Source organism: Vibrio splendidus (assembly GCF_024347615.1).
GTDB classification, from domain to species: Bacteria; Pseudomonadota; Gammaproteobacteria; order Enterobacterales; family Vibrionaceae; genus Vibrio; species Vibrio splendidus.
Genome location: NZ_AP025508.1, coordinates 922,743 through 1,038,085 on the forward strand (window position 1 = coordinate 922,743; position 115,343 = coordinate 1,038,085).

At 45.5% G+C, this 115,343-nt stretch carries 96 protein-coding genes and 2 pseudogenes (2 of these 98 cut by a window edge); 81 read left to right on the forward strand and 17 right to left on the reverse strand.

The window, feature by feature from the left end:
- Both OCU90_RS04140 and OCU90_RS04145 read left to right on the forward strand, forming a co-directional pair.
- On the forward strand, positions 1–293 hold the end of the coding sequence (locus tag OCU90_RS04140; protein ID WP_017095992.1) for a methyltransferase. 781 nt of this gene lie to the left of the window's left edge; the window shows 293 of its 1,074 coding nt (coding positions 782–1,074); the start codon falls outside the window, past its left edge; it ends in the stop codon at positions 291–293.
- A gap of 25 nt (positions 294–318) precedes the next feature.
- A complete protein-coding gene (locus OCU90_RS04145) occupies positions 319–1,560 on the forward strand; it encodes an NAD(P)/FAD-dependent oxidoreductase (RefSeq protein ID WP_061025613.1) in 1,242 nt (413 codons plus the stop codon).
- Positions 1,561–1,701: 141 nt separating this feature from the next.
- Here OCU90_RS04145 and OCU90_RS04150 read toward each other — a convergent pair whose 3' ends face one another.
- Together OCU90_RS04150 and OCU90_RS04155 are read right to left on the reverse strand one after the other, a co-directional pair.
- Entirely contained in the window at positions 1,702–2,208 is a 507-nt protein-coding gene (locus OCU90_RS04150) for a hypothetical protein (RefSeq protein WP_004736164.1), read from the reverse strand.
- 139 nt (positions 2,209–2,347) lie between these two features.
- A complete protein-coding gene (locus OCU90_RS04155) occupies positions 2,348–3,481 on the reverse strand; it encodes a flagellar assembly protein FlgT (RefSeq protein ID WP_017076832.1) in 1,134 nt (377 codons plus the stop codon).
- Between the two features lie 192 nt (positions 3,482–3,673).
- On the opposite strand from OCU90_RS04155, the gene OCU90_RS04160 reads away from it, so the two are divergent.
- Positions 3,674–4,309 carry a FlgO family outer membrane protein gene (locus OCU90_RS04160; RefSeq protein WP_004736167.1) on the forward strand — a complete coding sequence of 212 codons (636 nt, stop codon included), beginning with the start codon at positions 3,674–3,676 and terminating at the stop codon, positions 4,307–4,309.
- Positions 4,310–4,318: 9 nt separating this feature from the next.
- Positions 4,319–4,750, forward strand: coding sequence for a flagellar assembly lipoprotein FlgP (flgP, locus tag OCU90_RS04165; RefSeq protein WP_004736169.1), 432 nt, complete (start codon positions 4,319–4,321; stop codon positions 4,748–4,750).
- Between the two features lie 279 nt (positions 4,751–5,029).
- Here the strand turns inward: flgP and OCU90_RS04170 are convergent, their stop codons facing one another.
- From OCU90_RS04170 to flgA, 3 genes are all read right to left on the reverse strand, one after another.
- The gene (locus OCU90_RS04170; RefSeq protein WP_061025611.1) at positions 5,030–5,455 is read right to left on the reverse strand and encodes a flagella synthesis protein FlgN; all 426 of its coding nucleotides are present in this window, start codon (positions 5,453–5,455) and stop codon (positions 5,030–5,032) included.
- 66 nt (positions 5,456–5,521) lie between these two features.
- The gene (gene flgM, locus OCU90_RS04175; RefSeq protein WP_061025609.1) at positions 5,522–5,839 is read right to left on the reverse strand and encodes a flagellar biosynthesis anti-sigma factor FlgM; all 318 of its coding nucleotides are present in this window, start codon (positions 5,837–5,839) and stop codon (positions 5,522–5,524) included.
- Between the two features lie 179 nt (positions 5,840–6,018).
- Positions 6,019–6,765, reverse strand: a complete 747-nt coding sequence (flgA, locus tag OCU90_RS04180) for a flagellar basal body P-ring formation chaperone FlgA (RefSeq protein ID WP_017085300.1) — start codon at positions 6,763–6,765, stop codon at positions 6,019–6,021.
- 77 nt (positions 6,766–6,842) lie between these two features.
- On the opposite strand from flgA, the gene OCU90_RS04185 reads away from it, so the two are divergent.
- The 61 genes and pseudogenes from OCU90_RS04185 to OCU90_RS04480 all read left to right on the forward strand — a co-directional run bounded on the left by OCU90_RS04185 (position 6,843) and on the right by OCU90_RS04480 (position 68,016).
- Entirely contained in the window at positions 6,843–7,769 is a 927-nt protein-coding gene (locus OCU90_RS04185; RefSeq protein ID WP_004736173.1) for a chemotaxis protein CheV, read from the forward strand.
- A gap of 11 nt (positions 7,770–7,780) precedes the next feature.
- Positions 7,781–8,608 carry a protein-glutamate O-methyltransferase gene (locus tag OCU90_RS04190; RefSeq protein ID WP_004736174.1) on the forward strand — a complete coding sequence of 276 codons (828 nt, stop codon included), beginning with the start codon at positions 7,781–7,783 and terminating at the stop codon, positions 8,606–8,608.
- A 255-nt stretch (positions 8,609–8,863) separates the two neighbouring features.
- On the forward strand, positions 8,864–9,259 hold the full coding sequence (gene flgB, locus OCU90_RS04195; protein WP_004736175.1) for a flagellar basal body rod protein FlgB: 396 nt from the start codon (positions 8,864–8,866) through the stop codon (positions 9,257–9,259).
- Between the two features lie 4 nt (positions 9,260–9,263).
- Positions 9,264–9,677: a flagellar basal body rod protein FlgC gene (flgC, locus tag OCU90_RS04200; RefSeq protein ID WP_004736176.1), complete on the forward strand. Its 414-nt coding sequence runs from the start codon at positions 9,264–9,266 to the stop codon at positions 9,675–9,677.
- A 17-nt stretch (positions 9,678–9,694) separates the two neighbouring features.
- Positions 9,695–10,408, forward strand: coding sequence for a flagellar hook assembly protein FlgD (gene flgD / locus OCU90_RS04205; protein ID WP_004736177.1), 714 nt, complete (start codon positions 9,695–9,697; stop codon positions 10,406–10,408).
- Positions 10,409–10,458: 50 nt separating this feature from the next.
- Positions 10,459–11,763, forward strand: a complete 1,305-nt coding sequence (gene flgE / locus OCU90_RS04210) for a flagellar hook protein FlgE (protein WP_017076830.1) — start codon at positions 10,459–10,461, stop codon at positions 11,761–11,763.
- A gap of 259 nt (positions 11,764–12,022) precedes the next feature.
- The gene (locus tag OCU90_RS04215) at positions 12,023–12,772 is read left to right on the forward strand and encodes a flagellar basal body rod protein FlgF (protein ID WP_004736179.1); all 750 of its coding nucleotides are present in this window, start codon (positions 12,023–12,025) and stop codon (positions 12,770–12,772) included.
- Between the two features lie 21 nt (positions 12,773–12,793).
- Entirely contained in the window at positions 12,794–13,582 is a 789-nt protein-coding gene (flgG, locus tag OCU90_RS04220; RefSeq protein ID WP_004736180.1) for a flagellar basal-body rod protein FlgG, read from the forward strand.
- A 107-nt stretch (positions 13,583–13,689) separates the two neighbouring features.
- Positions 13,690–14,466: a flagellar basal body L-ring protein FlgH gene (gene flgH / locus OCU90_RS04225; RefSeq protein ID WP_017076829.1), complete on the forward strand. Its 777-nt coding sequence runs from the start codon at positions 13,690–13,692 to the stop codon at positions 14,464–14,466.
- 94 nt (positions 14,467–14,560) lie between these two features.
- Positions 14,561–15,652, forward strand: coding sequence for a flagellar basal body P-ring protein FlgI (locus OCU90_RS04230; protein WP_017076828.1), 1,092 nt, complete (start codon positions 14,561–14,563; stop codon positions 15,650–15,652).
- 10 nt (positions 15,653–15,662) lie between these two features.
- A complete protein-coding gene (flgJ, locus tag OCU90_RS04235; RefSeq protein WP_061025607.1) occupies positions 15,663–16,580 on the forward strand; it encodes a flagellar assembly peptidoglycan hydrolase FlgJ in 918 nt (305 codons plus the stop codon).
- A gap of 219 nt (positions 16,581–16,799) precedes the next feature.
- Positions 16,800–18,680 (forward strand): flagellar hook-associated protein FlgK, encoded by a 1,881-nt coding sequence (flgK, locus tag OCU90_RS04240; protein WP_061025605.1) that lies wholly within the window; start codon positions 16,800–16,802, stop codon positions 18,678–18,680.
- A gap of 9 nt (positions 18,681–18,689) precedes the next feature.
- Positions 18,690–19,880: a flagellar hook-associated protein FlgL gene (gene flgL / locus OCU90_RS04245; RefSeq protein WP_004736186.1), complete on the forward strand. Its 1,191-nt coding sequence runs from the start codon at positions 18,690–18,692 to the stop codon at positions 19,878–19,880.
- 423 nt (positions 19,881–20,303) lie between these two features.
- Complete coding sequence (locus OCU90_RS04250; RefSeq protein ID WP_004736187.1) at positions 20,304–21,440, forward strand: flagellin; 1,137 nt, start codon at positions 20,304–20,306, stop codon at positions 21,438–21,440.
- Between the two features lie 717 nt (positions 21,441–22,157).
- The gene (locus OCU90_RS04255) at positions 22,158–23,291 is read left to right on the forward strand and encodes a flagellin (protein WP_004736189.1); all 1,134 of its coding nucleotides are present in this window, start codon (positions 22,158–22,160) and stop codon (positions 23,289–23,291) included.
- A 636-nt stretch (positions 23,292–23,927) separates the two neighbouring features.
- On the forward strand, positions 23,928–25,058 hold the full coding sequence (locus OCU90_RS04260; RefSeq protein WP_004736190.1) for a flagellin: 1,131 nt from the start codon (positions 23,928–23,930) through the stop codon (positions 25,056–25,058).
- Between the two features lie 81 nt (positions 25,059–25,139).
- The gene (gene flaG / locus OCU90_RS04265) at positions 25,140–25,565 is read left to right on the forward strand and encodes a flagellar protein FlaG (protein WP_004736191.1); all 426 of its coding nucleotides are present in this window, start codon (positions 25,140–25,142) and stop codon (positions 25,563–25,565) included.
- A gap of 22 nt (positions 25,566–25,587) precedes the next feature.
- Entirely contained in the window at positions 25,588–27,615 is a 2,028-nt protein-coding gene (fliD, locus tag OCU90_RS04270) for a flagellar filament capping protein FliD (protein ID WP_061024941.1), read from the forward strand.
- A gap of 3 nt (positions 27,616–27,618) precedes the next feature.
- Complete coding sequence (locus OCU90_RS04275; protein ID WP_004736193.1) at positions 27,619–27,924, forward strand: flagellar protein FliT; 306 nt, start codon at positions 27,619–27,621, stop codon at positions 27,922–27,924.
- A gap of 12 nt (positions 27,925–27,936) precedes the next feature.
- Complete coding sequence (gene fliS / locus OCU90_RS04280; protein WP_004736194.1) at positions 27,937–28,347, forward strand: flagellar export chaperone FliS; 411 nt, start codon at positions 27,937–27,939, stop codon at positions 28,345–28,347.
- 228 nt (positions 28,348–28,575) lie between these two features.
- A complete protein-coding gene (locus tag OCU90_RS04285) occupies positions 28,576–30,042 on the forward strand; it encodes a sigma-54 dependent transcriptional regulator (protein WP_061024944.1) in 1,467 nt (488 codons plus the stop codon).
- Between the two features lie 185 nt (positions 30,043–30,227).
- Positions 30,228–31,271, forward strand: coding sequence for a sensor histidine kinase (locus tag OCU90_RS04290; RefSeq protein ID WP_004736196.1), 1,044 nt, complete (start codon positions 30,228–30,230; stop codon positions 31,269–31,271).
- 30 nt (positions 31,272–31,301) lie between these two features.
- Positions 31,302–32,711 carry a sigma-54-dependent transcriptional regulator gene (locus tag OCU90_RS04295; RefSeq protein ID WP_017084514.1) on the forward strand — a complete coding sequence of 470 codons (1,410 nt, stop codon included), beginning with the start codon at positions 31,302–31,304 and terminating at the stop codon, positions 32,709–32,711.
- A gap of 132 nt (positions 32,712–32,843) precedes the next feature.
- Entirely contained in the window at positions 32,844–33,155 is a 312-nt protein-coding gene (fliE, locus tag OCU90_RS04300; RefSeq protein ID WP_004736198.1) for a flagellar hook-basal body complex protein FliE, read from the forward strand.
- Positions 33,156–33,171: 16 nt separating this feature from the next.
- Positions 33,172–34,914: a flagellar basal-body MS-ring/collar protein FliF gene (fliF, locus tag OCU90_RS04305; RefSeq protein WP_017076821.1), complete on the forward strand. Its 1,743-nt coding sequence runs from the start codon at positions 33,172–33,174 to the stop codon at positions 34,912–34,914.
- Positions 34,907–35,968, forward strand: coding sequence for a flagellar motor switch protein FliG (gene fliG / locus OCU90_RS04310; protein WP_017076820.1), 1,062 nt, complete (start codon positions 34,907–34,909; stop codon positions 35,966–35,968). Before fliF ends, fliG begins: the two co-directional genes overlap by 8 nt.
- A 125-nt stretch (positions 35,969–36,093) precedes the next feature.
- The gene (fliH, locus tag OCU90_RS04315; RefSeq protein WP_061024945.1) at positions 36,094–36,894 is read left to right on the forward strand and encodes a flagellar assembly protein FliH; all 801 of its coding nucleotides are present in this window, start codon (positions 36,094–36,096) and stop codon (positions 36,892–36,894) included.
- On the forward strand, positions 36,894–38,213 hold the full coding sequence (fliI, locus tag OCU90_RS04320) for a flagellar protein export ATPase FliI (RefSeq protein ID WP_010439337.1): 1,320 nt from the start codon (positions 36,894–36,896) through the stop codon (positions 38,211–38,213). Before fliH ends, fliI begins: the two co-directional genes overlap by 1 nt.
- Before the next feature lie 19 nt (positions 38,214–38,232).
- On the forward strand, positions 38,233–38,670 hold the full coding sequence (fliJ, locus tag OCU90_RS04325; protein WP_017076818.1) for a flagellar export protein FliJ: 438 nt from the start codon (positions 38,233–38,235) through the stop codon (positions 38,668–38,670).
- A 182-nt stretch (positions 38,671–38,852) separates the two neighbouring features.
- Positions 38,853–39,266: pseudogene (locus tag OCU90_RS26155) on the forward strand (flagellar hook-length control protein FliK); the annotation flags it as partial.
- Between the two features lie 45 nt (positions 39,267–39,311).
- Positions 39,312–40,952 (forward strand): annotated as a pseudogene (locus tag OCU90_RS04330) (flagellar hook-length control protein FliK); the annotation flags it as partial.
- 113 nt (positions 40,953–41,065) lie between these two features.
- Positions 41,066–41,554 carry a flagellar basal body-associated protein FliL gene (gene fliL, locus OCU90_RS04335; RefSeq protein WP_004736206.1) on the forward strand — a complete coding sequence of 163 codons (489 nt, stop codon included), beginning with the start codon at positions 41,066–41,068 and terminating at the stop codon, positions 41,552–41,554.
- Between the two features lie 7 nt (positions 41,555–41,561).
- Complete coding sequence (fliM, locus tag OCU90_RS04340; protein ID WP_004736207.1) at positions 41,562–42,605, forward strand: flagellar motor switch protein FliM; 1,044 nt, start codon at positions 41,562–41,564, stop codon at positions 42,603–42,605.
- A 29-nt stretch (positions 42,606–42,634) separates the two neighbouring features.
- On the forward strand, positions 42,635–43,045 hold the full coding sequence (fliN, locus tag OCU90_RS04345) for a flagellar motor switch protein FliN (RefSeq protein ID WP_004736208.1): 411 nt from the start codon (positions 42,635–42,637) through the stop codon (positions 43,043–43,045).
- Positions 43,045–43,461 carry a flagellar biosynthetic protein FliO gene (gene fliO, locus OCU90_RS04350; RefSeq protein WP_017091071.1) on the forward strand — a complete coding sequence of 139 codons (417 nt, stop codon included), beginning with the start codon at positions 43,045–43,047 and terminating at the stop codon, positions 43,459–43,461. Before fliN ends, fliO begins: the two co-directional genes overlap by 1 nt.
- A complete protein-coding gene (fliP, locus tag OCU90_RS04355) occupies positions 43,448–44,377 on the forward strand; it encodes a flagellar type III secretion system pore protein FliP (protein WP_004736210.1) in 930 nt (309 codons plus the stop codon). Before fliO ends, fliP begins: the two co-directional genes overlap by 14 nt.
- Before the next feature lie 11 nt (positions 44,378–44,388).
- Complete coding sequence (fliQ, locus tag OCU90_RS04360; protein WP_004736211.1) at positions 44,389–44,658, forward strand: flagellar biosynthesis protein FliQ; 270 nt, start codon at positions 44,389–44,391, stop codon at positions 44,656–44,658.
- Between the two features lie 6 nt (positions 44,659–44,664).
- Positions 44,665–45,447: a flagellar biosynthetic protein FliR gene (gene fliR, locus OCU90_RS04365; protein WP_004736212.1), complete on the forward strand. Its 783-nt coding sequence runs from the start codon at positions 44,665–44,667 to the stop codon at positions 45,445–45,447.
- Between the two features lie 9 nt (positions 45,448–45,456).
- Positions 45,457–46,587 carry a flagellar biosynthesis protein FlhB gene (gene flhB, locus OCU90_RS04370; protein WP_004736213.1) on the forward strand — a complete coding sequence of 377 codons (1,131 nt, stop codon included), beginning with the start codon at positions 45,457–45,459 and terminating at the stop codon, positions 46,585–46,587.
- Positions 46,588–46,799: 212 nt separating this feature from the next.
- Positions 46,800–48,899 (forward strand): flagellar biosynthesis protein FlhA, encoded by a 2,100-nt coding sequence (flhA, locus tag OCU90_RS04375; protein ID WP_004736214.1) that lies wholly within the window; start codon positions 46,800–46,802, stop codon positions 48,897–48,899.
- A gap of 27 nt (positions 48,900–48,926) precedes the next feature.
- Positions 48,927–50,528, forward strand: coding sequence for a flagellar biosynthesis protein FlhF (flhF, locus tag OCU90_RS04380; RefSeq protein WP_061024950.1), 1,602 nt, complete (start codon positions 48,927–48,929; stop codon positions 50,526–50,528).
- A 13-nt stretch (positions 50,529–50,541) separates the two neighbouring features.
- Entirely contained in the window at positions 50,542–51,429 is an 888-nt protein-coding gene (locus OCU90_RS04385; protein WP_004736216.1) for a MinD/ParA family protein, read from the forward strand.
- Complete coding sequence (locus OCU90_RS04390; protein ID WP_017076812.1) at positions 51,422–52,156, forward strand: RNA polymerase sigma factor FliA; 735 nt, start codon at positions 51,422–51,424, stop codon at positions 52,154–52,156. Before OCU90_RS04385 ends, OCU90_RS04390 begins: the two co-directional genes overlap by 8 nt.
- 42 nt (positions 52,157–52,198) lie before the next feature.
- Entirely contained in the window at positions 52,199–52,567 is a 369-nt protein-coding gene (gene cheY, locus OCU90_RS04395) for a chemotaxis response regulator CheY (RefSeq protein ID WP_016767062.1), read from the forward strand.
- Between the two features lie 106 nt (positions 52,568–52,673).
- Positions 52,674–53,405, forward strand: coding sequence for a protein phosphatase CheZ (locus OCU90_RS04400; protein WP_004736219.1), 732 nt, complete (start codon positions 52,674–52,676; stop codon positions 53,403–53,405).
- A 9-nt stretch (positions 53,406–53,414) separates the two neighbouring features.
- Positions 53,415–55,595, forward strand: a complete 2,181-nt coding sequence (locus OCU90_RS04405; protein ID WP_061024952.1) for a chemotaxis protein CheA — start codon at positions 53,415–53,417, stop codon at positions 55,593–55,595.
- Between the two features lie 13 nt (positions 55,596–55,608).
- Positions 55,609–56,730, forward strand: coding sequence for a protein-glutamate methylesterase/protein-glutamine glutaminase (locus OCU90_RS04410; protein ID WP_061024954.1), 1,122 nt, complete (start codon positions 55,609–55,611; stop codon positions 56,728–56,730).
- A gap of 10 nt (positions 56,731–56,740) precedes the next feature.
- Positions 56,741–57,523, forward strand: coding sequence for a ParA family protein (locus OCU90_RS04415; protein WP_017076808.1), 783 nt, complete (start codon positions 56,741–56,743; stop codon positions 57,521–57,523).
- Positions 57,510–58,610: a chemotaxis protein CheW gene (locus OCU90_RS04420; protein WP_061024956.1), complete on the forward strand. Its 1,101-nt coding sequence runs from the start codon at positions 57,510–57,512 to the stop codon at positions 58,608–58,610. Before OCU90_RS04415 ends, OCU90_RS04420 begins: the two co-directional genes overlap by 14 nt.
- Before the next feature lie 74 nt (positions 58,611–58,684).
- Complete coding sequence (locus OCU90_RS04425; RefSeq protein ID WP_004736225.1) at positions 58,685–59,179, forward strand: chemotaxis protein CheW; 495 nt, start codon at positions 58,685–58,687, stop codon at positions 59,177–59,179.
- Positions 59,179–59,691: a DUF2802 domain-containing protein gene (locus tag OCU90_RS04430; protein WP_061024958.1), complete on the forward strand. Its 513-nt coding sequence runs from the start codon at positions 59,179–59,181 to the stop codon at positions 59,689–59,691. Before OCU90_RS04425 ends, OCU90_RS04430 begins: the two co-directional genes overlap by 1 nt.
- Before the next feature lie 278 nt (positions 59,692–59,969).
- On the forward strand, positions 59,970–60,587 hold the full coding sequence (ccmA, locus tag OCU90_RS04435) for a cytochrome c biogenesis heme-transporting ATPase CcmA (protein WP_061024960.1): 618 nt from the start codon (positions 59,970–59,972) through the stop codon (positions 60,585–60,587).
- 1 nt (position 60,588) lies between these two features.
- Positions 60,589–61,257 (forward strand): heme exporter protein CcmB, encoded by a 669-nt coding sequence (gene ccmB / locus OCU90_RS04440; protein ID WP_004736228.1) that lies wholly within the window; start codon positions 60,589–60,591, stop codon positions 61,255–61,257.
- Positions 61,258–61,435: 178 nt separating this feature from the next.
- The gene (locus OCU90_RS04445; RefSeq protein ID WP_004736229.1) at positions 61,436–62,176 is read left to right on the forward strand and encodes a heme ABC transporter permease; all 741 of its coding nucleotides are present in this window, start codon (positions 61,436–61,438) and stop codon (positions 62,174–62,176) included.
- A gap of 14 nt (positions 62,177–62,190) precedes the next feature.
- On the forward strand, positions 62,191–62,397 hold the full coding sequence (gene ccmD, locus OCU90_RS04450) for a heme exporter protein CcmD (protein WP_004736230.1): 207 nt from the start codon (positions 62,191–62,193) through the stop codon (positions 62,395–62,397).
- Positions 62,394–62,876, forward strand: a complete 483-nt coding sequence (ccmE, locus tag OCU90_RS04455) for a cytochrome c maturation protein CcmE (protein WP_017076805.1) — start codon at positions 62,394–62,396, stop codon at positions 62,874–62,876. The genes ccmD and ccmE overlap by 4 nt, the downstream gene beginning before the upstream one ends.
- Entirely contained in the window at positions 62,873–64,843 is a 1,971-nt protein-coding gene (locus tag OCU90_RS04460) for a heme lyase CcmF/NrfE family subunit (RefSeq protein WP_017084525.1), read from the forward strand. Before ccmE ends, OCU90_RS04460 begins: the two co-directional genes overlap by 4 nt.
- Before the next feature lie 5 nt (positions 64,844–64,848).
- Positions 64,849–65,400 carry a DsbE family thiol:disulfide interchange protein gene (locus tag OCU90_RS04465; RefSeq protein ID WP_017076803.1) on the forward strand — a complete coding sequence of 184 codons (552 nt, stop codon included), beginning with the start codon at positions 64,849–64,851 and terminating at the stop codon, positions 65,398–65,400.
- Positions 65,397–65,885, forward strand: a complete 489-nt coding sequence (locus tag OCU90_RS04470) for a cytochrome c-type biogenesis protein (RefSeq protein WP_054548167.1) — start codon at positions 65,397–65,399, stop codon at positions 65,883–65,885. The genes OCU90_RS04465 and OCU90_RS04470 overlap by 4 nt, the downstream gene beginning before the upstream one ends.
- The gene (gene ccmI, locus OCU90_RS04475) at positions 65,885–67,105 is read left to right on the forward strand and encodes a c-type cytochrome biogenesis protein CcmI (protein ID WP_004736037.1); all 1,221 of its coding nucleotides are present in this window, start codon (positions 65,885–65,887) and stop codon (positions 67,103–67,105) included. Before OCU90_RS04470 ends, ccmI begins: the two co-directional genes overlap by 1 nt.
- Positions 67,106–67,230: 125 nt before the next feature.
- Positions 67,231–68,016, forward strand: coding sequence for an MlaA family lipoprotein (locus tag OCU90_RS04480; RefSeq protein WP_017076800.1), 786 nt, complete (start codon positions 67,231–67,233; stop codon positions 68,014–68,016).
- A gap of 96 nt (positions 68,017–68,112) precedes the next feature.
- On the opposite strand, the gene OCU90_RS04485 is transcribed toward OCU90_RS04480, so the two are convergent.
- From OCU90_RS04485 to OCU90_RS04500, 4 genes are all read right to left on the reverse strand, one after another.
- A complete protein-coding gene (locus tag OCU90_RS04485) occupies positions 68,113–69,435 on the reverse strand; it encodes an outer membrane protein transport protein (protein ID WP_061024962.1) in 1,323 nt (440 codons plus the stop codon).
- Positions 69,436–69,731: 296 nt separating this feature from the next.
- Complete coding sequence (locus OCU90_RS04490) at positions 69,732–70,970, reverse strand: outer membrane protein transport protein (protein WP_061024964.1); 1,239 nt, start codon at positions 70,968–70,970, stop codon at positions 69,732–69,734.
- A 297-nt stretch (positions 70,971–71,267) separates the two neighbouring features.
- Positions 71,268–71,996, reverse strand: a complete 729-nt coding sequence (locus OCU90_RS04495) for a DUF3379 domain-containing protein (RefSeq protein ID WP_061024966.1) — start codon at positions 71,994–71,996, stop codon at positions 71,268–71,270.
- Positions 71,989–72,537: a sigma-70 family RNA polymerase sigma factor gene (locus tag OCU90_RS04500; protein WP_004736042.1), complete on the reverse strand. Its 549-nt coding sequence runs from the start codon at positions 72,535–72,537 to the stop codon at positions 71,989–71,991. Before OCU90_RS04500 ends, OCU90_RS04495 begins: the two co-directional genes overlap by 8 nt.
- Positions 72,538–73,099: 562 nt before the next feature.
- Between OCU90_RS04500 and fadI the strand changes: the two genes are divergently transcribed.
- Both fadI and fadJ read left to right on the forward strand, forming a co-directional pair.
- Complete coding sequence (fadI, locus tag OCU90_RS04505; RefSeq protein WP_017076797.1) at positions 73,100–74,407, forward strand: acetyl-CoA C-acyltransferase FadI; 1,308 nt, start codon at positions 73,100–73,102, stop codon at positions 74,405–74,407.
- Positions 74,407–76,623 (forward strand): fatty acid oxidation complex subunit alpha FadJ, encoded by a 2,217-nt coding sequence (gene fadJ / locus OCU90_RS04510; protein ID WP_004736045.1) that lies wholly within the window; start codon positions 74,407–74,409, stop codon positions 76,621–76,623. The genes fadI and fadJ overlap by 1 nt, the downstream gene beginning before the upstream one ends.
- A gap of 568 nt (positions 76,624–77,191) precedes the next feature.
- Here the strand turns inward: fadJ and OCU90_RS04515 are convergent.
- A complete protein-coding gene (locus tag OCU90_RS04515) occupies positions 77,192–79,969 on the reverse strand; it encodes an insulinase family protein (protein ID WP_061024968.1) in 2,778 nt (925 codons plus the stop codon).
- Between the two features lie 304 nt (positions 79,970–80,273).
- Between OCU90_RS04515 and sixA the strand changes: the two genes are divergently transcribed.
- Entirely contained in the window at positions 80,274–80,738 is a 465-nt protein-coding gene (sixA, locus tag OCU90_RS04520; protein ID WP_017076794.1) for a phosphohistidine phosphatase SixA, read from the forward strand.
- Between the two features lie 110 nt (positions 80,739–80,848).
- On the opposite strand, the gene smrB is transcribed toward sixA, so the two are convergent.
- Positions 80,849–81,379, reverse strand: coding sequence for an endonuclease SmrB (smrB, locus tag OCU90_RS04525; RefSeq protein ID WP_004736048.1), 531 nt, complete (start codon positions 81,377–81,379; stop codon positions 80,849–80,851).
- Positions 81,380–81,441: 62 nt separating this feature from the next.
- On the opposite strand from smrB, the gene prmB reads away from it, so the two are divergent.
- The 11 genes from prmB to hflX all read left to right on the forward strand — a co-directional run bounded on the left by prmB (position 81,442) and on the right by hflX (position 95,024).
- Positions 81,442–82,374 (forward strand): 50S ribosomal protein L3 N(5)-glutamine methyltransferase, encoded by a 933-nt coding sequence (gene prmB, locus OCU90_RS04530; RefSeq protein ID WP_017076792.1) that lies wholly within the window; start codon positions 81,442–81,444, stop codon positions 82,372–82,374.
- Between the two features lie 287 nt (positions 82,375–82,661).
- Positions 82,662–83,303, forward strand: coding sequence for a LysE family translocator (locus OCU90_RS04535; protein WP_061024970.1), 642 nt, complete (start codon positions 82,662–82,664; stop codon positions 83,301–83,303).
- Positions 83,304–83,826: 523 nt separating this feature from the next.
- Positions 83,827–85,284 carry a protein adenylyltransferase SelO gene (locus tag OCU90_RS04540; protein WP_061024971.1) on the forward strand — a complete coding sequence of 486 codons (1,458 nt, stop codon included), beginning with the start codon at positions 83,827–83,829 and terminating at the stop codon, positions 85,282–85,284.
- 157 nt (positions 85,285–85,441) lie between these two features.
- Positions 85,442–86,170: a response regulator gene (locus tag OCU90_RS04545; protein ID WP_017076788.1), complete on the forward strand. Its 729-nt coding sequence runs from the start codon at positions 85,442–85,444 to the stop codon at positions 86,168–86,170.
- Positions 86,171–86,242: 72 nt separating this feature from the next.
- Positions 86,243–87,688 (forward strand): ATP-binding protein, encoded by a 1,446-nt coding sequence (locus OCU90_RS04550; RefSeq protein ID WP_017076787.1) that lies wholly within the window; start codon positions 86,243–86,245, stop codon positions 87,686–87,688.
- Between the two features lie 111 nt (positions 87,689–87,799).
- Positions 87,800–89,047 (forward strand): ABC transporter substrate-binding protein, encoded by a 1,248-nt coding sequence (locus OCU90_RS04555; RefSeq protein WP_004736057.1) that lies wholly within the window; start codon positions 87,800–87,802, stop codon positions 89,045–89,047.
- A 181-nt stretch (positions 89,048–89,228) separates the two neighbouring features.
- Complete coding sequence (locus OCU90_RS04560) at positions 89,229–90,167, forward strand: carbohydrate ABC transporter permease (protein ID WP_010439457.1); 939 nt, start codon at positions 89,229–89,231, stop codon at positions 90,165–90,167.
- Positions 90,164–91,021: a carbohydrate ABC transporter permease gene (locus OCU90_RS04565; protein ID WP_004736059.1), complete on the forward strand. Its 858-nt coding sequence runs from the start codon at positions 90,164–90,166 to the stop codon at positions 91,019–91,021. Before OCU90_RS04560 ends, OCU90_RS04565 begins: the two co-directional genes overlap by 4 nt.
- A gap of 6 nt (positions 91,022–91,027) precedes the next feature.
- Entirely contained in the window at positions 91,028–92,140 is a 1,113-nt protein-coding gene (locus OCU90_RS04570; RefSeq protein WP_054541691.1) for an ABC transporter ATP-binding protein, read from the forward strand.
- Positions 92,141–92,278: 138 nt separating this feature from the next.
- A complete protein-coding gene (locus OCU90_RS04575; RefSeq protein ID WP_061024974.1) occupies positions 92,279–93,424 on the forward strand; it encodes a S8 family serine peptidase in 1,146 nt (381 codons plus the stop codon).
- 232 nt (positions 93,425–93,656) lie between these two features.
- The gene (gene hflX / locus OCU90_RS04580; protein ID WP_054541692.1) at positions 93,657–95,024 is read left to right on the forward strand and encodes a GTPase HflX; all 1,368 of its coding nucleotides are present in this window, start codon (positions 93,657–93,659) and stop codon (positions 95,022–95,024) included.
- A 97-nt stretch (positions 95,025–95,121) separates the two neighbouring features.
- On the opposite strand, the gene pfaD is transcribed toward hflX, so the two are convergent.
- From pfaD to OCU90_RS26160, 5 genes are read right to left on the reverse strand one after another with little or no spacing between them, the layout of a single operon-like run.
- Complete coding sequence (pfaD, locus tag OCU90_RS04585) at positions 95,122–96,759, reverse strand: eicosapentaenoate synthase subunit PfaD (protein WP_061024975.1); 1,638 nt, start codon at positions 96,757–96,759, stop codon at positions 95,122–95,124.
- A 30-nt stretch (positions 96,760–96,789) separates the two neighbouring features.
- The gene (locus OCU90_RS04590) at positions 96,790–102,753 is read right to left on the reverse strand and encodes a hotdog fold thioesterase (protein ID WP_061024977.1); all 5,964 of its coding nucleotides are present in this window, start codon (positions 102,751–102,753) and stop codon (positions 96,790–96,792) included.
- Entirely contained in the window at positions 102,750–104,789 is a 2,040-nt protein-coding gene (locus OCU90_RS04595) for a PfaB family protein (protein ID WP_061024979.1), read from the reverse strand. The genes OCU90_RS04590 and OCU90_RS04595 overlap by 4 nt, the downstream gene beginning before the upstream one ends.
- Positions 104,789–112,612, reverse strand: coding sequence for a type I polyketide synthase (locus tag OCU90_RS04600; RefSeq protein ID WP_061024981.1), 7,824 nt, complete (start codon positions 112,610–112,612; stop codon positions 104,789–104,791). Before OCU90_RS04600 ends, OCU90_RS04595 begins: the two co-directional genes overlap by 1 nt.
- Entirely contained in the window at positions 112,612–112,803 is a 192-nt protein-coding gene (locus OCU90_RS26160; protein WP_017076779.1) for a hypothetical protein, read from the reverse strand. The genes OCU90_RS04600 and OCU90_RS26160 overlap by 1 nt, the downstream gene beginning before the upstream one ends.
- A 527-nt stretch (positions 112,804–113,330) precedes the next feature.
- On the opposite strand from OCU90_RS26160, the gene OCU90_RS04605 reads away from it, so the two are divergent.
- Positions 113,331–114,158, forward strand: coding sequence for a 4'-phosphopantetheinyl transferase family protein (locus OCU90_RS04605; protein WP_061024982.1), 828 nt, complete (start codon positions 113,331–113,333; stop codon positions 114,156–114,158).
- 20 nt (positions 114,159–114,178) lie between these two features.
- Here the strand turns inward: OCU90_RS04605 and OCU90_RS04610 are convergent, their stop codons facing one another.
- Entirely contained in the window at positions 114,179–114,586 is a 408-nt protein-coding gene (locus tag OCU90_RS04610; RefSeq protein WP_016795211.1) for a thioesterase family protein, read from the reverse strand.
- Positions 114,587–114,942: 356 nt separating this feature from the next.
- On the opposite strand from OCU90_RS04610, the gene OCU90_RS04615 reads away from it, so the two are divergent.
- Positions 114,943–115,343, forward strand: partial view of a TRAP transporter substrate-binding protein gene (locus OCU90_RS04615; RefSeq protein WP_004736072.1) — the 5' portion only. Its footprint extends 595 nt past the window's final position; only the first 401 of its 996 coding nucleotides appear in the window; its start codon is at positions 114,943–114,945; the stop codon falls past the right edge of the window.

The following is a 115,343-nucleotide window of genomic DNA, read 5'->3' on the forward strand; positions in this document are numbered from 1 at the left end:
TCTCGCCAATGGAGATTCTGAGCATATTAAAGCGTGTTCGCTCTCATATGTCAGAAGACGCGACTGTCTATATCCTTGAACTGTTTTGGGATGCACAGAAATACGATGCGGCTTCTTATAGCTTAAACGCGACGTCTCTCTACTTTACCTGCTTGGCAAATGGCAACAGCCGTTTTTACCGCAGTGAAGATTTCTTAGAGATTGTTGAAGAAGCGGGTTTCGAAGTGGTAACTCGTACCGACGATATTGGTCTTGGTCACACGCTTCTTGAATTGAAAGCTGGCGCGCAATAAAAAATAACAAACATGGCTTAAATTAATGAAAAAACTGTCAACTCAAGTAGTGATCATCGGAGCTGGGCCATCAGGGTCTATTGCCGCGTCTTTGCTTCACAAAAAAGGCATCGATGTACGAGTGATTGAAAAGAGCCTTTTCCCGCGCTTTTCTATTGGTGAAAGCTTGTTACCGGCTTGCATGGAAGTGATTGAACAAGCTGGCATGAGCGAAGCGGTGGCTGACGCTAACTTCCAATTTAAAGATGGTGCCGCTTTTCGTAAAAATGGCGTGTACACCGCGTTCAATTTTGAAGATAAGTTCTCTGCTGGGCCGGGAACCACGTTTCAGGTTCAGCGAGGGGCCTTTGATAAGGTGTTAGCAGACACAGCCGAAGCACAAGGCGTTACTATTGATTATCAACATGAGTTGATGGGTATTAACTTCACTGAAGACAGCACCATTTTAGACGTACAAGTGCTTGATGGAGAACACTATCAGCTAGAAGCTCAATACGTGCTGGATGGCAGTGGATTTGGTCGCGTGCTACCTAAGATGCTTGATTTAGAGGAGCCATCATCGCTTCCTCCACGCAAAGCTATTTTTACGCACATTAACGATCATATTGCAGAAATTGATACCAATCTAGAATATGACCGTAACAAAATCCTGATCTCGGTGCATCCAACCAACCCTGATGTCTGGTACTGGTTGATTCCATTTAGCAACGGTGTTTCTTCGTTTGGTATTGTCGGGGAGCCTAAGTTCTTTGAATCATACCCACAAGATAAGATTGCCGCGATTAAGCAACTGGCAACAGAAGAGCCGGGTTTGGCTGAGATACTGGCAAATGCAGAGTATCCGAACCCTGCGGGCGAAATCGGTGGTTATTCTGCCAACGTAAAGCACCTGGCAACAGACAAGTATGCGCTGCTGGGTAATGCCGGTGAGTTTCTTGACCCTGTTTTTTCATCAGGCGTGACGATTGCGATGAAGTCAGCTCAGTTTGCCGTTGAGTGCGTAGAAAAACAGCTCAATGGTGAAAGAGTTGATTGGGATCGTGATTATGCAGATCCATTGATGACCGGAGTAAACACATTTAGAACCTATGTCGAGGGGTGGTACTCAGGTACCTTGCAGGATGTGATTTTCTATCAAGACCCCAACCCGAAGATTAAGCAAATGGTGTGTTCTATTTTGGCTGGTTACGCATGGGATCAAAGTAACCCCTATGTGAAAGAATCAAAACGCCGACTGACGACACTGTCGGAGATATGCCGAAGCTAGGTGGTCGATTAAGGTGTAGCAACATGCTAAAGCATCATAATGATAAAGCCTATAAATCAAAACAGCCGCAATGCGGCTGTTTCTGTATCTGCTAAATATGGGAAGCTGATTCTTAGCTTACTCGCTTTACTGAAGTTGATACTACTTCAGGTCGATGCTGTTCAATCGTCCCATAAAGATAAGTAACTCAATCACATCTTTGTGGGCTTCAAGCAGCGCTCGTTTGGTTTGGCTGTAGGCCGCAAGTCGACCGTGCTTCCTTATAGAACATACTTTGGTTTTGTATTTGTATTCACCACTTTCAGAGAATACGCGCCACTTAGCGATGTAGCATTCATCGCGATGTTCAGGATCTGTCTGAGTAGGGTTTGGCTTGAATACTATTTTAGGTTCTAAACTGTGCGGCAAACGTGTCATCAGATAGGGCTCTCTAAGGACTTTTGGCCAAAACTTTCCCCAGAGCTTTCTGCCAAGCTCATCTCTCAACTTGATGGTTTTCTTTAGTGCTTTGTCTTCACCCATACGAACAAAACCGACAGAACGATGTAACACCGTATCTTCGGGAGTATGAATGTGGATTTTAAAAGCGGTTTGGCCTTTCGATATAAATCGATAACCGGTCGCACCAATTAGATTATTCTGGCTCATAGTTTGCTAAATGATGATTATGTTATTAATAAGGTTACGACAAATACGTTAAAACCGAAACTAATCATCATGAAAAAAATAAAGCCTTAACAAAAGTGCTAAGGCTTTATTAGAAACTATGAAGTGAGCTTGTCGCTAACTACATGATTTTCTGCATTACATCACCAATTTGAATGCTTCCAGCAAGGCTAGGTTGATCAATCGTGAGCTCGGCTTCATTTTCATACACGCGAGAAACCGTCAGCGTGATATCACTTTGAGAGACCTTATTACGTGGCAAGCCTCGTTGGTCGATAAACGAACCGGTGTGCCATAGTTGCAGTTTGTCACCTTGTTGCACGCCATGCATTCGACCTAAATCAATGGTCACAGTGTTACCAAATACTGCAGCCACCTCTGGAAGCGTGATTTTACATGATACTTCTGATTCTAAGTCCAACATAATATTGCGGCTGACGCGAAGCATCATACTGCCGTAGGTTGATGCCCAGAAACGAGCACTGCGCGTATCAACCTCACTGGTCTTAGCAAAAGGCCATTTTGCCACTTCACGGTAGCTACGGTTATAAACCTGATGACCTGTCTTACCGTCAAAGACTTGCATCTCTAACGCAAACTGGCGGTTTATAATGTCGTCTTTTAGAAGCTTGGATTCAATGGTCGCAGTTAAATCGGTGATATCACCGCCGATAATGTACTGTGCTCCCGTGTCTTGTGCGATCATTTTGATCACTTCCGGTCGACGCTTGTCGATATCGTAATTGGTTGTGCCAACAGAAACAAAGCTACGAGATTCTTGCGCCAGTTGTCGGTCAACGACATGGCTAAAATCATCACCAATATTATAGATTCTGCCCATTACAGCTTGTTGTGGGGAAGTCACATCAATGTTGCCGACCAAAAATGTTTTCTTATATTGGCTCTCATGGCAAGCATTTGCCGAAGGGTAGATGTCGATCCTTGCAGTGATCATTATATTGCCACTGCGTTTCTTCTCTTTTTCTACCAAGATGTAGCGCACTTCATGATTGGTAAATTGAAACTCTTTCTTCTTCGCGTCGAGGTAGGGCGTGAGGTTAGCAATGCTACCAATGTCAGCACCAGAGAACTGGATCGCTTTGTATACCGCGTCTTCCAGCGCATGGACTCTTGCGGCTTCCTCTGACGATACGATGGTTGCTGTACCGGTAACTTCATACCAAGAGGCATGAGCACTGAAGCTTATGGTTATCAGTGAACTTATTGAAAATAAGTAAGAAATTATTTTTTTCATCTATTCGTTACCAGTTGGGTATAAATATTGCTTAACAAATAACTATAAGCTTGAAGCTGACTTAAGTGCGTTTTTCTTAATCTGAACCATTAATGAAAAGCAAAGACTGTTCCAACATTGTAATCCATTGAAAAGAATAATGGTGAGAACATATTGGAATAGGTAGCACTAAACATATCTGGAGATTAGAGAATGAAAAAATGGCTCGTAGTAATGAGTGTCATGTTACTGACATCATGCGCTTATTCGCCGATCTATAACGGCAAGTCTGAATATTCAGGCAGTCAGTTTATGTTGATGGACAGCCCTCGTCATACCATGGACTTTTTCGTGGAAAGTATGACTGAAGATTTGATCATTTCGAATACGAGTATTTCAGCAAGAACCCCAATTGCGATTACTTCGTTTGTTGACCTGCAACACATGGACACAACAAACTGGCTAGGAAACTCGGTATCAGAAGGCTTCATTCATCAGTTTCAGCGTCGTGGCTTCAAGGTGGTTGATTTTAAAACAACCGGTTCGATCCAAGTCACCCACCAAGGTGATTTTGCATTAAGCCGTGATTGGAAAGACTTAGCTCAAGAGCAAGATGTCCAGTACGTGCTGACAGGCACTATGCTTCGCCAAGAGGGCGGTGTTCTAGTTAATGCTCGTGTGGTAGGCATGCAAACTCGTATTGTGGTTGCCTCCGCGCAAGGCTTTTTGCCAGCGGATCGTATTGGTCGAGATCTAGATACTCTGAACAGCATTCGAACTCAAGATGGTGTCATTATTCGTTCTGATCCAACGATGACTCAGCCTTACACCGTTATTCTTCGCCCCTAGGAGTTCGAGATGAAGAAGTTAATATTTGTTGTTGCCGCTTTGCTGCTTGTTGGCTGTCAGCCTCTGCAAAACATGAGGCCAGACGATTACTTAGTTGCCGTTGGTTACGCGAGTATCAGTGAGCAAAAGGGACGTAACGACGAGGAAAGGCGCATTCGTGCGATGAGAGCTTCCAAGATCGATGCTTATCGTGAACTTGCTGAACAAGTGTATGGCATGCGAGTGAGCGGCCGAGCAGAGCTTGAAGATCAACGTCTTGGCACTGAACGTACTTCTGGCGCAGTTGATGGCGTAATCCGTGGCGCAGAAGTGGTGCGCAGCTACCCAGTGGGTGATAGCTATGTAACAGAGCTCCAATTAGATATCCGTAAGATGGAACAGCTACGTAATTACGGTGAAGTTCAGGCAGTGCCTGAGAAGAGACAACAAACGTTGTTCTAGTTTTAGGAGCATCCAGTTATAGTTTACCTAATTATATTGGCTGCCACTCGCTTTCCAGATGGCGTATCGGCAACCAATAACGGTTATGACTAAGAAAGCGGCAAGTATGAAAATACTTGCCGCTTTTTTGTGTTTATCGTTTATTAGGGGCATTTACAGGTTTAGAGAGACTTTGACGGTGTAGCGAGAAGGGTAGGCTGAGATACAGATACAGATACAGATACAGATACAGATACAGATACAAGCAAGAAGGGTGTTGTGTGAAGAAGATTAGCCCAATTAAGCTTTTACATTGGTTCCCAGCGTAGAAATCGTATGCGTTTGGCCACCGGCATTGTAAGTCATCCCAATTTTACCATGGCTTTGCTGCATCATATTGCTGAGTTTTTTGAAACTGAGGTGTGCTCGATTCAAGGCTTCGCCATTGACTAGGTTCGCTTGGTGGCAGTCGCACACTATGGACTTGATGGTCGCGACTAATTGAGCAAGTTCAGGGTTCTCGGTCAATTCTGAGATATTGGTATGGGTAGCAATTCGTTGATCGGTTGATCTTAGCTGTTCAACAAGGACCACTTTTTCTTTGGCGATTCGCTCAATATCGTTTGATTGTCGGCTCGTAATAGCGGTTTTCTCTGAACTTAGTAATTCAGATAAGGCTTTGGCATTTTGAAGTTGAAAATTAACTAAATCTGCTAGTGCCGCCATAACGTAAACCTATTCATAACCTCGTGTACTTTAAGATAATAACTTCAATGAAAAGTTAGTGTTTTCTTAAAGGCCTTTTAATTCATCTTCGAACTTGATCATGTTGTCAGCCAGTTTCTCTGGATCGACAGTGTATGAACCATTCGCAATCGCTTCTTTTATTGCAGCAACTTTTACAGAGTCAAAGCTTGGTTGTGCTGCCATGTCTTGATGGAGCTGACCAATCGCTTTGCCTTGTTGGCTTAGTGAAACCGCGTCTTTGCTTGCTGGTGATTTAGTTGACACATCAGAACGTGATGCCTCAGAGCTAGAATCAGAGCGTACTGTTGATCGGTTAGTGGTCGTTAGGGTTTGCCCTGAACGAATATTATCAATGCCTGCCATAGTTAAGCCTTTTTCTTCAAAAATGGGAACCTGTACAGTCAATATCGACCAAGGGTTCGAATACTTTAGCAATTTTTAGCTCAATAGTCGAAAAGGGACAAAACACCACAGTCGTTATATTTTGGCGTTAAAGTTGAGAGCAAAATAACTAACGATACCGTCAATTTAGAAGTAAAGAGTTAAAAGTAAACCGTGACTTCAGACATGCTGGTAACAATACCTTCAATTATACGCTGTGATTTGTCATTTTTCACTCTTACTTGATCACCCATTGAGCCATCCGTAAGTGCAGTCCCTTTGGTGGTAATGGTCATGCCACCTTTTACTGCCTGTATGATAACCTTCTCGTTTCGGCATACGACACAGATATCGCCTCTTTCGACAACATCACCTGGCCTCAGGTTCTTTTTTACCTTAGCGCCGATCACTTGTTGGGGAGCGGTGAAACCTTGGCGACGAAACTTGTTAAGCGAAATCATAGCGGTGGTGACATCGTATTGACCAACGATTTCGCCTCTTGCTAGTGAGCGTGTTGTTGTGACTAGTGGTACTGACATTGAAAGGCGTACCGGCACGTAAACTCGCCACTCATCAGGAACACATTGCACTAAAACCGTAATGCTACTGCGGGTATTGCTGGTGGTTGAGGCGCTGGTATCTAGAGGAATAGGGCAATCTGTTGCTTTGATTCTAGAGTCCACATTTGCTGAGTTAACAAAGAGTTCGCCGCCTTGTGGCTGCTCAACTGTCTCTAGGATGTGTTGTTCCGCCGCAGACTGAATCATTTCAATTTGCTCTGGAGTCGCAGCTTGTACAAAAAAACTAAACAATATTGATAAAATGCCGATAAACTTAGCGACAGTTTTAAAAGTAGCTCTACACATTGCTATGGAAAAAAGCGGCAGATTTGTTTTATGATATATCATTCCGTTTCTCTAGTGGTTCGTAGCCTGCAGTAGACTAACACTTTTTATACAAAAAAGTTTGATATGGAGATGAGCTCATGACGGGTATTCTTGATTCGGTGAATCAGCGTACGCAACTCGTCGGTCAAAACCGATTAGAATTACTAACCTTTCGCCTAATGGGGCGTCAGCGTTACGGCATTAATGTTTTTAAAGTAAAAGAAGTACTTCAGTGCCCTAAACTGACAAAAATGCCAAACTTGAACCCACTGGTTAAAGGTGTAGCACACATTCGTGGCCAAACGATCTCTGTAATCGATTTGAGCTTAGCGATTGGTGGCCGTCCTACAACGGATGTTGAAAAGTGTTTTGTGGTTATTTCTGAGTTTAACCGAACCATTCAAGGTTTCTTGGTCAGTTCAGTAGAACGCATTATTAACATGCACTGGGAATCGATTCTTCCGCCGCCAGATGGTGCAGGCAAAGCCCATTACCTGACTGCAGTCACCAACATTGATAATGAGCTGGTAGAAATTCTTGATGTGGAAAAAATTCTAGCGGAGATTTCTCCTGTTGATGAAACAATGGACAGCAAAATTGCTGAAGAAATCGCAGAAGTAGAACAAGGTAAAGAATTGGTTCGTCGTATCTTGATTGCTGATGATTCAACCGTTGCTCGTAAGCAGGTTCAGCGTGCGATTGAGTCGATTGGTTTTGAAGTTATTTCGGTGAAAGATGGTAAAGAAGCCTATGAGAAGCTGGTGGAGATGTCATCAGAAGGCAGTATTTACGATCAAATTTCATTGGTGATTTCAGATATCGAAATGCCAGAAATGGATGGCTATACGCTGACTGCTGAGATTCGTCGTCACGCCGAACTTAAAGATCTATACGTAATTTTACACTCATCATTGAGTGGTGTATTTAACCAAGCCATGGTTGAGCGTGTAGGAGCTAACTCCTTCATCGCGAAGTTCAACCCCGATGAGCTTGGTGCAGCGGTAAAAGCTGCGTTAACTAACTAAAAGAGACATTAATGACTGCTATAACAATAAGTGATCAAGAGTATCGCGATTTCAGCCGTTTCTTAGAATCTCAATGTGGCATTGTATTAGGTGACAGCAAACAGTACTTAGTGCGCAGCCGTCTAAGCCCATTAGTAACGAAGTTTAAGTTAGCTTCGTTGTCTGATTTGTTGAGAGATGTAGTAACAGGTCGAAACCGTGAGCTGCGCGTGGCTGCAGTCGATGCCATGACGACGAACGAGACACTTTGGTTCCGTGATACTTACCCGTTTGCTGTGCTTGCGGATAAACTTCTACCGGAAATAGCGGCAAATAAACGTCCTATTAAGATTTGGTCTGCGGCAAGCTCTTCAGGCCAAGAAGCATACTCAATGGCAATGACGATTCTTGAGACTCAAGCTCGTAAGCCAGGTATGTTGCCAAATGTATCGATTACCGCAACTGACATCTCAGCAAGTATGTTGGATATGTGCCGCACTGGCGCGTACGACAACCTTGCATTGGGACGTGGACTTTCTCCTGAGCGTCGTCGTACTTTCTTTGAAGATGCGGGCGATGGCCGTATGAAAGTGAAAGATAACGTTAAGCGCATGGTGAACTTCCGCCCTCAGAACCTGATGGACAGCTATGCATTGTTAGGTAAGTTCGACATCATCTTTTGTCGTAACGTGCTGATTTACTTCTCGCCTGATATGAAATCAAAGGTACTTAACCAGATGGCAAACAGCCTGAATCCTGGTGGCTACCTATTATTGGGTGCGTCTGAATCGCTAACAGGCTTAACGGATCGTTTTGAAATGGTTCGCTGTAATCCAGGCATCATCTACAAATTAAAGTAATGAGTGGCACCAGTACTAGGTGCAACGTTACTGCCTAATTTCAAAACCCAGCCAAGTGCTGGGTTTTCTTTTTCCGGCTTAACCTATATCTTTAAGTCAGAGTGACATTCCAATTTACTCTATTTTTTGGCTTGTATATTGCAAGTTTACCCACGAGTAACCTGTAAAAGTATTGATAGCCCGCTTTGTTTTAAAAGTTGGTATATATATTGCTTTGGTTATCTCATAACAGTCAGTTCTTGAGTTGAGGTTTACATGGCTATTTCTTTTGACAATGCTTTAGGCATTCACCAGCACACAGTTGGTGTACGTGAGCGTAACGCTGAGGTGCTTTCCACCAATATCGCGCAAGCAAACACGCCTGGGTATAAAGCAAAAGGATTAGACTTTAAGAAATCGCTGCAAGCGGCAAGTTCTGGGGCAAGCATTGGTCTTAGCCGTACGGATGGTCGGCACATTTCTGCCTCAACAACGGTGAACGGGGAAACGAAGTATCGAATTCCTACCCAACCTGATACAGGAGATGGCAACACGGTTGATTTGGATTTGGAAAGAAACCTTTTCATGCAAAACCAAATTAGGCATCAAGCCTCTCTCGACTTCCTAGGAAGTAAGTTCAAGAATTTAACTAAAGCGATTAAAGGGGAATAATTAGATGAGTTTATTCAATGTATTCAATGTGACTGGTTCTGCGATGAGCGCTGAATCTGTTCGTCTAAATACGACCTCGAGCAACCTTGCAAACGCGGACAGTGTAAGTAGTTCTGCTGAAGAAACTTACAAGGCTCGCCACGCAGTGTTCGGCGCTGAGTTAAATAAAGCACGCAACAGTGGTCACACTGTGCCTGTGAAAGTATTAGGTATTGTGGAAAGCGATAAGCCGTTGAGCGCGGAGTACAACCCAGATCACCCATTAGCGAATAACGAAGGCTATATCTACAAGCCTAACGTGAACGTTATGGAAGAAATGGCAAACATGATTTCGGCATCACGCGCGTACCAAACAAACGTGCAGGTTGCTGACTCGAGTAAACAAATGCTGCTGCGTACGCTGCAGATGGGTCAATAAGGATAAGGAGGTAGCACATGGCTGGAATCAACAACAATGTTGGTCAAAGCGGCTTGTCCTATGTTGACCAGCTGAAGAGTCTTCAAGATGGCGCGAAAAAGCCCGACGAAACAACAGGTAAGCAGGATCTTAAACAAGAAGACTTCTTATCTTTGTTGACTAAGCAATTAGCCCAACAAGACCCTTTTAAGCCGGTTAGCAATGACCAGATGATTGCGCAAATGGCTTCATTTGCGACCGTAGATGGCATTGGCAAAATGAATACACAGTTTGAAAGCTTGAATTCATCAATGACTTCTAACCAAGCATTACAGGCATCCTCTTTGGTTGGCCGCGATGTATTGGTTCCTGGTGCGGCAGGTGTGAAACCCGGTGATGGCGGTATGGCGTCCATGGTTAAGCTTCCTCAGGCAATGGACAATGTAATCGTCCGTGTTGAGAACGAAGTTGGCCAATTGGTTCGCACTTTTGATATCGGCTCTAAACCATCAGGCGACACACGTGTTGAATGGGACGGAAAAGACGAAGACGGTAATCCATTGCCGGCTGGTAAATACAACGTGAAAGCGTCGGGTTTACTGGATGGCGAGAACACAGAGTTCCAAGTTTCCAGTTATGCGAACGTGAACAGTGTGCTTCTTGGTAAGGGCGATGGCAACGTACTACTCAATCTGGCTGGTTTCACATCGCCAGTACGACTTGCTGAAGTACTAGAAGTTGGTAAAGCGTAACGCTTTAAAAGAGTGATTATGCTAGCTAGAGAGATTAGGAGAATATTGGAATGTCATATGTAGCTTTAAGCGGTCTATCCGCTGCACAACTAGACCTGAATACAACCAGTAACAACATTGCGAACGCAAACACATTCGGCTTTAAAGAGTCTCGTGCGGAGTTTGGCGATGTTTACTCAAGTTCGTTATTCACTAACGCAAAAACGACGGCAGGTGGCGGTGCGCAAGCTAGCCAAGTGGCGCAACAGTTCCATGAAGGTTCAAGTATTTATACTAACAACCCAATGGACTTACGTGTAAGTGGTACAGGTTTCTTTGCAGTATCGAAAGACCGTATGGTACCGGAGATCAATGAACTCACGCGTAATGGTGCATTTCACCTAAACAAAGACAACTACATGGTTACTGCTAACGATGAGTTTCTTTTAGGTTACGATGTTGATCCAAATTCGGGTGAAGTTCTTTCTTACGCGCCAAAGCCACTCGACATTCCTGCTGAGTTTGGTAAGCCAAAACAGACAGAAAACATTGAAGTAGGGGTTAACCTTCCTGCAAACGGTGATCTTAAAGACCCGGCTGCATTTAACTTCAAAGATGCTGACACTTATAATCGTGCAACGTCTTCGACGGTATACGATTCTATGGGTCAGTCTTACAAGTTAACGACTTACTACCTCAAAGATCAGACTCAACCAAACACTTGGCAGACGTACTACACCATGTCAGATGAGAACGGTGAAAAGCCGGTCAATATTACGGGTGGTGATGCGACCAATGCACAAGGTCATGTTGGTCACACAATGAAGTTCAACAATGACGGTACGTTGGCGAGCCTTAACAATGGCCAGCCAATTAACTCTGAAGCACTAGGTGCAGGAGCTAACCCAATTGATTTGAACGGTGCTGATCCAACGCAAGTACTTAAGTTTGGTCTAGATTCGTCAACTCAGTTTGCTGCTCCATTTGAACTCACTAAGTTCGATGAAGATGGCGCGACAACAGGTTTCTTAACCAAAATCGATTTCGATGAGTACGGCAGTGTTTTAGGTACTTACTCAAATGGTGAAAACGTGATGCTTGGCCGTGTAGGCTTGGTTCGTGTACCCAATGAGCAAGGCTTAGATAAGAAAGGCGGCACTCAGTGGGATTCTACTAATGACTCAGGTTCTAAAATCTGGGGTGAATCGAACAAAGGTTCATTTGGTAGCATCAACAACGGCTCGCTAGAGCAGTCGAACATCGATATGACTCAAGAACTGGTTGATTTGATTTCTGCTCAACGTAACTTCCAAGCGAACTCGCGTTCTCTAGAAGTACACAACCAACTGCAACAGAATATTCTTCAGATTCGTTAATCGTTTCCAGCGTTTGAATCATCTGCGAATACCCAATTCAATGTTATTGAATTGGGTATCGTTGCTGAATTTGATATGGCTGTTTGCCGCCCCTATTGCCGCCCGGTAATGCCTCTGGCAACAATTATTCCTCAATGATCCTTTGACGATCACCCCTCTCCGTTCTTTTTCTATTTAAATTACTGATAAATAACAGTAAAAAATATTGGCACAGTGTTTGCTTTATTAGCCCCAGAAGATGATTTTTTGGAGCAAAATTATGGATCGCGCACTGTTTCTTGCCATGAGTGGCGCTAAGCAAAATATGCAAGCTTTGCAGCTACGTGCTAACAACCTTGCCAACGTAAGTACAACGGGTTTCCGTGCTGATTTAGCACAAGCACGTTCAATGCAAGCGTACGGTGAAGGCATGCCTACTCGTGTTTTCAGCATGACAGAACGTCCGGGTCATAATTTCGCACAAGGTAGTGTGGTCACCACTGGCCGAGATCTTGATGTCACTATTCAAGGTGATGGTTGGATTTCAGTAATGGATAACACAGGCCGTGAAGGTTTAACGCGTAATGGTAATCTAAAGGTTGACCAAAACGGTTTGTTAACCAACGCAAGCGGTCACCTGGTGTTAGGTGAGAATGACGCGCCAATCACGCTACCTATTCCTATCAGTAAAGTAGAAATTGGTACAGATGGTACGATTTCGGTGATTCCTCAAGGCGCTCCAGCTGAAGAATTAGCGATTGTTGACCGTATTAAACTTGTACGCCCAGACAACCAAAGTTTGTTTAAAGATACGAATGGTCTATTCCGTTCGAAAAACCCAGATCAGGCATACGAAGCAGATGCAGCGGTAACGTTGCTTAAAGGTGCTATCGAAGGCAGTAACGTAAATGCTGTAGGTGAAATGACCAGCCTAATTGACTTGCAACGTCAGTTTGAAATGCAGGTCAAGATGATGAGCACGGCAGAGGAAATGGACAAGTCGTCTGATTCACTGCTTCGTATGAGCTAATAGAATTTAAAGGAATTTGCTATGCATCCAGCATTATGGGTAAGTAAAACAGGTTTAGACGCACAACAAACCAATATCTCAACGATTTCGAACAACCTTGCCAACGCCTCGACCATTGGTTTTAAAAAGAGTCGTGCGGTATTTGAAGATCTGTTCTATCAGAATATCAACCAGCCAGGTGGCCAATCGTCTCAAAATACTGAGCTGCCTAGTGGCTTGATGTTAGGTGCAGGTTCAAAAGTAGTCGCAACTCAAAAAGTGCACACTCACGGTAACGCGCAAACAACGTCGAACAGCTTAGATATGATGATTGAAGGCGACGGCTTCTTCCAAGTTGAAATGCCAGACGGTGAAACAGGTTACAGCCGAAATGGTCAGTTCACTCTGAACGGTGACGGCGCGATCGTTACATCAGGTCAAGGTTATGCTCTGCAACCAGAAATCGTGATTCCTGAAGATGCGATTTCGGTGACGGTTGGTAATGATGGTGAAGTGTCTGTTCGTCTACGTGGTGAGCAAAACAACGTCGTGGTTGGCCAAATCACTATCACTGACTTCGTAAACCCAGGTGGTTTAGAGCCTGTAGGTCAAAACCTTTACTTACCAACCGGTGCTAGTGGCGACCCGCAAGAGGGGGTTCCTGGCTTTGATGGCTTAGGTAATATTCGTCAGTCGATGCTTGAAACATCGAACGTCAACGTAACCGAAGAGCTGGTGAATATGATTGAAGCTCAACGTGTCTACGAAATGAATTCGAAAGTTATCTCGTCGGTAGACAAGATGATGAGCTTTGTTAACCAACAGCTGTAATTGGTTTATTAGCCGTTTACTTATTGATAATTAATTGATTTTTCCAATTAACTGACGTGTTTCTACCAATTGATTTATTTACCATTGCCTGCTGAGAGTATATCGCCATGAAACGTATTTTTTGTTTAGCTCTGTTTATGTCTATGACGGGGTGTTCTGTTTTGGATCCTATTGAGACTCCGGCAGAAGAAAACGCAACCACAGTGGTTGATGCCGTGGAAGGTGATAAGTCAGCGCAAGAGAGTTCAGGCATTATCGATACGCTTCGTGGTCGAACCGATCCAGTTGCTGGTGACCCAGCATGGGCGCCAATCAATCCAAAAGAAAAACCAGAACACTACGCAGCAGCAACGGGCTCACTGTTCAATGTTAATCACATTGGCAGCATGTATGACGACTCAAAACCTCGTGGTATTGGTGACATCATTACCGTGGCGTTAGACGAGAATACTCGAGCGACCAAGAAAGCCAACGCAGACATGTCTAAGTCGAATGATGCAACGATGGAGCCGCTGGCAGTCGGTGGTCAAGAGCTGACTATCGACAAGTACAACTTTTCTTATGATCTGAGCAACACCAACACCTTTGCGGGTGACGCGTCAGCCAACCAAAGTAACAGTATCAGCGGTTACATTACCGTTGAAGTTATCGAAGTATTAGCCAATGGTAACCTAGTGGTCCGTGGCGAAAAGTGGATGACACTGAACACGGGCGATGAGTACATCCGCCTAAGCGGCACTATTCGTCCTGATGATATAGACTTCGAAAATACCATCGCTTCAAACCGTGTTTCTAACGCACGAATTCAGTATTCAGGTACGGGCGTGCAGAAAGATATGCAAGAGCCTGGATTCTTGGCACGATTCTTTAATGTATCTCTGTAGAGCTTGATGGGGCGTCGAGATACTGACAGCCCTCATCAATCACAAATATTTCGCTAAGTTATTATAAACTAAAGCAATACAGACAGGTTACTCAATGAAAAAACTCACACTCGTACTATTCGGCATGCTGTTTCTTGCCACCAGTGCCCATGCTGCGCGTATTAAAGACGTGGCAAAAGTGGCGGGTGTTCGTAGTAACCAACTTGTCGGTTATGGTTTGGTTACGGGTTTGCCGGGGACAGGTGAGACAACTCCCTTTACCGATCAAACGTTTAACGCAATGCTGCAAAACTTTGGCATCCAATTGCCGCCCGGCACCAAGCCAAAAACTAAAAACGTCGCCGCGGTAATTGTTACCGCTGAACTCCCGGCATTCTCTAAGCAAGGTCAGGAAGTTGACGTAACCGTTTCTTCTATCGGTTCAGCAAAAAGCCTTCGTGGTGGTACTTTGCTGCAGACCTTCCTGAAAGGTCTAGACGGTCAGGTGTATGCGGTCGCGCAAGGTAACTTGGTAGTAAGTGGCTTTAGTGCACAAGGTAACGACGGTTCTAAGATTGTCGGTAACAACCCTAACGTCGGTATCATCTCTAGCGGTGCGACGGTTGAACAAGAAATCCCAACTCCATTTGGCCGTGGTGACTACATCACTTTCAACCTAATCCAATCAGATTTCACAACAGCTCAGCGTTTGGCTGATGCGGTAAATAATTTCCTAGGCCCACAAATGGCTTCAGCGGTCGATGCGACGTCTGTAAAAGTTCGCGCACCTCGTGAAATCAGCCAACGTGTGGCTTTCTTATCGGCAATCGAAAACATCGAATTTGATCCTGCAGAGGGCTCTGCAAAAATCATTGTTAACTCTCGTACCGGTACCATTGTGGTTGGTAAGCACGTTCGCCTAAGAGCGGCGGCGGTAACCCACGGTGGTATGACGGTTGCAATCAAAGAAAATCTAAACGTAAGCCAACCGAACGCATTCTCTGGTGGCCAAACGGTAGTGGTTCCTGATTCTGATATCGAAATCACGGAAGGCGATGGCAAGATGTTCAAATTTGAACCTGGCCTAACGCTGGATGATTTGGTCCGAGCAGTCAACGAAGTGGGCGCAGCGCCTTCTGATTTAATGGCAATCCTTCAAGCACTGAAACAAGCCGGTGCAATTGAAGGCCAATTGATCATTATCTAAGGAATAAAGCATGATTAAGAATAACAATGACATCGGCTTTATTCACGACATCGGTAGTTTAGACCGTCTTCGTCAACAAGCAGTAAATGGTGAAGAAGGCAGCGAAAAAGAGGCACTAACTGCGGCGGCAAAACAGTTTGAATCGATTTTTACTTCGATGCTGTTTAAGTCGATGCGTGATGCTAACTCTAGCTTTAAGTCGGATATGCTGAACAGCCAGAACGAGCAGTTTTATCGTCAGATGCAAGATGACCAAATGGCGAGTGAGTTGAGTGCTTCAGGTTCATTAGGCCTTGCGGACATGATTGTAGCTCAGTTAAGCGCGGGTCAAGTAAGCGACGCGACAGAAGATAAGGTTCGCAGTGAAGGTTTTGATACCTCGTTGGAAAGACCTCAATATTCTGGTCGTTCAGAAGAGAAAGTCTCTGAAGTTCAATCTGCTTCCGCTGTTAAACAACCAGCATCTTTCGATTCCCCAGAATCTTTTGTTACCTCAATGAAGCCTTACGCTGAAAAAGCGGCGAGTGCACTTGGTGTTGATTCGTCACTGCTATTAGCACAAGCGGCACTTGAAACAGGTTGGGGCTCTAAGATGATTAAGAACTCTTTGGGCAACAGCAATAATTTATTTAACATCAAAGCAGATAGAAGTTGGAAGGGCGATAAGGTCGCGACTCAAACTCTTGAGTTCCATGGCAAAACCGCCGTTAAAGAGTCAGCTTCCTTCCGTTCTTACTCTAATTTCGAAGATAGCTTTAATGATTACGTGAAGTTCTTGAACGAGAATCCAAGATACGAAACGGCGCTACAGCATCAAGGCAATTCAGAGAATTTCATCAAAGGCATTCATCAGGCTGGTTACGCAACTGACCCTAACTATGCAGACAAGGTTTTACGAGTTAAAGCCAAGATTGATGAGATGAACTAGCGTCATCAATCAACATAGAGAGCTTGCTACTGTCAGGCTCTTTTCTTCTCCGCCCCTTCAGTTCTTACGCGTAATCCATAGTTATCTCCTTACACTTCAATAAATTATCGTATTTTGACTTTCCATTTTTTTATTGGCACATATGTTGCTTGTATCTTAGTAATATACGGTTGTAGTTAATCAGTTCATTCTGGTTTTGTTAAGTTTTTTGGGGGCATTATGGCGTCGGATCTTCTGAATGTAGGGGCACAAAGTGTTCTTACGGCTCAGAGACAGCTCAACACCACAGGTCATAACATTTCTAACGCCAACACAGAGGGCTATAGCCGCCAGTCTGTGATTCAAGGTGTGAATGACCCGCGCCAGTACGGTGGGCAATCCTACGGTATGGGTGTGCATGTGGAAAATGTTCGCCGCTCTTGGGATCAGTTTGCCGTCAAAGAACTTAACTTATCGACAACCAATGCCGCCAACAAAGGCGATACCGAAGCCAACCTCGATATGCTGTCGAGCATGTTGTCGTCGGTCGCTTCAAAGAAGATTCCAGAAAACCTCAACGAATGGTTTGATTCTGTTAAGACTCTCGCTGATACCCCGAATGATGTGGGTGCGCGCAAGGTCGTGCTAGAGAAAGCAGGGCTTGTAACTAAAACCTTGAATGAATTCCATGAAACGGTACGTCAACAGTCTGATTCCACGAATAAAAAATTAGAAGTCGGCATAGAACGTGTAAACCAAATTGCTGTTGAGATTCGTGACGTTCAGCGTCTGATGATGCGAACACCAGGACCTCACAATGATTTACGAGACCAGCACGAAAAGCTGATCAATGAGCTATCTGGTTACACCAAAGTGACGGTAACGCCGCGCTCTAATGCGGAAGGATTTAACGTCCATATTGGTAATGGTCATACCTTGGTTTCTGGTAGTGAGGCAAGTCAACTGAAGTTGGTTGATGGTTTACCTGATACACATCAGCGTCGACTGGCGATAGTTGAAGGTAAGTCTTTGAAGCCGATTACCAGTAATGATATCGATGGTAAAATCGGTGCCATGCTCGATATGCGAGACGAACACATTCCTGACATCATGGATGAACTTGGGCGTTTGGCGACGGCTTTCTCGGAGAAAGTAAACTCACTTCAGTCACAAGGTTTGGATCTCAATGGCAATGTTGGCCAAGATATCTTCACCGATGTGAACTCTGAGCGCGTGGCGAAATCACGCGTGACGGCTGGCAGCCAATCAAAGGCTGATGTTGCCGTTTATATTGATGACACCTCTGCCTTAAAAGGCGGCGAGTATGGTCTTAAGTATGACGGCAGTGATTATGTCGTGACCAAGCCTGACGGTGAAGCGGTAAAAGTCAGCACGAATGCAGCGGGCAATGCTTTCTATCTAGATGGTATGCGAGTCGAAGTTCGAAACCCGCCTGAATTGGGTGAGAAGCTGTTACTGCGTCCAACTCGTAACTTTGCGGCTCAGATTCAGATGGAAACCAAAGACCCTAGAGATATTGCCGCACAAAGTTATGAGGCATCGACCACGTTCGCGAAAGGCTCGGCGGGGTTCAAGATCCTAGCGGCCGGTCAATTGCGTGAGTTTGAAGTGATTGTTTCACCAAAAGGTGAGCAGTTTGCCGTGACTGACCCGAAAGGCAATATTTTAATGCAGCCGCAGCCGTACCCACCTGAAGGGCCGGTTACGATTAATGGTACGACTTTCGAGTTAACTTCTGGCGCTGTGGCAAACGATAAATTTACGGCAAACCTTGTCCCATCAGAGGGTGACAACGGTAACTTGCGTAAGCTGCAAGATCTCCAAACCGGTAAGATCTTGAATGATGGTGAGTCTACGATTTTGGACCTTTACCACAACTTGAATACCAACACGGGCCTGAAAGCGTCGACGGCAAATCGCTTAAGCGACATTGCCACCTTAGAAAAGGAATCCGCTCAGGAACGTATTGCTTCAGTGTCGGGGGTTAACCTCGATGAAGAAGCGGCAAATATGATGAAATTTCAGCAAGCGTACATGGCTTCTTCACGAATCATGCAAGCAGCCAATGATACGTTCAATACTATTTTGGCTCTGAGGTAGGAAGTATAAATGTTGAATCGTATTTCTAGCTTCCACAATTACCAATCTGTTCAGAATGACTTGCGCCGTCAAGAGAACAAGATACATCACAACCAAGCACAACTTGCTTCCGGTAAGAAGTTGCAGTCGCCAAGTGATGATCCTCTTGCGACCCACTATTTACAAAATATTGGTCAGCAATCAGAGCAGCTTAAGCAATATAGTGACGCAATCGTCTTGGTTCGTAATCGATTAGAGCATCATGAGGTATTGGTCTCCAACACCGAAGGCTTTGCTGATGAAGCAAAACGAACCGTGATGGAAATGATTAACGGTGCGCTCTCTCCAGAGGACCGTTTAGCGAAGAAACGCGAGATCCAAGAGCTATCAAATAATTTTCTGCATCTAGCTAACTCTCAAGATGAGTCGGGTAACTACACGTTTGCGGGTACTAAGCCGAAGAATCAACCCTTCTTTAGAGATAACCAAGGCAACGTCAGCTATCAGGGCGATGACTATCAGCGAAAGATGCGTGTAGCGAGTAGCTTCGAGATGGCGATGAATGATCCAGGCAGCAAGTTATTTATGGAAATAGATAACCCGTTTGGTGATTACGAACCGCAGTACGAACTCGAACCCGCTTCTGAATTACTTTTGGAACGTGCGACGAACTCAGCTGAAGATGGGTCAACGTATAAAGTGACGTTCGTTGATATGCAGACAGGAAATTATGCTTATCAACTTGAAAAAGATGGCGCAGTGGTGGCCGCAGAAGACTTTGATCCTTCGACTGGCATTGTCTATGAAGGGCTGAATATCCAAATCAAAGGCCAAATCACTAAAGGTGATTCGATCACCTTAGAACCGCGAGAGACTTTCTCTATCTTTGATACGTTCAAAGAGGCGGCTGAGCAGGCTGAAAACCCGGTATCGGATGCATCAGCAACAGCGAAGCTGCACCAAGTAACCGAAGAGTTCCACGCTGCGTTTATCCATTTGACCAAGGCGAGAACCGATGTTGGTGCGCGTTTAAGTACGCTGGATATTCAAGAGCAACAGCATGAAGATTTTAAGTTGTCTTTAGCCAAAGCAAAAAGCAACTTTGAAGACTTGGATTACTCGAAAGCCATCATTGAATTCAATGAAAACTCTCGAGCACTGCAAGCTTCCCAACAAGCGTTTGGTAAAACAAAAGACCTGACCTTGTTTAATTATATTTAATTAACAATCTGTATTTAGTGGTGAATTAACCCTCACCATTGAAGTTAGATTCTTTGCCGTATGTGCTATGCCGTATGAGCGAATCACTTCAACCTTTGCCGGTTTCTTATACAGGATGTCATCTGTTTGAAAATAGCGGCAAAAAGCGGCAATGGGTCAACGAAGGTACTTTTTGTTCCCCAAGCCAGTTAAACCAAATCGAGTTAAGTTTTCATTTAAGTGATTGATTTTATATATATTAAAAATTAATCGAAACAGTATTAAACTTGGCATATAACTTGTATCTGTGTTGGTCATAAAATGATTTATACAGATCTTAAACCCTGCATAGGGTTTAGCGAGTAATACACGGTCAGTGCTTATCCATATGAGAGTAAAGCTGGCCGCTTCGCAGAAAGTTTGCGAACTCATAAGGAGAGCAAAATGGCTATTAATGTAAGCACTAACGTTTCTGCTATGACAGCACAGCGTTACCTGAATAAAGCGTCTAATGATTTAGCGACTTCTATGGAGCGTTTGTCATCAGGGCATAAAATCAACAGCGCGAAAGATGATGCAGCCGGTCTGCAAATCTCTAACCGTTTAACGGCGCAATCACGTGGTTTAGACGTAGCAATGCGTAATGCCAATGATGGTATTTCAATTGCACAAACCGCTGAAGGTGCGATGAACGAATCAACCAACGTACTACAACGTATGCGTGATCTGGCGATTCAATCATCAAACGGTACGAACTCGGCAGCGGAACGTACCGCGCTTAATGAAGAGTCTTCGGCACTTCAAGATGAGCTAAACCGTATCGCGGAAACGACCTCGTTTGGTGGCCGTCGTCTGTTGAATGGTTCATTTGGTGAAGCATCTTTCCAGATAGGTTCTAGTTCTGGTGAAGCGATGATTATGGGACTCACTAGTGTTCGTGCTGATGACTTCCGTATGGGCGGTACTACGTTCGATTCTGAAAACGGTAAAGATAAAAGCTGGGAAGTGCCGCCAACGGCGAGCGATCTTAAGTTTGAATTCAGAACCAAAGCAGGTGAAGACATCGTTTTAGATATCAATACCAAAGCGGGTGATGATATCGAAGAGCTTGCTACTTACATTAATGGTCAATCTGATCTTGTGAACGCATCGGTGACTGATGATGGTCGCATACAACTATTCGTTGCTGAACCTGACCTTGACGGTGCAATGTCGATCTCTGGTGGCCTAGCATCTGAGCTAGGTATTAAGAGTGAAGGTCGTGCAACATCGGTTCAAGATATCAGCCTGACTAGCGTTGCAGGTTCACAAAACGCAATCAGCGTGATTGATTCTGCAATGAAGTACGTAGATTCACAGCGTGCTGATTTGGGTGCTAAACAGAACCGTCTAAGCCACAGTATTAATAACTTGGCAAACGTTCAAGAGAACGTAGACGCTTCTAACAGCCGAATCAAAGATACGGACTTTGCGAAAGAGACGACGCAAATGACCAAATCACAAATTCTGCAACAAGCAGGTACTTCGATACTTGCTCAAGCAAAACAGTTGCCTAACTCTGCAATGACACTATTGCAATAGTTATTGGTTGAACTTGCTGCTCGTGTTCAGACGTGAGCCATGCAGCAAGGGAAACTGGCAAGCATACTTACTATGAGTGTTTAGCTCTCTCATCTCTCACCTGCTATTCATTTTTACGGTAAGAATGCAACGGCGAGTCAGAAATGTGTTCATTTCTCGATGATCTCCACACAGGCTCTGACCTGCCAACTAGCCCCGGTTCTCTCAAAGGAAAAGGGGCTTTTTCCTTTCTGTTATTTATTTCTCTGTTTCCTATCTTTCTTATTTCTATCTTTTTGCTTTCTACCTTTTTGTTTTCTTGTCTTTTGCGTTTCCCACTGGTTTCTAACTTTTAGTTTTCTAACCCTTAACGCTTCAATTCGCTCCATTTTCGTTGCTAAAAATGGTCCACTTGGCTAGATGAATTGCACAATCTTTATGCCCATCAATGATCTTTGGTGATTGATCATTTCTGAGCGTTGACCATTTTGAACGGTAGTTAGCGTGTTTTTTGAACAAATTAAGATTTATACCCGATTAAACCCTATCGCTTTTTTAGAAAAGTGTGAAATTTAACTTATTGATAAGTAATGATTTAATATTTTATTTGTGGTTTTTTAAAAGTTTTTCTAAAGCTTAGGGATTTTGAGCCGTTATTAAATGTAACTTTGAGAGAACTACTTGGTTTTCCGAGACGTCGGAAACCGCTATACCGGAAAATCAATTGGAGAAATCACCATGGCAGTGAATGTAAATACAAACGTTTCAGCGATGACAGCGCAACGTTACCTAAACAACGCAAACAGCGCGCAACAAACATCAATGGAGCGCCTAGCTTCAGGCTCTAAAATCAACAGCGCTAAAGATGACGCTGCGGGCCTACAAATCTCTAACCGTTTGAACGTTCAGAGCCGCGGCCTTGATGTTGCTGTACGTAACGCGAACGACGGTATCTCTATTGCACAAACTGCTGAAGGTGCAATGAACGAGACAACCAACATCCTGCAACGTATGCGTGATTTGTCTCTACAATCTTCAAACGGCTCAAACTCAAAATCTGAGCGTGTAGCGATTCAAGAAGAAGTAACAGCACTGAACGACGAACTGAACCGTATTGCGGAAACCACGTCTTTTGGTGGCAATAAGCTGCTTAACGGTACTCACGGTACTAAATCATTCCAAATCGGTGCGGACAACGGTGAAGCGGTAATGCTTCAACTGAAAGACATGCGCTCTGATAACGCTCAGATGGGTGGTAAGAGCTACCAAACTGAGAACGCGAAAGACAAAGACTGGAACGTTCAAGCTGGCGCAAACGACCTAAAAATGTCGTTCACTGATAACTTCGGCCAAGCACAAGAAATCGATGTGTCTGCGAAAGCGGGCGACGACATCGAAGAGCTAGCAACGTACATCAACGGTCAACAAGATTCTGTTAAAGCGTCTGTAACTGAAGACGGTAAGCTGCAAATGTTTACTGGCAACAACAAAGTTGAAGGCGAAGTGGCATTCTCTGGCAGCCTTGCTGGTGAACTAGGCATGCAACCTGGCAAAGATGTAACGGTTGATACTATCGACGTAACATCAGTTGGCGGCGCACAAGAATCTGTTGCAGTTATCGATGCGGCACTTAAGTATGTAGATAGCCACCGTGCTGAACTGGGTGCTTTCCAAAACCGTTTCGACCACGCTATCAGCAACTTAGACAACATTAACGAAAATGTTAATGCATCTAAGAGCCGTATTAAAGATACCGATTTCGCGAAAGAAACGACTCAGATGACTAAGTCTCAGATCCTTTCTCAAGCTTCAAGCTCGATTCTTGCTCAAGCGAAGCAAGCTCCGAACTCGGCACTTAGCCTACTAGGTTAATCGATTAAAAAGCCACGTTGTCATGTTGGTTATAAGCGCTGTTGATCATAAGTGTTGTTGATCATAAACGTTAACGTTAGGCTTCCACAAATTAGCTCGTGGTGAGAGATGAGCGCTAAACAGACCCAGCTTCGGCTGGGTTTTTTATTGCCTGTAATTTGGCGAAGGTGTATTTGGAAAAGTGCCATGTTGGTAAGCAGGAGCAAAAGCGAGATTCCCTATCACGTTCGTTCCTCACTTAGGGAATGACGACTATAGAGAGGTAGCCATCCATTGTTTACTTGAATCGAAGTCGTTGGTCGTCATCCCAGAATCGAGTAGAACGAGATATCAGGGATCTGCTTTGGTTTTTATGTGCAAGGCGACACTTATAAATGAGCTAGGATACGAAACTTTAGCGAATGTCGCTCTATTAATTGAATCCCGGTCACACTTTTCTTTGTTGTTGAAAAGAATATGAAAAAAAGCACATTTTTTATTAAAGCTTCTAATTAAGGGGCCGTTAAAGGGATTGAGAGAAATGATATGTACCAATGTAAGGTGAGAGAGACACTGGTGCATAAACAAAATTGACATGTATTTGTGTGAGGTGAGAGTCACATAAGTACATTAAAAAATGCCTAAAGGAGATCAACTATGGCGATTAATGTAAGCACTAATGTGTCTGCAATGACGGCTCAGCGCTACCTAAATAGCGCGGCTGAAGGTACTCAAAAATCAATGGAGCGTTTGTCTTCTGGCTATAAAATCAATAGCGCAAAAGATGATGCTGCAGGCCTACAAATCTCTAACCGCTTAACGTCGCAAAGCCGTGGCCTAGATATGGCTGTGAAAAACGCGAATGATGGTATCTCTATTGCACAGACAGCTGAAGGTGCCATGAATGAGTCAACCAACATTCTGCAACGTATGCGTGACCTTTCTCTTCAATCTTCAAATGGTTCAAACAGCAAATCTGAACGTGTTGCGATCCAAGAAGAAGTCTCTGCTCTAAACACAGAACTTAACCGTATTGCTGAAACGACCTCTTTTGGTGGTAACAAGCTTCTTAACGGTACTTACGGCAGCCAATCTTTCCAAATCGGTGCAGATTCTGGTGAAGCAGTAATGCTGACGATGAATAACATGCGTACTGACACTCAAGACATGGGTGGCAAGAGCTACGGCGTTACAGAAGGCAAAGATGCTTCTTGGCGTGTAGCTGCAGGTTCTGATCTGACTATCAAATACAACGATAAGTTTGGTGAAGCACAAGAGTTGTCTATTTCTGCGAAGGAAGGCAACGATATGGAAGAACTAGCAACTTACATCAATGGTCAGAGCCAAGACGTTAAAGCGTCAGTTGGTGAAGGCGGCAAACTGCAACTTTTCGCTTCAAGCCAAAAAGTTGAAGGTGATGTTGAGTTCGGCGGCAGCCTTGCTGGTGAACTTGGTATTGGTGCTGCTAAAGACGTGACTGTTAACGATATCGATGTAACTTCGGTTGCTGGCGCGAACGAAGCGGTATCTATCATTGATGGCGCACTAAAATCTGTAGATAGTAACCGTGCTTCTCTTGGTGCTTTCCAAAACCGTTTTGACCACGCAATCAGCAACTTAGATAACATCAACGAAAACGTTAATGCATCTAAGAGCCGTATCAAAGATACCGATTACGCGAAAGAAACGACAGCAATGACGAAGTCTCAAATCCTACAACAGGCGAGTACTTCTATCCTAGCTCAAGCAAAACAATCACCATCAGCAGCTCTAAGCTTATTGGGCTAAACTTACCTCGGTAAGTAGCGGTAAACTCTACTCTGGGTAGAGTTTTACTGTATGGCTCACAAAGGAGGGAGGGAGACTGTTATGGAAATACCATCCAACGCATCGAACATCCAGCCTTATGGCTCACCTAATGGCATTAAATTTGCAAGCGATGAAGGTAGTAGTGCGTCGAGCACTTCACGACTGAAAGAAGCAACATCTTATGGCAAGGTAGAAAAATCGAAAGAGCAAGCTACCGAAGCGGCGATTCAATTAGCTCAACATCGACAAGAGTTAAACGATGAAGAGCGAGTCAAGATGGTAGAGAAGGTAAACGAGTTTATCTCCTCTCTCAACAAGGGTGTTGCCTTTAAAGTCGATGAAGAGTCGGGGAGAGATGTGGTTACCATTTATGAGACCACAACCGGTGATATTATTCGCCAGATCCCTGACGAAGAAATGCTTGAAATTCTAAGACGCCTAGCAGCCCAAAATTCAAATAGTAGAATATTTGAGGTGAAGGTTTAAGTCGTATTATTGAGGTGGTTTAATGAGTTTTGGCCCAATGGGGATTTCGTCTGGCATGGATATCAATTCCATGGTCAGCAAAATTGTTGATTCGGAGCGTGTACCTAAACAGCAACGAATTGATAATGAACGAACGCGAATCGATACCAGCATTAGTGCCTATGGAAGACTCAGAGAATCCCTTGATTCGATGAAAAACCTGATGACAAACTTTCGTCAGGAAAAAGCTTTTGCTGTGCGAACAGTTGAAAGTACCGATGAAGGTCTTGTCTCTGCAACCGCGACTACCGAAGCGATCGCTGGCAAATATGCCATCGATGTGTTGCAGCTTGCCCAGAGTCATAAAGTGGCTTCTGATGTACTGTCAGAGGACATGAAATTTGGCCCAGGTAAGCTGCAGGTTTCGCTTGGTGATGACAGCTTTGATGTGCAAGTTGGCGACAGATCGAAACTTATCGATGTCGTTCGCAGTATAAACGGCGCAGATAGCAATCCAGGCGTTCGTGCATCTATTATCAATGATGTCGAAGGCCCACGACTTATTGTCGCCTCGAACCAGTCTGGTTCAGATCAGCAGATCAGCATTAATGTGGAGTCTGATGCTGCTAATCCTCTAAAAAAACTCGAATACAAAACTCTAGAAGAGCGTGTGAAGGCGCTTGAGAAAGCGCGCCTTGCTGCACAAGATGTTCTTGCTCTAACCCCTGCAGGAAAAGCCGTTGAACTCATCGATGAAGCGATCGCTAACGATGACCCAAATGCGAGTGAAAAACTCGATGAAGACGGAAATGTTATCCCAGCAACCCAAACCGATTCTGCCTCAGATGTTGACGGAGACTCTCAAAGTCTTAGTTACGGCGAGCAAGCTGCAGCCGATGGTCAAGCTGCCCTAGACGCAGCTCAGGCGTCAAAGTCTGTGATGCCCGAAGACAATATCCCAGGTTGGACTGAGACAGCCTCAGGAACTCTTTTAGATTCTTACTACACACCAGAACTTGAGCTTGATGAAAAAGCGATAGAGAAGGCGCCTGACGTGCCGGGGTGGTCAAATGCTGCCTCGGGTACTCTGACCGATTCCTACGTGACACCGAAAGAAGCTCAGCAAAAGCTTGAAGCTGAACAAGCGCGAATCGAAGATAAAATTTCACAAGAAAAAGCCGATTTGGCTGAGAGAGTTCAAAAAGGCGAATTGACCGCGGAACAAGCCAAAAAAATTGAGCGTGCGAAATTAGAACCCGAAGAGCGTGAGCTTTTAGAGAAAGTCGATAAAGTGCAAGCTGAGCTCGAACAGGCACAACAGTCTTTTGATACCTATAGCGGTATGGCTGAAGTTCAGGCGGGGCAAGATTCAATGGTCGTTCTAGACGGCGTTGCACAGCTTTCGAGTAATAACAATGTGATTGAAGATGCCGTAGAAGGTATCGATATTACGGTGAAAGGCAAAACGCCAAAAGATAAGCCACCGGCCGAAATCGGTGTTGAGTACGACCGTAATAGTGTGCGCCAAGACATTGAATCTTTCGTTAACTCTTACAATCAGTTTTATCAAGTGTCTAAGAACTTGGCGGGCGTTGATCCAACGACTGGCCAAAAAGGGCCGCTTTCTGGCGACAGTACTGTACGTAATGCCGACTCGCGATTGAAAGGGGTGTTCTCATCAAGTATTGAAGGCGCGCCTGATAATCTCAAGTCATTGACTGAATTTGGTATCACGACCACAAGGCAAGGCTCGCTAGAAATTAACTACGACATGCTTGATCGTCAACTTAATAATAACTTCGATAAGTTGGGTGAGTTCTTTGGCGGCAACAATGGTTTCGCCAAAAAAGTGGAAGATGCGATTCAAGGTATCACAGGTATCACAGGTTCGATTCGTACTAGAGAAAAGAGCTTAGTCGAGCAAAACTACCGCTTGGTTGATGATCAAAGCGCACTCGATCGCCGCATGGACAGCCTAGAAAACCGCACACATTCTAAGTTTACTGCCATGCAAGATGCGACTAGCAAGATGCAATCCCAGCTGGGCAGTATGATGAATGCGTTGGGCTAATAGATGAACAGTCAGCTGCAAGAGCTTTGTGAACTCGATCAATTAATTATCTCTAAGCTTGAATTTAGTGAAATTAATGCTGAAGAAATAACGCGGCTTGTCGATAACAGAGAACAGTTATTGCAAAACGTGCTTCAAATAATCGACTCACACCCCGACGTTAAGCAAAGTTCTGAATGGTTTGAAGCCATTACCAGAACCAGAAAATTAGTCGAATTGATGCAGTCTGAGACAAGTCGAGTAGGTAAGACCCTACACAAGTACCGTCACGGCGCTAAATCAGTTCAACAATACAAAAAGTTTTTATAAAAGAGGTTTACTATGCGCGGTTCTTTACAGGCATATAAAAAGGTATCAGTGGATAGTCAGCTAACAGCTGCCTCACCGCATAAGATTGTACAAATGCTAATGGCAGGTGCTATCGAGCGCTTGATTCAAGGTAAAGCGGCAATGCAAGCGGGCAACATCCCAGTGAAAGGCGAGCGACTTGGTAAGGCTCTGGATATCATTATTAGCCTACGTAGTTGCCTGTCTATGGACGATGGTGGCGATATTGCGAAAAACCTAGATCAACTTTATGAGTTCATGATCACGCAAATTTCTGCGGCAAATCACAAAAATGACCCACAGCCTATTGATGATGTTATCGATATTATCCGCGAAATTAAGAGCGCTTGGGACCAAATTCCGAACGAATATCACAACTTGACGTCTGCTGACGTAGGTATTTAAAGAAAAACTGCAGTTTTAACCAATCTCATATCCCTTAATTGGTTGGTTGCCTTATTTTTTTAATCAAATAAAATAGAAGCCATTAGATAGCCTAATGGCTTTTTTCGTTGCTGATTTCCTAAATTTGTCCACGTAGACCATAATCATTGATACTTTTCTCTGTTTTATCGATTACGTCGCTCACCGTTTTTCTGCATCGCACCAAAATAAAGGCAATAATTCCTACTTATGCAAGGTTTGGCAAAACTGCTTGTCGTCGACGATAGCGCTCAAGATCGTCACAATTTAAGCACAATATTAGAGTTTGTAGGAGAGAGCTGCGAAGTAATCAGCTCTGAACAAGCACGTAAAGTTGACTGGTCACTACAGTGGGCCGGCTGCATTATTGGTACCATTAAAGGTAAAGGCTTCAACGCATTACTGAATGAAAAGCTTGTTCACGCCAATCACATCCCTTTACTGGTGATTGGTAAAAACAATCACCAGGTTGACGAGCTAACTAACTATGTTGGCGAGCTTGAACTTCCTCTTAACTACCCGCAATTAAGTGATGCATTAAGGCACTGTAAAGATTTCTTAGGCCGCAAGGGCGTTCAAGTGGTGTCTTCGGCACGCAAGAACACACTGTTTCGCAGCCTAGTAGGGCAAAGTGCTGGTATTCAAGAAGTACGTCACTTAATTGAACAAGTCTCTTCTACGGAAGCTAACGTGCTGATTCTTGGTGAATCTGGTACCGGAAAAGAAGTCGTAGCGCGTAATATTCACTATCACTCTAAGCGCCGTTCTGGGCCTTTCGTGCCTGTGAATTGTGGTGCTATTCCACCAGACTTACTCGAAAGTGAGTTGTTTGGTCATGAGAAGGGCGCATTTACTGGTGCGATTACCGCACGAAAAGGTCGCTTTGAATTGGCTGAAGGTGGCACACTGTTTCTTGATGAAATTGGCGATATGCCAATGGCAATGCAAGTTAAGTTGTTGCGTGTACTGCAAGAGCGCTGTTTTGAACGCGTAGGTGGCAACAGCACCATTAAAGCTGACGTTCGTGTGATTGCAGCAACACACCGCAATCTTGAAGACATGATCGACGATGACTCGTTCCGTGAAGATCTTTATTACCGCTTGAATGTATTCCCGATTGAAATGCCGGCGCTTCAAGATCGTAAAGAAGATATTCCACTGTTGCTTCAAGAACTAATGACTCGAATGGAAGCGGAAGGCAGTATGCCTATCTGCTTCACGGCTCGTGCTATCAATTCTTTGATGGAGCACTACTGGCCAGGTAACGTTCGTGAGCTAGCGAACCTCGTTGAGCGAATGGTTATCCTGTATCCGAATAGCTTGGTTGATGTGAATCATCTACCCACTAAATATAGATACAGTGATATCCCTGAGTTCCAGCCTGAATTTAATCGCTTTGTGTCGGAAGAAGAGCAAGAACGTGATGCACTTTCTGATTTGTTCTCAGAAGATTTCAGCTTTGACCAGCAAGATGATCTTGCCGATAACGCGAATGCGCCTCAAGAGTTACCACCAGAAGGTGTTAATTTGAAAGAGCTGTTGGCGGATATGGAAGTGAACATGATTAACCAAGCCTTGGAAGCGCAGGGTGGCATTGTTGCCCGTGCTGCAGACATGCTTGGAATGCGCAGAACCACTCTGGTTGAAAAAATGCGGAAGTACAATCTACAGCGATAGAGCTCAGATTCGTGTTCAGCGATATCAAATTAAGACGGGTGTTGAGTTAAAGCATCGTTTTGGTTGAGAGAATAGAGAGGGCATAGTTGAGTTGTTGCTTGCTTAACTATGTGATAAATATAGCAAATAGCCTGACGCGTGTTTTACGTGTCAGGCTGTTTTAGTATTTGAGGCAAATTTTTGACATGCACGGATCTAACGAATCAGAAAATCAGTCACACCTAGATTCAGTTGAACAGCAGGTTGAGCGCTATAAGCAAGTGCTTGATGTGATGCCAGCAGGTGTCATCTTGTTAGATACTCATGGTGAAGTAAGGGAAGCGAACCCAGAAGCGCATCGAATTTTAGGTGTGGAACTGGTGGGCGAGAAGTGGTTTTCTGTGATTCAAAGTGCCTTTGATCCTAAAGACGATGATGGGCATGAGATCTCACTGAAGAATGGGCGTAAGGTTCGTTTGGCTATTTCAGCTTCTACCACGGGTCAACTTATCTTGATTACCGACCTGACAGAAACTCGTCTTCTACAGTCTCGCGTGAGTGATCTTCAGCGCTTGTCGTCGTTAGGCAGAATGGTAGCCTCGTTGGCACACCAGGTTCGTACGCCACTTTCTAGTGCGATGCTGTATGCATCCAACCTTGCCGCGCCGAACCTGCCGCCAGCAACAAAAACGCGCTTTCAATCTAAGCTTATGGATAGGCTCCATGACTTAGAGAAGCAAGTGAATGACATGCTGTTGTTTGCCAAGGGTGGCGACAACAAGGTTGTGAAGCCATTTACTGTCGCTGAACTGATCACTGAATTTCACCCAATGGTGGAAGCGGCATTAAAATCGAACCAGATTGATTATTGCCAGGAAGTGGAAGGCGAAGAAACTCAGATGTTTGGCAATGCTAATGCTATAGCTTCTGCTCTGAGCAACCTAGTTTTGAACGCAGTGCAAATTGCGGGTAAAGAATCGCAGATTGATGTTTTTTTTAGGCCCGTAAACGGCGAGCTTAAGATATCAGTGCAAGACAGTGGCCCCGGCGTACCGAAAGAGCTTCAAGGTAAAATTATGGAACCCTTCTTTACCACTCGTTCGCAAGGTACAGGTCTAGGTTTAGCCGTTGTACAAATGGTCTGTCGAGCACATGAAGGCCGACTGGAATTGATATCAGAAGAAGGGGACGGCGCATGCTTTACTATGTGTCTACCGCTGGAAAGAAGCGCTTCTTCTGAAGACAAATAAGTTTTAACTGAATTTACACTGGAGAATCCTATGGCTCAAAGCAAAGTGTTAATCGTCGAAGATGATGAAGGTCTACGCGAAGCCCTTGTCGACACTCTCGCGCTTGCTGGCTATGAATGGCTGGAAGCGGATTGTGCGGAAGATGCTCTGGTAAAATTGAAATCGAACTCCGTTGATATTGTTGTCTCTGATGTGCAGATGGCAGGTATGGGCGGCTTAGCACTGCTAAGAAATATCAAGCAGCATTGGCCAAATCTACCAGTATTGTTGATGACAGCGTATGCCAACATTGAAGACGCCGTTGCCGCAATGAAAGAAGGCGCTATAGATTATATGGCAAAGCCATTTGCGCCTGAAGTGCTGCTTAATATGGTGAGCCGTTATGCTCCGGTAAAATCGGATGATAATGGCGATGCCATCGTTGCCGATGAGAAAAGCATCAAACTAATGATGTTGGCTGATAAGGTGGCTAAAACCGATGCTAACGTCATGGTGTTGGGGCCAAGTGGCTCTGGTAAAGAGGTCATGTCTCGCTATATTCACAACGCTTCGAGCCGTAAAGACGGTCCGTTTGTTGCGATTAACTGTGCCGCGATTCCAGATAACATGTTGGAAGCAACACTGTTTGGCTACGATAAAGGCGCATTTACTGGTGCTATTCAAGCTTGTCCTGGTAAATTTGAGCAGGCTCAAGGCGGTACTATTTTGTTGGATGAGATCAGTGAAATGGATCTTAGCCTACAAGCGAAACTACTGCGCGTGTTGCAAGAGCGCGAAGTTGAACGTCTTGGTAGCCGTAAGAGTATCAAACTGGATGTTCGTGTTTTGGCAACCAGTAACCGCGATCTAAAGCAGTATGTTTCTGAAGGGAATTTCCGTGAAGATTTATACTACCGCCTGAATGTATTTCCAATTACTTGGCCAGCACTGTGTGAACGTAAAGGCGATATTGAGCCGCTTGCGAAGCACTTGGTTGAGCGCCATTGCACCAAACTTGGTATGCCCGTTCCTGTTCTGTCCGAGCAAGCCATCAGTAAGCTCGTCAATTATCCGTGGCCGGGTAATGTGCGTGAACTGGATAATGTCGTGCAGCGCGCTCTAATTCTGAGTGAGCAAGAAAATATTTCAGGTGAGCACATCTTACTTGAAGGTGTCGATTGGCAAGACGCAAGTGGCCTACAGCAAATTGTTGAAGGCAACAGTGTTGCCGCGCCAGATATTAAGCCGATTGCTGAAGCGAACCCTATTGGTAAAGTCTCGGCTGCCAGCGAAGGGCTTGGAAATGAGCTTCGAGATCAAGAGTATGCAATTATTCTTGAGACGCTGATCGCTTGTAATGGCCGACGTAAAGAAATGGCAGAAAAATTGGGCATTAGCCCTCGCACATTGCGTTATAAGTTGGCGAAAATGCGCGATGCTGGAATAGATATCCCAAACTGAGGATAGATTAGTAGTGTCAGCTTTCTGACTAGTGTAATACGATATCTAGTCAATTTAATGTGTGGCACGCTAATTGCTCTGTCAATAATACAGCTAAATAGATAGTCATAATTTTGACTCCTGAGGTAGTAGATGAGAATAGATGGTTTACAAGGCGAAATGCAGGCAATGATGGTTGAAGCTGCTAGCGCGCGTCCTGCTGCAACGGGGCAAGCGGTCGGTGCAGATTTTGGCAACATGCTGACGCAGGCCATTAATAACGTGAACTCATTACAAAAGACCTCAGGTGATCTTCAAGCTCGTTTTGATAGTGGCGACCAAAGCGTGTCTCTATCGGACGTGATGATTGCTCGTAATAAATCTAGTGTGGCTTTTGAGGCGACGATCCAAATTAGAAATAGATTGGTCGAATCGTACAAAGAGCTGATGAATATGCCGGTATAAGTTGGGTAATTAAATAGTGGCAGATAATAGTCAAACAACAGATTTAACCGTAAGCGACAGCAATGACCATGCACTCATTGCAGGTTCGGAGCTTGACGGAGAAGGGCAAAATCCCGATCTAGGTGAACGCAGTTCCTCTAAGTTCGATATGGCCGTCGGTGATCTCGATTTACTTCGTCAGGTCGTCTTAGTCCTATCTATTTCTATCTGTGTAGCGCTGATTGTGATGCTGTTTTTCTGGGTGAAAGAGCCAGAAATGCGTCCATTAGGGGCTTATGAAACAGAAGAGTTGATTCCCGTTCTTGATTACTTGGATCTACAAAAGATCGAATACACTCTTGAAGGTAACACTATCTCGGTACCCGCTAGTGAGTACAACTCATTAAAGCTTAATATGGTACGAGCGGGTTTGAACCAAGAGCGAAACGCCGGTGATGACATCCTCATGCAAGACATGGGTTTTGGTGTATCACAACGTTTAGAGCAAGAGCGCCTTAAGTTAAGTCGTGAAAGACAGCTTGCGAAAGCCATTGAGCAGATGAAACAGGTACGTAAAGCTCAGGTTTTATTAGCCTTGCCAAAGCAGAGTGTCTTTGTTCGTCACAATCAAGAAGCCTCAGCTTCCGTATTTCTGACTCTGAAAACTGGCAGTAACCTCAAGCAGCAAGAAGTTGATTCTGTTGTCGACATGGTGGCAAGTGCCGTTCCGGGAATGAAAACCTCACGTATCACGGTGACCGATCAGCATGGCCGACTGTTGAACTCAGGTTCTCAAGACCCGATGTCAGCTGCGCGTCGTAAAGAACATGAGTTAGAGCGCAATCAAGAGCAAGCGCTGCGTGAAAAAATTGACTCTATCCTAATTCCTATTCTTGGGTTTGGTAACTATACCGCTCAGGTTGATATTCAGCTTGATTTTAGTGCTGTGGAACAAACGAGAAAACGTTTTGATCCGAATACGCCAGCGACTCGAAGTGAATACACCTTAGAAGATTACAACAACGGTAACACTGTGGCTGGTATTCCTGGTGCTTTGAGTAACCAGCCCCCAGCAGATGCTTCAATTCCTCAAGATGTCGCTCAGATGAAAGACGGTGCGATGACGGGGCAAGGCTCGGTTCACAAAGAAGCGACCCGAAACTTTGAGCTAGACACAACCATCAGCCATGAACGTAAACAGAGCGGCACAGTTAACCGTCAGACGGTATCGGTAGCGATCAAAGACCGTCAATCACTGAACCCTGATACGGGCGAAGTGGTTCATACGCCAATCCCTGCCAGTGAAATTAATGCGATTCGTCAGGTACTGATTGGTACTGTCGGCTTTGATGAAAATCGTGGCGATTTACTCAATGTGTTAAGCATGCAGTTCGCACCACAAGTGACGGATGTTGTCGCTGATGTACCAATTTGGGAACATCCAAACTTCAATGATTGGGTACGTTGGTTTGCGAGCGCGTTGGTTATTATCGTCGTGGTATTGGTACTTGTTCGCCCTGCAATGAAGAAACTGCTTAACCCAGCAGCTGACGATGATGATCAAATGTACGGCCCTGATGGTATGCCAATTGGCGCCGACGGCGAAACCAGCTTAATTGGTGGTGATATTGAAGGTGGTGAGCTGTTTGAATTTGGTTCAAGCATCGATTTACCTAACCTTCATAAAGACGAAGACGTGCTGAAAGCAGTACGTGCTCTTGTAGCGAATGAACCAGAGCTAGCAGCTCAAGTAGTTAAGAATTGGATGGTAGATGGCTAACGAAATAGTTCCACAACAAACGGAAGGTGGTGAAGTACTTGATGTCTCTGGCGTGGATATCGGTTCAATCTCAGGCGATGAACGCGCTGCGATCTTGCTGCTAAGTCTAAATGAAGAAGACGCTGCTGGTATTATTCGTCACCTAGAGCCAAAGCAGGTTCAGCGTGTGGGTAGTGCAATGGCGCGAGCGACTGATCTATCCCAAGAAAAAGTGGGAGCGGTTCACCGTGCTTTCTTAGATGATATTCAGAAGTACACCAACATTGGTATGGGCAGTGAAGACTTCATGCGTAATGCGCTGGTCGCTGCCTTGGGTGAAGACAAGGCGAATAACCTTGTTGACCAAATCCTTCTTGGTACTGGCTCGAAAGGTTTGGACTCACTTAAGTGGATGGATCCTCGTCAGGTGGCGAGTATCATCATCAACGAGCACCCTCAGATTCAAACCATTGTGTTGTCGTACCTCGATTCTGATCAGTCGGCTGAGATTCTGTCTCAATTCCCAGAAAGAGTTCGTCTGGATCTGATGATGCGTATCGCTAACCTTGAAGAAGTTCAACCTTCGGCTCTTGCTGAATTGAATGAAATCATGGAGAAACAGTTTGCGGGTCAAGCGGGTGCTCAAGCTGCCAAAATTGGTGGTCTGAAAGCTGCGGCTGAGATCATGAACTACATGGACAATAATGTGGAAGGTGTCTTGATGGATCAAATCCGTGATCAAGACGAAGATATGGCAACGCAGATTCAAGATCTTATGTTTGTCTTTGAAAACCTTATTGAAGTTGATGACCAAGGTGTTCAACGACTGCTGCGTGATGTTCCACAAGACGTTCTACAGAAAGCGCTTAAAGGTGCTGATGACGGTCTACGTGAGAAGATCTTCAAGAACATGTCTAAACGTGCTGCCGATATGATGAGAGACGACATTGAGGCGATGCCGCCAGTAAAAGTCTCCGACGTGGAAGCGGCTCAAAAAGAGATATTGGGTATTGCGAGGAAGATGGCAGACAGTGGCGAGATTATGCTGTCTGGTGGCGCCGACGAGTTCCTTTAATACAGAAACCTCAAGAGCCCCACACTGTTGGGGCTTTTCTTTATCCAATCTCGAACCCAAGATTAACTCCGTTCAACGGCTTGAATTTACAATGCAGCTGGACGCATTCATAGATAGGTACTGATATGTCAGGTGATAGAAAACGCGGCTTCCTTCGCCCTGAAGAAGATAATACGGTTGCCCAACCTCAGAAATGGGGGTTGCCTGACTACACCTCTGATGTGAATAAACAAGCCAAAGAAACGGCCTTTAATTACGATCCTAGTTGGATGCCGACGGTTGAAGAAGCCATTGAAGACGAAGAGCTTGTTCTGACTGAAGAGCAAATCGAACTGATTAAGCAAGGTGCTTATCAGGAAGGGCTTCATCAAGGCCAAGAAGCTGGCTTTAAACAGGGTTACGAAAAAGGGAAAGAAGAAGGGTTTGCTGCAGGCCACGAAGAAGGCAACCAAGCCGGCAAGCTTGAAGGCGTGACTGCTGGTCAAGAGTACATTCAGCAGCAAGTTGCCATCTTTATGGGGCTAGCCAACCAGTTTGCTCAACCGTTAGAGCTGATGAACGCTCAGGTAGAGAAGCAATTGGTGGACATGGTACTGACCATGGTCAAAGAAGTGGTTCATGTTGAAGTGCAAACCAACCCACAAATCATATTAGATACCGTCAAAGAGTCGGTCGAGTCGTTGCCGATCTCAGGTCATGCGATCACATTGAAGCTTAATCCCGAAGACGTCGCGATTATTCGTTCTGCGTATGGCGAAACTGAATTGGATTGCCGCAATTGGACGTTAGTTGCAGAGCCGGCTCTCAACCGTGGGGACGTACAAATCGAAGCGGGTGAGTCGAGCGTTAACTACCGCATGGAAGACCGTGTGAAAAACGTCATTCAAAACTTCTGTGGCGCAAACCGTCATCAGGGCCATGAGTAATGCTCGAATTAGCAAATCGTCTTAGCCAATACAAAGTCGAAGGGCTAAAATCGCGACCAATTGCCTCAGGTAAGTTAGTACGCGTTGTTGGCTTAACGCTTGAAGCGACCGGTTGTAAAGCACCCATCGGCAGCCTGTGTTTAGTAGAAACCATGTCTGGTCAGATGGAGGCCGAAGTCGTCGGCTTCTCTGGCGATAACTTGTTTTTGATGCCGAGTGAACAAATCACTGGGATATTACCTGGCGCTCGTGTGACCCCCGTGACCACTGAAAGCGGTATCCCTGTCGGAATGGAATTGCTTGGTCGAGTGATCGACGGGGTGGGTAATCCACTTGATGGGCTAGGTCCAATCTATACCGAACAACGCGCTTCATTTAATGCTGAGCCAATCAACCCTTTAGCTCGAAAACCGATTTCTGAACCGCTCGATGTCGGCTTGAAGGCCATAAACGGCTTGCTGACGGTAGGTAAAGGTCAGCGTATTGGTCTGTTTGCTGGTTCCGGTGTCGGTAAGTCGGTCACGCTCGGGATGATGACTCGAGGCACGACCGCGCAAGTGGTGGTGGTAGGTCTAATCGGTGAGCGTGGACGAGAAGTTAAAGAATTTATTGAAGAGATTCTTGGCGAAGATGGACGTAAACGATCTGTGGTGGTCGCTGCTCCTGCGGATTCATCGCCACTGATGCGATTGAAAGGTTGCCAAACTGCACTGGCTGTAGCTGAGTACTTCCGCGACCAAGGTTTAGATGTTCTTTTATTAATGGATTCATTGACCCGTTTTGCTCAGGCTCAGCGTGAAATTGCTTTGTCTGTGGGTGAGCCGCCAGCAACCAAAGGTTATCCGCCATCAGTCTTCGCCAAGCTTCCTGCGCTGGTGGAACGTGCGGGTAACGGCAACGATGAACAAGGTTCTATCACGGCTTTCTTTACCGTTTTAACTGAAGGTGATGACTTACAAGACCCGATTGCCGATGCGTCAAGAGCGATTCTTGATGGTCACATTGTTTTATCGCGTGAGATGGCCGATGCCGGACATTATCCTGCGATTGATGTTGAGAAATCCGTCAGTCGTGTTATGCCGCAAATCACCACCGAAGAACATGTATTGATGTCGAAAGCGGTGCGCCAAGTACTGTCTATCTGTCGTAAAAACCAAGATTTGGTATCGATTGGCGCTTACAAACCGGGGACTGATCCTGCTATTGATAGTGCCTTCACCTTGAAACCGAGGTTGGATGAGTACCTACAGCAAAAAATGAAAGAAACGGTTCCCTATGACATGTGTGTCAACATGTTGAAACATGTATTGGGTGGCTAACGAATGAATAAGGTTAGTCATGGATAACGCATTAGAATTTTTGCTCGACCAAGCCAAGGATCAAGAGAACCAAGCCGTACTCGCGCTCAACAAAGCGAATTCAGAGCTTCAAGGTTACTATGAGCAGGTCGCTCAGATTGAAAAGTACCGACTTGATTACTGTCAGCAACTTATTGACCGCGGAAAAGCAGGACTCACAGCGAGTCAGTACGGTCACTTGAACCGTTTTTTAACTCAACTAGATGAAACATTATCTAAACAGAGAGAAGCGGAGCATCATTTTAAAAACCAAGTCGACAACTGCCAAAACTACTGGATGGAGCTACGTAAAAAGCGTAAATCCTACGAGTGGTTGATGGAGAAAAAACAGAAAGAGAAGGCAAAGCTGCAAGATCAACGAGAACAAAAGCAAATGGATGAGTTCTCGACGCTGATGTATGGCCGAAAGAAGATGTGATCCTAAGCCCTGAATGACGAAGGTGTTGCCGTTCAGATTGTGAGAACAGAACTAATAGGCATGTTTCTTGCTCCGTTTTATATAAAATTGCGCGTTATGCCCAGCAAAGGCATGAAAAGCACCCGACTTTCTTTTTGTTGTCCGATTTATGGCAGCAAAGCTAGTAGATAGAGCTTGTATATATGAATGTTAGCCTTTCCTCAAATTCAGCGACCAACAAAACGTCATCGTTGTTGGACACCGGTTCTGCCTCTTCAAAGATAGAAGAGACCGGCGACTCTAAAGGTTTCTTAGAGTCTTTTAAAGAAGCGCTAGGCTTTGAAGAAAGTGACAGCAAAGCGGCAGTAAAAGACACTGATGACGCCCCAAAATCAGACGAAAAACAGACCTCTGCGGAAGACGAAGTATCGGCTGAAAAGACTAAAGGTGGTTCAACTGAGTCTAAGATCGCTGATGAGGCTAGCGAAGCTCAAACCAAGCAAGCTAAAGCAGCGACGGATGTTGAAAATACGGCTACTAGCAACGCAGCTACTGAACATACGTCTGAACTAAATTCACCGTCGAGCGATAAAGCCTCGTCGAAACCGTCTGATGACGATACCTTGGCTGCGGCTCAGCCCAAAGATGATTCTGATACACAATCCGCAGAGCTGAATGCTCAGGGGGCATCTCAAGCTAGTGCTGCGATGAGTGAAGGCAATAAATTGCTTGGTCAGTTGGACGAGGCAAACAAAACACTGAATCAGCCTGACAACGGCAAAGGCTTGCCTCAGCAAGTGAAGGCCGATGAAGCTCAAGGCAAGATTGTAGGTGCGACTGCTGTGGGCGTTCTTGCGACCGACACCGTGGGTAAACCGGCACAACAAATCAATGCAGTAAACCAAGAAAACGGTCTTGAGGTCGATTCTGAAATTGCCGTGCTTACTGGAGGTAAGGGTGTTTCACAGTTGACTGATGATGAAATTCGACAGTTGATGGATAAAGGCGTCACTCCAGAACAAATTGAAGCGAGTATGAGCCGAGAGTTGCGCCAAAAGAACGCGGCCAGTGCGGTTGCTGCCGATCAGAGTCAAGCACTCTCAGCAGCGGATATGGAACTTGCAAAACAGGTTGATGCCCATACCAAAGCGTTAAACCAATTGAATGGACAGATCGAATCAGAACAGTCTGTTGTCGATGGTCTGGTTCAAAAGCAACAAAGTGGCGCTAAGTTGACGGTCGATGAGCAAGCTGCGCTGGCTCAAGCAACCTCTAACTTAGAAGTCTTGAATCAACAGCTAACCAATGTTCAACAGCAAGCAACGGCTTTACTAAGCCAAGATCCGAACGTGAACAGCATACCCGGTGAACCCACCGCTATTGATTGGGACAACACTGATTCAAATGAAGCCAAAGCCTTAGCCGCGGTGGCATCAACAGCGGCAGTAGCGACTGCTGCACAACAAGTATCAGCGCAGGCCGCTTCTCAATCAGCAAATAATGCTCTTACGGATAAGGCGGCAATGCTGCACGCCAATAATGCGCATGCGGCTCAACAGGCAGCGGCTCAGCAATTACAACAAGGGAATGCCGCTCCAATGCAGCAGCAAGCGGCTTTAGACCCAAGCTTAACGGCACAAAGCCTAGCGATGAATGCAACGCCAGCGGCCACAAAAGCAAGCTCGACTGACGCGCTTCTTAAAGCGGGCGCTGGTGCCGCTGCATTGTCTGGTTTGGGTAAAGCGGGTGCTAAAGAAGATTCTAAAGATTCGACCTTGGCCCAGCAGATCGCTTCTGCGGCTGGCGCACAAGGTACAGCAACGGTTGGTTCAGCACCTACACGAGCTGAAATTCAAGCTGCTCAACAAGCGCCTTTACAGCTCACCAAAGAGCTAGCCAATGAGCAGGTCGCGGAAAAAGTCCAAATGATGATGTCTAAGAACCTCAAGAACTTGGACATTCGTCTCGATCCACCAGAATTGGGTCAGATGAAAATACGCATGACCATGAATAATGATGTGGCGAACGTGCACTTTACGGTTAGTAATCAACAGGCAAGAGAGGTGATTGAACAAACCTTACCTCGCTTGAGGGAGATGCTTGCTCAACAAGGCCTACAACTAGCCGATTCGTCAGTTCAGCAACAGAGCTCTGGTCAGGGACAGGATAGATACAACAATGGTGAGCAACAATCCGGCACTAACCGCACAAATGATGGGCAAGGTGATGAAAACCTTGATAGTGGCAGCAATCTTGAATTGAATGTCGCATCAAAGCGTGATGGAATTAGTTATTATGCCTAATATCAGGCTAAGAACGCTTGGTTGATAGATAGAACCATCAGTTAATAGAAAGTACTGTTAGTTAATAGAAAGAACCGTCAGTTAATCGAAAGAACAGGAAGTTAGAGTAAAGTATGGCAGAAGAACAAGATGCACCTAAAGGGAAGAGCAAGCTCCTTATCATCATTATAGCGGTAGTCGTTTTGCTGCTTGGCATAGGTGGTGCGCTGTTCTTTTTCTTAGGCTCCGATGATAGTGCCTCTGAATCTCAGTCTCAGCCAGCCACCGCAGTGGTCGCAGCAGAGCCTGTCATGTATGTTAATATTCCTCAGCCTTTCTTGTTTAATGTGACGGGGGATAAAAAAGATCGCCTAGTTCAGATAAAAGCACAGCTGATGGTACGTGGCAGTAAGAATGAAGACCTCGCACGTTACCACTCTCCACTCGTAGAAAGTACGCTACTGGCCACGTTCGCTTCGGCAACGGTCGATCAATTACGCTCACCCACTGGGCGAATTGAACTGCGTGACAAGGCAACTGAAGATATTAAAGCAAGTCTGGCTCAAGCTGTTGGCCAGCCTGTGATTGAAAAAGTGTTATTCACTGACTTCGTAATTCAATAGGTAATTTGTGACCGATTTATTAAGCCAAGACGAAATTGATGCGCTATTGCATGGCGTTGATGATGTTGAAGAAGTTGAAGATGTCTTAGAAACCGAGAATGACAGTGCAGTCAATTTCGACTTCTCATCTCAAGATCGAATCGTCCGTGGTCGAATGCCGACCCTTGAACTTATTAACGAGCGCTTCGCACGTCATATGCGAATCAGTTTGTTCAATATGTTACGTAAAACGGCTGAAGTGTCGATCAATGGCGTACAAATGATGAAGTTTGGTGAGTACCAAAACACATTGTATGTACCCACCAGTTTAAACATGGTTCGTTTCCGCCCGTTGAAAGGTACGGCGCTGATCACTATGGAAGCACGCCTTGTATTTATTCTTGTAGAAAACTTTTTCGGTGGTGACGGCCGTTTCCACGCCAAGATTGAAGGCCGTGAATTCACGCCAACAGAAAGACGAATTATTCAGTTACTGCTGAAAATTGTTTTTGAAGATTACAAAGAAGCTTGGTCTCCAGTGATGGGGGTTGAGTTTGAATACTTGGATTCTGAAGTGAACCCAAGCATGGCGAACATTGTGAGCCCAACCGAAGTGATTGTTGTAAGTTCATTCCACATTGAAGTGGATGGCGGTGGTGGTGATTTCCACGTCGTGATGCCTTATTCCATGGTTGAGCCGATTCGTGAATTGCTTGATGCCGGTGTTCAATCAGACAAAATGGAAACCGACGTTCGTTGGAGCACCGCGCTGCGTGATGAAATCATGGATGTGCCAGTCAATTTTCGCGTGAACTTGTTAGAGCAAGATATTTCCCTGCGTGATTTGATGGAGCTGCGCCCAGGGGATGTCATTCCCATGAATATGCCTGAACACGCGACGATGTTTGTCGAAGAACTGCCGACTTATCGTGTGAAAATGGGGCGTTCTGGTGAGAAGCTCGCGGTACAGATTTCGGAAAAAATTCAAAGACCGCATGTGGTCAAAACTGATCTCGCTTTTCTAGGCAAAGACCTAATGTCTGAGCTCGAAAACAGCGATGATGACGAATAGCAAAATAGATAAAAGTATAGGAATTGGTAATGGAACCTAGTGAAGATCAAAAGCTAGCAGACGAATGGGCTGCAGCACTTGGTGAAGACCCTTTAGCACCGTCAATTGATGTTGATGATGTGCTTGCGGCACCACTTGATGAGCTAACTGATTCATCGTCTCCGATTTCTGAAGATGAGCGTCGTAAACTGGATACCATCATGGACATCCCAGTGACTATCTCGATGGAAGTTGGCCGTTCTCAGATCAGTATCCGTAACTTACTTCAATTGAACCAAGGTTCGGTTGTAGAGCTCGATAGAATTGCTGGTGAGTCACTAGACGTGATGGTTAACGGTACTCTGATTGCTCACGGAGAAGTGGTTGTGGTGAACGACAAATTTGGTATTCGTTTGACTGACGTAATTAGCCAAACAGAACGAATTAAGAAGTTACGTTAATGCGCTTTTCGCCAAAAAGATTGGTGGGCTCGTCTCGCGGAACATTGGGAATAGGGCTGTTGTCTACGCCTTCTATTGCCTTTGCTGCGCCTCCTTCTCTTGATTTAGCGACCACTTTTGGGTCGCTGATTTTCGTTATCGCCTTCATCTTATTTATTGCTTGGTTACTCAAGCGAATGCAAGTGCCTGCGATGTCGAATCAACAAGGTTTGGCTATTGTTAGGCAAATTCCTGTTGGCACTAAAGAACGCATTGCGATTGTGCAAGCAGGTGATGAACAGTTCTTAGTCGGCATTACCACACAGTCGATTCAGCTGATCTCTAAGCTCGATAAACCTCTTACTCAGGAGATGCTGGAAAAAAGTACATTTTCAAGTCAGCTTTCCCAGCTAATTAAAAAAGATGCAAACAAGTAACGGACTTTTCACCTCATCTTACCTTTGCCAAATCGGATCTTTTCGAGCGGTAAAAGCGTTGTTGGTTCAGCTCATCCTCCTCTGTTCTTTAGTGTTCAGTGTGTCGGTATTTGCACAGGCAGAAGATGGCACCGTCATTCCAGCGAATACAGCAGGCTCAGAGTCGGTTACCATCAGCACGATGGAACAAGATCAAGCTAAATCGCAAACCATGACGACTGGTAGTTTAACGGGCAATGGTGGTGGCATTCCTGCCTTTACCATGACCACCAACGCCAATGGCGGTGAAGACTACTCGATCAATTTACAGATATTGGCTCTAATGACCATGCTTGGCTTCTTGCCGGCAATGGTAATTTTGATGACGTCGTTCACCCGTATTGTGGTGGTGATGTCGATTTTGCGTCAGGCAATGGGTCTCCAACAAACGCCTTCAAACCAAGTGATTATTGGTATCGCGATATTTTTGACCTTTTTCATCATGTCACCAGTGATCAATCAAGTGAATGAGCAAGCGGTTCAGCCTTATCTCAATGAACAAATATCGGCACGACAGGCGTTCGACGTTGCCCAAGGCCCGATCAAGTCTTTCATGCTCAAACAAACCCGAATCAAAGATCTAGAAACCTTTGTTGAGATCTCGGGTGCGGAAGTGACTAACCCTGAAGATGTTTCCATGGCAGTTTTGATTCCAGCGTTTATCACATCGGAGTTGAAAACGGCTTTCCAAATCGGCTTTATGCTGTTCTTACCTTTCTTAATCATCGACTTGGTGGTCGCCTCGGTATTGATGGCTATGGGTATGATGATGTTGTCACCGATGATTGTATCGTTACCATTTAAGTTGATGTTGTTCGTCCTTGTTGATGGTTGGAACTTGATACTCTCCACTCTCGCCGGCAGTTTTGCCTTGTAGCTGGGGGAATAATGAATCCTGAAATATTCGTAGAGTTGTTCCGAGATGCACTTTGGATGGTACTGATAATGGTATGTGCCATTATTATTCCTAGCCTATTGATTGGTTTAGTCGTAGCGGTTTTCCAAGCTGCGACGTCTATCAACGAACAAACATTGAGTTTCCTACCGCGTTTGATCGTGACGTTATTGGCGTTGATGATGTTTGCTCACTGGATGACTCAGATGATGATGGAGTTTTTTTTCGAACTCATCGAACGCTTACCGCAAGTTCTGTATTAAACCTATATGGAATACCCAACGAGCCTTGTACTAGAGTGGTTAGCCAATTATTTTTGGCCATACACTCGCATCTCAGCCATGCTGATGGTAATGACGGTAACAGGGGCACGCTTTGTGTCGCCGCGTATCCGTCTGTATTTAGGTTTGGCGATCACCTTTGCTGTGATGCCCGCAATCCCTGCTGTTCCTAAAGAGATTGAGCTGCTGTCCTTCCAAGGATTCTTGACTGTATTTGAACAAATCGTGATTGGTGTCGCCATGGGGTTTGTTACTCAGTTTTTGATTCAAACTTTTGTTATGCTCGGTCAGATTTTAGGTATGCAATCGAGCTTGGGTTTTGCCTCTATGGTTGACCCTGCGAATGGTCAAAATACGCCAGTACTTGGCCAACTGTTCATGCTGTTGGCGACCATGTTTTTCTTGGCGACCGATGGTCACTTGAAAATGTTGCAACTGGTAGTGTTCAGCTTTAAAACTTTGCCGATTGGCAGTGGGTCTTTAACCGCCGTCGATTTCAGAGAGCTGGCATTGTGGCTTGGCATCATGTTCAAAACAGCATTAGCGATGTCGTTATCGGGTATTATTGCGCTGCTGACGATTAACCTTTCATTTGGTGTAATGACACGTGCGGCACCTCAGCTAAACATATTTTCTTTGGGTTTTGCATTTGCGCTACTCGTGGGTCTGTTACTTTGTTGGTACATCCTTGGCGGCTTGTTTAGCCACTATGAGCTATTTTGGATACAAGGCGAGCAACAGATATGTCGTCTAATCCGGTTAGATTGCTAGGAGACTGAAATGGCAGAGTCAGACGGTCAAGAACGCACAGAAGACGCCACGCCCAAACGCTTGCAACAGGCCAAAGAGAAAGGGCAGGTTGCAAGGTCAAAAGAGCTGGCGTCAGCATCGGTATTGATAGTCGGTGCGATTTCTTTAATGTGGTTTGGCGAATCGATGGCGAAGGCTTTGTTCGAGGCCATGCAACGCCTGTTTTCACTCAGTCGTGACGAGATTTTTGATACTAACAAGCTACTGGAAATAGCGGGTGGCGCATTAGTAAACCTATTGTTCCCATTGTTTTTGATTCTCATCACTTTGTTCGTTGCTGCTGTGATTGGCGCTGCGGGTGTTGGTGGGGTCAATTTCTCAATGCAAGCTGCTATGCCAAAGGCATCTAAACTCAATCCTTTGAGTGGTATCAAGCGTATGTTTGGCTTACAAAGCTGGGTTGAACTGCTGAAATCTATCTTGAAAGTGGCTTTGGTATCGGGCATGGCCATTTATCTGATTCAAGCTTCTCAACATGACTTGATGCAGTTGAGTATGGATGTGTATCCACAGAATATATTCCATGCCTTAGATATTTTGCTTAACTTCATCTTGTTGATCAGTTGTTCTCTACTCATCGTGGTCGCCATTGATATCCCATTCCAGATTTGGCAACACGCCGATCAGCTGAAGATGACCAAGCAAGAAGTCAAAGACGAATTCAAAGACACTGAGGGTAAGCCCGAAGTGAAAGGTCGTATTCGTATGCTGCAACGAGAAGCCGCTCAACGTCGAATGATGGCTGACGTTCCTCAAGCGGATGTGATTGTGACTAACCCTGAGCACTTTTCAGTGGCGCTGCGCTATAAGCAGAATCAAGATAAGGCACCAATTGTAGTTGCTAAAGGTGTCGATCACATGGCGATGAAAATCCGTGAAATCGCACGAGAAAATGACATCTATATTATCCCAGCACCGCCATTGGCTAGGGCGCTTTATCACACCACAGAGCTCGAACAACAAATTCCTGACGGTCTGTTTGCGGCAGTTGCACAAGTGCTTGCATATGTTTTCCAGCTTAAGCAATACCGAAAAAAAGGTGGAGAGAGGCCAAAACTGCAAGATTCTAATATGCCGATCCCACCTGATTTACGACATTAGATCAATTGCTTGAGCTCAGCTTGATGAACCCTGATAATAGCAACTTAGCTACCCCTCTTGTTTCCGAGGTGATGGCGATAATTTGACGTGAGATGTTGGTACAGTGTTTGCTATATCAATTCCGAACATATTAGCCCATAGCAACATAGCTTAGACCTAGGCCTCAATCTGCTTAGTGAGATAGCTACAACATAGCGAAACTGCCTAGATTTATGAAATTCACCCTGCCTTTTGCGGACAAGCTACCTAAAATTCCTAACCGTGCCATGCCTGCGATTGGCGCGCCTGTTATGGTGCTTGCAACGCTTGCTATGGTGGTGTTGCCCATTCCAGCTTTCTTGTTGGATATGTTCTTCACCTTCAACATTGCACTGTCTATGGTTGTGCTATTGGTTTCGGTTTATACCCGTCGGCCTTTAGACTTCGCTGCATTCCCGACCGTACTCCTGATTGCGACTCTGCTCCGCTTGGCCTTGAACGTTGCTTCGACACGTGTGGTATTGCTCCATGGCCATGAGGGTGGTGATGCTGCCGGTAACGTTATTGAGGCCTTTGGTAACGTGGTTATCGGTGGTAACTATGCGGTTGGTTTGGTGGTGTTCTTGATCCTGATGATCATCAACTTCATGGTTGTCACCAAAGGTGCGGGTCGTATCTCGGAAGTAAGTGCACGTTTTACCCTTGATGCTTTACCGGGTAAGCAGATGGCAATCGATGCCGACTTAAATGCAGGTTTGATCGACCAAGATCAGGCTCGTACTCGACGTTTTGAAGTGACCAAAGAAGCCGATTTCTACGGTTCAATGGACGGTGCATCTAAGTTTGTTAAAGGTGATGCGATCGCCGGTATCTTGATCTTGTTCATCAACATTATTGGTGGCTTGAGTATTGGTATGGTTCAGTTTGACCTTGGTTTTGGTGAAGCAATCGAAATCTATACACTACTGACTATCGGTGATGGTCTGGTTGCTCAAATTCCATCGTTATTACTTTCTATCGCTGCTGCGATGATGGTAACGCGTCAAAATACTGATGAAGATATGGGGCAACAGCTCTTCTTCCAACTGTTCGACAATCCTAAATCCTTGATGATCACCGCCGCTATCCTTGGCATCATGGGTATTGTGCCGGGTATGCCTCATTTCTCGTTCTTGAGCCTTGCTGTCGTTGCAGGTGCCGGTGCCTATTACATTGATAAAAAGAACAAGAAAAAAGCTGAACAACCCAACCTTCCAGCTACGGTTGAAGCGAGTGGGGAGACGGGTTCTCAGAAAGAACTTTCGTGGGATGATGTTCAGCCTGTTGATATTATTGGCTTAGAAGTTGGCTACCGCTTGATTCCTCTAGTTGACAGAGACCAAGGTGGCGAATTGCTTGAACGCGTTAAAGGGGTGCGTAAGAAGCTGTCTCAAGATTTTGGTTTCTTGATCCCAGCAGTACACATCCGCGATAACCTAGAATTGACGCCAAACAGTTACCGACTCACCTTAATGGGGGTTGCGGTTGGTGAGGCTGAGATTAAGCCGGATATGGAATTAGCCATTAACCCAGGCCAAGTGTATGGAATGATCGATGGTGAGCCGACGATTGACCCTGCCTTTGGTCTAGAAGCTGTGTGGATTCGTGAAGAGCAGCGTGAACATGCGCAAGCATTAGGTTACACGGTTGTTGATTCATCAACCGTGTTGGCCACTCACCTCAGTCAACAGCTAACGAATAACGCATCACAACTGATTGGTCACGAAGAAGTACAAAACTTACTTGAGATGCTTAGCCGTTCAACGCCTAAGCTGGTGGAAGGCTTTGTACCGGACCAATTACAGCTTGGCGTCGTTGTGAAAGTGCTGCAGAACCTGTTGAATGAAGCCATTCCAATTCGTGATATTCGAACAATAGTCCAAACTTTGTCGGAGTACTCAAGTAAGAGTCAAGAACCTGACATACTTACGGCGGCTGTTCGTATCTCTTTGAAACGACTAATTGTTCAAGAAATCAATGGTATAGAGCCAGAGTTGCCCGTGATAACCTTGATTCCAGAGCTGGAACAAATCTTGCATCAAACCATGCAGGCATCCGGCGGAGAATCTGCTGGTATTGAACCTGGTTTAGCCGAACGTTTACAGACCTCACTCAGCCATGCCACACAAGAGCAAGAGCTGAAAGGTGAGCCAGCAGTGCTACTGACCTCTGGTGTATTGCGTTCAACTCTGGCTAAGTTCGTGAAGAACACGATCCCAAGCTTGAGAGTGTTATCTTACCAAGAGATACCGGACGAAAAGCAGATACGTATAGTACAAGCTGTTGGTAATTAAGCCGCCTAATTAGAACGGACGATCGAATTGAAAATTAAACGATTTTTTGCAAAAGATATGCGAACCGCACTGCTCCAAGTTAAAGAAGAACTTGGCTCAGAAGCGGTGATCATGTCTAACAAAAAGGTCGCGGGTGGCGTGGAAATTGTTGCCGCTATTGATGGCGAATCTAGCCCGTCGACAGCGAGCCAGAGATTAAATAAACCTCAGCAGCCTGCGCAAAGCCAGTATACGCAAATGGCCGCACCCGCAGCACCGGCAGGGCGTCGTCAATTAGACGATGACAAGGTTAGCCTACAGACGAATGCTGAAGGTGGACGCTCAATGACCAAACGCTTTGCGAATATGCTAAAGCAATACAGTCATGGCGCCGATGATGAGCCACAACACCGTGCTGAAAACGAAGACTCATTGTCAGCATTGCTAAATCGCCAATCCAGCACGGGTCATAAGCCGCATAGCAATCAGCAGCCACATAGTAATCGTCAATCTCTCGGCAACCAGCCGTCTCTTGGCAACCAACACTCTTCTGGCAACCAACAGTCTTCCGGTAACCAGCAATCTCACGGGAGCCTCGATTCAGCATTTGCTCGTGAAACCGGCTTATCTAAATTGATTGCCGAAGACCGCAGAGTAGAGCGTCCAACACCTCGTTTGGATCCTACCCGTTATGATCGTGGTCGTGAAAACCCTCAGTCGAAAGGTTCAGATGCAGAAATGGAGACGATGCGTGAAGAGATGACCTCAATTCGTCGTCTATTAGAGCATCAAGTATCAGGGCTAATGTGGCAAGAAGTTGAGCGTCGTGAACCGCTCAGAGCAATGCTTATCAAACGCCTTGAGCGTATGGGTGTATCTGCCGAGCTTGCCGATCAAATGGCCTGTTACATTCCTGAAGATACCAAGCCTGCTCGTGCATGGAAGGCCTTGTTAGCACTGGTTGCTGACCAGATCTCTGTCACGCAAAAAGATATTTTAAAACGCGGTGGTATTGTGGCCTTGTTGGGCCCGACTGGCGTAGGTAAAACAACGACGGTTGCTAAGCTAGCAGCACGCGCAGCCATGGAATATGGCGCCGACAACGTCGCACTAGTGACAACGGACACATATCGTATAGGTGCACATGAGCAGTTATCGATTTATGGTCGAATTATGGGTTGCCCTGTAAGAGTTGCTAAAGATTCTAGTGAATTGGCCGATGTAATATATCAGTTACGTAATCGTCGCCTGATTCTGGTCGATACTGCAGGCATGGGACAACGAGATGTTCGCCTATCTGAGCAGTTAGACACATTGATGCAAGAGAGTGGTTCCGTTATCAATAGTTACCTTGTGTTGCCTGCTACCGCACAACGCAAAGTACTACAAGAAACCATTGAACACTTTAGAAGAATCCCGTTGTCGGGATGTATCCTGACTAAGCTGGATGAATCCCTTAGCTTGGGTGAGTTCATCAGTGTGGTAATACAAAATGCATTACCAGTTGCTTACATAGCAAATGGTCAACGAGTTCCTGAAGATATCGTCATAGCTCAGCCAAAGTATATGATTGCTAAGGCCAATGAGTTATTAGAAAAATCTACAGAGAATGAACCTCATTACTGGAATAGCGATTCTGAAGGGCTCTAGGCGGCGGATAAATATGAATGAGAATATGATACACGATCAAGCTAGCGGCCTCCGTCGCTTAACCAAGCCTTCACTCACAAAAGTTATCGCTGTAACCGGTGGTAAGGGAGGCGTCGGTAAATCGAATGTGACGTTAGGTATGGCTATTTGTATGGCTCGCCAAGGCAAGAAAGTCATGGTACTGGATGCCGACTTAGGGCTGGCTAACGTAGACATCATGCTGGGCATTCGTTCTAAACGAAACCTGGGTCATGTGTTGGCTGGCGAATGTGAACTTAAGGATGCGATTGTCGAAGGGCCGCACGGAATTAGAATTATTCCAGCGACATCTGGCACGCAAAGCATGACTGAACTTTCACACGCTCAACACGCTGGGTTGATTCGTGCATTTGGTTCGCTTGAAGACGAGATGGATATCTTGTTGGTTGATACCGCTGCGGGTATTTCAGACATGGTAATTAGCTTCTCAAGAGCGGCGCAAGACGTGGTTGTTGTGGTCTGTGATGAGCCTACCTCAATCACAGATGCATATGCACTGATCAAGCTTTTGAGCCGAGAGCACCAAGTTCAGCGATTCAAAATTGTTGCAAATATGGTCAGAAGCTACCGCGAAGGCCGAGAATTATTTGCAAAGTTGACTTTGGTCACAGAGCGCTTCTTGAATGTGAGCCTCGAACTCGTAGCATGTATTCCTTTAGATGATAAAGTACGTCAATCAGTCAAGAGACAGAAAATCGTAGTAGATGCGTACCCTCGCTCTCCAGCTGCATTGGCAATCAGCTCTTTGGCTAATAAAGCATTGACCTGGCCAATACCAAAAACGCCAAGTGGACACTTGGAGTTCTTTGTTGAAAGGCTGCTGAATCGTACTGAATTTATAGAGGAACCATTTGGTGAATAAAGCGCTTACTTACGATCAACATGCTAATCACAATAGCCAACAGGCTTTTTTTGAGAAGTATTCTGTGTTGGTTAAACGTATCGCTCATCACTTGTTGGGGCGATTACCGCCTAATGTCTTGGTTGATGACTTAATTCAAGCTGGCATGATTGGCTTGATTGAAGCGCAACAAAACTATGATGGTACCAAAGGCGCAAGCTTTGAGACGTATGCAGGTATTCGGATTCGCGGAGCTATGTTGGATGACATTCGCCGTGGTGACTGGGTGCCGAGATCGGTTCATAAAAACAATCGAGAAATCAGCAGTGCAATCGCGGAATTAGAGGGTACCCTCAATCGCGACCCAAGTGATGCCGAAGTGGCAAAGCACATGGGGCTGAGTTTAGACCAGTACCACAACGCTTTAACTGATATTAATTGCTCAAGACTTGTCGGGATCGAAGATTTAGGCGTCTCAGATGATGTAATATCTCCGAATGAAGACTCTCAAGATAACACGCCTTTTCAAGGGGTTGCTGATGAGTCATTTCGTCAAGCTTTGATCGATTCGATAAAACAACTTCCGGAAAGGGAAGGCCTCGTGCTTTCGCTTTATTACGACGAAGAACTCAATTTAAAAGAGATTGGGGAAGTACTAGGTGTCAGCGAATCTCGTGTCAGCCAAATACTGAGCCAATCTATGCAGCGTTTACGCACTAAGTTAAGTGCTTGGACACAGAACGACTAACAACACTGATTCTATTCAGTGGAGGCTAATTTGAACAAAAACATGAAAATTCTCATTGTTGATGATTTTTCAACGATGCGCCGAATTGTTAAAAACCTACTTCGCGATTTAGGTTTCAACAACACTCAAGAAGCAGACGATGGCTTAACCGCGTTACCTATGCTGAAAAAAGGCGAATTTGATTTCGTGGTAACTGACTGGAACATGCCAGGCATGCAAGGTATTGACCTGCTTAAACACATTCGCGCAGATGCAGAACTTAAGCATCTTCCAGTGCTTATGATCACTGCGGAAGCGAAGCGTGAGCAGATCATCGAAGCAGCGCAAGCGGGTGTTAATGGTTACATTGTGAAGCCTTTCACTGCTGCAACGCTGAAAGAGAAACTTGATAAGATTTTTGATCGCTTATAAGCATCAATAAGTTTTAGGCACTTCTAGGCAAACACTGACCGATAAGATCTCTGTTTATCTCGATAGCCTAAGCGCACAAAGTATGCGGAGTAAGGCCGAACTCAGGATGATTTCATTAGAACAAGCAAAAAAATTAGTAGAGCTGCTTGAGAACGATAAGCAGCAAGATGCTGATTCTCTTGTTAGAAGCATTTATGAAGACAATTTTAGTCTTCAAGACAATCCAATGCTTCAAGAAATAGGAAGTTTGACTCGCGACCTCCATGACTCTTTGACTCAATTCAATTTCGATGAGCGCATCAGCGTTATCGCAAATGATGAAATCCCTGACGCAAGGGATCGCCTTCAGTATGTCATTGATAAAACGGAAGTTGCGGCAAATAAGACGATGGACGCTGTCGATCGTTGTATGCCAATTGCAGACAACCTACACGAGTGTTTACTTCAAGTAAGGCCTCAATGGAATGAACTGATGCATGGCCGCATTGAGCTGGCACAATTTAAAGCTTTATGTCACCGCATTGATGGATTGCTTGTCCAAGTAGAAGGCGATAGTACTGAACTACGTGGACAATTGACTGAAATCTTGATGGCTCAGGATTTCCAAGATTTAACTGGGCAGATAATTAGCAAAGTTATTACCTTGGTGAATGAGGTTGAAGGACGTTTGGTCGAGATTCTCACCGTATTCGGTGCGAATCAAACAGAGCCAACTCCAGAGTCAGAGAAGAAAGCATCTATTGCGCCTGAAGGTCCAATTCTGAACCCAGAAGAGCGTGAAGATGCTGTTGCATCTCAAGATGAAGTCGACGATTTGTTATCCAGTCTTGGATTTTAAAGGTAACGTATGAGCTACGATTTAGACGAAGATATTCTTCAGGACTTTTTAGTCGAAGCAGGAGAGATCCTTGAACTCCTATCAGAACAACTGGTAGAGCTTGAGAATAACCCTGACGACAAAGACCTATTAAATGCTATTTTCCGTGGTTTCCATACAGTAAAAGGTGGTGCTGGTTTCCTAGCATTGACTGAGCTGGTGGATACTTGTCATGGTGCTGAGAATGTGTTCGACATTCTACGAAACGGCCAGCGCAGCGTAACATCAGGTTTGATGGATACGATGCTGCAGGCTCTAGATACAGTTAATGTACAGTTTCAAGCCGTGCAAGATCAGGAACCTTTAGTGCCTGCTGATCAAGCTTTATTGGATGAACTTCACCGCCTCTGTAAACCACAGTCTGCCGATGAAGCTGCTCCAGTAGAAGCCCCAGCACCAGTAATCACTGAACCCGTTTTTGAAGCGCCTGCTGAACCGATCGTCGAAAGCGCAAGCATTAGTGCATCTTCAGTGGATGATATCTCTGAAGATGAGTTTGAGCGTCTGCTTGATGAGCTTCATGGTAAAGGTGGTTCACCAACAGCATCTTCTGTACCAACACCGCCGCCAGCTCCTGTTGCTCCTCAGCCAGTTGCTGAGAGTGGTGATATTACTGATGACGAATTCGAAAAGTTATTAGATGAACTGCATGGCGCGGGCAAGAGCCCGACGGCAGTAGGTTCACCGCCTCCTCCTCCGCCAGCACCTTCTTCCGCACCCGTTTCGGCGATGTCTGAAGGTGATGACCTGATGAGCGACGAAGAGTTTGAGAAGCTACTAGACCAGTTACATGGTTCAGGTAATGGACCAACTATTGAAGAGCTAGATGCAGCAACTAAACCTGCTGCAGCGAAGCCTATTGCTCCAGTGCCGGCTCCACAGGCAGCACCTAAGCCTCAGCCATCTGCACCGGTCGCTGTTAAAGAAGCACCAGCGAAAGCTGAAGTTAAAGCGCCAGCGAAGAAACAACAAGCCGACGCTACAGTTCGTGTCGACACGTCAACACTGGATACCATCATGAATATGGTGGGTGAGCTGGTGTTGGTTCGTAATCGACTTGTGAGCCTTGGCTTAAACAGTAACGATGAAGAGATGGCAAAAGCTGTCTCGAATTTAGATGTTGTTACCGCAGACCTCCAAGGTGCGGTAATGAAGACTCGTATGCAGCCGATCAAGAAAGTTTTTGGTCGTTTCCCACGAGTTGTCCGCGACCTTGCTCGTAGTTTGAAGAAAGACATTGTTCTTGAAATGCGCGGGGAAGAAACGGATCTTGATAAGAATTTAGTTGAAGCACTTGCCGATCCACTGATTCACTTAGTGAGAAACTCTGTGGATCACGGTATTGAAATGCCTGAAGCCCGTATTGCGGCTGGCAAATCACAAACGGGTAAAGTGATTCTATCTGCCTCGCAAGAAGGTGACCATATTGAACTGGCTATCGTTGATGACGGTGGCGGTATGGACCCTGATAAGCTTCGTGCTATTGCGGTTAAACGCGGTCTGATGGATGAAGATGCAGCGTCTCGCTTATCAAACAAAGAGTGTTTCAATCTTATTTTTGCCCCTGGCTTTTCAAGCAAGGAGCAGATCTCGGATATCTCTGGTCGTGGTGTAGGTATGGACGTTGTGAAAACAGCGATCAACACACTGAATGGCTCGATTGATATTGATTCAGAGATGGGACAAGGCACCAAGATCACGATCAAGGTTCCATTGACGCTGGCGATTCTACCAACCTTGATGGTCGGTGTTGCCGGACATCCATTTGCATTGCCACTGGCTTCTGTAAACGAGATCTTCCACCTAGATTTAAGCCGCACAAACGTGGTTGATGGCCAGCTGACGATTATCGTTCGCGATAAGTCTATTCCGTTGTTCTACTTGCAAAACTGGCTGGCACCTAAAGCGGGTATTGTGGAATTGCGTAAAGGACACGGCCATGTTGTTATCGTACAACTTGGTAGCCAACGTGTTGGTTTTGTTGTTGATACGCTTATTGGCCAAGAAGAAGTTGTTATCAAACCACTTGATAAACTACTACAGGGCACGCCAGGAATGGCAGGCGCGACAATTACAAGTGATGGACACATTGCATTGATTCTAGATGTGCCGGACTTGTTGAAGCAGTACGCAGCTGCGTCAAGAATTTAATTTAAGGATAAATATGGCGATTAAAGTATTAGTCGTTGATGATTCGAGTTTTTTTCGTCGTCGCGTTAGCGAGATCATCAACTCAGAGGCTCGCCTAGAAGTCATTGATGTAGCAGTAAACGGTAAAGAAGCGGTTGAGAAAGCGAAACAGCTGAGACCTGACGTAATCACGATGGACATCGAAATGCCTGTCATGGACGGCATCACAGCCGTTCGTGAAATCATGGCTGCGTCGCCAACGCCTATTTTAATGTTTTCATCGCTAACGCATGATGGTGCGAGAGCAACGTTAGATGCGTTAGACGCTGGTGCTCTAGACTTCCTACCTAAGAAGTTTGAAGACATCGCACGTAACCGTGATGATGCTGTCGCATTGCTTCAACAACGTGTGATTCAGATTGCAGCAAAGCGTGCGTTTATGCGCCGTGCTCCGATTGCGCCACGAGCTACAGCTACACCAGCAACAACTTCAACACCATTGCGCCAACCGATTTCAGCAGCAGCTTCAGCAGTGAAACCAGCGGTTGCATCAACGGCGAAATTCAGAGCTTCGGGTAAAAAGTATCAATTAACTGCAATTGGTACCTCTACAGGTGGCCCGGTTGCACTACAGAAAATTTTGACGCGCATCCCTGCACACTACCCACATCCGATTGTGTTAGTTCAGCATATGCCAGCAACGTTCACCGCCGCTTTTGCTAGCCGACTGAATACCTTATGCAAGATTGAGGTTCGCGAAGCACAAGACGGAGATGTGTTGAAACCTGGAGTGGCTTATCTTGCTCCTGGTGGTAAACAAATGATGGTTGACGGCCGTGCAGGATCTGCTCGCTTAAGAATTCTCGATGGCGGCGACCGAATGAATTACAAACCTTGTGTGGATGTAACCTTCGGCTCTGCAGCGAAGATCTACGGTGACAAAGTCTTGTCTATGATACTGACCGGTATGGGCGCTGATGGTCGAGAAGGTTCGCGTATGTTAAAAACTGCGGGCTCGACAATCTGGGCGCAAGACGAAGATAGCTGTGTTGTATATGGTATGCCTCAAGCTGTAGCAAAAGCTGGCATTTCTACTGAAGACCTCCCTCTAGACCGCATTGCGGAAAGGATTTTGGTTGAAGTTGGGTTAGCTTAGGTAAATCGAAATGATTGTTTGGAGTGTTGCAAACCAAAAAGGTGGTGTTGGTAAAACGACCTCGACCGTGACCCTAGCAGGTTTACTTGCGTTGAAGGGGCACCGTGTTCTGTTGGTTGATACTGACCCGCATGCATCACTAACCACCTATCTGGGTTACGACTCAGATACGGTGGAATCGAGTCTGTTTGATCTATTTCAGTTGCGTGAGTTTAACGCGCCGACAGTAAGACCTTTGATTTTACAAACGGAAGTCGAAGGTATCGATATTATTCCCGCGCACATGTCTTTGGCAACATTAGACCGTGTGATGGGAAATCGAAGCGGTATGGGGTTGATCTTGAAGCGTGCTTTAGCCGCTTTGAAAGACGACTATGACTATGTGCTTATCGATTGTCCGCCGATCTTGGGTGTGATGATGGTCAACGCATTGGCTGCCAGTGACCGTATTTTGATTCCGGTACAGACTGAGTTTTTGGCAATGAAGGGCTTAGAGCGCATGATTCGCACTTTGGCTATCATGCAGAAGTCTCGCAAAACACCGTTTAAGGTGACGATTGTCCCAACGATGTACGACAAGCGAACTAAAGCATCACTGCAAACATTAACTCAGCTAAAAGAAGATTATCCAAATCAAGTTTGGACATCCGCTGTGCCGATAGACACTAAGTTTCGAGATGCTAGCCTAAAGCGCTTACCAGCATCTCATTTTGCATCGGGTAGTCGTGGCGTATTTGCTTACAAACAGCTGCTTATTTATCTCGAAAGGCTGGCGATAAATGAGCGCGAATAAAGAATCAACAATGGCGCGATCAAGTTTATCAAGTGAACAAGCACTTGATGATTACTTTACTGCGCTGTTAGGTGATGAAATGCTGGATTCTGACGAATTTTTTGTTGACGAGACCAGCGATGAGCCAGAGCCAGAGCCCAAACATTCGAGTTACTCGACTTATGCCGAGTTACGAGAAGCTGAATTTGAAGTGCCCAATCTGGAAGATGTTCAAAAATTACTGAGCCGCTTAGAAGCGACGAACGTGGTTGATGAACTGAATCTTGATGAATTAATGGATCAGAACACGCAGAAAATCGCTCAGCAAGCAGACATGCAAATGTTTGATGCGGCGGTGGAATCCGTTCAGCTTTCTGTAGAACCTGAGATTCAAGGTTGGAACCTCCCAGAGTCAGATTCATCAATGGTTGTTGAACGACCTGTTGAACGACCAATTGAGCAGCAAGCCGAGTCTCCAATAGCTGAAGAGTCACCAATAGCTGAAGAGTCACCAATAGCTGAAGAGTCGCACGTTGAAGCTCAGCAAGACGGAACTCACACTGAAGAGTCAGAAATTGAATCTATCAGTGAACCCGAAGTTGAGCTTGAAACTCAATCTGGCGGTATTGAACGGTTTACATCTTGGGAAACTACGGCTCGAACAGAAGATTTTCAGGTACTGTATTTTGACGTCAACGGGGTAACATTTGCTGTTCCTCTTGATGAGCTTGGTGGTATTCATCGCCTTGAAGAGCTAAGCCATTTGATTGGTAAGCCTGCTTGGTATTTAGGTTTGCAAACAAATCGAGATAGTCAGTTAGATGTGGTCGACACTGCAAAGTGGGTGATGCCTGAGAAACTAACGAATGATGAATACAAAGAAAACTATCAATATATAGTGATGCTTGGCGAAAGCTTATGGGGGCTCGCGGGGACTGAACTTAAAGGTACCGAGCTTCTTAATACAGATAAAGTTCGTTGGCGAGAAATGGCAGGTAAACGCCCATGGCTCGCTGGTATGGTAAAAGAAAAAATGTGTGCTTTGATTCATGTTGAAGCATTGATCGCCATGCTAAACGCAGGGCTAGATGTAAAAGCATTAAGCTAGTAATAAGCATTAGGCTAACAATAAACGCATCAAGTTAATAATAGTGGTCGGTAACGACGGCAAGAGGATTAAATATGTCTCATATGAGTGAAATTGAAGTAAGAAAAGACCCAACCAATGATGAAGTACTTCAATGGGTGACATTCCAGCTAGAAGAAGAAACTTACGGCATTAATGTTATGCAGGTACGTGAAGTACTTCGCTACAGTGAAATTGCTCCAGTACCGGGTGCTCCAGATTACGTTCTAGGTATTATTAACCTGCGTGGTAACGTTGTTACTGTTATCGACACTCGTTCTCGCTTTGGTTTGATGCAAGGTGAAATCACAGACAACACTCGTATCATCGTTATTGAATCTGAGCGTCAAGTCATTGGCATTCTAGTAGACAGCGTTGCTGAAGTGGTTTACCTACGTTCTTCTGAAATCGACACTACTCCAAGTGTTGGTACTGATGAAAGTGCTAAGTTCATCCAAGGTGTAAGTAACCGTGATGGCAAGCTGCTTATCTTAGTAGATCTAAACAAACTACTAAGCGAAGACGAATGGGATGAGATGGCTCACCTGTAATGTTTGAAGCGCTTCCTTTAAGCCCTGTTGCTCTGATTGCCGGAGTCGGGGTTTTTACGTTATTCATCGTGATTTTGATTAGCAAAGTAAAACGTGCGATTCAAAAGCAGCTCGATCAGTCACGCCTGCAAGTTCGTAACTTGGACAAAGAGCTTCAAAAATCGAGCAAGCAATTGCTTGAGGTTCGCTCTGTCGTGGTTGGCCTTGGTCAGAAAGTGACGGAACAGCAAGATCTAATAAAGCACTTGAATGAACGCATTGTAGAGCTGGAACATGTTGATACCGATGGGCGCTTGTACACGCGTGCAACGAAGATGGTTCAGCTTGGTGCAGGGATAAACGAACTGATCGAAGAGTGTGAATTACCTAAAGCTGAAGCTGAGCTGATGATGTCTCTGCAGAATAAGCTCGCGGGTAAGGAAAAAATTCCTTCGCTAAGAAGTAACCCTTCATCGTACGATGAGCAACCAGATGCACCTCATAAGCGCAGAGACCCAACTCGACGTCGTTAAATTGAGCGCTCGCTGCGTATTGAGTAATTGATGTTTATCGTGCACTCCTCTTAAAAGAAGCTTCGGCTTCTTTTTTTGTGCCTGACAGCTCTATATAGAACGATGTTTATAAGTGCTTGTATCTAAGGCAGTATCTTGTTTGTTGATGAAAATGTGTAAATTGTGATGCGGTGGTAACAGTTTCTTACGGAGTTTGTTCTATCGAAAACGCCTAGTCCTGTTTTGTCACCATATTGGTGTGCTACTATAGCCCTTTCATTACTCGACTAAATTTACCTATGCTTGAAGTCTCAAATTTAACTGCTATTCGTGACGACAGGGTTCTATTTGAATCGTTGTCTTTTCAATTGAAACCCGGTGAGCTGGTTCAAGTTGAAGGTCGTAACGGCACTGGGAAAACGACACTCCTTAGGATTATCACCGGCTTAGGTGATCGTGATGAAGGCACTATCTCTTGGGATGGTGAGTCTATTGAAACGAGTCGAGATGTGTATCACCAAAATTTGCTTTTTCTTGGTCACCAAACTGGCGTAAAACGCGAGCTTAGTGCGTATGAGAACCTGAGCTTCTATCAATCGATTCACAGCAGTGGAACGAGTAAGGAAGAACTTTACAATGCATTGGCTCAAGTCGGCCTTGCTGGACGAGAAGACGTGCCTGCAGGTCAACTTTCGGCGGGTCAACAGCGCCGTGTAGCATTGGCTCGTCTGTGGTTAAGTAAGCAAATGTTGTGGATTCTAGATGAACCGCTGACTGCCATTGATAAGCAGGGCGTTAAAGTTCTTGAGTCTCTTTTTTCTCAGCATGTAGACAACGGTGGCATTGTGTTATTAACCACACACCAAGATATGTTTGCTGATAGCCCGAAACTAAGAAAAATAAAGTTGGGTGAGTAATATGATTTCTTCAATGACAACGATCATTCGACGTGAGCTGTTGATCGCATTTCGTCGCCAAGCCGATATCTTTAACCCTCTGTGGTTTTTTATCATTGTCATCACCCTTTTCCCATTGAGTATCGGCCCTGAGCCAAACCTACTTGCGCGTATCGCAGCGGGCATTGTTTGGGTTGCTGCTTTACTTTCTGCATTACTCTCTCTCGAACGATTATTCCGAGATGATTTCCAAGATGGCGCCCTCGAGCAGATGATGCTGATGCCCATCCCGTTGCAGTTGGTAGTATTGTCCAAGGTCATAGCGCACTGGTTATTGACAGGGTTACCATTAATATTGATCAGTCCGTTGTTAGCGGTACTGCTGTCCTTGGATTTCGATACTTGGTTATCGGTGGTCTTAACGTTATTGGTTGGTACGCCTGCATTAAGCTTTATTGGTGCGATTGGTGTCGCTTTAACGGTTGGATTACAAAAAGGCGGTGTGCTGTTAAGTCTGCTTATTTTGCCGTTGTATATCCCAATTCTTATATTTGCTACATCCGCGATTGATGCGGCAGCACTAGGCGTTGCGTATAACGGACAATTAGCTGTGTTAGGGGCAATGCTAATGGGCGCAATGACGCTCACCCCATTTGCCATAAGCGCAGCGCTGAGAGTGAGTGTTAACTAGTTAATTATCTGATTAAAACTAGCTAACCAAGCGCTCACTTCCACTTTGTTTGTTCAGAGTGAACTAATTGAAGCTTTTAAACTCATAGAGTCACTGAAAGAGACAGTAAGCCAAATAAATTATAATAATTATAGCTGTGATAGCTGTAAGCAATATGAAGTAAGAGTGAGATTACAACATGTGGAAATGGCTCCATCCCTATGCCAAAGCAGAAACCTCTTATCAGCTTGCTGGTAAACTTCTGCCATGGTTCTCTATCCTAGCGCTATTGTGTCTATCAGTAGGTACTGTGTGGGGGCTTGCATTTGCGCCTTCTGATTACCAACAAGGCGATAGCTTCCGTATCATCTATATCCATGTTCCGTCTGCAATTTGGTCGATGGGCGTATACATGTCGATGGCAATTGCGGCATTTATCGGCTTGGTATGGCAGGTGAGATTATCAGACATGGCGGCATTGGCTATGGCGCCTATTGGTGCTGTCTTTACCTTCATAGCGCTGCTAACCGGTGCTGTTTGGGGTAAACCAATGTGGGGTGCTTGGTGGGTTTGGGATGCGCGTTTGACCTCAGAGCTGATTCTTCTATTCCTATACTTGGGTGTGATTGCACTACACCACGCTTTTGACGACCAAAAAACCGCAGCGAAGGCAGCAGGTATTTTGGCGATCGTTGGTGTCATCAACCTACCTATCATTCACTTTTCAGTAGAGTGGTGGAATACACTTCACCAAGGCGCGACGATTACTAAGTTCGATCAGCCTTCTATTTCAAGTGACATGCTATGGCCGCTTCTTCTCAACATCTTCGGCTTCGCCTTTTTCTTTGGTGCTGTGACTATGGTTCGTTTTAGAAACGAAATCATCAGTAAAGAAAGTCACCGTCCGTGGGTTCGTAAACTCGCGGCTGATAAAGCGTAGTAGGGTAGGTAATTATGTATTTTGAATCTCTGAGTGATTTCTTTGCCATGGGTGGCTACGCCTCATATGTATGGAGTGCATTTGGAATCACATTCCTCGCGATGATCATTTTACTGGTCTTAAGCGTTCGTCGTGGTAAGCAATTACTAAATGAAGTACAAGCTAAGATTGATCGTCAAGCTCGTATCGATGCAGCAAAAAATATGGAGAACACTCTATGAACCCAAGACGTAAAAAGAGGCTGGGCATTGTCTTAGCGATCTTTTTTGGTATCAGTGCAACTGTTGGATTAATGGTTTATGCGCTTAACCAGAACATGGATCTGTTCTACACGCCAACTGAGCTTGTTAACGGCAAAGACGGCAAGAAACCTGAAGTTGGCCAACGTCTGCGTATTGGTGGCATGGTTGTAGTCGGTTCTGTAAGCCGTGACAACGAATCACTACGTGTAAGCTTTGACTTGAAAGATGTTGGTCCTAAAGTAACGATTTTATACGATGGCATTCTTCCTGATCTTTTCCGTGAAGGGCAAGGTATTGTTGCTCAAGGCGTTCTGAAAGATGCGACAACAATTGAAGCTTTCGAAGTCTTAGCGAAACACGATGAAGAGTACATGCCTTCTGAAGTTGCTGAAGCAATGAAGAAAACCCATGAGCCAATGCAGTACTCGACAGAACAAAAAGAAGGAAGTGCTCAATGATAGCCGAGATCGGCCACTTTGCCATGATCCTGTCCTTAGGGCTGGGATTGCTATTGAGCGTGCTCCCGCTGTATGGGGCAGCTCGAAATAACACATTATTAATGAATAGTGCGCGACCGCTATCATGGGGTATGTTCGGATTCCTAGCGATTTCGTTTTTTATCTTGTGCTACGCGTTCTACACCAATGATTTTACGGTTCAATACGTAGCAAGTAACTCGAACAGCCAACTTCCTTGGTACTACCGAATCACAGCGGTTTGGGGTGCTCATGAAGGTTCATTACTGCTTTGGGTTCTTATCCAAGCGGGTTGGACGGTTGCAGTAGCGACGTTCAGCCGTGGTATGCCTCAAGAGTCAGTGGCTCGCGTACTGGCTATCATGGGTTTGATTACTGTCGGCTTCTTACTGTTCATTATCGTAACGTCTAACCCGTTCTTACGTACACTGCCTTACTTTCCTGTCGATGGCCGTGACTTGAATCCACTACTGCAAGACCCGGGTTTGATTATTCACCCGCCTATGCTTTACATGGGTTATGTAGGTTTCTCGGTTGCGTTCTCTTTCGCTATTGCTTCTCTAATGAGCGGTCGTTTAGATACGGCATGGGCTCGTTGGTCTCGTCCTTGGACAATCGCTGCTTGGTTATTCCTAACGGTAGGTATCGCACTTGGTTCATGGTGGGCTTACTACGAACTTGGCTGGGGTGGCTGGTGGTTCTGGGATCCAGTAGAAAACGCTTCATTCATGCCTTGGTTGGCTGGTACAGCGCTGATGCACTCGCTTGCGGTAACAGAAAAGCGTGGCACATTTAAAGCCTGGACAGTGTTGCTGGCTATCTCTGCATTCTCTTTAAGCTTACTAGGTACATTCTTAGTTCGTTCGGGCATCTTAGTATCGGTTCACGCATTCGCGTCAGATCCTGCTCGTGGTATGTTTATTCTAGGTTTCCTAGTGTTCGTTATCGGTGGTTCACTGCTGTTGTTTGCTGTTAAAGGTGCATCAGTTCGTGTCCGTGGTAACTTTGATTTGGTTTCTCGTGAAAACGCACTACTCGGCAACAATATCTTATTGATTGCTGCGTTAGTGGTTGTGTTAGTGGGTACGTTGTTACCACTTGTTCATAAGCAATTAGGGCTGGGCTCGGTTTCAATCGGTGCACCATTCTTTGATATGTTGTTCTTCTGGTTAATGATCCCGTTCTCGTTCCTATTGGGTATCGGTCCACTGATCCGTTGGAAACGTGACAACCTGTCTAAGCTTATTAAGCCAATGTTAGTTTCGGGTATCTTCTCGTTAGGTTTAAGTGCACTAATGGTGACCATGCTAGCTGACCGCTTCAGTGGTACTGCTTTTGCTGGTTGGGTGATGGCGTTCTGGATCTTCTTCATGCACGGCTTTGAGCTGCATGAGCGTGCAACACACCGTCATACCTTCATGAAAGGCCTAACTAAGCTGCCTCGTAGCCATTGGGCAATGATCTGTGGTCACATGGGTTTAGCCGTAACAGTGATCGGTATCGCGATGGTGCAAAACTACAGCATCGAACGTGATGTGCGTTTAGCGCCAGGTGAAAGCTACCAACTTGAAGAATACAGCTTCCTGTTTACAGGGGTTCGTGACAAAGATGGCCCTAACTACGATGGTTACATCGCTGACTTTGAAATTACCAAAGAAGGCAAGTACATCAACACGCTTCACGCTGAAAAACGTTTCTACACCACAGCTAAATCTATGATGACAGAAGCGGCGATTGATCGTGGCGTAACGCGCGACCTTTATATCGCAATGGGTGAGCGTTTAGACGACAACAAATCTTGGGCTGTACGTATCTACTACAAACCATTTGTACGTTGGATCTGGGCGGGTTCTTTGATTATGTCGATTGGTGGTGTGATTGCCATCAGTGACCGTCGTTACCGTTTCCGTAAGCCAACGAAAAAGTCGGCTCAAGAGCAGGAGGCTTAATTCGAATGAACAAGAAGATTTTATTCATTCCATTGATTGCGTTCATGGTTCTAGCTGGAATCTTTGCAACTCAATTGATGCGTAACCAGTCGGGTGATGACCCGACTAAACTTGAATCCGTATTGATTGGTAAGCAGGTTCCTGAGTTTGGCCTAGAGGATTTGGAACAGCCGGGTAAGTTTCATGATCAAGCTATCTTTAAAGGTGAGCCTCTGCTTCTTAATGTGTGGGCGACTTGGTGTCCTACTTGTTATGCAGAGCACTCTTACCTGAATAAGTTAGCGGATCAAGGAGTTAAGATCATTGGTCTTAACTACAAAGATGATCGCAATAAAGCGGTTGGTTGGTTAAAAGAACTGGGCAACCCGTACTTAATCAGCTTGTTCGATGGCAACGGTATGTTAGGTCTTGACCTTGGCGTATATGGCGCTCCTGAGACCTTCCTCATTGATGCCAGCGGCGTGGTTCGTTACCGCCATGTTGGTGACGTGAACCCGACTAACTGGGCATCGACGCTTCAGCCGATGTACCAAGAGTTATTGGAGGAGGCGAAATGATTAAACAAACACTTGTAGCAATGTTTGCCACCTTCACTATCTCTGCGTCGGTAGCGGCTGCGCCTATCGAATTTCATGAGTTTGATACGGTTGATCAAGAGCAACAATTTAAAGATTTGAGCAATACGCTTCGTTGCCCAAAATGTCAGAACAACACGATTGGTGATTCGAACGCGGAACTTGCGGTCGACTTGCGTCAAAAAGTGTATGAGATGACAAAAGATGGCAAGTCTGAGCAAGAAATTATTGATTACATGATTGCTCGTTACGGTAACTTTGTAACGTACAACCCACCACTGACCTTAGCGACATCGATCCTATGGGTTGGTCCGTTTGCGGTTGTTGTATTAGGTTTTGGTTTGATTGTTTTACGAAGCAGAAAGTCAAAATCAAAAGCAGTAGAGTCCAATAAAGACTGGGATGCAGACAAAGAAGCACGTTTAAAAGCGTTACTCGACGAAGAGAACGACGGAGATAAACAGTAATGACTCTATTTTGGATTTCTACAATTGTCCTTTCGCTAGCCGCAGTTTTATTGATTGTTCTGCCTTTTTTGAACAAGAAGGAAAACAACGATGACGTGCTTCGCGATGAGTTGAATAAAGCCTTCTATAAAGATCGCTTAGTTGAATTAGAGGTAGAAGCTGAAGAAGGCCTTGTTGATAACCAGCAAGAACTGATCGCTGACTTAAAACAGTCGCTACTTGATGACGTTCCAACGCAAGAAAAAATCAAGAGAACACAAATATCTACGCTGGGTGTCGTTGTACCGTCAGTGATCCTGGTTCTGGTTGTGACTTATGGTATGTACTTTCAGTTTGGTGCATTAGATAAGGTTCAACACTGGCAAGAAGTGAGTTCAAACCTTCCTGAGTTGTCTAAAAAGTTAATGTCATCAGAAGGTGGAACGCTTACCGATGATGAACTTGAAGATTTGACTCTAGCGCTTCGTACTCGTCTTCACTATCAACCAAAAGATTCAACTGGTTGGTTACTGCTTGGTCGTATTGCATTAGCAAACCGTGACGCAGAAACAGCGAAAGATTCTATGGAAAGAGCTTACAAACTTGAGCCTAAGAATGAAGATGTTCAGCTAGGTTTTGCTCAAGCACTGATGCTTTCACCTGATGAAGCCGATCAAAACCAAGCGCGTTTGATTTTGAGCCGTTTGATCCAAAACGATTATGTCGACCTTCGAGTGTTCTCACTGCTAGCGTTTGATTCTTTTGAACGTCAAGATTACCCGGGTGCTGTGAAGTACTGGAGCATCATGCAACAGATGATTGGTCCACAAGACAGTCGCTACGAGATGTTGTCACGCAGTATTGAAAGTGCTCAGAAGAAAATGGGCGACACCATGGGTGTTGACCAAGGTAAGAGCGTTGCAGTAACGCTTGAGCTGTCTGGCGACGTGAACGCTGATCCTAAGTCTGTGTTGGTTGTTTCGGTACATAGAGCTGATGGTTCGCCAATGCCGGTCGCTGCAGCCCGTTACCCATTGGGTTCTTTCCCTCGCACTGTTGTTCTCGATGATGGTAACAGCATGATGGAAGGCTCTAAGTTGTCTAGCCTTGAAACTCTGATGGTTAGAGCTAGGCTTGATACAGATGGTAACGTTTCAACTCGCGATGGTGATTGGTACGGTGAAAGTGAAGTGGTTGAACTGGGTGCTCCAGTGACCATTAATATCAATAAGCAATATTAATCATCATTTTGCATAGGTGTTAGCTATTCCGATTTTGCAACAAACGGTATAGACTTACGCAACCAATTGAGGCCAGCGATTGCTGGCCTTTTTTTATTATATGAATTCCTTATGGAAAAGGTGATATGTCTGTCAGTGTTTTAAGACTCTCGAGTTTACTTTTTATCGCAAGCTTAACGGTGGGCTGTTCTAGCGCGCCAGATGAAAGCACGAACGATAATAACCTCGAAACCTCTGAATACGTCGAAGAATCCCACCCGAATGACCCTTTCGAAGGGTTCAACCGAGCGATGTGGGATATCAACTACGAATATCTTGATCCTTATTTAGTTCGTCCTGTTTCACTCGCTTATGTTGGCTATACCCCTGTTCCAGTTCGTTCTGGTATCTCAAATTTTTTAGCCAACTTAGACGAACCTGCGAGCATGGTGAACAACATATTCATGGGTAATGGCGAGAAAGCACTCGACCATTTCAACCGTTTTTGGATTAACTCAACTTTTGGTTTGTTGGGCCTAATCGATATTGCCAGTGAAGCGGGTATCACCAAATATGACGACAAGTCGTTTTCTGATGCGATTGGTCATTATGGGGTAGGGAATGGGCCGTACTTTATGGTGCCGGGTTATGGTCCTATTACGACTCGTGAAGTGACGGAGCAAGTGGATAGTTTATATGTGCCTTTAGCTCTGTTGAACTTCTGGGCGAGCCTAGGAAAGTGGGCATTTGAAGGTATGGAAACTCGTGCTCAATTAGTTTCTCAAGAAGCTCTGTTGGATGACTCGCCAGATCCATATGCTCTGACTCGTGAAGTTTACATTCAGCGTCGTGACTTTAAAGCCGAAATCGAACCGGAAGAAGTCGATCTTGAAGAAGAAGATTTCATTGACGGATACTTAGAAGATTACTAGATATAAGATTTTGAATAACTGATAAAAGAAAGGCTCGATGTTGAAAATAACATCGAGCCTTTTTAATGTTTGTTATTTTAGACTAAGTAAAACAGATTAGAAACGGTAGTTAGCTTGGATACCTACTAGCCAAACATTACCAGTCGTTGTGCCGATAAATTGACCGCCAACAGCTTCGGCTGCATCGTCAGATGCGTAACCACGAGATTCTGTGATTGGAGCATCTTTAGCAATGATGTAAGTAAAGCCAGCATCCAATGAAAGCTGTTCAGACCATTGGTAACCAGCACCAACACTTAACCATGTGCGATCAGTTTCTGGAATAGTGATAGTACGGTTTTTGTCGCTAACTGCAGAAGTATCGTAAGCTACACCAGTACGTAGTGCTAGTTTTGGGTCAACTTGGTAAGTTGCACCTAAAGCAAGGCGGTAGTTATCTTCCCAGTTTTCAACTTTAACTGTATGGCTGCCATATGTGTTCAGTTCTGCTTGAAGCTTCTCGAAAGAGCTCCAATCAGTCCAGTTGAAACTAGCGTGAACTGCCAATGCTTTTGTTAGTTGATGGAAACTTGCAAGTTCTGCTGTTGCAGGAAGTGCTAATATCATATGGCCGTTGTCACGTTGACCTGGTGTCATGCCAAAGCCAATGCCTTCTGCGTGACCTTCTAATTTCAGTTCAACCTCAGATTTGTAAGCAAAACCGATGCGGTGGTCTTCGTTGATCTGCCACGCTGTACCTACTTGCCAACCCCAAGCTGTATCATCGCCTTCCATATATTTCAATGTAGTACCAGCAGGAACGGAGATTGGCATTTTATTTGAGTCTAGTGCGACTGCGTTTTTTGCTGGTGCTGTTGCGCCAAAGCTACCTTCACCCATAACGTAACGAATGCCACCACCAATGCTAACTTGCTCAACAATTTGGTAAGCAAAGTTTAGGTTAGCTTCTTTAGTGATTACGCTTGCTTCGTTACCGAAATGAGAAGCATTGAAGTCATCTCCTAGATTAGTTTCCATGCCGTAGTTTGTGCCAAATGCAAAACCGACAGCGAACTTTTCATTATAACGGTGAGAAATGTAAAGATTCGGGATAATAGCGTCATCTGCGAAATCGTTTGAAGATGCTTGGCTTGTACCTATAGCAGGGTGAGCGTGGTTTACTTCACCTTTAACATCAATGTTAGGGTTAACGTAGATACCACCAACAGAAACTTGAGTACCTTCTAGGTAAGTCAGCATTGCAGGGTTACGCCATTGTGCATCTGCACCGTCTGCCATTGCTGCTTCACCAGCATACGCACGGCCAAGGCCTGTTGCTGAGTATTCTGCTAGTTGAAAACCAGCCGCGTGAGTTACGGTAGAAGTCGAAAGTAATCCAACTGCCACTGCAGCAGATAGAAGAGTCTTATTCATTTTCATTATTATGTTCGCTGAATCATAAGTATTTAGTGTCGTGATTCTACGTTTAGAGTTATTACTTTAAAAATGAAATTCGAATAAAACAGTGTTTTAGGGATTAAATGAGTAAATGTGTTTAATTATTAGAGAAATAATCTAAATGTTTCGGCTGTGTTGCGAGGTTTGAGCGTACACTTGTAGGCATATTTAGCCTCTGCAGGCTACAGCTGTAAGCTTAAATTGATGTTGGTCAGTGGGTTATGCAATAAAAAAGGGTCGCGTAATGCGACCCTTTGGGATTGTTAACTTCGATTATATTAGAAGCTACGGCTGTACTGCAGACCTAGTAGGATTGCATCAGCATGTGTAGTTGCTGTAAGCGGAGTTCCTGAAGAGGTTTCCTTAACATCTACGTCATCACCTAGTAGGTATGTAAAGCCAAAGTCTACATTAGATGCTGTATCGATGTGGTAAGTAAAACCAGCAGATAACCACTGACGATCAGAATCAGGTACAGAAATTGAAGTCAGCTCGTCTTGTGCACTTGTGTCGTACATGTAACCAGTACGAAGTGTCCAAGTATCGTTTAGGTAGTATGTACCACCAATTGCATAGTGCCAGCCATCTTGCCATTGGTACTCTTTATTGTATGTACCTTGGATAGCGCCTTGAGTTAAGTTTTCGAATTCGATTTGGTCGAAGTCACCCCAGCCGATCCATTGTACTGAATAGTGGACTGCAAATTTGGTATCTTCAATTTTGTGGTAACCAGAGAATTCAGCAATGTCCGGTAGAGGAAGAGTGATATCTTGGCCTTTATCGTCTTTAGCTGTGATTTCTGGGCTGTAGCGGTAAGATAAACCAAAACGGTTGTTTTCATCTAATTCATAAACCGTACCAACGTTAAAGCCTACAGCCCAGCCGTCAGCTTCGTCTACGTTTAATAAAGGAGTTCCTAGAGGTACGTTACCTGCTTGCATGCCTACACCAGAGGTACGTTTCATTGTACCTTGACCATAGATAAGGTCTAAGCCAGCACCGAAGCTCCATTGGTTATTTAGTCGGTATGAACCAGCTAGACCGAAGTTAATACTTTTAACATCCGTTAAGCCGCCGTATTCAGCCGCAGGGTAGCTGTCATCAAACTCTGTTTTAGTACCGAAGTTTGAGTAAGCATTCACACCCCAAGCAAACTTATCATTTACTGGAACGATAAGGTGGATGTTCGGAGCGATTGACGTATCACCTACATCATCTGTATCGCCTACTGGAACTGCACCACCAACGTAATTAACGTCGCTTACTTCAATCATTGAAGTAATGCTTTCAAAACCAAGAGATAGCTCAGTTTTGTCAAATAGTGCCATTGCTGCAGGGTTACGTGCCATTACTGACGCGTTATCTGCGATTACTGCATCACCAGCGAATGCACGGCCGATGCCGGTTGCTGATTGTGCGTTAAGTTGGAAACCTGCTGCCATCGCTTGCGAAGACGCCAGTGTGATTGTTACTGCTAAAAGAGACTTTTTAAACAGACGCGTGTTGTTGGTAGTCATTCATTTATTCCTTTATATATCCGCCTCTACAGGGCGATTAATTTGAGCAATTGCTCAATGGTGGCTGATCCTATTCGCAAGTATACGATATACAAATCCGACCATTGGAAATTTTGAGGGTAAAATTATGGAAATGACGCCTATCTGGCACGAAAATGGTGTGAAATGCTGTTTTTTAGAGTTTTAACTCTAGAGGTATTGGTGTGGTGAATGATTTTGCGGTTTATTGATAAATAAAGCCCAGCAATATCAGTGATATACTTGCTGGGCCTTTTGTTACGGGGCTTTGAGAGCAAATTAGCTCATTGGTTTGATCATTTTTGTCAGCTTTTCGGCGATTTTAGAGACATCCTCGCCATCTTCGCCTACGAGGATCAAACTGCTGCCATCGATCGGTGTTACTGAGCCTGACATGCCTTTTTCATCAAAGTCGATAGACTTGTCAGTCGGAATTCCAGTTAAAAACAGAGTGACCTTGCCTTTTTCGCCTTGGAAAACCATGTGCATTGCGTTGGACTTGCCAAAGCCACAATGGTTCAGGTAATAGACGTGGTAAGGGAAGGCTTCATCAAATTGAAATGCAAACGGATTCATCTTGGCATTGATTTGTTGTGAAGTAACATTCTCATCAAGCGCACTCACAAAGCTCTTTTCATCGACAACATGTTTCATTGCCGTATCTGCCAAACTTGCTTGCGCGGGTGAAACGAATGCATTGCCCCAGTTAACTTGGCCAACCAATAAACCAGCAACAAACGCCACCGAGGCAGCCATTGCCATCGCTCGACGAGCAAACGTAGGTCTTACTACTTTGCTTTCTTCGCTTGAGGTCTGATTGAACAGTATACGATCAGCAAGATCGTCTGGCACATCCACATTCATTGCTGAATGGATCTGTTTATCAAGTGATAGTACATCGTCTAGAAAGTTACTATTGGCTTCGCTGTTTGCTGCTGCATCAATAATATCTTGTGTACGTTGCTTAGGTTCCGACAATACACGACGACGAAATTCCAAATCATCCATTATGTTGCCCCCTCTCTGCCTCTTCTGTATCCAGCATCTCTTTCAACTGATTTCGAGCTCTGAATAAACGTGTCATCACCGTGTTTTTGTTGAGGTCGAGAATATCCGCGATCTCATCACCACTAAAACCACCAATCACTTGTAAGAAGAGGGGTTCACGGTAATCGATTTCAAGTTTCATGATCTGAGCTTGCAACCACAGGTGTTGATGATGTGGGTCATCGCTGACACTTGCATCGTTACCATGATCGTCGATATCAACCAGATCAAACTGTTTGCGTTCAAAACGTCGAGCGTTCTCGCGTCGCAAGATGGTGATCAGCCAAGATTTAGCGGCTTTTTCATCTTGTAAGCTATCGAGTGACTTCCATGCACGAAGGCAAGTCTCTTGTACTAAATCTTCGGCAATGCTTTTGTCTTTACATAGCCAATAGGCGTAGCGAAAGAGGTCACGATGATAGGCACGAACGAGTGCTTCGTACTTTCTTTGTTTGTCCATATCAGAGTTGACCGGACGCTTGGCTGTTTTCTTTCCAAACATTTTTATTATTGACACACGAGCCTCCATAATTGCTCTGCGTATAGCTGTCCTCTATACGTTGTGCTTCGTTTTTATATTCTGTTTCGTTTTTAGGGCTAACGATCGGCAGGAAACCGTAAAATCACATTAAAATTGATCTACTTCAAAATCTAAGGCCTCGAACAAGCTATAGTACACCTTGTCGTCTAGTTAGTCATTCGTGGCTAGCATGTTGAGCAAGACGACACTTCCTTTTGAAGGCTGACTTTACTTTCTCCTAATCAGGAAACTGATTATTTCAATTGGCGTTAAGTTAATTGCTTTATATACATTCCGACCACACAGTTTTGTGTGGTTTTTTTTTGCCTCAAGAAAACCATTCCCTACACAGCGATAACAGTCTTTGCTTACAATAGTTTAGTCTCTTACGACAACCTTTCCCCCAAAAAGGTTCGCCTGAATGCGCAGTTATATTTTCAAACAGTGAGATACTCGTATCACGTTTATTTAAACGCTCGTTTGATTTAATTAACAACTTCTTTACAATGCTTCAGGTCAGACCTCTTAACTTTAAGGAGAAACCATGGGCAAACAGGAAGTCAAAACGCGTTCTGGAGAACGTGTTGCCGTTGTCGCTGGACTACGAACCCCATTCGCTCGTCAGAGTACAGAATTTAGCCAAGTGCCTGCGGTTGACCTAGGCAAAATGGTTGTGAGCGAAATGCTTGCAAGAACAGATGTCGATCCTGCGCTTATCGAGCAAGTGGTGTTCGGCCAAGTCGTACAAATGCCAGAAGCACCGAATATTGCACGTGAAATCGTGTTGGGTACTGGCATGGACATCAATACCGATGCCTACAGTGTGACACGAGCATGTGCGACCAGCTTCCAAGCGGCTGTCAACGTGACCGAGAGCATTATGGCTGGCACGATTGATGTCGGTATTGCAGGCGGTGCGGATTCTTCTTCTGTATTGCCTATTGGTGTTTCGAAAAAGTTAGCGGCAAATTTATTAGCGCTGAGTAAAACGAAAACCATGGGTCAGAAGCTGAAGATTCTTAAAACACTTTCAGTAAAAGATCTGATGCCAGTGCCACCGGCAGTCGCAGAATACTCGACCGGTTTATCCATGGGACAAACGGCTGAGCAGATGGCGAAGACGCATGGTATTACTCGCGAAGCTCAAGACGCACTTGCTCACCGTTCTCACTCTTTGGCTTCTCAAGCATGGAAAGAAGGCAAGATTAAAGACGAAGTGATGACGGCATTCCCAGCGCCTTATAAAAAGTACCTCGCGGAAGACAACAACGTTCGCCACGACTCAACGGTTGAAGGCTACGCGAAACTGCGCCCGGCATTCGATAGAAAGTACGGCAGTGTAACGGCAGCCAATGCAACGCCTCTTACCGATGGCGGCGCTGCGGTTATGTTGATGCGCGAAGGTAAAGCTAAAGAGCTAGGCTTAGAAGTGCTTGGCTATATTCGTGGCTATGCATTCTCAGCGATTGGTGTTGAAACGGATATGTTGATGGGGCCAACCTACGCGACCTCTCAAGTGTTGAAGAACACAGGTTTAGAGTTGTCAGACCTAACTCTAATCGAGATGCACGAAGCATTCGCAGCCCAAGTTCTAGCGAACGTCAAAATGTTTGCAAGTGACGAGTTTGCTCAGAAGAATCTTGGCCGTGACAAAGCGATCGGTGAGATTGATATGGAGAAATTCAACGTGCTGGGTAGTTCAATTGCTTACGGACACCCGTTTGCTGCGACTGGTGCGCGTATGATGACTCAAACACTGCGTGAATTGAAACGTCGCGGTGGCGGCTTGGCACTGAACACAGCTTGTGCGGCTGGTGGTTTAGGTGCAGCAATGATCTTGGAGGTAGAATAATGTCTACGACTCTTGATGCAACAACAGAAAAAGAAACCGTCGCTCAACCAGATTCAACGTCGGCGACTGAATCAACCAAAAAGAAAGCGACAGCATTTACTCTTAATATCGATGAGCAAGATATTGCTTGGTTAGCGATTGATGTGCCAAACGAGAAAATGAACACGCTGCAAGCGGCTTTTGCTGAAGAAATGAAAGCCATCTTCGAGCAGCTAAAAGAAAAGCAAAGCCGAGTTAAGGGCTTAATCGTTCATTCACTAAAGCCAGATAACTTTATCGCAGGTGCTGATGTGCGAATGCTTGATGCTTGTAAAACGGCTGACGAAGCACAGTCTCTTGCTCGTCAAGGGCAGGAGATGTTCCAAACACTCTCAGATCTTCCATATCCAGTAGTCGCAGCAATTCACGGTCCATGTTTAGGTGGCGGTTTAGAACTTGCGCTGGCATGTGATTACCGCGTATGTACCGACTCAGACAAGACTCGCCTTGGCTTGCCAGAAGTACAGCTCGGTCTGTTACCAGGCTCTGGTGGTACACAGCGTCTTCCTCGTCTTATCGGGTTGCTGCCTTCTCTTGACCTTATTCTTACGGGTAAGCAGTTGCGTGCTAAGAAAGCGAAATCGCTCGGTGTTGTCGATGCTTGTGTGCCAGAAACTATCTTGCTTGAAGTCGCTAAGAGCTTTGTTGAAAAGAACTCAGGCGGAAAAAAAGGTAAGCGTCTTGCGTCTAAAAGCCAAGCTTCGACCAAAGAGAAACTTATTTCACGCACGGGTCTTGGTCGTAAGGTTATTTTTGAACAGGCTTCGAAGAAAACCAACCAGAAAACACGCGGTAATTACCCTGCAGCCGATGCGATTCTTGATGTGATTCGTTACGGCCTTGAGAACGGTTTTGATAAAGGCCTTCAGTATGAAGCGAAGCGTTTCTCTGAACTGGTAATGACTTCAGAATCTAAAGCCCTGCGTTCGATTTTCTTTGCCACCACTGAAATGAAAAAAGAGCACGGCGCAGACGCAGAACCCAAAGCGGTTAAGCGTGTTGGTGTGCTGGGCGGTGGCCTTATGGGTGCTGGTATCAGCCATGTTAGCGTTGCCAAAGCGAAAGTGCCTGTTCGCATTAAAGACGTATCCAATGAAGGCGTTCTGAACGCGCTGAACTACAACTTTAAGTTGTTCGATAAGCAGCGTAAGCGTCGCATTCTGACTAAAGCTGGTCTGGAAAGTAAGATGCTTCAGCTTTCTGGTGGTATCGACTTTACGAGCTTTAATCACACCGATGTGGTGATTGAAGCGGTATTTGAAGATCTCGATCTTAAGCAATCAATGGTTGCGGACATTGAAGCCAATGCAAAGCCAGAGACTATCTTTGCGACCAACACGTCTTCACTGCCAATCCATAAGATTGCGGAGAAGGCGCAGCGACCAGAAAACGTGGTCGGCCTTCACTACTTCAGCCCTGCCGAAAAAATGCCGTTAGTTGAAGTCATTCCTCATGAAACAACCTCAGAAGAGACGATTTCGACGGTCGTAGCATTAGCGAAGAAGCAAGGCAAAACGCCGATTGTTGTTAAAGACACGGCTGGTTTCTATGTGAACCGTATTCTTGCTCCGTACATGAATGAAGCCGCGCACTTATTATTGGCAAACGAGCCGATCGAAAAGCTCGATAGCACGTTATTGGACTTCGGTTTCCCGGTCGGCCCAATTACTTTGTTAGATGAGGTGGGTGTTGATATCGGCGCGAAGATTATTCCAATTTTAGTGAATGAGCTTGGCGATCGTTTCCAAGGCCCTGATGTGTTCGATATTCTTTTGAATGACAACCGTAAAGGCCGTAAGAGTGGCAAAGGTTTCTACACTTACAAAGGTAAGAAGAAAGAAGTCGATAAGTCAGTTTACAAGCTGCTTAAGCTGCAACCCGATCCTAAGTTGAGCGACAACGATATCGCGATGCGCTGTGTGTTACCTATGCTGAATGAAGCGGTTCGTTGTTTGGATGACGGTATTATCCGCAGCCCACGTGATGGCGATATTGGTGCTATTTTCGGTATCGGTTTCCCTCCATTCTTAGGAGGTCCGTTCCGATACATGGATCAAATTGGTATTAAGTCATTGGTCGAAATGATGAACGACTTCGCTAAGAAGTACGGTGATCGTTTTGCACCTTGCGATGGCCTACTGACACGTGCTGGTTTGGATGAGTCTTTTTATAAATAACTCTCTCTACAAGTAACGTTCTAGCACATTGATTATCAAGCCCGTATCAAGCAATTGATGCGGGCTTTTTTTGTTTTATGAGCGAGTGTTAAAGGTATGAGATTCCCGACTCAGTCGTTCCTCCTTCTCGGGAATGACGGGGAGTGGTGTGTTCTGTCAGGTAGCGTTGGCTTGGTGTGGGAGATTCCCGGCTCAGTCGTTCCTCCTTCTCGGGAATGACGGGGAGTGGTGTGTTCTGTCAGGTAGCGTTGGCTTGGTGTGGGAGATTCCCGACTCAGTCGTTCCTCCTTCTCGGGAATGACGAGGAGAGGGATGTGTTTTGCCTGATATTATCGGTGTGTCGGGAGATTCCCAACTCGGTCATTCCTCCCTCTTGGGAGTGACGAAAGAGAGGTTGAAAGTAAGCTATTAGTGTTAATAGGCGGATTGTGGCTAATGCATTGCAATCGAAACTACCGTCATCTCCTAAAGCGACGCAGGAGCGTAATAGGAGATCTGCTTTTGTGCTTCATCCAAGAAAAAAGGTTGATGCTTTCACATCAACCCTATGATTTTCATTCCAGCTTTATCAGCCAAGCTCACAGTCTTTAGGGCGTAACTGAAACTCATCAATTGAGCCAATCTCCACACCTGCCGTCAACTTGTCTTCCTCATCATGAGCATTACCGTGCGCATGCATAATCAGACGATTTGCCGTGCGAGGTTTAAGTTGGCTGACCACAAAACGCATCATGTCTGAGCGTGTTAGACCTTTGAGGTCTTCTAAGACACGCTCTCTCTGATTGAATTCCAAGTCCTTATTGCCTATCGCAACCCATAAGCGTTGAGCGCGACCGCGCAAGGTGGTATCTGGCGTTGAAATCTGATTCCAGAGCCCGCGTTTACTGCTGTGCCATTGATAGTCGTTAAGCTCCAACAGCACCATGTAAAAGGCATTAAGGAACTCATCTATCGAGGCTAACAAGTCTGCCGGGGCAGCATTCGGTGATTGCACATATAACACAATACCCGGGTGTCGGTTCAACGGCATATTGCCAGTGCCGACCATATAGCCTAGCTGCTGCTTGGTACGAATCTCATGGAAGAAGGTGGCTGACATCAAATGGTTCGCCAATGAATACAGCGCAATATTTTTAGGTGAAATATCAGCACATTGGTAGTAAACCACGATGGCTGAATCATCTTGATTACATACGACTTCGCGTTGGAAGCTACCATTTTCACCCAACATGATTAATGGGCGTAGTGACTCTTCGTAAGCTTGGTCTTGAACACGTAATGCATCTTTTAGCGTTTCAGCCATCTTGTGTGCATCGGCTTTTTTCCAATCACCATACACAAACATTTCGACATGCAGTTCTGCCAAAATTGCTTGAACAAAAGAAGAGAGTTCATCGACCTCAATCGTTTCCAATGCTTCAATTAATACGGAATAAGGCGGGTTATTTGGCTGAAGTATTCCGGTCATCGCATTAAATAGCTGCGAAATAGGACGATCTTGCGACGCATTATTCCAGTTTCTGAGCAATTGATGCTTAATAGTTTCAAAGCGTGTTGGACTAAAGTCGCGTGCTTGGAAGCGCTCAAGGATCATATTGAGCAGCTGTGGTTGCTTTTCGCTGAATCCCGAAAGCGTGAGTGTTACACCGCCCTGATGGGTATACATGTTGTAGCCCATACCCGCAATCTCAGCCTGATACGTATCTTTTTCAAGCGAGTCCAAGAACATCTCTACACACAAGCGTGTTTTAACGATGTTTCTCGGGGTGGCGACTGAATGTGGGCTGTCGATAGCGATATACACCACACCTTTAGGTACTCGAAATTGATGGTCTTGGAGGTGCCATAACTTAAAGCCATCCAGCTCTTCTAACAGTTGTGGGTGCTTAGCATCACCTTCGAGTTCAGCAGGGTCTAAGTCGTAGCAAATAAATGGGTTTTTACTTGGCAGCTCAAACATCCAGCCGGGGTTGATGCACGTAAAGCATTGGGTCTGCTCTGAGCTAAAAGGCGTAACGGAGTAGGGCGTAAAATACCACTTCGCTTCTCTATCATACTCGAAACCTTGAGCTACGATGGTGACCCGCATGTTGTCGACAGATAAGTAGGTAAGCAAAGAGCGTTGTAACTCTTCGTCAAAGTGCGACATCTTATAATCGCCATACACCACATCTTGCTCTTGATAGTGCTGCATGTTGATAACAAGATGACTGACGACATCGAGCGGTCTGGAGGGCTCTTGAAAGCGGAAAGCGGACTCTAAAACGGCGCGTTTTTCAAGATAACGCCACTCTTCGATGCCTTGTTGTTCAATGAGTTTGATGTACTGAAATATTGCTTGAACGACGTTATCGGTTTTGGTTAAGCCTTCGATGGTCATTGAGCAACTGATCGTGAAGTCACGATAGTTACTGCCACTTGCGCCGCCACCTGCCGAGAGGGAAGTAATCCAACCTTTCTCTTTCAGCTGCATCATCAAACTGCCTTCGCCTTCGTAACCGATAAGGTGTGCAAAGAATGATAATGGCTTAATCCCATAGTGCTCGTCCATGCTGGGCATTGGGAAGGTTAAGATAAGTTTTCGTACTTCTTTTATCGGTTTAACGTGTACTTGTACACCCGTGCTTAATTCGCCAACAATCGGAACTGCAACCTTTTTACCTTGTAGTTTGTGATTGGTAATCGAGCTAAAACGCTCCTCAACCCAACTTTGCATCTCATCTAATGATTGATTGCCAGACAGTGTCAGCGTCATTAGATCGGCTGAATATTGTTGCTGGTGGAAAGCCAAGATCTCTTGTCGAATCGTTTCACCGTTTCTGTCACCCAACGTCTCGATATTACCGACAGAAAACTTCGAGAATGGGTGATTGTGATTCACCAGTTCTTTGGTAACTTGGTACAAGCGTCGCGAGTCGTCGTTGAGTTTCATTTTGTATTCTGAATCAACGGCTTGGCGTTCTTTATCTAGTGCTTCTTCGTTAAAAAGTGGCGCTGTGAAAAATTGGCTGAAGCGATCGAGTGCGGTTTCAAAGGCATTCAATTCAACATCAAAAAAGAAGCAGGTGTGTTCGGTTCCGGTCCAAGCATTGTTGCTACCACCATGTTGGCTGATAAAACTTTGGAACTCTCCGACCTTTGGATACTTTTCAGTTCCCAAAAATAGCATATGCTCTAAGTAGTGCGCTAAACCCTCTCGGTCGGTAGGGTCATCAAAATGCCCGACATTAACGGCGAGTGCGGCTGCAGCTTTTTGAGCGTTCTGATCGTGAACTAACAGTACTCGCAATCCGTTATCCAAGGTTACGTAACGGTATTGATGTTCATCATTAGGGCTTAAATGCACAGAAGCATCTCCAGAGAAGGTGGTTTTTAAATTATGTACGCGATGATTTGAGGTGCAAACCTTGCGATCACATTTTGGGATATGAAGAGCTTTTTGGCGACTTCTAAATCATTTTTATCGATTTTTATCAGTGATTTATTTTCTTTTAATAAGATTGTTAAGAAAGTCGAACTCTTTAGCAAGTGACTTGATATAATTATTTATATAGACTGCGGCTTCTCTAGTTTGAGAGCCAAACGCTAAGTAGCGTATCGCTGATATGGGATATATCGACTTTCGAAATGTTACGTAGACAGGACTGAACATGAAAATATTCATAATGCGCCACGGTGAAGCAGAACATTTTGCGGACTCGGATGCAGAACGAGCGTTAACCAAGCGCGGGAAAATGGCATCTCTTGCAGTGGCTCAAGCTGCAAATGAGCAGGGGATTAGTCAATTCGATAAAGTGCTTGTGAGCCCATATTTAAGGGCACAAGAAACGTGGTTAGAAATCTCTCAGGCTTTTTCTGGAAAGAAAGTAGAAACCTGTGATGATATTACGCCTTATGGAATGTCCGACGACGTGTTTGATTTGACCGTAGCAATGGCAGAAGTAGAAAAACTAGAGACCATTTTATTTGTTTCTCATTTACCTCTAGTGGGCTACTTAACAGCAGAATTTGCAACGGGCATGGCGCCACCTATGTTTCCGACGTCAGGTTTGGCTTGCATTGAATTCGACCTTGAGACACAAAAAGGCGAGTTACTTTGGAACATCAATCCATAGTCGAGGTTTTATCTAACCTGTAGGCTGAAAGATAACAAAGAAAAGGGCACCTCAATGATTTGAGGTGCCCTTTTCTGTTTTTGACGTTGGGGGGGAATAGCGAGTCAGGGTTATTTGTCTGGAATAGCAAGCAAAACCAACAACGCACCGTTACCACCGAACTCTAAAGGTGCTTGGTGAAAGGCCATCACGTCAGGGTGCTGCGCTAACCACAAAGGCACCTTCTGTTTAAGGATGTGTTTACCGATACCGTGCTGAACACAGGCACACGCCACGCTCTCTTTCACGCAGTGCGCAATCATGGCTCCTAACTCGCGTTTCGCTTCTTGTTGAGTCATACCGTGCATATCAAGATACACATCAGGTACGTAGACACCACGACGTAAGCGCTTCACCTCATACTTAGAGACATCATCACGCGCATAACGTGTTGGGCCTTCTTCGCTAAGATGCGGAATGAACTCATCCGAGAAATAAAACTCGCTATCACTGGCTTGTCTTGCCGTTCGAGTAATTTCTTTTTGCTTGGCATTTCTTTTTGGCTGCTGGACTATGGTATCCTGTTGCAACTTTTTAACGCCCTTTACTGCATCGTTGAATAGGGCGAAATCGTCATCGAAGTCGGTGTCTTTTTTGCTCATCAGGTTATGAATTCTAATTAGAAACGTAATTAGCAGTATTGTAGCGCTTTTCGGAGACAATTTTGGATAAGATTTTTGTAGAAGAAGCGGTATCAGAACTACACACGCTTCAAGATGTGATTCGTTGGACTGTTAGTCGCTTTAACGCAGCGGGCCTTTTTTATGGTCACGGCACTGATAACGCGTGGGATGAGGCGGTACAACTTATTTTACCTACTCTTTATCTGCCGATTGATGTTCCTTCGCATGTTATGAACTCTCGTCTAACGAGCAGCGAACGTCTGCGTATTGTTGAGCGCGTAATCAAGCGTATCAATGATCGTACACCAACGGCTTACCTAACCAACAAAGCTTGGTTCTGTGGTCTAGAGTTCTTCGTTGATGAACGCGTTCTTGTGCCTCGTTCGCCAATTGGTGAGCTGATCGAAGCTCAATTCCAACCTTGGTTAACTGAAGAGCCAACGCGCATCATGGACCTTTGTACGGGTAGTGGCTGTATTGCTATTGCTTGTGCTCATGCATTCCCTGACGCTGAAGTAGACGCGATTGATATTTCTACTGACGCATTGCAAGTTGCTGAGCAGAACGTTCAAGATCACGGCATGGAGCAGCAAGTGTTCCCAATCCGTTCAGATCTTTTCCGTGATTTACCAAAAGAGAAATACAACCTGATCGTATCGAATCCACCTTACGTGGACGAAGAAGATATGAACAGCTTGCCAGAAGAGTTTACTCATGAACCAGAACTTGGCCTAGCGGCAGGTACTGATGGACTGAAACTGGTTCGTCGTATCTTAGCTAACGCGCCAAACTACCTAACGGATGATGGTATTCTGATCTGTGAAGTGGGCAACTCAATGGTTCACATGATGGATCAGTACCCAGAGATTCCATTCACTTGGATTGAATTCTCTAATGGTGGTCATGGCGTATTCATGATCACTCGTGAGCAGCTAGTGGCTTGTGCAGATGAGTTCTCTCTCTACAAAGACTAAGTTTTTTTATAGACTAAGTTTGCACAGACTAAAGTTTATATAGACTAAGCTTTGTATCGAAAAAGCTTCTTTGATTAGATTCGGGTTACCTTCGTTATTAAAGAAACCCTCTCTGTATTAATTTAAACGCCATGCAGCAATGCATGGCGTTTTTTATTGCCTACATTTTGGATATCGGGACTTAGCGTTTGGGATTCGTTGCATATTATTTAGTTGCTTAATATGAATAACTATCACATATTGATGGTCAATGTTTAGTCGTTTTAGTGAGTTAAGGAGAATTCGCGATGAGCTTTGATACATGGATTTATTATTTATTAGCGGTGCTGATTTTGACAGCTTCGCCCGGGCCAAGCTCTTTATTATGCATGACCAAAGGTGTGCAATCTGGCTTTAAATTATCGATATTTACCGCGCTGGGTAGCTTAACTGCGATTACTGGAATTCTAACGTTATCGTTTACCGGGCTAGGTGTGATTATCGCTTCGTCTGAGGTGGTATTTAATGTCATTAAATGGACAGGAGCCGCTTACCTAATCTACCTTGGCTGGAAGTCGCTACGTTCTAGTCAGCAAGATTACGACAACCTATCCAATCAACAATCCGATTCTAAATCTGTTAATGAAAGTGCTGCGCAGCATTACTTAAGTGGCTTCATTGTTGGTGCGAGCAATCCCAAAGCTATTCTATTTTTTACCGCACTTTTCCCACAATTTATTGACCCGTCGATCGCTCTGGTTCCCCAGTTTACCGTGTTTGCTTTGACCTTCGCCGTGATGGAATTATCTTGGTTAATGGTGTATGCCTACTTGGGCGCGAAGTCGTCAAATTGGTTGTTTGCTAAAGGCCGAGCCAAGGTATTCAATCGTGTCACTGGAGGTGTCTTTATTGGGGCTGGTGCACTGCTTTCGACGACCAGTCGAGCATAGCTTTTGATTTATCAAATAGTTGAATAGTTACAGAAGTTTCTTGGTGTTGTAATAAAAGGTTAATATTAATGTGCTTGCTGATATCGGCATAAAGTCGATATATTGGTGTTACACCATCACGTTCTCGAGGAGAGACATATGCAGCATCAAGAAATGATTCAACACAGTAATTTTGGCGTTATCAGTCGCACTTGGATTTTCTCTACCCTTTCTCTAGTGGGTATTCTTGCTCTAATGTAGTCAGTTTTATGGCTCAATATTTTCAGTTTTTATTATGAATACACTTGTTAAAAAGTCTTCAAAGTCAGAACTCTTATTCTCGTAAATGTGGCTCTTCTCATCAGTCTAGCCACTTAGCTTTTCCTCTTCTTAGCAGTACCTTTCTCTCAGTAACCTTTTTCTCTGAATAATCTATTTGTCTGATTAACCCCTTTATCTCAATAGACTCACTGCATAACCTGATCTGAAGTTGTTATCAAACTGTGATAATCTTAAATCATCTTTTATCTACAGTGTGCCTCTCATGTCTGTCTGGGATTCTATTTCATTTAACAATCGATTTACCGCATTACCTCGACTGTTCTATACCCCAATTCAACCTACACCGCTCAGCAATGTCCAATGGCTCGCATGGAACCATAATCTTGCGAATGAACTTGGCTTTCCGTCATTTGAAAACGCTTCCGAGGAATTGCTTGAAACGTTATCTGGCAATGTTGAACCTAAGCAGTTTTCGCCACTCGCAATGAAATACGCAGGTCACCAGTTTGGCTCTTATAACCCGGACTTAGGTGATGGAAGAGGGCTGTTATTAGCGCAAGTTGTCGCGAAAAGTGGTGAAACGTTCGACTTACACCTTAAAGGTGCAGGTAAAACCCCCTATTCACGTATGGGCGATGGTCGAGCGGTTATTCGCTCAACGGTTCGTGAGTATCTATGTAGCGAAGCGATGGCGGGTCTTAATATCCCAACCACACGTGCGTTGGCGATGATGACCAGCGATACGCCGGTTTATCGTGAGAAGCAAGAGTGGGGCGCATTGTTGGTGCGTGCTGCTGAGTCACACATCCGTTTTGGTCACTTTGAACACCTGTTTTATACCAATCAGTTGGCAGAACATAAATTATTGGCCGACAAAGTCATCGAATGGCACTTCCCAGAATGCCTCGATGAAGAGAAGCCCTACGCAGCCATGTTTAATGAGATTGTTGATCGCACCGCTGAAATGGTCGCATTGTGGCAAGCGAATGGTTTTGCTCACGGAGTGATGAACACTGATAACATGTCTATCATCGGCCAAACCTTCGATTATGGCCCATTCGCATTCCTTGATGAATATGACCCAAGATTGATCTGTAATCACTCGGATTACCAAGGTCGTTATGCTTTCAATCAACAGCCTAGAATTGGATTGTGGAACCTATCGGCACTGGCGCACTCACTTTCGCCGCTGGTGGATAAAGCCGAACTTGAGGCTGCACTCGAACAATACGAACCACAAATGAATGGTTATTTCAGTCAGATGATGCGTCGTAAGTTGGGGCTGCTTTCGAAACAAGAAGGTGACAGCCGTTTGTTTGAATCTATGTTTGAGTTGATGTCGCAAAACAAAGTCGACTACCCAAGATTCTTTAGAACGCTGTCGAACTTGGATACCTTGCTGCCACAGGAAGTGATTGATTTGATTATCGACCGCGAGGCAGCGAAGCTGTGGATGGATAACTACTTACAACGCTGCGAATTGGAAGACAGTTCAGTGGCAGAGCGCAGCGAAAAGATGCGACAAGTGAACCCGAAATACATCCTCAGAAATTACCTTGCTCAACTCGCCATAGATAAAGCGGAACGCGGTGATAGTAGCGATATTGAAGCATTAATGGTGGTTCTGGCTGACCCTTATGCAGAACACCCTGATTATGAACATCTGGCAGCTCTGCCTCCTGAGTGGGGCAAAGCCATGGAAATCAGCTGTTCCTCTTAACCTTCTATGATTCTTTGAGTCGCTAAGTACAGGTAGAGGTCACTAAGATGTGATCTTTATCTGTTTGTTCGTCTAACTTTACAAACATGTCAATAATCAAATAATCGGCCAGCCTATACACTATGTGAATAAGTTGTAAATTTAATAGGTTTGGGCGATGCCAACAAATACTCGAATTCTCGTGGTGGATGATGATCAAGAAATCCGCGAGCTGCTGGAAGAGTACCTCACAAAATCGGGTTTCGATGTCTCTTCTGTTGGAGACGGTGTTGAATTAGAAACCCACCTGCAAAGCCAAGGTTATCCAGACCTGATTCTGCTCGATGTTATGCTCCCCGGTGACGATGGTTTTACCTTGTGTCAGCGAGTTCGAAAGCAATCTAATGTGCCAATCATCATGCTGACAGCGGTATCGGATGAAACCGATCAAATTATTGGTTTAGAAATTGGTGCCGATGATTACATTGCGAAGCCATTTAGTCCGCGCCAATTAATGGCTCGTATCAAAGCACTACTACGCCGTGTTCAAGTGGTGGATGACAAGCCAAGTGATGCACTGCCAAAGCAGATTATTTTTGGTGATTGGACGCTCGATACACTAGCGCATCGAATCTCCCACAATGAAAATTCAGAGGAAATGGATTTGTCGGGCAGTGACTTTTCTTTGTTAATGCTGTTCTTGACTCGTCCTAATGAAGTTCTCGACCGTGACACCATCTCTTTCGCCACCAGAGGCCGCGAAGCGCTGCCTTTTGAACGTGGTATTGATGTGCAGCTTAGTCGCCTGAGAAGTCGGCTGGGCGACAGTGGTAAATACCCTCACTACATCAAAACCATGCGTGGCAATGGCTACATTCTTGCTGTGCCGGTTCAGTATGAACACTAAGCATGACCTACTGTTAATGAAGTAATGCTAATAAAGTATTTCCAATGAAGTATTCCGGATGAAATATCTCGTATGAACTGGATGAGTTGGTTGAAACCAAATTCGTTAGTCGCAAGAACCTTATTGTTGACGCTGTTAGCCGTGGTGATAGCTCAGGGTATCGCAACGTCTATATGGTATAGCGAATCAAAACACAAAGAGCTGGAAGGGATTCGTTCTGCTTCGTCGAGCATGGCGAACATGTTTGCTTCAACGGTGACTTTTTTCCAATCTCTACCCGTTAAATATCGTCATATCGTGCTGGATCAAATCCGTAATATGGGGGGAACGCGTTTCTTCGTTTCTTTCAATAAAGAGGCTTTGATTGTCGAACCGATCCCCGATACCCGCTTAAAAACCGCCTCGATTGAAGCGATAGAAAGTGTTTTGAGTAGCAAACTCAATAAAGTGGCGTCAGTGCGGGTTGATTTTTCTCGCCCTGAACACCTTCGTTTGCTCAAAAATGACATATATTTAAGCGATCTCCCGCGATCTTGGGCACATCATACTTTAACGTTAGAACCGCTGAATCCACCCATTCTGGTTGTACAAATCGAATTGACCAGTCACGAATGGGTATACATTGCGGCATTGTTGCCTGCTCCATATGTGAAACTCGACGATACGATTCTTGGCAGAGAGCAGGTGATCTTCTTAGTTTCTTCAACGCTTATTCTGCTGGTTTTGACTTACTTGATGATTCGTCGCCAAGTGCGTCCTCTGAAAAAGTTAGCAAGAGCCGCCAATGAGATGAGCATGGATATTCAGCAGCCCCAACTGAAAGAAGAGGGGGCGACTGAATTGGTCACCGCGACGCGGGCTTTTAATCGCATGCAGCAACGGATTCGTCGCTATGTTGCCGACCGAGAACACCTTTTTTCTGCGATCTCCCATGACTTAAAGACACCAATAACACGTCTAAGATTGCGTGCAGAGTTGTTGGAGAGTGAAGTAAAGAAAGACAAATTCAATAAAGATCTCGATGAGCTCGAGATGATGGTCAAAGGTGCTTTGCAAGCGGTAAGAGACACCGATCTACACGAGAATAATGCCATTATTGACCTCAATGAAATGGTGCTCTCTGTGATTGAATCTCATAACCAGTACCAAACAAAGGTAGAGTTCGAGCCGGTCGTCATTGAGCCATTGGTCGCGAAACCACTGGCGATTAAGCGTGTACTGACCAACTTAATCGACAACGCAGTTAAGTATGGTTCATCTGCCGTAGTGGAAGTTAGTGGTGATGAGCTTTGGGTGGTCGTGACTATTCAAGACCGTGGTAATGGCATTCCAGAAGACAAACTAGAGATGGTCTTTGAACCTTACTTTAGGCTTGCAACCGACGACCAAGGACACGGACTTGGCCTCGGGATCTGCCGAAATATCCTGCACGGACACGGCGGAGATCTCATTATTCGCAACTCCTCTCAAGGCGGCTTAGAAGCCAAAGTCTATATCCCCACAGGCTTAGAAGTGTAATGTAACAATTGTGTTACATAGGGCTTACCTTTTGTTTCAATCTTATCAATCAGAATAAGTAGACTCTTTATTGAACCGGACGTCGAGTCCGCTAAAACATGGAAGATAATAATGAAAATCAATAAAACCCTACTTACTCTATCTCTTCTTGCTGCCTCAACATTTTCTCAAGCTGGTGAAGTGGAAGTGCTTCACTGGTGGACTGCCGGTGGCGAAGCGAAATCCGCAGCGGTACTGAAAGAGATGATTGAAGAACAAGGCCATACTTGGAAAGATTTTGCTGTTGCTGGTGGCGGCGGTGAAAGTGCGATGACTGTTTTGAAAACTCGAGCAGTATCGGGCAATCCTCCATCTGCGGCGCAGATTAAAGGTCATGATATTCAAGAGTGGGGTGGTTTAGGTTTTCTGACGTCTCTCGATGCGACTGCTAAACAAGAACAATGGGATGAGTTACTGCCAGAGGTGGTGACTAAAGTGATGAAGTGGGATGGCGAATATGTGGCGGTTCCTGTCAACGTTCACCGTGTTAACTGGCTTTGGGCTAACCCTGTTGTTTTAGAAAAATCAGGCGTGACGGTTCCAACTACGTTAGATGAGTTCTTCGTTGCTGCAGACAAGATTAAAGCAGCTGGCTTCATTCCATTGGCTCACGGTGGTCAACCTTGGCAAGACGCAACCGTATTCGAAGCGGTGGCTCTTGATGTTCTAGGCAGTGAAGATTACAACAAAGCGTTCGTTGATCTTGATATGGACGTATTATCTGGCGACAAGATGGTGGAAGTGTTCACCAAGTTCAAAAAGATGCGTGACTACATCGACAGCAACTCTCCAGGTCGTGATTGGAACGTCGCAACTTCAATGGTTATCAATGGCGAAGCCGCGATGCAGATCATGGGCGATTGGGCGAAAGGTGAGTTTACTGCGGCAGGCAAAGTGCCGGGTAAAGATTACATCTGTGCACCAGCTCCAGGTACTGACGGCCAATTTACCTTCAACATCGATAGCTTTGCGTTCTTTGAGTTAAGTGACAAAGAGAACCAAAAAGCGCAGCAAGACCTAGCGAAAACCATTCTTACTAAAGACTTCCAAGAAGTCTTCAACCTTAACAAAGGTTCTATCCCTGTACGTCTAGATATGGACATGTCTAAGTTTGACCAATGTGCGTTGGACTCAATGGCAACCTTCAAAGCGAGTGCTGAATCGGGCGATCTTGTTCCGAGTATGGCTCACGGCCTAGCGACAACAAGCTACGCTCAAGGCGCTATCTATGACGTAGTGACCAACTTCTTCAATGAGAAAGATGCCGATCCGAAACAAGCGGCAGCTAAGTTAGCAAAAGCAGTGAAAGCGGCTATCTAATCTAACTTGATAAGTGACACACAACGCACGTGAGTGACGGGTTGTGTTGCTTTATCGAACCCCCAGGGTGGGTAGGCTCGTAGGGAGCCTATCTGCTCTTCACTCCCAATTCTAATATGCGTGATGCTGATGTGGTGCCGAAAGGTAAGCCATTGGCTCGATTGTGCAACAAGGATAAGTTATGGAGCATGTTTTGACTGAGTCGACTCCAAAACCCACAAGGAGCCAGCCTGCACCGAAACCGAGTTTTGCTGACAGGTTGCAACATTGGTTACCTAAAATTGTGCTGGCGCCAACTGCGTTAGTGACCGTGGTGTGTATCTACGGTTATATATTTTGGACGGCCGCATTGTCGTTCACCAACTCTCGATTTCTTCCGAGCTTCAACTTCGTTGGTTTAACCCAATATGAAAAGCTGATGGATAACGATCGTTGGATCACCTCTATCACCAACCTCGGTGTGTTTGGTTTTCTATTCATGGCGATTGCTATCTTGCTAGGTGTTGGTTTAGCGGTATTGCTTGACCAGAACATCCGTCAAGAAGGCGCGATTCGCACTATCTATCTCTACCCAATGGCGTTGTCATTCATCGTGACAGGTACGGCTTGGAAATGGATTCTTAACCCGGGTCTTGGCATTGAAAAGCTGATGCAAGACTGGGGATTTACTGACTTCAAATTTGACTGGCTCGTCAATTCTGAAATGTCGGTTTACACCTTAGTGATTGCAGCACTTTGGCAGTCTTCTGGATTCGTAATGGCGATGTTCTTAGCCGGTCTGCGTGGCATCGATTCTTCAATCATCAAAGCGGCTCAAATCGATGGGGCAAGCTTACCCACTATCTATCTCAAAATCATTTTACCTTGCTTGCGCCCTGTGGTTTTCAGTGCGGTGATCATTACTTCTCACATTGCAATTAAGAGCTTTGACCTTGTGACGGCAATGACGGCAGGCGGCCCGGGTTATTCATCGGATCTTCCAGCGCTATTCATGTACGCCCACTCCTTTACTCGTGGACAAATCGGCCTTGGTGCTGCCAGTGCAATGATGATGCTTGCCGGCATTTTAGCGATTCTCGTGCCTTATCTTTACTCTGAACTTAGGGAGAAAAAGTCATGATGAATAACATCAATTTTGCTCGAATCTTTATTTATTCAGCACTGCTTTTCTTCTGTTTAGTGTACCTAATGCCCTTGTTCGTAATGGCGCTGACGTCATTCAAAACTCTGCCAGACATCAAGGCGGGCAACCTGATGAGTTTGCCAAAAGAGTGGGTGTTCGATGCTTGGTATAAAGCGTGGGACACCGCTTGTACGGGCGTGAAATGTGAAGGCATCAAAGGCTATTTCTGGAACTCGTTCCAAATGGTGATTCCTGCGGTTGCGATTTCAACATTGCTCGGTGCATTCAATGGCTATGTCGTGACGAAATGGCAATTCAGAGGTTCAAACCTGTTCTTTAGTTTGTTGTTATTTGGCTGCTTCATTCCATTCCAAGTGGTGCTACTACCAATGGCAACCATGCTCGGCAAGATGGGGCTAGCGAACACAACCATCGGCTTGGTGATTGTGCACGTTATCTACGGTATGGCATTTACCACACTGTTTTTCCGTAACTTCTATATCTCTATTCCTGATGAATTGATCAAGGCGGCAAAGCTCGATGGTGCTGGCTTCTTTACGATTTTCTTCAAGATCTTATTACCGATCTCGACACCAATCATCATGGTGACGGTGATCTGGCAGTTCACCGCGATTTGGAATGACTTCTTGTTCGGAGTGGTCTATTCCGGCTCAGATACTCAGCCGATCACCGTGGCATTAAACAACCTAGTCAACACCAGCACTGGCGTTAAAGAATATAACGTCGACATGGCTGCCGCGATCATCGCCGCACTGCCAACGCTGTTGGTGTATGTCTTCGCAGGAAAATATTTTGTTCGTGGCCTAACGGCAGGATCAGTAAAAGGATAATTACCCATGGCAACATTAGATTTAAAACAGATCCGTAAAACCTATCGCAACGCGGACAACGAAACGTTAAAGGGCATCGACATCAGTATCGATTCGGGGGAATTTTTGATACTTGTCGGCCCTTCGGGGTGTGGGAAATCCACCTTGATGAACACCATCGCTGGGCTAGAGAATATTAGCTCGGGTGAGATTGTAATTGATGGCATAGACGTGGCGCAGGTTGAACCTAAAGATCGCGATATCGCGATGGTATTCCAGTCGTACGCGCTTTATCCAAACATGACGGTACGCGGCAATATCGCTTTCGGTTTGAAGATCCGCAAGATGCCGCAACAAGAGATCGATGCTGAGGTTAATCGAGTGGCTGAAATGCTGCAAATCGAACAACTGCTTGATCGCAAACCGTCGCAACTTTCTGGTGGTCAGCGTCAACGTGTCGCGATGGGACGAGCTCTAGCTCGTCGTCCTAAGCTGTATCTATTTGATGAGCCGCTTTCTAACTTGGATGCCAAGCTGCGTGTTGAGATGCGTCATCAGATTAAACGTCTGCACCAGAAGCTGAATACCACGATTGTTTATGTAACCCATGATCAAATCGAAGCGATGACTCTGGCGGATCGCATTGCGGTAATGAAAGATGGTGAATTGCAGCAGTTAGGCACACCACAAGAGATCTACACCAAGCCAAATAACATGTTCGTGGCGGGCTTTATGGGCTCACCATCCATGAACTTCATTAAGACCATGGTGGATTTGGATGAGGAACAGAATCCGATCATCAAAGTAACTGGCACGGCTGAGCAAGAACACCACATTCGTTTGCCACAGAGTATGCGCGACCAAGATGGCAAAGAGTTGGTGATAGGGCTACGTCCTGAACATATTACTGAGCAAGAAGGTGATGATGTGTCGGCAACCACAAAGCTAGATCTGCAATTGGAAGTGTTGGAGCCAACAGGGCCAGATACCATCGCAATGGTTAAAGTGAACGACCAAGAAGTCGCGTGTCGTTTATCGCCAGAATTTGAAGTTTCCGTTGGGCAAATGGCACCACTTCATTTTGACTTATCGAAAGCGGTATTTTTCGATGCTCAAACCGAAGCGAGAATCGATTTCTAAGTTTTATAACGGATTATATTTCTTTGAACACCTCATCTTTTGATGGGGTGTTTTTGTGTCAGAATAGACAAATTCATATTAATGATAAAAAACTCAGTAGAGTCTATGCTTGATGGGAGATTAATTTTTATAAAAAGGATGTCTGCAATGAGAGTCCAATTACTTGCAGGAGCAATGTCACTTGCTCTTCTTTCCTCTCCTGTATCTGCTGTTGTTAATCATGATTTGAGAGACAGTTATATTGTCGTTTTGAAAGATAGTACATCGGTGTCACGAGCGAATGATATTGCACGTGAAGTTGCCAATGGGCGTGGTGTAGTCGGTCATCAATATAGCCATGCCCTGAAAGGATTTTCAGTCAAGGTCCCAGAACAAGCACTCAAAGGTCTTAAAAATAGATTCCCTGAGATTGATTACATTGAGCCTGATATCGTCATGCATGCTTTGCCGCGAGGGGGTAAACCTAATCGAGGCGGAGGTGGAGATAGTGTTGAGCGAGACCCGCAACAGATCCCTTGGGGTGTAACCAGAGTCAACGGTGGGACAAGTGATATGAGTAACGCCTCAGTCGTTGCTTGGGTCATTGATTCGGGTATTGACAGCAACCATCCCGATTTGAACGTAAACAAATCTCGAGGGGCAAACTTCACTCGCGGTAAGAAAAACAATACGAATGATGGTAATGGTCACGGCACGCATGTAGCAGGAACGATTGGTGCCTATGATGATGGTTTTGATGTCGTTGGCGTTGCCCCCGGTGTGCAGGTAATTCCAGTACGAGTTTTAGATAATAGTGGTAGTGGCTCAATGTCGGGCGTGATTGCAGGTGTTGATCATGTTGCACGCTATGGCGGCTCTGGTGACTGTGCAAATATGAGCTTGGGAGGATCTGGATCTTCAGCTGCCTTAGATAGCGCTATTAAAACAGCTGCTGCCCAAGGGATATTTTTCTCAATCGCAGCGGGTAATTCAGGCCAGGATGCAAGTGGTTTTACGCCAGCTAGCACTAACGGTACAAACATATTTACTATCTCAGCATTTGGAGAAATTAACGATAGCTTCGCTTACTTTTCCAATTATGGTTCTGATGTAGATTACGCTCAACCGGGAGTCGATGTACTATCGACTAAAGCGGGAGGAGGAACGGTTTCTTACAATGGTACTTCAATGGCGGCTCCTCACTTTTGCGGAGTACTGTTAGTAACCGGTGGCTTATTTTCTTTAGATGGGGCTGTGAATAATGATCCTGATGGAGATCCGGACCTGATTGCAGTGAGCAATTAATTCGTTTAACAGTATTGAAAGCTTAATAGGTAAAACAATGCCGTTGTAGACAATAAAAAATGACCTGATGGGTCGTTTTTTATTTTGAATAATCATCGAGTAGACAGCTAATTATCATCAAAGCTGATATTTAGTGTGATGTGGCTATATAAAGCTGACGTAGAAACGCGTAGGATCACACTACTTTAGATCAAATACTAGGTTGCACTTTGGTGCATAGACAGAATAAAACATGAAACTAACAGCAAAACCAGCGGCGAATAACGCTTTACTTATTTCTATTACGACACCGGATTTTAAAGGTGACGAAGCAAAAGAGTCTCTTGCCGAACTTGCTCGCTTAGTGACAACCCTAGGGTTTAAAGTCGTCGGAACACAATCGCAACATCACAGCTCATCACAACGACAAAACGTGTTGGGTGCCGGTAAGCTTGCTGAAATTGCACATCTAACTGGTTATCAAGGCTCTATTGAAGAAGCAGAAGATGAAGACTTTATTGATGAGTCGTTTGATTTTAATACTGAAATCGATGAGCTAGATTTTGATGATCTTCCAACGGGCAACTTCCAATACGGTGCCGCTGATGTTGTGGTATTTGACTGTGATTTAAGCCCATCTCAAATGCGTACTGTTGAGGCGAGTTTGGGTGTGGAAGTATTTGACCGTACTGGCATCATCATCGAAATCTTTAGCCGTCACGCTCGTACTCGTACTGCTCGTCTGCAAGTTGATATAGCTCGTCTAAACTACTTAGTGCCACGACTTCGTGAAACGGCTGAGGGTGATAAAGAGCGTCAAATGGGTCAGGGCGCAGGTGAAACTTCACTAGAGCTAGATCGTCGTAATGTTCGTGACCAAATTGCTGCGCTTAAGCGTGAGCTAGTAAGCGTACAAGATGAAATGAAGACCCGACGCACAAGGCGCGCAGAGCTTTTCACTGTTGCTTTAGTTGGCTACACCAATGCCGGTAAGTCTTCGATGATGCGTGCAATGACCGCAACCCAAGTGGTCGGTGAAGATAAACTGTTCGCAACGCTAGATACTACGGTTCGTGCGCTTCAACCAATTACTCAACCGCGTATTCTTGTTTCAGACACGGTTGGTTTCATCAAGAAATTGCCACACGATCTGGTTGCTTCATTCCACTCAACACTAGCAGAAGCGCACGATGCTTCATTGTTGCTTTATGTGGTTGATGCTTCAGACGTTTCATTTCGAGCTCAGCTTGATGTGGTACACGACGTATTAGCACAAGTGGGCGTTGAAGGTAGCGAAAAACTATTAGTGCTTAATAAGTGCGATAGATTGACTGAAGAACAGCAATTAGAGCTGATCGAAGAATTCCCAGATGCGATGCTAACGTCGACTCGTGATCCGCTAGATATTACGAAGCTGCACAAGTACATCGTTGGTGTTGCTGAAGAAGGCATGATCGAAGAAGAGATCACTATCCCTTATTCTGGACAAGGCATCATCGGTGAGATTCGCTCAAATATGAGTGTGGTTAAAGAAGAGTACGACTACGAACACATCAAATTAACGGTTCGTTCAAGCGCCATTGATTTAGCGCGACTGAAAAAGCGTATGCAGAAGTCTTAATCTTTTAGCTAGCTTAAGAAAAATGACCAAAAGAAAAGCGACCCGTTAAGGTCGCTTTTTTTATTCGTTGAGCTTAATTAACTCCGTATTGAAATGCCTATGCCATTCTTTGCGTCGGCTTCCAACGTGCTAGTTCTGGGTCAAGCTTGATACCTTGCGAAGTCAGCAGGTTAACACGTGCTAAGTAAGCCGCACCGTGCATCAGGTGCTTAGCAAGGTCGACCGCATTACGCTGTTGGTAATCATCTAGGTAGCTGTCTTTTGCCCATGCGTTGAATGCGCCAAGTGCAGGGCCAGCCCATACTTGGTAATCCATTTCTCGACCTTGTTCACCTGTGTTTGACCAGCGGCTAGAAAGCCCTAAGTACCAACGGAAGATCAACGCCATCTTGCGCTTTGGGTTGCCTTCAGCACGTTCGATCTGTTTAGGGTCGCGCTCGTTAAAGTGCGCCACAGTTCCCGCCCAAATGTCATCCAGTGTTGAACGGAATACTTGCTTCTCAAGCTTCAGGCGTTCTTCTACTGGAATCGCTTCAATCGAGTCGTAACGCGTGTATAGATCGTACAGCTTGTTAGCACGCATCGGGAACAAGGTGCCACGCTTAACCACTTGCAGTTTCACGCCCATTTCGAACATGTCTGCCGCCGGAGCCATAGTCACGTCTGCCATTTCTGTTGTTGAAAGCAGCTTACGTGTGTGTTCGCTCGCGCCAGCCTCAACACACGCTTGGTTGATAGAGCCAGTAACAATGTAAGCTGCGCCCATGTTAAACGTCGCTAGAGCAGCGTCAGGCGTACCTACGCCACCACCACAACCGACACGTAGCGGAGTTTTGAATTGGTACTGTGCTTGGATTTGCTCTTTCAGTGCAAGAATCGTTGGCAGTAGGGTAACCAGTGGACGGTTATCGGTGTGACCACCAGAGTCGGCTTCTGCAGTAATGTCATCAGCCATAGGAACCAGCTGTGCCAGTTCCATCTGCTCTGCTGTGATTCGACCTTCATCAACTAGAGCTTGCAGCATTTTCGCAGGAGCAGGCTGCATAAACTTGCTCGCAACTTCAGTACGGCTTACTTTGGCAATTACCTTGTTGCCGATCTGAATCTCACCTTGTGCATCACGGCTAAGACCTGCTGCACGGTAGTGAACGATTTGCGGTGTTAGACCCAAGAAGGCAGAAGCTTCAACCGTTTTTACTTTATGCTTCAAAAACAACTCAACACTACCACGCTCTAGTGCGGGTTCACTTGGGCTGTGAATCAAGTTAAACGCGTAAGGACCGTTTGGTAGTGCTGATTGAATACGGTTGATCGCTTGCTCAACGCGAGATGGGATTAAGCCCGCCGCGCCAAATGAACAAAGAATGCCAGCTTGGCCAAGCGCAATCACCAACTCTTCAGATGAAATGCCGTTTGCCATTGCGCCTGCATAGTAAGCGTATTTCACGCCGTGGCAGCGACGAAAATCTTCGTCGCCTAGGCTTTGTGTACCAAGAGCTGGAGCAAAAGCGCTAACAGGTTGGTTGTTCGCTGAACTTGCTGAATCGCCCGATGCAATCTCTGCTTGTTGGCTAACACCTAACCCTTTTTCTGGGTGGTTCACTACGTAACAAGCAAGGCTTAAATCTTTCAAAATTGTCGACATTGCCGCGTTATCAAAGTGAGTTGTGCTCTCTTTAATCTGCCAAGGCCACGGAGATAGCTTTTCGTTATTGATTGTAGTTTGAGTTGTCATAATTATTTCTTTCCTAGTCCCGTGTCAGGCTTATGCTTCTTCGATACAAATTGCGATGTCTTTCACTTCGTAAATACGCAGACCATCTTTGCTCAGGTTTGCGTCGCCAACGATGATGCGTTTGCCGTCTTCGTCTTTGATTGCAGTGATGTGTACATCCAGTGACATCTGCTTGTTCAGAGGGTTAATCTGACCACGGTATTTCCATTTCACTTCAGATTGGATTTGACCAAACTTCGGATTGCTGAAGCCAGCACCAAGATCTTTGTTTAGAGCGTAGGTTTGCATCAGTTCGATGATCGCTTCGACACCTAGAGAACCTGGCATTACCGGATCTTGATGGAAGTGGAACTGGAAGAACCAATCGCTTGGGTCAATTGTACGCTCAGCGTATAGGTAACCCAGACCGTCTTTACCACCATCGCTGGTGATCTGCACAGTATCGATAAAGTTCAAGCGACCGCCAGCCAGTTGGTAATGCTCTTGCACTTCACCAGTAGCTGAAACGGGTGCATTGAAGTAACGCGTCGTTTTGTCTAGCAGATTGATGTTTACATCCGGCGTGCGGTTGTTATCAACGTGCCAAGGGTGAGTTACTTTACCATTGTCCAAACCAAGCTGATCTTTCAGTGCAGCGCCCTTGAAGTAACCAAATACCGCTGTACCTTGGTAGAAAGGCACGCCGTCAGTGCTCAGTTCGAAGCTGAAGCTCTGTACGATGTTGGTGCCCATCATTACTGTTGAAAGCAGACGAGAATCGTTGGTAATTGTTTTGCCACGCAAGTCGACGTTACGCAGCATTTTGCCGCTACCATCTAGGTTGCGGAAAAACAGTTCTTCACCTGGGAAGCCCAGTGTTGTGCCCATGTAGCCAGAGATAAAGCCGTTTGGTTGCAGTGAAATCTCCATCAATACCGAGTAAGGCATTAGGGTCTGGTGGCTGTTTTCATCAAAGTACCATGCATTTTCTGGCACTTCGTACTCTGCGATACACGATGAAGGCTTCTTGAAGTCGCCACGCTTACCGTCGATCTCAACAACGCGAGTAGTTAGCTGTAGGTCGCCACACGGAGTACGTGGTGGGATCATCCCACGGTAGATAGAGAAATCAGGACCGAAACACTTCTCGATATCGCCAGTCGCGAATTCGAACATGTGGTATGGCGTGAACGGAACCGTATCTGGTGTGCGGTTTGGGTAATCAGGAGTCACCGGAGCTTCAACGTGTTGAAGAGGAACCACACCTTTATTTGGCGCAGTTGCTAGGTCTTCAATTTGCGCCATCAGTGGCGCATTTGCTGAAGCTTGTTGGTTCACTGCTGGTGTATGGCCCAAGCTTTTATGGTCCAAGCTTTCGATAACAGGGGTTGCGACAGCTGTTTCTAGAGAAGGTAGGTAACGAGTACATTCGTCGTCTTCTTTGATCATCACACCCAAGTTTTGGAAATCAACAATCACTTTGCCATTCAGCAAAATATCGATGTTGGCTTTCGCGTATGGACGAGGGCTTAGACCAATCTCGGTCACTTCCATGCGGTAAGTCAGTTCTGCCGATTGTGGTAGAACTTGACCACGACAGCGTACTTGTTGAGGCGCATTCTCAAGCGGTTGGAAACGACCATTTTGAACAAGCGTATGCATGCCAAGGTGCATCATGAAGAATTGAAGCAGTTGACCACAACCTTCTGCCATCAAAGAACCAGCCATTACCGAGTCATCTTTGAAGTGACAAGGGAAGTACCAGTGCTCAGGCTCTAGCTGCTTATGACCTTCAATCAGACCAAGTCCCCATGTGCCGCCTTGCGGTTCAACACGGCTAACCTTTTCGATCATCATGAACTTCTCTGAGCTGAAGCACAAAGAAGGCTGGTGGCTATTGGATTGGTGAGTTGGACCAAAACACTCTGCAATGTTAGCAGTCAGTAGATGACGTAATTCTTGGTGGTTAAACTGCGTTTTAGGGCAGTGCAGCATAGGGTCGAAGCGTTGCTTAGTTGCAAGTTTACGAGCCTTGATTTCGTCTTCAGTGTGAATCACACCCTTGCCGTCTGCTAGCTCTTCATCAGTGAAGAAGCCCGCACAACCGTTATCCATTTTCAGGATCATCTTGTCGCCAACGAAACACTCGTACGAGAAGAAGAACAGTAATGTGTCGCCATTGCGAGCAAAGTTGTTGATTGAGATATCGTAACGCAGTGTATCGCCACCACGAGGCAAGTCGCCAAGGAAGGTCAGCGTACAATCAAGCAGGCGATAAACACGCTCGCCTTTGTTTTCAAAATCAATGCCTAAGTAGCTGATCAGCATTAGGTCACACTGACCAGATTCAACTGCAACAGCCCAAGGGATCTGACCATCAACAAGATACGGTGCATCAACTGGGATGTCGTATTCTGTAGTCATGGTGCTTGGCTTGTACTCGTTGACTGTCGCGTTGAGCTTGGTTACACGAGATACCAATAGGTAGTCAGTGGTTGGTAGGCGAACGCGGCGCGAGTAGCTATCGATGATCGCGTAATCAGGGCCAAATACGTTTGCAATATCACCTTCAGCGTATTCAACCAGATCATCGTAATCCCAGATACATGGTTTACGGATCGGTTTCACTGGTGCTGGTGTCGCAAGTACGTTGACTGGCACTGACTGAACCTGAGCTGGTTGAGCTTGAACAGGCTGAGCTGGTGATTGTTGACCAATCGTTTGTTGAATAACGGCATTGTTCTCTAAACTTGAGCTATCTAAACCAGACGTAACTGCGTTTAGCTGTGCTTTTAATAGAGCATCTGCCATCTGCATGCCTTGGGCACGTGTGTGCAGGAATGCTTTGTGTACTTGCTGAGCTGCTTGCTGATTTTGAGCAAAAGCTTGGTTGTATGGTGTTACAGACGGCTGTGATGCTGCATCCGTATTAGCGTCGATATTCGATACGCCATTTTTAGCGGATAGGACATGAGTCATATTGCTGTGGTTACCTGTTAGCTGACTGTGGCGAGTTGGCGCCAGAGTAGGGGATACTGATGTAGGAGTTTCGATTACTGGCTTTACCGCGTTCTGCGCTAATGCTTTCTTCTCTAACTCTTTTTGCACAAGAGCTGCTTGAATGCTTGCTGTCGTTGGAATCGACGCCACTCTTGTTGCTTGTTTACCAGAAGCTTTCTGTTGAATCGTTGCCAAGTTGGTCACTGGGGTTTGGGCAATATGTTGATAGATATCACGACCACCAAGAGTCACTTGCTTAACTAATTGACGTTTAGCATCGCTCGCCAGTTCATTGCTTAAACGAACGGAAAGTGATTGAGATTCAACACTCGATTGGCTTAGTAGCAGCTGTGAACATTGTCCTTCGCTGATGTTGGCAACAATCGCGCTCTTAGAACTGACATTCGGATTCAGAGGTGCAAGGTTCAGGTTGAGCAGACCGTGTAGCAGGCTTGCCATACCAGAAGCAGCAGAGCAATGACCCACACGTTGACTTGCTTGAGTAGTCTTTGTGTTCCCTAAACTTAGAGACGAAAACTGATGAGACGAAGATTCTGGTGCATGGTTAAGCTCAAGCAGAGAAACATCGTTCGAGCTCATACCGACTTGAGTCAGTAACTCATCAATAACGGCGTTGTTACGCTCGCTTGAACCAAACGCTAATGCGTTGATGCTGCCGTAAGCCGCATCTTGGTTGCTCGCTACTCGACTCTCTTCAACAAGAACAATCGCACCTGCGCCTTCGCCCACATTCCAACTGCCGTCTTGCGGTTGGCCGAATTTTGGAGCAAGTGACACTGGGCTCACGCTGTTCTTGAGAATCACATGTTCCGCACTGCCGCTTAGGTCGACGGCTGCAATCACGACGGCATCCATCGATTCTTGCGACATCAGGTTTTGCGCGACATCGATACAACGTGCAACTGATTGTTCAGCGGCTGAAATCGTAAAGGCAGGGCCGTTAAAGTCCCACAATGAAGAGATACGCGAAGCCATGATGTTGCCGATGAAACTGGTGTATTGGTTTAGCTTGGCTGCGTCCATCACACTGTCCATCGCGATGGTTTCTAGCGCTTGGTATTCGTCTTGAGTTAGTTCGATACCCATGTTGGCAAAGCTGTCAGCCAATTGGCTATGCAGGTTTACGCGTCCACGGAATTGGTGCATCTCAAGCTCTGTTTCCATCGCAACTAAAACCGCAACCTTTTGGCCTGCAATAAGCTTGGCATCTTTGATCGCTTCGTCTGCCACTTTCATCAGTAGCAATTGCTGAGAGATTAAACGGTCATCTTCATTAGGCGGTACTTTAAAGCGTAGGAAGTCGAGATCGAATTGATCGATATAGGCTCCGTTTGGAATGCCGTGTAAACCAAACTGATTCAGTAGTTCTGGATGTTGGTCTAAGCCTTTCCAACGCTTTTTAGGCAAAGCAATGAAAGCATCGTTGTTGGTCTCAATCGCAGTGCTTAGCGCATTGATGCTTTGCAGAGAACCGAAGTGAGACGCTAGGCCTGTAATGCTTAAATTAGACGGTTGTAGGCTTGGAGAAACCGATTCTTGAGTCTGGTTTACTTGACTCGTGTCTGAATACGCTTCAAGCAGTAAGTGAGCGTTACAACCACCGAAACCAAATACAGAAACACCCGCGCAGCGCTCTGAGTTAACCGCTTTACTTGGCCAAGGTTGAACCTGCGTTGGCAGAGTCTGTGGGCCAAATAAACCTTCAGGCGACGATAGTGGCTTGTCTAAGTTAATACTTGGAGGAAGCACGCCTTCTTTCATAGCAAAGATCATCTTCATGATCCCTGGCATACCTGCCGCAGTCAGTAAGTGACCGAGGTTTGACTTCGCAGAGCCAATCAATGGCGGGTTAGAACCATTCAATTTGTCAGCAAAGAAACGTTCCATTGAGGTTAACTCAACCTTGTCACCTAATGGTGTACCGGTTGCGTGACACTCAATCACTTCGATGCTGTCTGGTGCTAAGTTCGAAGCCTCGTAAGCACGTTCAAAGGCTTGGACTTGTCCTTTGCTGTTTGGGCTTAATACAAACTGGCCTCGGCCATCGTTCGACAAGCCAATACCGCTGACGACTGCGTAAATATTGTCGCCATCACGCTCTGCATCAGCTAAGCGTTTTAGGACTAAAACACCGGCACCTTCGCCAGCAAACAGACCTTTACTGTTGCTATCAAACGGAACCGAAACACCGTGGTCAGGGTAAGCGTGGAAGATGGAAAAACCCATGTTGATAAAGAATGGGTCAGCACCTGATACCGCGCCTGCCAACATCATGTCGGCCTTGCCCGTGTTCAAGTAATCACACGCTAACTTCAATGAATACACTGAGCTTGCACATGCCGCATCTAGGCTAAGTTGCACGTTGCCTAAACCTAGCGCATCAGCCACTAACTTAGAGGCGTTGTGTGCCGCTGCACCATTGATCGGATTGAGGTCTTGAGCGGTTTCATTGGTTGGTAGCAGTGAAAACTGGTCATTAGCCAATTTATCTTTGAGTGCTTTCTCGACCACCGAGTGATACATCGGCAGAAACAGGTCGTTTGAACGTGTGGTTGGGAACGAAAGGGCACCCATGATCACGCCTGTGCGCTCTAAAACATCGGCATTTAAATTAATGCCTGCGTCGACTAACGCTTTGCGACTGGTATCTAACGCCCAAAGGAAACTCTGGTCAACACCGTTAAATGATTCTGCTGTTAAGCGGTAGCCATTGCTATCGAAATTGAAGTTTTCGATGTAGCCGCCTTTATCACAGTAAAAGCGGTCTGATTCGCCTTGCACGCCCTGATAGTTTTCAGGTTTAGCACCTAATTTTTCAGCGCTTAATGTGGTTCGAGAATCTTTTTTGTTTAGCAAGTTTTGCCAAAAATCTTTTGGCGTATCCGCTTCTGGGTATTGGTTAGCAATACCGACAATCGCGATCTTATTGCACTTCACTTGCTGCTTATTCTGAGCCTGATATTTATATTGAGATGGTTTCGATTGAGAACTCATACTAGCTCTCCTTGATGATTCACTGCGCTGCCTTGAGACACACCACTTAATTGCTTCGTGGTGATCTGTTGTTCTAGGCCTTCAATAAGTGGCTCGACAGACAATGGAATTTGATGAGTAATGAGCTGACCAATGCACTTGATGAGCGTGACAACATCGTCACCGCCTTTGGCATTGGAAGCGATTGTGCAGTACTGGTCGGCTACGTCGTCGCTACGATTGATCTTGTCGATCAATGTGCTGGTTTGACGATCGGCACCTACTTCGACAAACAGACGCGCACCTTGTTGACGCGCACTCTGGATCAACGCGGTGAAATCTAACGTTGAACAGAAAGTGTCGGCAATCGAAAGGGCGATGCTGTCGCTGTCGATATCGATTGGTGCGCCAGTCGGTAGACCTGCTGCGCTGATAAAGCGGATATGCTTTGGCAATTCGTCGAACAGTGGTTGCGTGTAAAACTCACGCACTTGGCTATGCTGACTCAGCGCTGGTGTGGTGTGCATCGCAGTAACACGGTTAGCGGCAATACCACGTTTACCCAGTTTCTTGAGTAGTGCACGACATGTGCTTTCACAACCTGCTAGCACGCAAGTATCACCTTGGATGATAGCGAGATAAGCGCGTGGGAATTCTGGTAACAGAGCCTCAATCGCTTGTGCATCACTTCGAACCACAAAGCTATTCCATTGGATGCTTTCGTCGCCGTTCAGCTGCCAATCTTGACGTACTGCGGTGAGTTCGCCAGAAATAGCCGTGGTGAAGATAGGACTGGTTTGAGTCATCTCAATCAGCGCATGCGGATTTTTCCAAACATTTAAGCTGGCCCACATGGAGGCTTCACCCTTGGAGTAACCCAAAGCGAAATCTGGCTGCACTTTGAATTCATCACACAAGAGCTGCGTTAGTAAATAACTACTGCCGACACCTGCAATTGCCAATTCACTGAGCGACATTTCTTGCGAGTTTTCTGCGTAGGTTTTGTCAGCCTGCAGCATCTCTTTCAAGTTACCTTCGCGTTCTAAGCGAGCAAATAACTGTGGGAAATGGTGGTGATACTCGCGCAACATACCGGGATAAACCGTGCCAACACCAGGGTAAACAAATGCAACGCCACCTTTGCTTTGAGGCATTGGTGAGAAACAACTGCCCGCTGGAGTTTTGTATTGGCTATTGTCACCCATTACTTTTGGCAACGCATTTTCTATCGCGGTGATCTCTTGTAGTGCAGCCTCAATTGAAGCGGCTTGAATCACGATGTTCGCGCCAAGGTCAACATTGTGTTGAACGCTTTGAAAGTGGCTTAGGTTTGAATGCATCAAGGTGGCGATAGCAAGTTCGCTGTCCGTTGAATCACTAACGCATTTTAGCTCTTCTCTTAACGAGGTTAGCTGAGAAACCAATTCAGTTTGCTCGCAGCCAGAAACCACAAACATCAAACGTTCGCTGGATAGCAAGGGTTTTGGTTCGTGCAAACCGGTCGCTTGAGTCAATATCAGGCTGGTGGATTTCTGGTTTTCTTCGCTGAAGGTTAACGCAGCAACACGTGCTTTGTTCGGCTCAGTGAACCAGTAATGGCTCGGTAATGAACGGCTCGATATTGCCTCAATCATATTCAACAACTCATTAAACTGCTGCGAAGCAGATAGGGTTGAGTATTGTTGTTGATGGCTTAAATCTGAAGCGGGGCGGCGTGACATATCCAGAGCAAGCTGAACGCTATCTCCATTATCTAGATCGAGAGCTTCAACAAAGCCCGCCAAATTCGCGTGTGGGTGAATCTTATTCTGAGCAGCATTCAGCGCACTTAACATCAACAATGATGGTGAGTGAGAATCCAAACAGAGTTTAACAGCAGTGCCTTGATTTACAGTCTCAATAGCACGGCTAAGTGCTTGATTAAAATTGCCATCAACCACAACAGTTATCATGTCTGGGAACGAGGGGAATAAGTCGGCAGAAAGCTCAGCCGCGTTTGCTGGCTGAGCTAAAAGAGCGATGCGCAATGGCATCGCTTTATTAGAAGGAACAGTCACTATGACAATTGCTCCTTTTCTGGGTTCTTAGTCGCCTCTTTCTTTGATACTGCAGAGCTAAACTTCGGCAAAAATGCGTCGTTTAAGCTCTTGCTGATGGTGACTTTGGCACCTTTCATTACCGCACTTAAACGACCATCTTGGTGGTAAAGCGAGATATCAGCCTGCAGTGAACGAGCCGTGCTTTTTATCACGCTCAGTTCTAGCCAACCTTGGTCACCATTGTGCATCGGTGCGTAACAAACAAACTCACCAATTGCAGACGGTAGACTTGCCGCGCCGTACTTCAATCGAGCCCATACCAGCATTGCTTGCAACAGATAATCTTCAGCAAATGGTTGGCTATCGCCAAAGCCTTGCTTAGGAATAAATGATCCGCAGTCGCTGTTTTCAATCTGAGGCAACTGGCATTGAGCCAATAAGCCTAAGTCGTCAAAGCGTTCAACTGAGGTAATACCTTGCAATCTTGGTCCATGAAACAGAGTGCCGTCACTGTATAGAGCTTGTGCCGTTGTTACTGGTGTTGAAGAGTTAGCTTCAAAGCGTTTTGTCGACGCTTGTTGAACATCTTCAGACACTTGCACAGAGGCAACTTGCAACTGAGCTTGATACTGTGGTCGCCCTTGGCAACTGATCACTGCTTTTAGCTGATCTTTTGATTTAGCGTCTGAAGACAAGACAAGCGTTAGCTCTTGCACTTCATCAGTATCAAAAATCACACCTTTCAGCAGTTTGTAGTTGTGAACGCTAACGTTCACCCCTAACAGTTGCTCAGCGACTTCACGCATCCATTGGATGGCACACACTGTCGGTAACACTGGGTTACCGGCAATGCAGTGATCTTGAATGAAAGGCAATGCCTTTGGATCAAGATGACGTGTCACAGTAATGCTTGTATTCAGCGGACTCTTTGCAAGATGCACAGACTCCGCATTAAGCTTTTTTACAGCAGCTTCCTTGTTGTCAGAACCTTGCATGCTCGTACCAACCAGCAGTTGAATGCCAGTTTCGTTCAGTAGTTGAGAACTAAATAGCTCTGCACCCGCCTGAAGAGGAATTACGTACACACCGCGCTCTGTAAACATACGTTTCAGTGCTGCGTTGACCATGCCACCGTCCCACGGTCCCCAGTTGAAACTCATCACTTTCGCTTGAGGGTTACGCGCAGACAATTGTAGAGCCGCTTTGTTTAGGATCTCATTAGACATCGAGTAATCGCTTTGGCCTGTGTTTCCGTAGAAACCCGCCGCCGAAGAGAACATCGCAATCAGTTTTAGCTTGCTGCTATCAAGACCACCAAGAACCGCTTCTAGTCCGCCCACTTTCGTGCCGTAAACCATGTTCAGTTCATCAAGCGTTTTATCTTGAATGTGCTTGTCAGCAAGTACGCCTGCGCCGTGGATAAGACCTGTGATGCCTTCGAAATTCGCCAGCGTTTTCGCTACTGACTCATGGTTCGACACATCTAAGCTTAGGTATTCAGCGCTCGCGCCAATCTCGTTGAAAGCGGCAAGTGCTGCGTTGATTTCAAGGCTGCTCAATACCGGTTTTAGCAAGGCATCAACTTTCTTAGGCGTTGGTTTGTCACCTGTTGCTTGTAGGTGAGCGATAGCTGCTGGTTTTAGCTCTTTCTCTTGCTTACCTTGTGCCCACTGAGGTAGCTCAGCTGAAGTAATATGCTTACTACGACCTGCAAGAATGAAATGAGATTTACATTGCTTAGCAAGCGTCAGTGCACATTCAAACGTCACGCCTTTAGCGCCACCAGTTACGAGAACTTTGTCGCTCTTGGTGAGTTGAGCACCTGTGTTTTTAGTTTGTGCAGCGCCTGGTGTTGTCGCAATCAGTGTTGCACGACCAGATTCACCGTTTTCCGCATGGCTAAGGCCGATTTCAACCGTGTTGGTATCGATATCGAACAGTTCACCTGTGATAGCTTCAGCTAGGTGACGAGCATCAATAGAAGCGTCAGCATCTAATGCACGGCAGAATACGTTTGACCATTCATGGCTCAGTGTCTTAGTTAGACCAGATAGAGCCGCTTGGTTAAGTTCTGCATTCGCTAATTGCTTAGTATCTAGGTAACCAAAGCCACCATCGATACGGCTTAGTGTGAAGAACACGCTACGACCAGAAACGGCATTCAGTTGGCCATTTAGGTGCTTGGCGAATAAGAACGCTGTCGTCAGTGAAGCTCTTGAATCTGCATTCAAGTTAACCGCTTGCTCGTTGCTTTGTTTAGCATCAACGATAGCTTGTAAATGAATGAAGCCAGCAATCACTTTGTTCGACGTTTTATGGTCTGCTTCGATGTCGTTAATAACTGCAGTCACACCAGCATCATCGACGCTGTTGAGTGTGTAGCTTGCGATTTCACTGTTTAAAGGTGACGCGGCAGAAAGGGCACTACGCACTACGGCAACTTGAATGCCGTTAGCGGTCAACTTTTCTGCTAGAACACCGGCGTTGTGACCATCATCTGTGATCACGACACAAGCGTCTTTTGAGAAACAATCGACGAGTTTATCTGCCGCTGGTAGCTTTTTTAGCGCTACCTCATTGTGTGGAGGAAGTTCCGCTGTCGCTGTTTCTGCGATAGGCGTTACTGACTCAGCTTTTGGAGTCGCTACGGGTGCAGTAGCTGATAGCTTGCTTTGCATGTAGGTAACGATTTCACCAAGCGTACGACACTCAGCTAAGTCTTCAGGGTTTAGTTCCGGCAGTGTTGGTAGCTGGTCTTGAACCGTACCCAGGATTTCAACGCGTTTGATTGAGTCGATACCAAGGTCTGCTTCCATGTCCATCGCTAGGTCGAGCATTTCTGCTGGGTAGCCAGTTTTATCGGCAACCACTTCCATCATTGTTGATTGAACATGAGCAGGGTTTAGGTCGTTGCTCGTGTTTTCTACTGCGGCCGTAGCTGCTTCTGGAGCTACTGTCGCAGCTTCTGAAATAGGAGCTAACTTGCTGTTCATGTAGTCAACGATTTCGCCAAGAGTACGACACTCAGCTAGATCTTCAGGGTTCAGCTCTGGCAATGTTGGTAGCTGGTCTTGAACCGTACCAAGGATCTCAACACGTTTGATTGAGTCGATGCCAAGGTCAGCTTCCATATCCATTGCTAGGTCTAGCATTTCTGTTGGGTAGCCCGTTTTATCAGCCACTACGCTCAGCATTGTTCTTTGAACTTGCTCGGCGTTTAAACCGTTTGAGACTGCTTGCGCAGGTGCAGATACTTGAGCTGCTGCTGGAGCAGAAGCCGGAAGCTTGCTGTTCATGTAGGCTACGATTTCGCCTAGAGTGCGACATTCAGCTAAGTCTTCAGGGTTTAGCTCTGGAAGAGTCGGTAGTTCGTCTTGAACCGTACCTAGAATTTCAACACGCTTGATTGAGTCGATACCAAGGTCAGCTTCCATGTCCATTGCTAGGTCTAGCATTTCAGTCGGGTAGCCCGTCTTCTCTGCTACCACTTCTAACATGGTTTTTTGAACGACAGCCGCATCTAGACCATTGCTAGATGTTGCCGGAGCAACGGCTGGTGCTAGTGAAGGCGCAGGAGCAGAAGCCGGAAGCTTGCTGTTCATGTAAGCAACGATTTCGCCAAGAGTACGACACTCAGCTAAGTCTTCAGGGTTTAGCTCTGGAAGAGTAGGCAGTTCATCTTGAACCGTACCCAGAATCTCAACACGCTTGATTGAGTCGATACCAAGGTCTGCTTCCATATCCATTTCTAGATCAAGCATTTCCGTTGGGTAACCTGTCTTCTCAGCAACCACTTCTAGCATGGTTTGTTGAACGACTTTTGCATCAAGACCGTTAGCGGCTTGAACAGCAGCAGTTGCGCTTGGCTGTGCTGCCACAGGCGCTGATGCTGGCATCTTGCTGTTCATGTAGGTAACGATTTCACCAAGAGTACGACACTCAGCTAAATCTTCAGGGTTCAGCTCAGGTAGGTTTGGCATTTCGTCTTGAACGGTACCCAGAATCTCTACGCGCTTGATTGAGTCGATACCAAGGTCTGCTTCCATGTCCATTTCTAGATCAAGCATTTCCGTTGGGTAACCCGTTTTCTCAGCGACCACTTCTAGCATCACTTTTTCAGCATCTGCTGATTGTACTGCTACAGCTACAGGAGCTGGTTGTGCTTTAACTGGTACAGGTTGGGCTGCAACAGGCGTTGCCGCTTGAGCCGCTACTTGCGGTGCAGGAGCTGCTTTATGTACTGGAGCTTTCTGAGCTACCGCATTTTGAACAGGTGCTGCTTGTACAGAAGTCGATTGTACTTGAGCTACAGGCTGTTGAACGATAGTTGTTGGAGTCGCTTGAATCGCAGGCTGAGCATTTACAGAAGCAACGAAGGTTGGTTGTGCCGTTTGTACTGAACCTTGCGTCAGCATATTAAGTGCTGAGTTGTTGCTGTGTGCTTGCATCTCTAGGTAATGAGCGTGAGCTTTTAGCGTTTCAGCTTGGTGCTGGTGGAACATTTCCATAGAACGCTGTAGGTTCTCAGGAATTGCTACGCCTGCTGTTGCCATTTTCGCTTGCTCAGACATTAGGGTGTTGAACGTGTCACCGTATTGCTGAGGAATTGCAAGGAACTGCTGATGTACTTCTGCTGCTTGTTGTTGAGCATTGAAGAACGATTGCAGTGAAGACTCATCAACCGTTACTTGAGCTGCAGGCTGACTAGTCGCTGGGGCTGTTTGAACCACTTGTGATTGTGGAGTAGCTGTTGCTACTTGTGCACTTGGTGCCGGAGCAACTGACTGTTGTACATTTGAAGCTTGAGGAGCAGCCACAGGTACTTCAACGATTTCTGTTTTAATCACTTCTTTTTCCACGATTTTCTCGACTTCAACTTTCACTTCAACAATCTCAGTCTTTTCGGTGACGTTGCCCGAAGCCAATGATTGATCCATTTTCTTACGAGTAGCAGGGCTGATGTAGTTGGTTGCATTCAGCTTGATGTTCATTGGTGATGCCTTCGCAGGTTCAGCAATGTCAGCTTGGTAAGGGTCAATGTTGTCTAATGAAACACCTGCCACACACAGTTGAACCGCAGCTAAGCGAAGTTGTTGGTCACTGTCGCCTTTTGGGCTTGGGTTGATGCTGATTGCGTAAAGCTCTTCGTTCTTATCAGCCAATGTTTTCTCAACCAGCTTTTGAAGAATGTTCTTAGGACCGAACTCTACGAATACGCGTGCACCGGCTTCATACATCGCTTCAATTTGCTCGCTAAAACGAACCGATTGCAGCATGTGTTGCTTGAACGCTTTCTTAATCGCTTTAGCGTCTTTGCTGTGCAGTTTGCCTGTTGCGTTTGAGTAAAGCGGCAGCGTTGGAGCGCTGAATGAAGCTTTATCAATTGCAGCAGCAAATGGTTTTTGAGCGTGAGCAACAAGCGGTGTGTGGAAAGCACCAGATACTGGCAGAGCAATCGCTTTGAAGCCTTGTTCAGTTAGCGCTTGTGCTGCTTGTTGAACCGTCGCAGTTGGACCTGCAATAACCAGTTGAGTCGGAGCGTTGTAGTTGGCAATGCTCACGCCTTCGAATTGGCTGATGCAGCTTTCAACGGCTGGAAGTTTGTCTGCGTCTAAGATGACCGCAAACATAGTACCGCTGTCACCTTGTTCAGGTGTTGCAGCCATTGCATCGCCACGAGCGAAAGCTAGCTGGTAGTAATCGTCTTGCGAGATAACACCCGATGCACATAGTGCACTTAGTTCACCAAAGCTGTGGCCTGCAACCATGTTTGCTTTGAAGCCAGCTTGAGTCATGATGTCGAACTGACCCATAGACACAGTACCAATTGCTGTTTGCGCATTGGCGGTGTTGGTTAGCACAGCTTCTTGAGCTTTGGTTGCTTCTGGTGTGAAGGTTGGAATTGGGAACAGAATTTGCGACAGAGCCGTTTTCTTGTGCTGACCAAATACCTGATCCGCTTGAGCAAGCTGTTGGCGCATTTCAGGGTAATGACACGCAAGTTCGCGACCCATGTTGAGGTATTGCGAACCTTGACCTGCAAATAGCGCTGCCACTTTACCTGCACCATTTTCTGCAATCAGTGCCGACTCACGGTAGCTAGTACCGTTTGGCATCTGCCAATGTGTTTTGGCTTGGCTCTCAAGCATAGAAACCGCTTGAGTCAGTTGCGCTTGAAGGTCTGCTTGGTCAGTCACGACTAAACCAAGACGAGCATGCTTAGCGTCAACTTCGCGTAGAGCGTGCTGCTCAGCAAGCGCTTCCAGTTTGAACACAGCGTCTGCAGCTTGAGTTGAAACCTGGTTGAGCTCATTGATCAGTGCTTGACGAGATTCCGCGCTGAATAACAGTGTTTGCGGTACTTGGCGCTGACGGTATTTGTCACCGCGAGCGTGCTCTGGCGTGTACTCTTCCAATACAACATGGAAGTTAGTGCCACCAAAACCGAATGAGCTGATACCTGCACGGCGTGGTGTGCCGTCGACACGTTTCATCCAAGGACGCGTTTGTGTGTTTAGGTAGAACGGTGAGTTCTCGATATCCAACTTAGGATTCGGAGCCGATACGTTGATCGTTGGCGGCAGTACTTTGTGGTGCAGTGCTAATGCAGCTTTGATTAAACCTGCAGTACCCGCAGTTGATTTGGTGTGACCAATTTGAGATTTCACAGAGCCTAACGCAATGTGTTGCTTCTCTTCATTGTTCTCACTGAATACCGAGTTTAAGCCACCAAATTCAGCCACATCACCCGCTGCAGTACCTGTACCGTGCGCTTCTAAAAGGCCAAGCGTGTGCGGTGCGAAACCAGCATCATCGTAAGCACGTTTTAGTGCTTTTGCTTGTCCTTCAGGGCGAGGTGCGTAAATACTCTTGAACTTACCATCCGAAGAAGAACCCACGCCTTTTATCACGGAGTAAATTCTGTCGCCGTCGCGCTCTGCGTCTTCAAGGCGCTTCAGAGCAACCATACCGATACCTTCACCAATCATCATGCCTTTTGAGTCGATGTCGAAAGGTTGAATGGTTTCATTGGTGGTAAATGCAGGTGTTTTAGAGAAACTCATGTACATGGTTGGCGAGTTATCAGTACACACACCACCTGTGATCATCATTTCGCTGCGGCCTTCAACCAGCTCGCTCAGTGCCATGCGCATTGCGGCTAGAGAACCTGCACACGCAGCATCTACTACACAGTTGATGCCACCAAGGTCAAAGCGGTTAGCAATACGACCAGAAATTACGTTACCTAATGAACCAGGGAATGAGTTCTCTTCCCAGTGGATGTATTGGTCTTGGAACTTTTTGATCAGCATTTCGCTGTCTTCGTCGTTGATGCCACTGCTCTTGAAGACTTTTTTCAAAACAGGGTATTGCAGACGAGCATTCAAGCTTTGAGCGATCTTCTGACCACCACCAACACCGAGCGTGATACCGATCTTATCGCGATCGTAGCCTTCAGGCAGCTTGGCATCTTCAAGTACTTCTTTTGCAACGATCAGAGAAAGCAGCTGCGACGTATCAGTCAGTTCTAGGATATTTGGCGGAAGACCGAACTCCATAGGGTTGAAGTCCACTTCTGGGATGAAACCACCGCGCTTACAGTAAGACTTGTCTGGCGTAGTACGATCTGAGTCGTAGTAATCTTCTGGACGCCAGTGCGTATCTGGTACTTCAGTAATCGCATCGATTTTTTCGCTGATAAGATCCCAAAATTTATTCAGGTAACGAGAGTTCGCAAACATGCTCGCCATACCAACGATAGCGACAGGCATATCTTTAAGGCGTTTATTCAGTCGAGAATCGTCGACTGATTCCGGTGTATTTGTCTCGGGTTGGCTCATTATGAGTCTCCACTAGAAATCACAGAAAGTGATGTCGTGTTTTGAGGCTGCGCTTTTAAAATTAAAGAAAGAAAATCTGAAACAGATTTAGGGAAGCGCAGCTGAAAATTCAGGTTGCTGAGTGGCGGCAACCAGATAGAAATTAGGCTTTCGAAGTGCGTTGACTTACGAGAGTAGGGGAGGTGTTTCATGCGCGACGGTGGCATTCAAATGTTGAGGCGATGTCCATTAAAATCCTGTTCAAAGTCTGACTAATTGAAAAGTCGGTATCCGCAAAGAAAACGCGTGAATTTGTTTAATGGTTGAGCAGGCTACCCGAGGTGACTTATTGATACAATGCTCCGAGAGGCCACTATGATCTGTTCAGACCAGATGAATTTGGCATGGTTTTGATTTTTGCATTTTCAATTTCATTAACTTGTTGATAATTAATGGTTATGAGTTGTTATTTAGTGTTTTTACTCTATATTTTGATTTGGTGAGATCTATGTCATGTTTTTGTAAGTAACATTTAATGGATGCCTCTTGTGCAAGGCTAAGTGTGATCTGTGTTTTAATTTGTTATTATTTAAAAAATTGGTTTTAAGCCCGTATATGAAGGGTGTTTCCCTCCCGTATTCTCTAGGTTTTACTTAAATCATAGATGAGTTAAATTTGTTCGATTTGGTTGTTCCAATCGTGTTTTGAAGAGTGATTTCTAGAAGTGAGTTCGAGTTAAATGAAAACTTCCGTTGTTGATTTGTGGCTATGTTCTCTGAGTAATTTAGATGACCAGCCAGACAATGTATCGCAGCTCAAAAAGAGACTGACAGCCGATGAGATAGCCAAAGTTGAGCGCTATCGAATGCCCTCATCTCAAATTCAGGCTCTGTATGTTCGAAATTACCTAAGAAAGGTGCTGTCTCGCTATTCTGATTTGATGCCTGAAGCGTGGCGCTTTGAATATGGCGAGAAAGGAAAGCCAAGTTTAGTCGTCGAACAGCAACTCAAGACGGGGTTAAATTTCAATATTAGTCATAGCAAAGAACATTTGTTGATTGCAGTTTGCCAGATAGAAGGGAAGCAAGTTCAATTGGGTGTTGATATTGAACACGCAAGAAGTTCGACCAATATCGACTCGATCATGAAGCACTACTTTTCAGATAAAGAATTGGCGGATTTACTTGAGCTCAGCAAAGAAGAACAGAGAGAGCGTTTTTTCGATCTGTGGGCGTTGAAAGAGTCGTACATCAAAGCGACGGGTAAGGGGCTGGCCACATCGTTGCGAAGCTTTTCGTTCGAATTCTCCAATCTGACGGAGCAAACATTGCCAATTCACGCTTCGGATTTTCAACCAAACTTGCAGGATGAAATTAGATTGCATGGTGAAATCAGCATATACAGTGGAGTTGGGTTGGATGTTACTGAGAAAACCGATAGTTCTACAGATTGGCAGTGTTGCTTAGGGCGGCTGGACGAACAGTATCGCTTTGCGGTTACACTTGGCGGAAACTTGCTACCCATGCAGATAGAGGTGAGAACCTTTTCGTCGTCTCACCTCTTTTAAGCTAGCTTGGTGAGGTGAAGTTAGCTCGACTCTCCAAGCATCGCTTTTAATACTTCAGCGGGTACTGGCTGCAGTTGCTTGTCTTTATCAAGACAGACCATTTCAATATCACCAATCACAGCAGGCTTGGTCGCATTCTTACGCCACACTTCTTGTCGCCATAGCGTTTTGTATTTGCCATCGAGTTCAAAAGAGGTTCGGATGTCGCAGATCTCAGCGAATTCAACACCATCTTGAAAAGTCATGTTGGCTTTATAGACCGCAAAACCTAGTCCGTGCTCGTTCCACAATTCCGCCAGTTTATCGCTACCCAAGACATGTTCGCGCGCACGCTCAAAGTATTTTAGAAAGTTAGGGTGATAAACCACACCTGAGTGATCGGTATCTTCATAGTAAATTTGTACTGGGTGATGGTAGATCTGACTCATTAGTATCAACTCTTGGTAAGTAGTGGGGCTGTAAATCTGACTAAGTTGTGCAGCACTCTACAGGATAGGTCGAAATTACTTCAAGGTATCATCGGCAATGTGGCTCTTGGTCAGACCTCATTCGGCCGTATCCATTAGTGATGCGTTGGTCAACTCCCACCCATTTACAAATATTCTATGTGTCATTTCCCACCCATTGATTTTTGCAGCGAGTTGGCGAGTGCAGCAGGCAGATATCATGAAGCCTTATGGTTAAAGGGTTGTTAATGATTTGTGTCAATGTGGCGCGCTAATTGCCTTAGTGAAAGCACGCAGTTCCCATTGAAGGGCTGTTTTGTTTACTAAGGAGAATAATAATGTTTAAGCCTCTTACCCTGCTGTCTGTCTCTGCTCTGGCGCTCACAAGTTTTAATGCTGCTGCAAACTGTGATCCAGGTGAAATCGTGATTAAATTCAGTCATGTAACCAATACCGATAAGCACCCGAAAGGCATTGCCGCTTCTTTACTGGAAGAGCGAGTAAACACGGAAATGAATGGCAAGGCTTGTATGCAAGTTTTCCCTAACTCAACACTTTACGATGATAATAAGGTACTGGAAGCCCTGTTAAATGGTGATGTTCAAATGGCGGCGCCATCGTTGTCAAAATTTGAGAAGTTCACTAAGAAATACCGCATTTTTGACCTTCCTTTCCTATTTGAAGACGTAGAAGCCGTTGACCGTTTCCAAAACTCAGAATCTGGCGAAAAACTGAAGAA

Coding starts and splice junctions, on each gene's coding strand:
- OCU90_RS04145 (WP_061025613.1), top strand. CDS start 319: ATGAAAAAACTGTCAACTCAAGTAGTGATCATCGGAGCTGGGCCATCA.
- OCU90_RS04150 (WP_004736164.1), bottom strand. CDS start 2,208: ATGAGCCAGAATAATCTAATTGGTGCGACCGGTTATCGATTTATATCG.
- OCU90_RS04155 (WP_017076832.1), bottom strand. CDS start 3,481: ATGAAAAAAATAATTTCTTACTTATTTTCAATAAGTTCACTGATAACC.
- OCU90_RS04160 (WP_004736167.1), top strand. CDS start 3,674: ATGAAAAAATGGCTCGTAGTAATGAGTGTCATGTTACTGACATCATGC.
- flgP (WP_004736169.1), top strand. CDS start 4,319: ATGAAGAAGTTAATATTTGTTGTTGCCGCTTTGCTGCTTGTTGGCTGT.
- OCU90_RS04170 (WP_061025611.1), bottom strand. CDS start 5,455: ATGGCGGCACTAGCAGATTTAGTTAATTTTCAACTTCAAAATGCCAAA.
- flgM (WP_061025609.1), bottom strand. CDS start 5,839: ATGGCAGGCATTGATAATATTCGTTCAGGGCAAACCCTAACGACCACT.
- flgA (WP_017085300.1), bottom strand. CDS start 6,765: ATGATATATCATAAAACAAATCTGCCGCTTTTTTCCATAGCAATGTGT.
- OCU90_RS04185 (WP_004736173.1), top strand. CDS start 6,843: ATGACGGGTATTCTTGATTCGGTGAATCAGCGTACGCAACTCGTCGGT.
- OCU90_RS04190 (WP_004736174.1), top strand. CDS start 7,781: ATGACTGCTATAACAATAAGTGATCAAGAGTATCGCGATTTCAGCCGT.
- flgB (WP_004736175.1), top strand. CDS start 8,864: ATGGCTATTTCTTTTGACAATGCTTTAGGCATTCACCAGCACACAGTT.
- flgC (WP_004736176.1), top strand. CDS start 9,264: ATGAGTTTATTCAATGTATTCAATGTGACTGGTTCTGCGATGAGCGCT.
- flgD (WP_004736177.1), top strand. CDS start 9,695: ATGGCTGGAATCAACAACAATGTTGGTCAAAGCGGCTTGTCCTATGTT.
- flgE (WP_017076830.1), top strand. CDS start 10,459: ATGTCATATGTAGCTTTAAGCGGTCTATCCGCTGCACAACTAGACCTG.
- OCU90_RS04215 (WP_004736179.1), top strand. CDS start 12,023: ATGGATCGCGCACTGTTTCTTGCCATGAGTGGCGCTAAGCAAAATATG.
- flgG (WP_004736180.1), top strand. CDS start 12,794: ATGCATCCAGCATTATGGGTAAGTAAAACAGGTTTAGACGCACAACAA.
- flgH (WP_017076829.1), top strand. CDS start 13,690: ATGAAACGTATTTTTTGTTTAGCTCTGTTTATGTCTATGACGGGGTGT.
- OCU90_RS04230 (WP_017076828.1), top strand. CDS start 14,561: ATGAAAAAACTCACACTCGTACTATTCGGCATGCTGTTTCTTGCCACC.
- flgJ (WP_061025607.1), top strand. CDS start 15,663: ATGATTAAGAATAACAATGACATCGGCTTTATTCACGACATCGGTAGT.
- flgK (WP_061025605.1), top strand. CDS start 16,800: ATGGCGTCGGATCTTCTGAATGTAGGGGCACAAAGTGTTCTTACGGCT.
- flgL (WP_004736186.1), top strand. CDS start 18,690: ATGTTGAATCGTATTTCTAGCTTCCACAATTACCAATCTGTTCAGAAT.
- OCU90_RS04250 (WP_004736187.1), top strand. CDS start 20,304: ATGGCTATTAATGTAAGCACTAACGTTTCTGCTATGACAGCACAGCGT.
- OCU90_RS04255 (WP_004736189.1), top strand. CDS start 22,158: ATGGCAGTGAATGTAAATACAAACGTTTCAGCGATGACAGCGCAACGT.
- OCU90_RS04260 (WP_004736190.1), top strand. CDS start 23,928: ATGGCGATTAATGTAAGCACTAATGTGTCTGCAATGACGGCTCAGCGC.
- flaG (WP_004736191.1), top strand. CDS start 25,140: ATGGAAATACCATCCAACGCATCGAACATCCAGCCTTATGGCTCACCT.
- fliD (WP_061024941.1), top strand. CDS start 25,588: ATGAGTTTTGGCCCAATGGGGATTTCGTCTGGCATGGATATCAATTCC.
- OCU90_RS04275 (WP_004736193.1), top strand. CDS start 27,619: ATGAACAGTCAGCTGCAAGAGCTTTGTGAACTCGATCAATTAATTATC.
- fliS (WP_004736194.1), top strand. CDS start 27,937: ATGCGCGGTTCTTTACAGGCATATAAAAAGGTATCAGTGGATAGTCAG.
- OCU90_RS04285 (WP_061024944.1), top strand. CDS start 28,576: ATGCAAGGTTTGGCAAAACTGCTTGTCGTCGACGATAGCGCTCAAGAT.
- OCU90_RS04290 (WP_004736196.1), top strand. CDS start 30,228: ATGCACGGATCTAACGAATCAGAAAATCAGTCACACCTAGATTCAGTT.
- OCU90_RS04295 (WP_017084514.1), top strand. CDS start 31,302: ATGGCTCAAAGCAAAGTGTTAATCGTCGAAGATGATGAAGGTCTACGC.
- fliE (WP_004736198.1), top strand. CDS start 32,844: ATGAGAATAGATGGTTTACAAGGCGAAATGCAGGCAATGATGGTTGAA.
- fliG (WP_017076820.1), top strand. CDS start 34,907: ATGGCTAACGAAATAGTTCCACAACAAACGGAAGGTGGTGAAGTACTT.
- fliH (WP_061024945.1), top strand. CDS start 36,094: ATGTCAGGTGATAGAAAACGCGGCTTCCTTCGCCCTGAAGAAGATAAT.
- fliI (WP_010439337.1), top strand. CDS start 36,894: ATGCTCGAATTAGCAAATCGTCTTAGCCAATACAAAGTCGAAGGGCTA.
- fliJ (WP_017076818.1), top strand. CDS start 38,233: ATGGATAACGCATTAGAATTTTTGCTCGACCAAGCCAAGGATCAAGAG.
- fliL (WP_004736206.1), top strand. CDS start 41,066: ATGGCAGAAGAACAAGATGCACCTAAAGGGAAGAGCAAGCTCCTTATC.
- fliN (WP_004736208.1), top strand. CDS start 42,635: ATGGAACCTAGTGAAGATCAAAAGCTAGCAGACGAATGGGCTGCAGCA.
- fliO (WP_017091071.1), top strand. CDS start 43,045: ATGCGCTTTTCGCCAAAAAGATTGGTGGGCTCGTCTCGCGGAACATTG.
- fliP (WP_004736210.1), top strand. CDS start 43,448: ATGCAAACAAGTAACGGACTTTTCACCTCATCTTACCTTTGCCAAATC.
- fliQ (WP_004736211.1), top strand. CDS start 44,389: ATGAATCCTGAAATATTCGTAGAGTTGTTCCGAGATGCACTTTGGATG.
- fliR (WP_004736212.1), top strand. CDS start 44,665: ATGGAATACCCAACGAGCCTTGTACTAGAGTGGTTAGCCAATTATTTT.
- flhB (WP_004736213.1), top strand. CDS start 45,457: ATGGCAGAGTCAGACGGTCAAGAACGCACAGAAGACGCCACGCCCAAA.
- flhA (WP_004736214.1), top strand. CDS start 46,800: ATGAAATTCACCCTGCCTTTTGCGGACAAGCTACCTAAAATTCCTAAC.
- OCU90_RS04385 (WP_004736216.1), top strand. CDS start 50,542: ATGAATGAGAATATGATACACGATCAAGCTAGCGGCCTCCGTCGCTTA.
- cheY (WP_016767062.1), top strand. CDS start 52,199: ATGAAAATTCTCATTGTTGATGATTTTTCAACGATGCGCCGAATTGTT.
- OCU90_RS04400 (WP_004736219.1), top strand. CDS start 52,674: ATGATTTCATTAGAACAAGCAAAAAAATTAGTAGAGCTGCTTGAGAAC.
- OCU90_RS04405 (WP_061024952.1), top strand. CDS start 53,415: ATGAGCTACGATTTAGACGAAGATATTCTTCAGGACTTTTTAGTCGAA.
- OCU90_RS04410 (WP_061024954.1), top strand. CDS start 55,609: ATGGCGATTAAAGTATTAGTCGTTGATGATTCGAGTTTTTTTCGTCGT.
- OCU90_RS04415 (WP_017076808.1), top strand. CDS start 56,741: ATGATTGTTTGGAGTGTTGCAAACCAAAAAGGTGGTGTTGGTAAAACG.
- OCU90_RS04420 (WP_061024956.1), top strand. CDS start 57,510: ATGAGCGCGAATAAAGAATCAACAATGGCGCGATCAAGTTTATCAAGT.
- OCU90_RS04425 (WP_004736225.1), top strand. CDS start 58,685: ATGTCTCATATGAGTGAAATTGAAGTAAGAAAAGACCCAACCAATGAT.
- OCU90_RS04430 (WP_061024958.1), top strand. CDS start 59,179: ATGTTTGAAGCGCTTCCTTTAAGCCCTGTTGCTCTGATTGCCGGAGTC.
- ccmA (WP_061024960.1), top strand. CDS start 59,970: ATGCTTGAAGTCTCAAATTTAACTGCTATTCGTGACGACAGGGTTCTA.
- ccmB (WP_004736228.1), top strand. CDS start 60,589: ATGATTTCTTCAATGACAACGATCATTCGACGTGAGCTGTTGATCGCA.
- OCU90_RS04445 (WP_004736229.1), top strand. CDS start 61,436: ATGTGGAAATGGCTCCATCCCTATGCCAAAGCAGAAACCTCTTATCAG.
- ccmD (WP_004736230.1), top strand. CDS start 62,191: ATGTATTTTGAATCTCTGAGTGATTTCTTTGCCATGGGTGGCTACGCC.
- ccmE (WP_017076805.1), top strand. CDS start 62,394: ATGAACCCAAGACGTAAAAAGAGGCTGGGCATTGTCTTAGCGATCTTT.
- OCU90_RS04460 (WP_017084525.1), top strand. CDS start 62,873: ATGATAGCCGAGATCGGCCACTTTGCCATGATCCTGTCCTTAGGGCTG.
- OCU90_RS04465 (WP_017076803.1), top strand. CDS start 64,849: ATGAACAAGAAGATTTTATTCATTCCATTGATTGCGTTCATGGTTCTA.
- OCU90_RS04470 (WP_054548167.1), top strand. CDS start 65,397: ATGATTAAACAAACACTTGTAGCAATGTTTGCCACCTTCACTATCTCT.
- ccmI (WP_004736037.1), top strand. CDS start 65,885: ATGACTCTATTTTGGATTTCTACAATTGTCCTTTCGCTAGCCGCAGTT.
- OCU90_RS04480 (WP_017076800.1), top strand. CDS start 67,231: ATGTCTGTCAGTGTTTTAAGACTCTCGAGTTTACTTTTTATCGCAAGC.
- OCU90_RS04485 (WP_061024962.1), bottom strand. CDS start 69,435: ATGAAAATGAATAAGACTCTTCTATCTGCTGCAGTGGCAGTTGGATTA.
- OCU90_RS04490 (WP_061024964.1), bottom strand. CDS start 70,970: ATGACTACCAACAACACGCGTCTGTTTAAAAAGTCTCTTTTAGCAGTA.
- OCU90_RS04495 (WP_061024966.1), bottom strand. CDS start 71,996: ATGGATGATTTGGAATTTCGTCGTCGTGTATTGTCGGAACCTAAGCAA.
- OCU90_RS04500 (WP_004736042.1), bottom strand. CDS start 72,537: ATGTTTGGAAAGAAAACAGCCAAGCGTCCGGTCAACTCTGATATGGAC.
- fadI (WP_017076797.1), top strand. CDS start 73,100: ATGGGCAAACAGGAAGTCAAAACGCGTTCTGGAGAACGTGTTGCCGTT.
- fadJ (WP_004736045.1), top strand. CDS start 74,407: ATGTCTACGACTCTTGATGCAACAACAGAAAAAGAAACCGTCGCTCAA.
- sixA (WP_017076794.1), top strand. CDS start 80,274: ATGAAAATATTCATAATGCGCCACGGTGAAGCAGAACATTTTGCGGAC.
- smrB (WP_004736048.1), bottom strand. CDS start 81,379: ATGAGCAAAAAAGACACCGACTTCGATGACGATTTCGCCCTATTCAAC.
- OCU90_RS04535 (WP_061024970.1), top strand. CDS start 82,662: ATGAGCTTTGATACATGGATTTATTATTTATTAGCGGTGCTGATTTTG.
- OCU90_RS04540 (WP_061024971.1), top strand. CDS start 83,827: ATGTCTGTCTGGGATTCTATTTCATTTAACAATCGATTTACCGCATTA.
- OCU90_RS04545 (WP_017076788.1), top strand. CDS start 85,442: ATGCCAACAAATACTCGAATTCTCGTGGTGGATGATGATCAAGAAATC.
- OCU90_RS04550 (WP_017076787.1), top strand. CDS start 86,243: ATGAACTGGATGAGTTGGTTGAAACCAAATTCGTTAGTCGCAAGAACC.
- OCU90_RS04555 (WP_004736057.1), top strand. CDS start 87,800: ATGAAAATCAATAAAACCCTACTTACTCTATCTCTTCTTGCTGCCTCA.
- OCU90_RS04560 (WP_010439457.1), top strand. CDS start 89,229: ATGGAGCATGTTTTGACTGAGTCGACTCCAAAACCCACAAGGAGCCAG.
- OCU90_RS04565 (WP_004736059.1), top strand. CDS start 90,164: ATGATGAATAACATCAATTTTGCTCGAATCTTTATTTATTCAGCACTG.
- OCU90_RS04570 (WP_054541691.1), top strand. CDS start 91,028: ATGGCAACATTAGATTTAAAACAGATCCGTAAAACCTATCGCAACGCG.
- OCU90_RS04575 (WP_061024974.1), top strand. CDS start 92,279: ATGTCTGCAATGAGAGTCCAATTACTTGCAGGAGCAATGTCACTTGCT.
- hflX (WP_054541692.1), top strand. CDS start 93,657: ATGAAACTAACAGCAAAACCAGCGGCGAATAACGCTTTACTTATTTCT.
- pfaD (WP_061024975.1), bottom strand. CDS start 96,759: ATGACAACTCAAACTACAATCAATAACGAAAAGCTATCTCCGTGGCCT.
- OCU90_RS04590 (WP_061024977.1), bottom strand. CDS start 102,753: ATGAGTTCTCAATCGAAACCATCTCAATATAAATATCAGGCTCAGAAT.
- OCU90_RS04600 (WP_061024981.1), bottom strand. CDS start 112,612: ATGAGCCAACCCGAGACAAATACACCGGAATCAGTCGACGATTCTCGA.
- OCU90_RS26160 (WP_017076779.1), bottom strand. CDS start 112,803: ATGAAACACCTCCCCTACTCTCGTAAGTCAACGCACTTCGAAAGCCTA.
- OCU90_RS04605 (WP_061024982.1), top strand. CDS start 113,331: ATGAAAACTTCCGTTGTTGATTTGTGGCTATGTTCTCTGAGTAATTTA.
- OCU90_RS04610 (WP_016795211.1), bottom strand. CDS start 114,586: ATGAGTCAGATCTACCATCACCCAGTACAAATTTACTATGAAGATACC.